Source organism: Providencia sp. PROV061, from assembly GCF_011045655.1.
GTDB lineage: Bacteria > Pseudomonadota > Gammaproteobacteria > Enterobacterales > Enterobacteriaceae > Providencia > Providencia hangzhouensis.
In genome coordinates, this window is sequence record NZ_CP042861.1 from 1730146 (window position 1) to 1845488 (window position 115343).

At 40.3% G+C, this 115343-nt stretch carries 102 protein-coding genes and 1 tRNA gene (2 of these 103 only partly in view); 64 read left to right on the forward strand and 39 right to left on the reverse strand.

What is annotated here, in order from left to right; translation table 11 throughout:
- Positions 1-1066, reverse strand: partial view of an L-aspartate oxidase gene (nadB, locus tag FVA72_RS07800; protein ID WP_165119680.1) — the 5' portion only. 530 nt of this gene lie to the left of the window's left edge; only the first 1066 of its 1596 coding nucleotides appear in the window; it begins with the start codon at positions 1064-1066; its stop codon lies beyond the left edge, outside the window.
- A gap of 394 nt (positions 1067-1460) precedes the next feature.
- Here nadB and rpoE point away from each other — a divergent pair, with 394 nt between their 5' ends.
- From rpoE to acpS, 11 genes are all read left to right on the forward strand, one after another.
- Entirely contained in the window at positions 1461-2039 is a 579-nt protein-coding gene (rpoE, locus tag FVA72_RS07805; protein WP_004264984.1) for an RNA polymerase sigma factor RpoE, read from the forward strand.
- A 58-nt stretch (positions 2040-2097) separates the two neighbouring features.
- Complete coding sequence (rseA, locus tag FVA72_RS07810; protein WP_110591977.1) at positions 2098-2721, forward strand: anti-sigma-E factor RseA; 624 nt, start codon at positions 2098-2100, stop codon at positions 2719-2721.
- Complete coding sequence (rseB, locus tag FVA72_RS07815; protein WP_004264982.1) at positions 2721-3671, forward strand: sigma-E factor regulatory protein RseB; 951 nt, start codon at positions 2721-2723, stop codon at positions 3669-3671. Before rseA ends, rseB begins: the two co-directional genes overlap by 1 nt.
- Positions 3672-3674: 3 nt before the next feature.
- The gene (gene rseC, locus FVA72_RS07820; protein ID WP_004264981.1) at positions 3675-4139 is read left to right on the forward strand and encodes a SoxR-reducing system protein RseC; all 465 of its coding nucleotides are present in this window, start codon (positions 3675-3677) and stop codon (positions 4137-4139) included.
- A 403-nt stretch (positions 4140-4542) separates the two neighbouring features.
- Entirely contained in the window at positions 4543-6336 is a 1794-nt protein-coding gene (lepA, locus tag FVA72_RS07825; protein ID WP_036959062.1) for a translation elongation factor 4, read from the forward strand.
- Positions 6337-6353: 17 nt separating this feature from the next.
- A complete protein-coding gene (gene lepB, locus FVA72_RS07830) occupies positions 6354-7319 on the forward strand; it encodes a signal peptidase I (RefSeq protein WP_004264979.1) in 966 nt (321 codons plus the stop codon).
- A 302-nt stretch (positions 7320-7621) separates the two neighbouring features.
- Complete coding sequence (rnc, locus tag FVA72_RS07835; RefSeq protein ID WP_004264978.1) at positions 7622-8302, forward strand: ribonuclease III; 681 nt, start codon at positions 7622-7624, stop codon at positions 8300-8302.
- Positions 8299-9207, forward strand: coding sequence for a GTPase Era (gene era, locus FVA72_RS07840; RefSeq protein ID WP_110591976.1), 909 nt, complete (start codon positions 8299-8301; stop codon positions 9205-9207). Before rnc ends, era begins: the two co-directional genes overlap by 4 nt.
- An 11-nt stretch (positions 9208-9218) precedes the next feature.
- Positions 9219-9947 (forward strand): DNA repair protein RecO, encoded by a 729-nt coding sequence (gene recO / locus FVA72_RS07845; protein ID WP_110591975.1) that lies wholly within the window; start codon positions 9219-9221, stop codon positions 9945-9947.
- A 288-nt stretch (positions 9948-10235) separates the two neighbouring features.
- Positions 10236-10967 carry a pyridoxine 5'-phosphate synthase gene (gene pdxJ / locus FVA72_RS07850; protein WP_094961689.1) on the forward strand — a complete coding sequence of 244 codons (732 nt, stop codon included), beginning with the start codon at positions 10236-10238 and terminating at the stop codon, positions 10965-10967.
- On the forward strand, positions 10967-11353 hold the full coding sequence (acpS, locus tag FVA72_RS07855; protein WP_004264973.1) for a holo-ACP synthase: 387 nt from the start codon (positions 10967-10969) through the stop codon (positions 11351-11353). Before pdxJ ends, acpS begins: the two co-directional genes overlap by 1 nt.
- Positions 11354-11440: 87 nt before the next feature.
- On the opposite strand, the gene FVA72_RS07860 is transcribed toward acpS, so the two are convergent.
- A complete protein-coding gene (locus FVA72_RS07860; protein WP_036959019.1) occupies positions 11441-11701 on the reverse strand; it encodes a YfhL family 4Fe-4S dicluster ferredoxin in 261 nt (86 codons plus the stop codon).
- Between the two features lie 541 nt (positions 11702-12242).
- A complete protein-coding gene (locus tag FVA72_RS07865; RefSeq protein ID WP_004264971.1) occupies positions 12243-12692 on the reverse strand; it encodes a hypothetical protein in 450 nt (149 codons plus the stop codon).
- Between the two features lie 184 nt (positions 12693-12876).
- On the opposite strand from FVA72_RS07865, the gene leuE reads away from it, so the two are divergent.
- Together leuE and tadA are read left to right on the forward strand one after the other, a co-directional pair.
- The gene (gene leuE, locus FVA72_RS07870; RefSeq protein ID WP_110591974.1) at positions 12877-13530 is read left to right on the forward strand and encodes a leucine efflux protein LeuE; all 654 of its coding nucleotides are present in this window, start codon (positions 12877-12879) and stop codon (positions 13528-13530) included.
- Positions 13531-13625: 95 nt separating this feature from the next.
- Positions 13626-14108 carry a tRNA adenosine(34) deaminase TadA gene (tadA, locus tag FVA72_RS07875; RefSeq protein ID WP_004264969.1) on the forward strand — a complete coding sequence of 161 codons (483 nt, stop codon included), beginning with the start codon at positions 13626-13628 and terminating at the stop codon, positions 14106-14108.
- Positions 14109-14148: 40 nt separating this feature from the next.
- Here the strand turns inward: tadA and mltF are convergent, their stop codons facing one another.
- Entirely contained in the window at positions 14149-15813 is a 1665-nt protein-coding gene (gene mltF, locus FVA72_RS07880; RefSeq protein ID WP_050763803.1) for a membrane-bound lytic murein transglycosylase MltF, read from the reverse strand.
- A gap of 270 nt (positions 15814-16083) precedes the next feature.
- On the opposite strand from mltF, the gene purL reads away from it, so the two are divergent.
- Positions 16084-19971, forward strand: coding sequence for a phosphoribosylformylglycinamidine synthase (gene purL, locus FVA72_RS07885; protein ID WP_110591973.1), 3888 nt, complete (start codon positions 16084-16086; stop codon positions 19969-19971).
- A 115-nt stretch (positions 19972-20086) separates the two neighbouring features.
- Here purL and FVA72_RS07890 read toward each other — a convergent pair whose 3' ends face one another.
- From FVA72_RS07890 to FVA72_RS07905, 4 genes are all read right to left on the reverse strand, one after another.
- Positions 20087-20734 carry a 3-keto-L-gulonate-6-phosphate decarboxylase UlaD gene (locus FVA72_RS07890; RefSeq protein WP_110591972.1) on the reverse strand — a complete coding sequence of 216 codons (648 nt, stop codon included), beginning with the start codon at positions 20732-20734 and terminating at the stop codon, positions 20087-20089.
- Positions 20731-21561: a Cof-type HAD-IIB family hydrolase gene (locus FVA72_RS07895; RefSeq protein ID WP_004264964.1), complete on the reverse strand. Its 831-nt coding sequence runs from the start codon at positions 21559-21561 to the stop codon at positions 20731-20733. The genes FVA72_RS07890 and FVA72_RS07895 overlap by 4 nt, the downstream gene beginning before the upstream one ends.
- Before the next feature lie 50 nt (positions 21562-21611).
- A complete protein-coding gene (locus FVA72_RS07900; RefSeq protein WP_094961694.1) occupies positions 21612-22079 on the reverse strand; it encodes a PTS sugar transporter subunit IIA in 468 nt (155 codons plus the stop codon).
- Between the two features lie 72 nt (positions 22080-22151).
- The gene (locus tag FVA72_RS07905) at positions 22152-23906 is read right to left on the reverse strand and encodes a PTS ascorbate-specific subunit IIBC (RefSeq protein WP_094961695.1); all 1755 of its coding nucleotides are present in this window, start codon (positions 23904-23906) and stop codon (positions 22152-22154) included.
- A 402-nt stretch (positions 23907-24308) separates the two neighbouring features.
- Between FVA72_RS07905 and ulaR the strand changes: the two genes are divergently transcribed.
- The 5 genes from ulaR (at position 24309) to FVA72_RS21670 (ending at position 27707) form a co-directional block, all read left to right on the forward strand.
- Positions 24309-25064, forward strand: coding sequence for an HTH-type transcriptional regulator UlaR (gene ulaR / locus FVA72_RS07910; RefSeq protein WP_110591971.1), 756 nt, complete (start codon positions 24309-24311; stop codon positions 25062-25064).
- A 113-nt stretch (positions 25065-25177) separates the two neighbouring features.
- Positions 25178-26245: an L-ascorbate 6-phosphate lactonase gene (gene ulaG, locus FVA72_RS07915; RefSeq protein WP_004264959.1), complete on the forward strand. Its 1068-nt coding sequence runs from the start codon at positions 25178-25180 to the stop codon at positions 26243-26245.
- Between the two features lie 310 nt (positions 26246-26555).
- A complete protein-coding gene (locus tag FVA72_RS07920) occupies positions 26556-26849 on the forward strand; it encodes a 2OG-Fe(II) oxygenase family protein (protein WP_094961698.1) in 294 nt (97 codons plus the stop codon).
- Positions 26836-27306 (forward strand): EamA family transporter, encoded by a 471-nt coding sequence (locus FVA72_RS21665; RefSeq protein WP_243154748.1) that lies wholly within the window; start codon positions 26836-26838, stop codon positions 27304-27306. Before FVA72_RS07920 ends, FVA72_RS21665 begins: the two co-directional genes overlap by 14 nt.
- Entirely contained in the window at positions 27297-27707 is a 411-nt protein-coding gene (locus FVA72_RS21670) for a DMT family transporter (RefSeq protein WP_243154749.1), read from the forward strand. The genes FVA72_RS21665 and FVA72_RS21670 overlap by 10 nt, the downstream gene beginning before the upstream one ends.
- A 153-nt stretch (positions 27708-27860) precedes the next feature.
- Here the strand turns inward: FVA72_RS21670 and fbpC are convergent, their stop codons facing one another.
- From fbpC to FVA72_RS07960, 7 genes are all read right to left on the reverse strand, one after another.
- Entirely contained in the window at positions 27861-28901 is a 1041-nt protein-coding gene (gene fbpC / locus FVA72_RS07930; protein ID WP_036959014.1) for a ferric ABC transporter ATP-binding protein, read from the reverse strand.
- A 16-nt stretch (positions 28902-28917) separates the two neighbouring features.
- Positions 28918-30996, reverse strand: coding sequence for an ABC transporter permease (locus FVA72_RS07935; RefSeq protein ID WP_110591970.1), 2079 nt, complete (start codon positions 30994-30996; stop codon positions 28918-28920).
- 202 nt (positions 30997-31198) lie between these two features.
- Complete coding sequence (locus FVA72_RS07940; RefSeq protein ID WP_094961702.1) at positions 31199-32230, reverse strand: ABC transporter substrate-binding protein; 1032 nt, start codon at positions 32228-32230, stop codon at positions 31199-31201.
- 14 nt (positions 32231-32244) lie between these two features.
- Entirely contained in the window at positions 32245-33570 is a 1326-nt protein-coding gene (gene uhpC / locus FVA72_RS07945) for an MFS transporter family glucose-6-phosphate receptor UhpC (RefSeq protein WP_036959008.1), read from the reverse strand.
- A 106-nt stretch (positions 33571-33676) separates the two neighbouring features.
- The gene (locus FVA72_RS07950; protein WP_110591969.1) at positions 33677-35203 is read right to left on the reverse strand and encodes an MASE1 domain-containing sensor histidine kinase; all 1527 of its coding nucleotides are present in this window, start codon (positions 35201-35203) and stop codon (positions 33677-33679) included.
- 7 nt (positions 35204-35210) lie between these two features.
- Positions 35211-35837: a response regulator transcription factor gene (locus FVA72_RS07955; RefSeq protein ID WP_004264947.1), complete on the reverse strand. Its 627-nt coding sequence runs from the start codon at positions 35835-35837 to the stop codon at positions 35211-35213.
- A gap of 156 nt (positions 35838-35993) precedes the next feature.
- The gene (locus FVA72_RS07960) at positions 35994-37019 is read right to left on the reverse strand and encodes a methyltransferase (RefSeq protein ID WP_096863440.1); all 1026 of its coding nucleotides are present in this window, start codon (positions 37017-37019) and stop codon (positions 35994-35996) included.
- A 1136-nt stretch (positions 37020-38155) separates the two neighbouring features.
- On the opposite strand from FVA72_RS07960, the gene FVA72_RS07965 reads away from it, so the two are divergent.
- From FVA72_RS07965 to glnB, 5 genes are all read left to right on the forward strand, one after another.
- The gene (locus FVA72_RS07965; RefSeq protein ID WP_110591968.1) at positions 38156-39595 is read left to right on the forward strand and encodes a sensor histidine kinase; all 1440 of its coding nucleotides are present in this window, start codon (positions 38156-38158) and stop codon (positions 39593-39595) included.
- Positions 39595-40425: a two-component system QseEF-associated lipoprotein QseG gene (qseG, locus tag FVA72_RS07970; protein ID WP_004264939.1), complete on the forward strand. Its 831-nt coding sequence runs from the start codon at positions 39595-39597 to the stop codon at positions 40423-40425. The genes FVA72_RS07965 and qseG overlap by 1 nt, the downstream gene beginning before the upstream one ends.
- Positions 40422-41762: a two-component system response regulator GlrR gene (gene glrR / locus FVA72_RS07975; protein ID WP_004264938.1), complete on the forward strand. Its 1341-nt coding sequence runs from the start codon at positions 40422-40424 to the stop codon at positions 41760-41762. Before qseG ends, glrR begins: the two co-directional genes overlap by 4 nt.
- 88 nt (positions 41763-41850) lie before the next feature.
- A complete protein-coding gene (locus FVA72_RS07980; protein ID WP_004264936.1) occupies positions 41851-43473 on the forward strand; it encodes an NAD+ synthase in 1623 nt (540 codons plus the stop codon).
- Positions 43474-43485: 12 nt separating this feature from the next.
- On the forward strand, positions 43486-43824 hold the full coding sequence (gene glnB, locus FVA72_RS07985; RefSeq protein ID WP_004912721.1) for a nitrogen regulatory protein P-II: 339 nt from the start codon (positions 43486-43488) through the stop codon (positions 43822-43824).
- A 187-nt stretch (positions 43825-44011) separates the two neighbouring features.
- Here the strand turns inward: glnB and hmpA are convergent, their stop codons facing one another.
- Positions 44012-45211: an NO-inducible flavohemoprotein gene (hmpA, locus tag FVA72_RS07990; RefSeq protein ID WP_004264934.1), complete on the reverse strand. Its 1200-nt coding sequence runs from the start codon at positions 45209-45211 to the stop codon at positions 44012-44014.
- Positions 45212-45672: 461 nt separating this feature from the next.
- Between hmpA and glyA the strand changes: the two genes are divergently transcribed.
- Together glyA and FVA72_RS08000 are read left to right on the forward strand one after the other, a co-directional pair.
- Positions 45673-46926: a serine hydroxymethyltransferase gene (gene glyA, locus FVA72_RS07995; protein ID WP_004264933.1), complete on the forward strand. Its 1254-nt coding sequence runs from the start codon at positions 45673-45675 to the stop codon at positions 46924-46926.
- An 81-nt stretch (positions 46927-47007) separates the two neighbouring features.
- Positions 47008-48159, forward strand: a complete 1152-nt coding sequence (locus FVA72_RS08000; protein ID WP_137018940.1) for a 3-phenylpropionate MFS transporter — start codon at positions 47008-47010, stop codon at positions 48157-48159.
- 38 nt (positions 48160-48197) lie between these two features.
- On the opposite strand, the gene FVA72_RS08005 is transcribed toward FVA72_RS08000, so the two are convergent.
- From FVA72_RS08005 to FVA72_RS08050, 10 genes are all read right to left on the reverse strand, one after another.
- Entirely contained in the window at positions 48198-48902 is a 705-nt protein-coding gene (locus tag FVA72_RS08005; protein ID WP_110591967.1) for a fimbrial biogenesis chaperone, read from the reverse strand.
- A 13-nt stretch (positions 48903-48915) separates the two neighbouring features.
- Positions 48916-49995 carry a fimbrial protein gene (locus FVA72_RS08010; protein ID WP_036959002.1) on the reverse strand — a complete coding sequence of 360 codons (1080 nt, stop codon included), beginning with the start codon at positions 49993-49995 and terminating at the stop codon, positions 48916-48918.
- An 11-nt stretch (positions 49996-50006) separates the two neighbouring features.
- Complete coding sequence (locus FVA72_RS08015) at positions 50007-52511, reverse strand: fimbria/pilus outer membrane usher protein (protein WP_110591966.1); 2505 nt, start codon at positions 52509-52511, stop codon at positions 50007-50009.
- A 14-nt stretch (positions 52512-52525) separates the two neighbouring features.
- The gene (locus tag FVA72_RS08020) at positions 52526-53215 is read right to left on the reverse strand and encodes a fimbrial biogenesis chaperone (protein ID WP_165119682.1); all 690 of its coding nucleotides are present in this window, start codon (positions 53213-53215) and stop codon (positions 52526-52528) included.
- A 49-nt stretch (positions 53216-53264) separates the two neighbouring features.
- Positions 53265-53855: a fimbrial protein gene (locus FVA72_RS08025; protein WP_036958998.1), complete on the reverse strand. Its 591-nt coding sequence runs from the start codon at positions 53853-53855 to the stop codon at positions 53265-53267.
- A 417-nt stretch (positions 53856-54272) separates the two neighbouring features.
- The gene (locus FVA72_RS08030; RefSeq protein WP_004264925.1) at positions 54273-55550 is read right to left on the reverse strand and encodes a TRAP transporter large permease; all 1278 of its coding nucleotides are present in this window, start codon (positions 55548-55550) and stop codon (positions 54273-54275) included.
- Complete coding sequence (locus FVA72_RS08035; RefSeq protein ID WP_004264924.1) at positions 55541-56020, reverse strand: TRAP transporter small permease; 480 nt, start codon at positions 56018-56020, stop codon at positions 55541-55543. The genes FVA72_RS08030 and FVA72_RS08035 overlap by 10 nt, the downstream gene beginning before the upstream one ends.
- A 77-nt stretch (positions 56021-56097) precedes the next feature.
- A complete protein-coding gene (locus tag FVA72_RS08040; RefSeq protein ID WP_004264923.1) occupies positions 56098-57102 on the reverse strand; it encodes a C4-dicarboxylate TRAP transporter substrate-binding protein in 1005 nt (334 codons plus the stop codon).
- 50 nt (positions 57103-57152) lie between these two features.
- Positions 57153-58598: a tagaturonate reductase gene (locus tag FVA72_RS08045; RefSeq protein ID WP_172974392.1), complete on the reverse strand. Its 1446-nt coding sequence runs from the start codon at positions 58596-58598 to the stop codon at positions 57153-57155.
- Positions 58599-58962: 364 nt separating this feature from the next.
- Positions 58963-59868, reverse strand: coding sequence for a GntR family transcriptional regulator (locus FVA72_RS08050; protein WP_004264921.1), 906 nt, complete (start codon positions 59866-59868; stop codon positions 58963-58965).
- A gap of 132 nt (positions 59869-60000) precedes the next feature.
- Here FVA72_RS08050 and FVA72_RS08055 point away from each other — a divergent pair, with 132 nt between their 5' ends.
- On the forward strand, positions 60001-61029 hold the full coding sequence (locus tag FVA72_RS08055) for a zinc-binding alcohol dehydrogenase family protein (RefSeq protein ID WP_004264920.1): 1029 nt from the start codon (positions 60001-60003) through the stop codon (positions 61027-61029).
- A gap of 102 nt (positions 61030-61131) precedes the next feature.
- Here the strand turns inward: FVA72_RS08055 and suhB are convergent, their stop codons facing one another.
- Positions 61132-61935, reverse strand: coding sequence for an inositol-1-monophosphatase (gene suhB, locus FVA72_RS08060; protein WP_004264919.1), 804 nt, complete (start codon positions 61933-61935; stop codon positions 61132-61134).
- A 123-nt stretch (positions 61936-62058) separates the two neighbouring features.
- On the opposite strand from suhB, the gene trmJ reads away from it, so the two are divergent.
- From trmJ to rluF, 24 genes are all read left to right on the forward strand, one after another.
- Positions 62059-62790, forward strand: a complete 732-nt coding sequence (gene trmJ, locus FVA72_RS08065; protein ID WP_110591962.1) for a tRNA (cytosine(32)/uridine(32)-2'-O)-methyltransferase TrmJ — start codon at positions 62059-62061, stop codon at positions 62788-62790.
- Between the two features lie 119 nt (positions 62791-62909).
- On the forward strand, positions 62910-63407 hold the full coding sequence (gene iscR, locus FVA72_RS08070; protein ID WP_004264917.1) for a Fe-S cluster assembly transcriptional regulator IscR: 498 nt from the start codon (positions 62910-62912) through the stop codon (positions 63405-63407).
- Positions 63408-63528: 121 nt separating this feature from the next.
- Positions 63529-64743: an IscS subfamily cysteine desulfurase gene (locus tag FVA72_RS08075; protein WP_110591961.1), complete on the forward strand. Its 1215-nt coding sequence runs from the start codon at positions 63529-63531 to the stop codon at positions 64741-64743.
- 24 nt (positions 64744-64767) lie between these two features.
- Positions 64768-65154, forward strand: coding sequence for a Fe-S cluster assembly scaffold IscU (gene iscU, locus FVA72_RS08080; protein ID WP_004264914.1), 387 nt, complete (start codon positions 64768-64770; stop codon positions 65152-65154).
- 201 nt (positions 65155-65355) lie between these two features.
- Positions 65356-65679, forward strand: a complete 324-nt coding sequence (gene iscA / locus FVA72_RS08085) for an iron-sulfur cluster assembly protein IscA (protein WP_004264913.1) — start codon at positions 65356-65358, stop codon at positions 65677-65679.
- A gap of 88 nt (positions 65680-65767) precedes the next feature.
- The gene (gene hscB / locus FVA72_RS08090; RefSeq protein WP_094961711.1) at positions 65768-66289 is read left to right on the forward strand and encodes a co-chaperone HscB; all 522 of its coding nucleotides are present in this window, start codon (positions 65768-65770) and stop codon (positions 66287-66289) included.
- A gap of 12 nt (positions 66290-66301) precedes the next feature.
- Positions 66302-68152 (forward strand): Fe-S protein assembly chaperone HscA, encoded by a 1851-nt coding sequence (gene hscA / locus FVA72_RS08095; protein ID WP_110591960.1) that lies wholly within the window; start codon positions 66302-66304, stop codon positions 68150-68152.
- A 2-nt stretch (positions 68153-68154) separates the two neighbouring features.
- Entirely contained in the window at positions 68155-68490 is a 336-nt protein-coding gene (gene fdx / locus FVA72_RS08100) for an ISC system 2Fe-2S type ferredoxin (RefSeq protein ID WP_004264910.1), read from the forward strand.
- A gap of 981 nt (positions 68491-69471) precedes the next feature.
- The gene (locus FVA72_RS08105; protein ID WP_110591959.1) at positions 69472-70677 is read left to right on the forward strand and encodes an MFS transporter; all 1206 of its coding nucleotides are present in this window, start codon (positions 69472-69474) and stop codon (positions 70675-70677) included.
- Positions 70678-70696: 19 nt separating this feature from the next.
- A complete protein-coding gene (locus FVA72_RS08110; protein WP_110591958.1) occupies positions 70697-71500 on the forward strand; it encodes a hypothetical protein in 804 nt (267 codons plus the stop codon).
- A gap of 70 nt (positions 71501-71570) precedes the next feature.
- The gene (iscX, locus tag FVA72_RS08115) at positions 71571-71771 is read left to right on the forward strand and encodes a Fe-S cluster assembly protein IscX (protein ID WP_004912658.1); all 201 of its coding nucleotides are present in this window, start codon (positions 71571-71573) and stop codon (positions 71769-71771) included.
- A gap of 173 nt (positions 71772-71944) precedes the next feature.
- Positions 71945-73240, forward strand: a complete 1296-nt coding sequence (gene pepB / locus FVA72_RS08120; protein ID WP_036959049.1) for an aminopeptidase PepB — start codon at positions 71945-71947, stop codon at positions 73238-73240.
- A gap of 112 nt (positions 73241-73352) precedes the next feature.
- Positions 73353-73805 carry an enhanced serine sensitivity protein SseB C-terminal domain-containing protein gene (locus tag FVA72_RS08125; protein WP_004264902.1) on the forward strand — a complete coding sequence of 151 codons (453 nt, stop codon included), beginning with the start codon at positions 73353-73355 and terminating at the stop codon, positions 73803-73805.
- A 316-nt stretch (positions 73806-74121) separates the two neighbouring features.
- Positions 74122-79161: an alpha-2-macroglobulin family protein gene (locus FVA72_RS08130; protein WP_110591957.1), complete on the forward strand. Its 5040-nt coding sequence runs from the start codon at positions 74122-74124 to the stop codon at positions 79159-79161.
- Between the two features lie 78 nt (positions 79162-79239).
- A complete protein-coding gene (pbpC, locus tag FVA72_RS08135; RefSeq protein WP_110591956.1) occupies positions 79240-81561 on the forward strand; it encodes a peptidoglycan glycosyltransferase PbpC in 2322 nt (773 codons plus the stop codon).
- 277 nt (positions 81562-81838) lie between these two features.
- The gene (gene ndk / locus FVA72_RS08140) at positions 81839-82264 is read left to right on the forward strand and encodes a nucleoside-diphosphate kinase (RefSeq protein ID WP_004264899.1); all 426 of its coding nucleotides are present in this window, start codon (positions 81839-81841) and stop codon (positions 82262-82264) included.
- A 161-nt stretch (positions 82265-82425) separates the two neighbouring features.
- On the forward strand, positions 82426-83607 hold the full coding sequence (locus FVA72_RS08145; protein ID WP_004912645.1) for a bifunctional tRNA (adenosine(37)-C2)-methyltransferase TrmG/ribosomal RNA large subunit methyltransferase RlmN: 1182 nt from the start codon (positions 82426-82428) through the stop codon (positions 83605-83607).
- Positions 83608-83809: 202 nt separating this feature from the next.
- On the forward strand, positions 83810-84754 hold the full coding sequence (gene rodZ, locus FVA72_RS08150) for a cytoskeleton protein RodZ (protein WP_110591955.1): 945 nt from the start codon (positions 83810-83812) through the stop codon (positions 84752-84754).
- 192 nt (positions 84755-84946) lie between these two features.
- Positions 84947-86065, forward strand: coding sequence for a flavodoxin-dependent (E)-4-hydroxy-3-methylbut-2-enyl-diphosphate synthase (gene ispG, locus FVA72_RS08155; RefSeq protein ID WP_004264895.1), 1119 nt, complete (start codon positions 84947-84949; stop codon positions 86063-86065).
- Positions 86066-86284: 219 nt separating this feature from the next.
- On the forward strand, positions 86285-87562 hold the full coding sequence (gene hisS, locus FVA72_RS08160) for a histidine--tRNA ligase (protein WP_004264894.1): 1278 nt from the start codon (positions 86285-86287) through the stop codon (positions 87560-87562).
- A gap of 10 nt (positions 87563-87572) precedes the next feature.
- Complete coding sequence (locus FVA72_RS08165; protein WP_004264893.1) at positions 87573-88196, forward strand: YfgM family protein; 624 nt, start codon at positions 87573-87575, stop codon at positions 88194-88196.
- A gap of 20 nt (positions 88197-88216) precedes the next feature.
- Positions 88217-89389 carry an outer membrane protein assembly factor BamB gene (gene bamB, locus FVA72_RS08170; protein ID WP_094961718.1) on the forward strand — a complete coding sequence of 391 codons (1173 nt, stop codon included), beginning with the start codon at positions 88217-88219 and terminating at the stop codon, positions 89387-89389.
- A 129-nt stretch (positions 89390-89518) separates the two neighbouring features.
- A complete protein-coding gene (der, locus tag FVA72_RS08175; protein WP_094961719.1) occupies positions 89519-90997 on the forward strand; it encodes a ribosome biogenesis GTPase Der in 1479 nt (492 codons plus the stop codon).
- Between the two features lie 179 nt (positions 90998-91176).
- Complete coding sequence (rluF, locus tag FVA72_RS08180) at positions 91177-92046, forward strand: 23S rRNA pseudouridine(2604) synthase RluF (protein WP_004264890.1); 870 nt, start codon at positions 91177-91179, stop codon at positions 92044-92046.
- A gap of 121 nt (positions 92047-92167) precedes the next feature.
- On the opposite strand, the gene FVA72_RS08185 is transcribed toward rluF, so the two are convergent.
- Complete coding sequence (locus tag FVA72_RS08185) at positions 92168-93304, reverse strand: M4 family metallopeptidase (protein ID WP_036958991.1); 1137 nt, start codon at positions 93302-93304, stop codon at positions 92168-92170.
- Positions 93305-93462: 158 nt separating this feature from the next.
- Complete coding sequence (hemF, locus tag FVA72_RS08190; RefSeq protein WP_004264888.1) at positions 93463-94380, reverse strand: oxygen-dependent coproporphyrinogen oxidase; 918 nt, start codon at positions 94378-94380, stop codon at positions 93463-93465.
- 136 nt (positions 94381-94516) lie between these two features.
- Here hemF and FVA72_RS08195 point away from each other — a divergent pair, with 136 nt between their 5' ends.
- The 3 genes from FVA72_RS08195 to FVA72_RS08205 all read left to right on the forward strand — a co-directional run bounded on the left by FVA72_RS08195 (position 94517) and on the right by FVA72_RS08205 (position 96787).
- Positions 94517-94948, forward strand: a complete 432-nt coding sequence (locus FVA72_RS08195; protein WP_110591954.1) for a GNAT family acetyltransferase — start codon at positions 94517-94519, stop codon at positions 94946-94948.
- Between the two features lie 91 nt (positions 94949-95039).
- Positions 95040-95645, forward strand: coding sequence for an RpoE-regulated lipoprotein (locus FVA72_RS08200; protein ID WP_110591953.1), 606 nt, complete (start codon positions 95040-95042; stop codon positions 95643-95645).
- A 242-nt stretch (positions 95646-95887) separates the two neighbouring features.
- Positions 95888-96787, forward strand: coding sequence for a Dyp-type peroxidase (locus FVA72_RS08205; protein ID WP_094961722.1), 900 nt, complete (start codon positions 95888-95890; stop codon positions 96785-96787).
- A 65-nt stretch (positions 96788-96852) separates the two neighbouring features.
- Here the strand turns inward: FVA72_RS08205 and FVA72_RS08210 are convergent, their stop codons facing one another.
- Together FVA72_RS08210 and FVA72_RS08215 are read right to left on the reverse strand one after the other, a co-directional pair.
- Entirely contained in the window at positions 96853-97266 is a 414-nt protein-coding gene (locus FVA72_RS08210) for a type II toxin-antitoxin system HicB family antitoxin (protein ID WP_094961723.1), read from the reverse strand.
- 49 nt (positions 97267-97315) lie between these two features.
- Complete coding sequence (locus tag FVA72_RS08215; protein WP_094961724.1) at positions 97316-97501, reverse strand: type II toxin-antitoxin system HicA family toxin; 186 nt, start codon at positions 97499-97501, stop codon at positions 97316-97318.
- Between the two features lie 322 nt (positions 97502-97823).
- Between FVA72_RS08215 and FVA72_RS08220 the strand changes: the two genes are divergently transcribed.
- The 5 genes from FVA72_RS08220 (at position 97824) to cysM (ending at position 102885) form a co-directional block, all read left to right on the forward strand.
- Entirely contained in the window at positions 97824-98846 is a 1023-nt protein-coding gene (locus tag FVA72_RS08220) for a sulfate ABC transporter substrate-binding protein (protein ID WP_094961725.1), read from the forward strand.
- The gene (cysT, locus tag FVA72_RS08225) at positions 98846-99676 is read left to right on the forward strand and encodes a sulfate/thiosulfate ABC transporter permease CysT (RefSeq protein ID WP_004264883.1); all 831 of its coding nucleotides are present in this window, start codon (positions 98846-98848) and stop codon (positions 99674-99676) included. The genes FVA72_RS08220 and cysT overlap by 1 nt, the downstream gene beginning before the upstream one ends.
- The gene (gene cysW / locus FVA72_RS08230; RefSeq protein ID WP_004264881.1) at positions 99676-100536 is read left to right on the forward strand and encodes a sulfate/thiosulfate ABC transporter permease CysW; all 861 of its coding nucleotides are present in this window, start codon (positions 99676-99678) and stop codon (positions 100534-100536) included. The genes cysT and cysW overlap by 1 nt, the downstream gene beginning before the upstream one ends.
- 2 nt (positions 100537-100538) lie before the next feature.
- Positions 100539-101627, forward strand: a complete 1089-nt coding sequence (gene cysA / locus FVA72_RS08235; RefSeq protein ID WP_110591952.1) for a sulfate/thiosulfate ABC transporter ATP-binding protein CysA — start codon at positions 100539-100541, stop codon at positions 101625-101627.
- Between the two features lie 373 nt (positions 101628-102000).
- Positions 102001-102885 (forward strand): cysteine synthase CysM, encoded by an 885-nt coding sequence (cysM, locus tag FVA72_RS08240; protein ID WP_110591951.1) that lies wholly within the window; start codon positions 102001-102003, stop codon positions 102883-102885.
- A gap of 98 nt (positions 102886-102983) precedes the next feature.
- On the opposite strand, the gene crr is transcribed toward cysM, so the two are convergent.
- From crr to cysZ, 5 genes are all read right to left on the reverse strand, one after another.
- Entirely contained in the window at positions 102984-103493 is a 510-nt protein-coding gene (gene crr / locus FVA72_RS08245) for a PTS glucose transporter subunit IIA (RefSeq protein WP_004264878.1), read from the reverse strand.
- A 48-nt stretch (positions 103494-103541) separates the two neighbouring features.
- Positions 103542-105269, reverse strand: coding sequence for a phosphoenolpyruvate-protein phosphotransferase PtsI (ptsI, locus tag FVA72_RS08250; RefSeq protein WP_004264877.1), 1728 nt, complete (start codon positions 105267-105269; stop codon positions 103542-103544).
- Positions 105270-105409: 140 nt separating this feature from the next.
- Positions 105410-105667, reverse strand: coding sequence for a phosphocarrier protein Hpr (ptsH, locus tag FVA72_RS08255; RefSeq protein ID WP_004264876.1), 258 nt, complete (start codon positions 105665-105667; stop codon positions 105410-105412).
- 352 nt (positions 105668-106019) lie between these two features.
- Complete coding sequence (cysK, locus tag FVA72_RS08260) at positions 106020-106973, reverse strand: cysteine synthase A (protein WP_110591950.1); 954 nt, start codon at positions 106971-106973, stop codon at positions 106020-106022.
- A 226-nt stretch (positions 106974-107199) separates the two neighbouring features.
- On the reverse strand, positions 107200-107964 hold the full coding sequence (cysZ, locus tag FVA72_RS08265; protein ID WP_004264874.1) for a sulfate transporter CysZ: 765 nt from the start codon (positions 107962-107964) through the stop codon (positions 107200-107202).
- Positions 107965-108182: 218 nt separating this feature from the next.
- Here cysZ and zipA point away from each other — a divergent pair, with 218 nt between their 5' ends.
- From zipA to FVA72_RS08285, 4 genes are all read left to right on the forward strand, one after another.
- A complete protein-coding gene (gene zipA / locus FVA72_RS08270; RefSeq protein ID WP_110591949.1) occupies positions 108183-109166 on the forward strand; it encodes a cell division protein ZipA in 984 nt (327 codons plus the stop codon).
- Positions 109167-109223: 57 nt separating this feature from the next.
- The gene (gene ligA, locus FVA72_RS08275) at positions 109224-111239 is read left to right on the forward strand and encodes an NAD-dependent DNA ligase LigA (protein ID WP_110591948.1); all 2016 of its coding nucleotides are present in this window, start codon (positions 109224-109226) and stop codon (positions 111237-111239) included.
- A 278-nt stretch (positions 111240-111517) separates the two neighbouring features.
- Positions 111518-112702, forward strand: coding sequence for a NupC/NupG family nucleoside CNT transporter (locus tag FVA72_RS08280; RefSeq protein WP_102137575.1), 1185 nt, complete (start codon positions 111518-111520; stop codon positions 112700-112702).
- A gap of 80 nt (positions 112703-112782) precedes the next feature.
- Positions 112783-112998, forward strand: a complete 216-nt coding sequence (locus FVA72_RS08285; protein ID WP_004912576.1) for a DUF3820 family protein — start codon at positions 112783-112785, stop codon at positions 112996-112998.
- Here FVA72_RS08285 and FVA72_RS08290 read toward each other — a convergent pair.
- The gene (locus tag FVA72_RS08290; protein WP_004264867.1) at positions 112995-113414 is read right to left on the reverse strand and encodes a MarR family winged helix-turn-helix transcriptional regulator; all 420 of its coding nucleotides are present in this window, start codon (positions 113412-113414) and stop codon (positions 112995-112997) included. The two genes, FVA72_RS08285 and FVA72_RS08290, sit on opposite strands and share 4 nt — an antisense overlap.
- Positions 113415-113534: 120 nt before the next feature.
- On the opposite strand from FVA72_RS08290, the gene FVA72_RS08295 reads away from it, so the two are divergent.
- Positions 113535-114287: an SDR family NAD(P)-dependent oxidoreductase gene (locus tag FVA72_RS08295; protein WP_110591947.1), complete on the forward strand. Its 753-nt coding sequence runs from the start codon at positions 113535-113537 to the stop codon at positions 114285-114287.
- Between the two features lie 70 nt (positions 114288-114357).
- Here FVA72_RS08295 and FVA72_RS08300 read toward each other — a convergent pair.
- Both FVA72_RS08300 and gltX read right to left on the reverse strand, forming a co-directional pair.
- Positions 114358-114433: transfer RNA gene (locus FVA72_RS08300), tRNA-Ala, on the reverse strand.
- A 176-nt stretch (positions 114434-114609) separates the two neighbouring features.
- A protein-coding gene (gene gltX, locus FVA72_RS08305) for a glutamate--tRNA ligase (RefSeq protein WP_110591946.1) crosses the window boundary here: on the reverse strand, positions 114610-115343 show its 3' portion. Its footprint extends 688 nt past the window's final position; only the last 734 of its 1422 coding nucleotides appear in the window; its start codon lies beyond the right edge, outside the window — the gene reads right to left on this strand; it ends in the stop codon at positions 114610-114612.

Below are 115343 nucleotides of genomic sequence, written 5' to 3' on the forward strand. Positions count from 1 at the left end.
CAATAACGCCACCACATGTATAATGGGCTGCAGGAACGATAGGAATAGGTTCTTTGGTCAGATCGAGCCCTAACGTCATCAATTTTGCATAAATAGTCGGGAAATGGTTTTTAACGAAATCGCTAGGCTTATGGCTAATGTCCAAATACATGCAATCAGCACCAAGGCGTTTCATTTCATGGTCAATAGCTCGTGCAACAACATCGCGAGGAGCAAGTTCACCGCGATCGTCGTGATCTGGCATAAATCGGCTACCATCAGGACGCTTGAGGTAAGCCCCCTCACCACGTAATGCCTCAGTTAATAAAAAATTACGTGCTTGTGGGTGAAATAAACACGTTGGGTGGAATTGATTAAATTCAAGGTTAGCAACACGGCAGCCAGCCCGCCACGCCATTGCGATACCATCACCAGAAGAAATATCTGGATTCGTGGTATATTGATAAACTTTAGCCGCGCCGCCCGTTGCTAGAACAATCGTTTTCGCTCGAATGGTTTCAACTTGCTCTTTTTGGCGGTTCCATACGTAAGCGCCTAAAATTCGTGGCGATTCAGCCTCATTAGAAAGGATAAGGTCGACGGCATTATAGCGTTCTTTAATATGAATGCTTGGGTGGGCAAAAGCGAGGTTAACTAACGTGGTTTCAACTTCTTTTCCTGTGGCATCAGCATGATGGAGGATCCGCCGATGACTATGGCCACCTTCACGGGTTAAATGATACTGTGTTTCACCGCTTTCGGTAATTTCAGTATCGAATAAAACACCTTGGTCGATAAGCCATTGCACGCAATGTTTCGCATTGGAGGCAATAAACTCAACAGCTTCTTTCTGGCAGATACCTGCACCAGCAATTAGCGTATCTTCTACATGGGATTCGATGCTGTCAGTGTCATCAAAAACGGCGGCAATACCACCTTGTGCGTAATATGATGCCCCTTCGCTGAGGCTGCTTTTACTGAGAATGGTCACTTGATGAAAAGGGGCGAGCCGTAAGGCAGCTGAAAGTCCTGCGACACCACTCCCAATGATTAAAATATCAGTGTAATGCTGTGTGGATTCGTTCATAAGTGTTTGCATGTATATAATAGTATGTATTGAGTTTTTTATGTTAGCCTATCGAGTGTCCTATTGCTATTAGTGGATGGTTGTTAAGGCACAGTATATTGACCTAGCGCTATTTACGTATTCAAATGCTTTTAGTGTGATAGCTATCGCATTCGCGCCTAAAATCTGTATGCTGTCTTATAGGCCTGAAAGAATATTATAGGCAGTTGTTTTAATAAGGATCTTTAAGATCGTCTCAGTAATTTTTTTATCGGTTTTGTAAATTTTTGACTATTTTTTTAGATTAAATTGAACTTCAACGAGTTCTACTACTCAAAGTAGTGCTTGCTTTAGGAAGGGAGAACATGATCAAGTTAACATATTATCGGCCTGAATTCGGGAGATACTTCCTGGAATGAGCGAGCAACTGACCGACCAGATTTTGGTTGAAAAGGTACAAAAAGGCGATCAACAAGCTTTCAACTTATTGGTGATAAAATATCAGCATAAAGTCGCAAGCTTAGTATCCCGCTATGTACCGCAAGCAGATGTGCCTGACGTTGCGCAGGAGTCATTTATAAAAGCTTATCGCGCCATTGGTTCGTTTCGTGGTGACAGCGCATTTTATACTTGGCTTTATCGGATTGCGGTAAATACAGCTAAAAATTATTTAGTTGCCCAAGATAGACGCCCACCTGCGTCGGACTTGGAAGCGAGTGATGCAGAAAACTTTGAAACCGCTGGTGCCTTAAAAGAAATTTCGAACCCAGAGAACTTAATGTTGTCTGATGAATTAAAGAAAGTTGTTTTCCGGACCATCGAATCGCTGCCAGAAGATCTTAGAATGGCAATTACTCTCCGCGAGTTAGATGGTTTGAGCTATGAAGAAATCGCAGAAATAATGGATTGCCCTGTTGGCACCGTACGTTCTCGTATTTTTAGGGCAAGGGAAGCGATTGATAATAAAGTTCAGCCTCTGATTCAACAGTATTAGTCTGTTAAATCAGTCAATTAAATATAATTGTGATGCAATTAACTGAAGGTAATTGGGCATGCAAAGAGAGAAACTTTCCGCAATGATGGATGGTGAAGTACTAGACTTAGAACTGGTCAACGCTATTTCACGTGATTCAACGTTAAAACAACGTTGGGAGAGCTATCATCTTATTCGTGATACTCTGCGTAACGATACTAATGAAGTCATGCACTTCGATATTGCAAGTAAAGTTGCGGCAGCATTAGAGAATGAAGCTGTGCGTATTAATCCTCAGGTAGTTGTCGAATCGCAGCCAGAGCCTGCGACTTGGGGGGCTTTCCCATTCTGGGGTAAAATTCGTCCTTGGGCGAGCCAGCTGACTCAAATTGGTGTTGCAGCTTGTGTGTCTTTGGCGGTTATTGTTGGGGTTCAGCAATACAACCAAAGTAATGCCGTTGACTCACCGGTTGATGAGCCAATGTTTAATACTATTCCTGTTGGTAGCGGGGCGCCAGTTAGCTTAAATATCTCAGATAACCAATTATTTGGTAATGAGCAGCAAATTCAACAAGTTGAGCAACAAAATCAACGTATTAATGCGATGCTGCAACAGTATGAAATTGAAAGACGCTCGATGCTTAACCAGCAATATCAAGAGTCTGTAAAACCTGCGTCTTCAGCAGGAGTTAAATTGCAATAATGAACAAATGGTTATCCGTCATCTGCCTGACGGGCAGCCTGATTATTTCTAATCAAGCTTCGGCATCTGAACTAGATGCCGATGTTCTTTTTAAAGAAATGGGAAATGCTGCCCAGAACCTCTCTTACGAAATGTCTTATATGACATTCAGTCCTCAATCAATAACACCTGTACGTTACCGCCATGCCATCATTAATGGTGAACCTGTTTCACAAATGATCCAAATGGATTCATCGCGTCGTGAAATTGTTCAAAAAGGCAATAGCATCAGTTACTTTGAACCTGGTTTTGATGCATTCAGCTTAAATGGTAAATATATAGTTGATAATTTACCATCAGTAGTTTTTGCCAATTATCAACAGATTAAACCTTATTATAATTTTATTGATGCAGGGCGGACCCACATTGGCGATAGGCCAGCATTAGTAATTCGCATAATATCGAAAGACAATTCTCGGTTTAACTATGTAGTATTGATCGATGAAGAAACGAAATTGCCATTACGTATCGACCTTCTCGATAATAATAGCCAAACATTAGAACAATTTCGTGTGATCTCGACGGTGCTAGATAGCCAAACAGTTAAGGACTCATTACTTGCGTTAAGTAAAGTGAATATGCCGCCATTATTGATTTCCCCTAAAAATGGAAATCCTTCCTTTAAGTGGCAAGTTGGCATGTTACCACCTGGTTTTGAAGAAATATCCCGTTCTTCGCGAAAATTAGCTGAAGATGACGTGGTAGAAACCGCAATGTTTAGTGATGGTTTATTTACCTTTTCTGTAAATGTGACAAAATCGACTAAAGGCCCGTTACTCGATCAACCGCTTCAAAATGGGCGTCGAACTATTTACACAATGACGCAAAAGCAAAATGTCATCACTATCATTGGTGAATTACCATTAGCAACAGCACAAGTGGTAGCAGGTAGTATTCAGTTTCGGGAGTAAATTATGGTAAAAGAGTGGGCAACAGTAGTCCGTTGGCAAAACGGTAGGGCTTTATTGCGCTATGGTTCTTCATCCGGCTGTGGTAGTTGCGGTGCTCGTAAAACCTGTGGTTCTTATGCTTTAAGCAAAATTGGGCCAAATACGGAACATGAATTAGAAATCGCAATTGAACAACCACTAGTTGAAGGGCAGAAAATTGAAGTGGGCATCCCTGAGGGGAGTTTAATTCGCTCAGCGCTGTTAGTTTACTTAACACCCATTTTGGGGTTGTTTATTTTTGCAGGCTTAGCGCAGGCGTTTGATTTTGAGCAGTTCTGGATAGCGATTTCAGGTGTAATTGGTGGTATTATTGGTTTTTATGTCGCGCGTAGGCTAGCGTCAAATTTGCGCGATGATGAAGCTTTTCAACCTGTTGTTTTACAGATAGGGTTGCCTCCGAGCGAGCTTTCAGTACAAATTAATTGCTAAATTTCAATATGTTGAGTTAGAAGGTTAATTTGATATTATCAATAGAAAGGGGAACATATGTTTCCCTTTTTTGTGGATTAGAATTAATTAACATACAAATAGTATTATGGCTAATAAAGTCATTAACATATTTTGTCTGTTTTGAGTTAGAAATTACAATAGATTGATTATGGCTATAAGCGTGGTTGATGTGGTTTGTATTAATGATGAATTATGACGACTAACCTATTAACCTGATGCAGGTTTACAGTTGTTTTACATTGAATCTTTGTGTTAGCGGGTTCTTATATGTAAAATGCTGCTAATTAACAATCTTGTGATAATCATAGCATTTTAGTTTTGTCGCGATACTTGCACAAAGCTGATTTTGTAAGGCAATTTAAAAGAAGATATTACCTTGAAAATCAATAATATAAGAAACTTTTCCATCATTGCTCATATCGACCATGGTAAGTCGACCTTGTCAGATCGCATTATTCAAATTTGTGGTGGCTTAACCGACCGCGAAATGGCGGCACAAGTTTTAGACTCGATGGACTTAGAGCGTGAGCGTGGGATCACTATTAAAGCACAGAGCGTGACGCTTGATTATAAGGCGTCAGATGGTGAAACTTACCAATTAAACTTCATTGACACCCCGGGTCACGTAGACTTCTCTTATGAAGTATCTCGTTCATTAGCAGCCTGTGAAGGTGCTTTGCTGGTGGTTGATGCAGGGCAAGGCGTTGAGGCTCAAACCTTGGCAAACTGCTATACCGCTATCGAAATGGATTTAGAAGTGGTTCCGGTTTTAAATAAAATTGATTTACCCGCTGCAGATCCTGAGCGTGTTGCTGATGAAATAGAAGATATTGTTGGCCTTGACGCGCATGATGCAGTTCGCTGCTCTGCAAAAACAGGTATTGGTGTTCAAGATGTGATTGAACGCCTTGTTAAAGAGATCCCACCTCCGATTGGGGATGCGGATGCGCCTTTGCAAGCACTTATTATTGACTCGTGGTTTGATAACTATTTAGGCGTTGTTTCATTGATCCGTATTAAAAACGGAACATTGAGAAAAGGCGATAAAATTAAAGTGATGAGCACCGGGCAAGTATATAATGCAGATCGCCTCGGTATTTTCACACCTAAGCAAATCGACCGTGATGTTTTGAGTTGCGGTGAAGTGGGCTGGTTAGTTTGTGCAATTAAAGACATCACTGGTGCCCCAGTTGGGGATACGCTAACAGGGGCTCGTAATCCAGCGGATAAAGCATTACCTGGTTTTAAAAAGGTTAAACCACAGGTTTACGCTGGTTTATTCCCAGTCAGTTCTGATGACTATGAATCATTCCGTGATGCACTAGGTAAGTTAAGTCTAAATGACGCGTCTTTATTTTATGAGCCAGAAACTTCTACTGCGCTAGGTTTCGGTTTCCGTTGTGGTTTCCTTGGCTTACTGCACATGGAAATCATTCAAGAACGTTTAGAACGTGAATATGACCTTGATTTGATTACCACTGCGCCAACTGTAGTGTATGAAGTGCAGCAGACCAATGGTGATATCGTGTATGTCGATAGCCCATCTAAGCTACCGGCATTGAACAATATTGAAGAATTACGCGAACCAATCGCAGAGTGTCATATGCTGATGCCTAAAGAATATTTAGGTAACGTTATTACACTTTGTATTGAGAAACGTGGCGTTCAGACCAATATGGTCTATCATGGTAATCAAGTATCGTTGACTTATGAAATCCCAATGGCAGAAGTGGTATTGGATTTCTTCGACCGCTTAAAATCAACTTCTCGTGGGTATGCATCTTTAGATTATGCATTTAAACGTTTCCAAGCATCAGACATGGTGCGTGTTGATGTTCTTATCAACAATGAGCGTGTAGATGCTTTGGCCTTGATCACTCACCGTGCGAATTCTCAATATCGCGGCCGTGAACTGGTTGAAAAAATGAAAGAGTTGATCCCGCGTCAGCAGTTCGATATTGCGATTCAAGCTGCGATCGGTAACCACATTATTGCTCGTTCTACAGTTAAACAACTGCGTAAAAACGTACTTGCTAAGTGTTATGGCGGTGACGTTAGCCGTAAGAAAAAACTGTTACAGAAGCAAAAGGATGGTAAGAAACGCATGAAGCAAGTTGGTAACGTTGAGCTACCACAAGAAGCGTTCCTTGCTATATTGCATGTTGGTAAAGACTAAGTTTACAAGGAGTCTCAATGGCTAACACCTTTGCCTTGATCCTAACACTGGCAACATTAATCACTGGGATTATATGGTGTTTAGACAAGTTTAAATTTGCACCTGCGCGTAAAGCAAAACTTAAGCAGTTACAGGATGCAACAAATGGCGCAGTGAGTGAGGCGGATGTGGCAAATGCTGTCCGCCGTCCATCATGGCTTGAAACAGGGTCGTCTATTTTCCCTGTGTTAGCGATTGTACTGATTGTGCGTTCATTTATTTATGAGCCATTTCAAATACCTTCAGGGTCAATGATGCCAACGTTGTTAGTTGGCGATTTTATGTTGGTTGAGAAATTTGCTTATGGTTTGAAAGATCCAATCACACAAACGACATTAATCGAAACAGGTAAACCGAAACGTGGTGATATCGCAGTTTTTAAATACCCAAAAGATCCTAATGTTGATTTTGTAAAACGAGTTATTGGAATGCCGGGTGATAAAATTATTTATAACCCAGATGCAAAGGAACTCACAATTTACCCTAATTGTGCAGATAACAAATGTACAGAGACCTTACCTATTGTTTATGGTCCTCTGGCGCCGAGTGAATGGACAATGTTCCTTGATATCGGTTCTGTTGTTGATAACCAAAAGGGCAATTATGAAATTCCATTAGACCAACCTCTACCAAGAAATGCATTGCGTCAATACGAACGTAGTGAAAAATTGGATACGGTTGAGCATCAAATTTTGATTATTCGTCAAGCAATTACGGAAGCAAAATATTTGCAACCAGGTATGCCGAAGAATGAATGGATTGTTCCTGAAAAGCACTACTTTATGATGGGTGACAACAGGGATAATAGCTCTGACAGCCGTATGTGGGGCTTTGTGCCGGAAGAGAATTTAGTTGGTCGCGCGGTATTTATTTGGTTAAGTCTTGATAAGCAAGAAAATGAATGGCCGACAGGTATTCGCTTTAGTCGAATTGGTCCACTATAATTTGGTTAGTGGGTCTAGCTAAATGCTACAAATACGGGTTTTCGTTTGAAAACCCGTATTATCCGAAGCATTATTGTTTTACCCAGTGTACAATATAGATTAATTAATATTATTGGCTCCCCAATTATTAACTCTCCCATTTTAACTTATTGTAACTAATGGATTTTTATAATTAGTTTCACTGAGCTGCAAAAAATGCGAGAGGATTCGGAGTCAGTGCAAACGCAACAGTTTTGTAAAATGGTGCATTTTACAGGTCTGTTGCGTGTGCTTTTTTATCAAATAAAAATGGTTGGGCGCACATGAACCCCTCTTTAATAGAAAGATTACAACGTAAGCTTGGTTATCAATTCAAACAGAACGAGTTATTAATCCAAGCATTGACACATAGAAGTGCAAGCAGCAAACATAATGAGCGCTTAGAATTTTTAGGTGACTCGATTTTGAGTTTTGTGATTGCAAATGACTTATACCACCGTTTTCCAAAGGTAGACGAGGGGGATATGAGTCGTATGCGGGCAACGCTTGTACGCGGAAATACATTAGCAGAAATCGCACGCGAATTTGAACTCGGTGAATGTTTACGTTTAGGGCCGGGGGAATTAAAAAGCGGTGGTTTTCGTCGCGAATCTATCCTTGCTGATACTGTTGAAGCACTGATCGGTGGTATTTTTTTAGATAGTGATATCCAAACGATCGAAAGAATTATTTTAGATTGGTATCAAAGTAGACTGGTTGAGATCAGTCCGGGTGATAAGCAAAAAGACCCGAAAACAAGGTTACAAGAATATCTGCAAGGACGCCATTTACCACTACCTAATTATTTGGTTGTTCAGGTTAAAGGTGAAGCTCACGATCAAGAATTTACGATCCACTGCCAAGTCAGTGGTATTGACCAACCGATTAATGGCGTTGGCTCAAGCCGTCGTAAAGCGGAGCAAGCGGCAGCAGAGCAAGCATTGAAAATTTTGGAGCTTGAATGAGTGAATTACAATCCCACTGTGGTTTTGTTGCCATAGTTGGACGGCCAAATGTCGGTAAATCGACATTATTGAATCAATTACTGGGGCAAAAAGTTTCGATTACTTCGAGAAAGCCACAGACGACTCGCCATCGTATTATGGGGATCCACACAGAAGATAATTACCAAATTATTTATGTTGATACCCCAGGACTTCATATTGAAGAAAAACGTGCAATTAACCGTTTAATGAATCGCGCTGCATCCAGTTCAATTGGTGATGTTGAATTAGTTATTTTTGTTGTTGAAGGAACTAATTGGACCGCTGATGATGAAATGGTACTGACTAAGTTATCTAGCTTACGTTGCCCTGTTATATTGGCAATTAACAAAATTGATAATGTGACTGATAAAACGATACTGTTGCCACATATCAGTATGATCAGTCAGAAAATGGATTTCTTGGATGTTGTTCCTATCAGTGCAGAAAAAGGTACTGGTGTGGATACAATTGCTAAAATTGTTAAACAACATATACCTGAAGCTATTCATCATTTTCCTGAAGACTATATTACTGACCGTTCTCAACGTTTTATGGCATCTGAGATTATCCGTGAAAAGCTCATGCGTTTCTTGGGTGATGAACTGCCATATTCGGTAACCGTCGAAATTGAACAATTTAAGGTAACAGAAGCGGGTATTTACCATATCAATGGCTTAATTCTTGTTGAGCGTGAAGGCCAAAAGAAAATGGTTATTGGTAACAAAGGTAGCAAACTGAAAACCATTGGTACTGAAGCGCGTATCGATATGGAAAGAATGTTTGATAACAAGGTACACCTTGAGCTTTGGGTTAAGGTTAAATCTGGCTGGGCTGATGACGAAAGAGCATTACGTAGCCTGGGTTATGTTGACGACCTAAAATAGTAGGTGGCAAAGTGAGTGGTTGGCAGCGTGCGTTTGTACTCCATTCAAGGCCTTACAGTGAAACGAGTTTATTGCTCGATTTTTTTACTGAAGGCGAAGGAAAAATACGCTTACTTGCAAAAGGCGCTCGCCGTAATCGCTCACCATTAAGGGGCTGCTTACAGCCCTTCACACCTTTGTTAATCCGTTGGGGAGGCAAAGGTGAAATCAAAACCTTAATCAATGCCGACCCTGTGTCTTTGGCTCTCCCTTTAACGGGAACCGTTCTATATAGTGGTTTATACCTTAATGAATTAACCGCACGTGTATTAGAATTTGGTATACCATACTCCTCACTATTTTTTGATTACCTCTCATGCTTACAAATCCTTGCCGCAAGTGAACACACCCCTGAATTTGCATTGCGTCGGTTTGAATTGGCTCTGCTTTCTTACCTTGGTTATGGTGTTGATTTTTTACATTGCGCTGGCAGCGGAGAGCCCGTTTCTGACACAATGACTTACCGGTATAGAGAAGAAAAAGGGTTTATTGGTAGCTTGGTTGTTGACCAGCTTAGTTTTACGGGTAAACAACTTAAGGCATTGGCGAGTCGAGAATTTCCTGACGCAGATACGCTCAAAGCAGCAAAACGTTTTACCCGACTTGCTTTAAAACCATATTTAGGCGGTAAACCTTTAAAAAGCAGAGAATTATTTCGACAGTTTACTTACTCGCCAGTTACACATAACAAACAGAGCTAAAATTGTTTTTCATTTTATTTTTTATCTAGTTTGTTACACCTCGATTACTACAATATATCCTTTTCTCATGTGTCTTTTTAGCGGAACTGGCTCTTTCAGACAATACATTTATTTCACTGGTACAAAATCTTACGAAGCGCTTCGCAAAAATAAAATACAAATACTGAAACAGGATATACAGATTGGAATTTGCTTCGAATGGTGAGAGATTTATTCCCTCAAAGGAGAAAATTACAGTAGGATAGTAGGCAGATGAGTTTGTTAGTGTTTATTAATGGGGAATAAAAAATGGCAGAGCTTTTGTTAGGCGTAAATATCGACCATATTGCAACGGTTAGAAATGCAAGAGGAACTCAATATCCAGACCCTGTACAAGCTGCATTTGTTGCGGAGCAAGCAGGCGCTGATGGCATTACAGTGCATTTACGCGAAGATCGACGCCATATTACAGATAGAGATATCACTCTGTTGAATGAAACTATTCAAACACGTATGAATCTTGAAATGGCGGTAACCGATGAAATGGTTGAAATTGCGTGCCGCATCAAACCTACTTTCTGCTGTTTAGTGCCAGAAAAGCGTGAAGAGGTAACCACTGAAGGTGGTTTAGATGTTGCGGGCCAAAAACAGAAAGTGGCTGATGCTGTAAAACGTCTGACTGACGCGGGCATTCTCGTTTCATTATTTATTGATGCGGATCATCAGCAAATTGATGCAGCACAAGAGTGTGGAGCACCATTTATTGAAATTCACACAGGGGCTTATGCTGATGCTAAATCAGAACAAGAGCAAGAGTTAGAATTTCGCCGTATTCGTGATGGTGCCGTATATGCGGCGAGTAAAGGCATTAAAGTTAATGCGGGTCATGGTTTGACATACCATAACGTTCAACGTATTGCACAGTTACCTGAAATTTATGAGCTTAATATTGGCCATGCAATTATTGGCCGTGCTTTGTTTAGTGGGTTAGCTCAAGCGGTTACTGACATGAAAAAAATCTTATTAGAAGCACGTAAATAATGGCCATTGTTGGATTAGGAACGGATATTGTTGAGATTGCTCGAATTGAGTCGGTGCTTGAACGAACCGGTGATAGTCTGGCGAAAAGAATTCTAACTGAGACTGAATTAGCCCAATATCAACAGCAATCAAAGCCAGCTCGTTTTTTAGCAAAACGCTTTGCAGTTAAAGAAGCGGCAGCAAAAGCATTAGGAACAGGGATCCGTAATGGTTTAGCCTTTAACCAATTTGAAGTAACCAATGACAAATTGGGGAAACCATTATTAAGTTTAACTGGGGAGGCATTACAGCTAGCGAATCGGTTAAAAGTTACGCATTACCATGTTTCTATTACCGATGAACGTCACTATGCATCTGCTACAGTTATCATAGAAAGTATTTCTTGAATCAATGTAATACCGAGCTGCCAGTAAAAATCACTGGCAGCATTTAAGGATAACTAGATGAATAATTGGATATAAGTGAAGTTAAACCTAAATTTTATCGGCGTGATGAATTGCAACAAACTTATCCCAAAGCTGTTCTTCAGTTTCGATATGTTGAGGATCAGTGATGATTGTATTAGTAATTGGGCAAACGGACTGGCAAGTAGGTTTGTCGTAATGGCCTACACATTCAGTACATAGTGTTGAGTCAATTTCATAAATTTCGTCACCCATAAATATTGCATCATTTGGGCATTCGGGTTCACACATATCGCAATTGATACAGCGTTTTGTAATTAATAAAGACATATCAGTGATTTACATTGTATTAAGTTAAAAACTAGTAACTTATACCTTGCACCTATTCGTTACTTTCGTTTGGTTTTTATATTTTTATGCCATGTATTTTACCTGCAAAGCCTGAAAAAAGTAACAACAAATCATAGTGTAGATGTTTTACATCATTTAAATGATAAATTTGTGTTTTTAGCGTTCAATTTTTTGCTATACCAGAATATTGGTATCCTTTTCTGTTATTGTATTCACATCTGGATCGTTATTCTCTATTTTTAAATAATCAGTAAACTAGAATGTAATAATAAAGTGAATTAAGATAAGAATGTAAATATACCTATGCTAAATAATCGAAACTAGGGTGAAAGATAAGATTATTTATTTAAATAGACCTAATGTTAATAGTGTGGTGAAGTTTTAATGTTGATGATCTTATACCGCTTTTCTTTCTTTATTAAAATATGATTTTAAAGTTGATTATTTAAATAAGGGGCAAATTAATACCCCTTGTGACTAATTTAAGGTGTCATAAAATATACGTAATATAAGGAAGGTATTATATGATGCTATAGCTATGGGTTTTCCAGCTTTTATCTTTTTCAGCTTGACTGAATATATGGATAAGGCCATTGGCGATAAATAGAGTTGCCGATTGAATTGTACTTCCAACAGTAAATTCATCAACATAGAGTAGTTTTATGCCAGCTTTATCGTCAATTTCATATAATTCGACGATTTTCTCGCTTAAATTATATCCATATAAGTATTGTTTATTATCTACTGTATCATAAAATGCTTGAATATTACCAAGGTAGGATCTTAATTTTCCTTTTTGCGCAGGAGCATTTGGTTCAATTTTACCGTTATCAGCCATGGCATAGACAACGTAAGTTTTATCTTTTGAATGGCCTAAAAAATAATTACGCTTTGCGGCATTGAATGTCATTGTTGTTGGATAAAACTCTTCAAATGAACCGTCTTGTACCAATCTTCTAATGATAGCCATATATTTATTCCTTTTACTATTAATAATGAATAATAATTTGATTGCCTAGTTATCATAAATAAATAAGTTAGATTTAAAATAATCTTTATTATTAGTTCATTTCATATATCTAATAAATAGAATAAATATTCACAAAGATTGAAAGTTGTGATAAAAATAATAAAAAAGATAAAGGGTTGAAAATATGTTCGAAAATCTTGGTGTTCTTAACTTTTGGACTTACCTAGCTGGGCTTGTTTTAATCATTATCGTGCCAGGGCCTAATTCATTATATGTATTAAAAACAAGCACTTCGAGTGGGGCTCGGTTTGGTTATCGGGCTGCTCTAGGGGTATTTACTGGGGATGGGATATTAATTTTCCTGTCATTCATTGGTGTAGCTTCGGTAATCAAAGCTTCTCCAACATTATTTATGATAGTGCGCTATTTAGGGGCTGCTTATTTACTATATTTAGGTTGTAAGATTTTATATAGCACATTTATGCATAAGAAGTCGAATCAAGACGGCACTGACACTATTTCAATTAAAACTAAAACAGAAAACCATTTTACTCGAGCCATAGTGCTAAGCTTAACAAACCCGAAAGCAATTCTATTTTATATTTCTTTCTTTATACAATTTGTTGATTTTAATTACTCTCATGCATGGGTGCCTTATCTTGTACTCGCGACGATCTTAGAATTAGTCAGTTTTTTATACTTAAGCTTATTGATTTTTAGTGGTTACTTGATAGCTCGTTTTTTACGTGAAAAGCAGCTCCTTGCAAAACTTGGAAATTGTACGGTAGGCGCTTTTTTTATGGGTTTTGCAGCTAAATTAGCGATTTTTAGCAATTAAAATTAGGTTGTTATTATAAAGGCAAAAGCATTTTAATTGCGGTCATTCTAACATTTAAGGATAATCACGTGTAAACGCATTGGTTAGAGGTAAGAGTGACACAAATAGAAATTGATGAGTATTGGATGCAACAAGCCATTGAACTTGCGCTAAAAGCACAAGATCTTGGCGAAATTCCTGTCGGTGCGGTCTTAGTGAAAGATAACCATTTGGTTGCCTCGGGGTGGAATCGTTCTATTATTGACCACAATCCGACTGCACATGCTGAGATTATGGCTTTGCAACAAGCAGGGCAAGAGCTATCAAATTATCGGTTATTAGATACCACCTTATATGTCACGTTAGAGCCTTGTATTATGTGTGCAGGTGCAATGATCCACAGCCGTATTAGCCGTGTAGTTTATGGTGCTAAGGACTTTAAAACTGGAGCTTGTGGTTCTTACCTAGATATCATGGGGCAAGCAGGGTTAAATCATTATGTGGATGTTACTGGTGGTGTTCTAGAACAGCAATGTTCTTCAATGCTGAGTGCTTTTTTTAAGCTGCGTAGAGCCCAAAAAAAAGAACAAAAGCGCTAATATGGTAAATTTTAGCGCTCCCATTTTATTTCAGCATGATTTATAACGGCTTCTCAGGTGCTTTTAGTGGTGTGATGGGCGTTTTATCATCGGTTTCATCGGTATTTTGCGATGGATGTAGTGAAAGCAAATACTTTCCTAATGGTAGTCTTTTTTCTTCAAGTGTTTTAGGTGGTTGCGTTGCAGAACTCATTTTCCCTAAATGTGTAGTACTCACTTTTTCAGGAATAGGGGACTGATTTTGAATCGTTTGAGACTCAGCTGCTGTCAGGTTTTCTGGTGAAATTAAATAAATAAGTGATTTTTGTGCAATATCAAGTGCATGCTGTTTTCTTTCTTGACTTTGTAAGTAACCAACTAAACTTTGATGATAACGACGAATATTCTCAACGTAACGATAAGCTTCGTGGCCACGTGCATAACCATAAGTGAGTTGTGAGTAATATTTTTTCTGTGTCAATAAAGGCAAGCGGGCTTTCACATCTAACCACCGGTTAGGGTCTCCACCTAACATTTCAGTTAATTTACGTACATCCTGCATATGCCCATATCCCATATTATAGGCAGAAAGGGCGAACCAGATACGGTCATCTTCTTCGATGGTTTCAGGTAAACGTTCCATAATATAAGCAAGATAAGCGGCACCACCCTTAATACTTTCTTCCGGGTCTAACCTGTCAGCAATACCCATTGTTGTTGCCGTTGGCTTGGTTAACATCATTAGCCCACGTACACCTGTAGGCGAAGTCGCTAAAGGGTCCCAATGGGACTCTTGCCATGCGATAGCTGCTAATAATTTCCAGTCAATCACCTGAGCATATTTTTCAAACAGCGGTTGATACTCGGGAAGTTTATTATCAATTGCCTTTATAAATGCCATTGTGTCGAAATAATCGAAGGATTCTACATGGCTAAAATATTTTTCATTAAGGCGTGCGAGTAATTCGGTTTCATGACTGAGATTGAAGAAGTCAAGTAACGCAGCGTCTAAACTGTTTTCTTTGCTACGTCGCATGTACCAAGTGATAGCATGTTCATCCAATAAATCAAAAGCCACGGCAATTTGGGGGTGAATACGTTGCTGTAGTGCAACCGCGATAGAGTCTTCTAACGTGTAGTCAACCTCGCCATCAGCAACCATTTCAAGGATTTGACTGGTATTGTATTTTGAAGTTTCTTCCCACTTTAGGTCTGGGTATTCTTTGGACAATTCTTTAAGTGTACTTGCATGAGCTGTGCCAGCGGTAACTAATAATTTGCCATTAATTTCATTGAAATTTTTGGGACGGTTTGTTCCTTTGCGATATACAAGTTGTTGAGTCACATTAAGATAGCTTGGACCGGTTTTCGTTTTGGCTAAACGGTCTTTGTTATACAGCAGGCCCGCTACCGCGATATCTGCATCACCATTTTCAAGGTCATCGAATATTTGCTCGAATGTTGGGCGGATGGTTATCTTGAGTTTAACTCCTAGGTATGAGGCAAAGCCTTGAGCCAGCTCGTAGTCAAACCCACGCAGCTGTTTTTGCTCATCAATATAGATAAGTGGCGAGCTAACGGCACTAATACGTAATTCACCTTGAGAAATAATTTTATTAATTTGTGAATTTTGTGTATTGGGCCAACGGACGTTAAAACCGATGACCATAGTAGCCAGTAGCGCGATGACCACGACAATTAAATAGTTAACTTTTAAGTTATTCAAATAATAGTTTCTCGTGCATTGACTGGTGCTGTATGTCCATAAAAGAGTATGGCTAAGTAATGGTTATAATTCCAGTAGTCGGCTATTTTGCTCAACATTTAGGAAGGGTGCAACCTATATTATCGTATTTAGCACAGAATAATATTTAACTAATCGCTTTATTTTTAATCACGCAAACGGTTTCGTATTGATGAACATTGCTCTATAATGTGTTCCGGTTTCCCTGCTTTCATGTTCAGGGCTGGCGTTTAAAAGAGAGAAATTAAGACGATGGAAATTTTGCGTGGTTCACCTGCTCTATCAGCATTTCGTATTACCCGCCTTTTGGCACTGTTTGTAGAAAAACAGCTTCCTGTCACGGATATCTATGCTGAGTATATGCACTTTGCTGAAGTTTCGGCGCCGTTGAGTGATAGTGAGCAAGGCAAACTGAGCAGTTTGTTAAAGTACGGCCCTTCTCTGGCAGAGCACGACCCATTCGGTAAGCTTATTTTAGTGACTCCTCGTCCGGGAACTATTTCTCCATGGTCTTCAAAAGCAACAGATATTGCACACAACTGTGGTCTTAATCAAGTCAAGCGTATTGAACGCGGAGTTGCTTATTATGTCCAAGGTGATGCACTGACCCAAGAGCAGTGGCATGAAGTGATCGCTATTTTGCACGATCGCATGATGGAAAGCATTTTCTCTTCTTTTGAACAAGCGAGCGCATTATTTGTGCAGCACCAGCCAGCACCAATGAAATCTATTGATGTGATTGCGGGTGGTCGTATTGCATTGGAAACAGCAAACAGGGAAATGGGACTGGCATTAGCTGATGACGAAATTGATTACCTGTTAGAGGCCTTTGTCGGGTTAAAACGTAATCCAACGGATGTTGAGCTCTACATGTTTGCTCAAGCAAACTCAGAACACTGTCGCCACAAAATCTTTAATGCAGATTGGGTGATTGATGGCGAAGAGCAGCCTAAATCGCTGTTTAAAATGATTAAAAATACGTTTGAAAAAACACCTGACCACGTTTTATCGGCATATAAAGATAACGCAGCCGTGATGGAAGGTTCGCCTGTTGGTCGTTTCTTCCCTGAGCCTGAAGGGCGCACTTACCGCTATCACCAAGAAGATGCTCATATTTTAATGAAGGTAGAAACCCATAACCACCCAACAGCGATTTCGCCTTGGCCAGGCGCAGCAACAGGCTCTGGTGGTGAAATTCGTGATGAAGGCGCAACAGGTCGCGGCGCGAAGCCAAAAGCAGGTTTAGTCGGTTTTTCGGTTTCTAACCTACGTATTCCTGGTTTTGAACAGCCTTGGGAAGAAGATTTCGGTAAACCAGAGCGCATTGTGACCGCTTTGGATATTATGATGGAAGGGCCATTAGGCGGTGCGGCATTTAATAATGAATTTGGTCGCCCTGCGTTATTAGGCTATTTCCGTACTTATGAAGAAAAGGTTAATAGCCACAATGGAGAAGAGTTACGTGGTTATCATAAGCCGATTATGTTAGCGGGGGGCATAGGAAATATCCGTGCAGACCACGTACAGAAAGGCGAAATTACGGTCGGTGCAAAACTCATTGTACTCGGTGGACCTTCAATGAATATCGGGTTAGGTGGTGGAGCTGCATCATCAATGGCATCGGGCCAATCAGATGCAGACCTAGATTTTGCTTCGGTACAGCGTGATAACGCAGAGATGGAACGCCGTTGCCAAGAAGTCATCGATAGCTGCTGGCAACTTGGTGATGATAACCCAATTTTATTTATCCATGACGTAGGCGCGGGCGGTTTGTCGAACGCAATGCCAGAATTGGTCAGTGATGGTGGCCGTGGTGGGCGCTTTGAGTTACGTAAGATTCTCAATGATGAGCCAGGAATGAGCCCATTGGAGGTCTGGTGTAACGAATCTCAAGAACGTTATGTAATGGCAGTTTCACCAGAACAGCTTCCTGTGTTCACCGCGATTTGTGAGCGTGAACGTGCTCCGTTCGCAGTGATTGGGGAAGCCACTGAAGAACGTCATTTGACATTAAATGATGAACATTTTGCTAACCAACCGATTGATATGCCACTGGATGTTTTATTAGGCAAAACGCCAAAAATGTTGCGTGATGTAAAAACATTAAAGGCGGAACCGGATTCATTAGACAGAACAGCGATTAATTTAAATGAAGCGGTGAAACGTGTCCTGCATTTACCAGCCGTAGCTGAAAAAACATTCTTAATTACCATTGGCGACCGCACAGTTACAGGCATGGTTGCTCGTGATCAGATGGTTGGCCCATGGCAAATTCCTGTTGCTGACTGTGCAGTAACGACTGCAAGTTTAGATAGCTACTATGGGGAATCTATGTCTATTGGTGAAAGAACGCCAGTTGCCTTGGTGGATTTCGCAGCATCAGCACGCATGGCCGTGGGTGAAGCATTAACCAATATTGCATGTTCATATGTGCAAGATTTAAAACGCGTTAAATTGTCTGCAAACTGGATGGCAGCGGCAGGGCATCCGGGGGAAGACGCAGGTTTATATGAAGCGGTTAAAGCGGTAGGGGAAGAGCTTTGTCCTGCGCTAGGCTTAACCATCCCTGTTGGTAAAGATTCCATGTCAATGAAAACTCGTTGGCAGCAGGATGGTGAAGAGCGTGAAATGACGTCGCCACTTTCCTTGGTGATTAGTGCATTTGGCCGTGTTGAAGATGTCCGCTTAACAGTGACACCTGAGTTAAAAACAGGTCATGATAATGCCTTGTTATTAATTGACCTCGGGCAAGGCCATAACGCGCTGGGCGGTTCTGCACTCGCACAGGTATATCGTCAGTTAGGCAATAAAGCCCCTGATGTACGTAGCCCTGAAGTATTGCTTGGCTTCTTTAATACCATTCAGAAGTTATTATCCGAGCAAAAATTATTAGCCTATCATGACCGCTCAGATGGCGGCTTATTCGTCACTTTAGTGGAAATGGCTTTTGCGGGTCATTGCGGTATTAATGTTGATATTAGCTCTTTTGATGAAGACACGCTCGCAGCATTATTCAACGAAGAGTTAGGCGCTGTCATTCAAATTAATGAAGCCGATAGAGAGTATGTGGCAGAATGTTTTGCACAAGCAGGGCTTGCAGGCTGTGTTCATTATTTAGGTTCTGCAATACAAGATGATGCCGTGATCATCAATAGCCGAGATACGGTTGTTTACCGCGAATCTCGCAGTTTATTGCGCCAATGGTGGGCTGAAACGACTTGGCAAATGCAGCGCTTGCGCGATAACGAAGTGTGTGCAGACGAAGAACATACAATGAAACAGGATAACCAAGACCCAGGTTTGAATGTGAAATTGACTTATGACATTGAAGAAGACATTGCTGCGCCATTTATTTTGTCAGGTGTACGTCCTAAAGTAGCTGTTTTACGTGAACAAGGTGTGAACTCACATGTGGAAATGGCGGCAGCCTTTGACCGTGCTGGTTTCGATGCAATTGATGTGCATATGAGTGATTTACTCGCAGGTAACTTGTCTTTGGAACAATTCCAAGCATTAGTGGCTTGTGGCGGTTTCTCTTATGGTGACGTATTAGGTGCGGGTGAAGGTTGGGCAAAATCCATTTTATTCAACAATAAAGTCCGTGATGAATTTGAGACATTCTTTAACCGTGCTGATACTTTATCTCTGGGGGTATGTAATGGTTGCCAGATGATGTCGAACTTACATACGCTTATCCCAGGTGCTGAATTCTGGCCCCGTTTTGTACGTAACCGTTCTGAACGTTTTGAAGCACGCTTTAGCTTAGTTGAAATAGCAAAAAGCCCATCACTGTTACTGCAAGATATGACAGGTTCTCGTATGCCGATAGCGGTTTCTCATGGGGAAGGGCAAGTGGAAACCCGTGCAGCCGCACATTTACAGCAATTAGAAGATAATGGGCTGGTGGCAATGCGCTTCGTGAATAACTACGGTCAGGTAACTGAGCAATATCCAGCTAACCCGAATGGGTCAGTTAATGGTATTACGTCGGTGACCTCGAAAGATGGCCGAGCAACGATCATGATGCCGCACCCTGAGCGTGTTTTCCGCACTGTGAGTAATTCATGGCACCCTGAAAATTGGGGAGAAGATAGCCCGTGGATGCGCATTTTCCGTAACGCACGTAAGCAATTAGGTTAATAAATCACAAGTTTGATAGATTGTTGAAAAGGCCAGCTATTTTGCTGGCCTGAATTTTAATCGAGTGAGTTTTAAACGGAAAGGTCGGTTTTTGAGTCAGAATTATTCCTAATTACTATTTCCAAAAACGGTCAATTTGTTCCCTTAGTGCTTCCGCCGTTTTTTGGCCTTTTTCACCCACTAACGCACGGCCAGCAATAAAGGCTTTTGCATTGATACCATTAAATAAATGCAGGTCTTCTGGAATTATCCCGCCTGTAATTGAGAGTTCTAGTCCTAAATCAGACAGTTTGCGCATTTTTTCGATATCTTCATTGGTCCAGCCAATACCAGCGAGTTCTGCATCACGGGAACGATGGTAAATAGCTTGCGAAATGCCAAGTTCAACCCAATTTTTAGCATCGTCAAAAGTCCAATTACCATAGATTTCAATTTGGATTTCACGATTAAACTCATCGGCAACTTTTTTACAGGCAGCAATAGTGGCAATATGTGCCGCCGCTGATACTGTGATCCAATCTGCTCCCGCTTCAAATGCCATTTTCGATAAAATGGCTCCACCATCCGTGGTTTTCATATCGCAAACTAGAATGTGGTTGGGATATTTTTGACGTAAAGTCGCGACCGCATTCATACCTTCTGCAAAAGCTAAGATTGTGCCCACTTCAATAATATCAACGAAAGTGTGTACATTTTCAGCCACTTCGAGTGCAGCCGGTAAGTTGGTTTGGTCTAGAGCTATTTGGATCAAAGGCTTTGTCATTGTGATTGTCCTAAAATATTTTCATGTATGAGACGCGCAAGGCCATCACCATTGTTATCGGTAGCACAAACGAAATCCGCATGGGACTTCACGGTGTCATCAGCATTTTTCATTGCAACCCCTAAGCCTGCTAGCTTAATCATGGAGATATCGTTGTGATTATCACCAACAGCAATAACTTGCTTCGAGTCATAACCCAGAGAATGAAGATACTCAGCTAAACGCGTGCCTTTGTTATTGCCTTTAGCAGCAAAATCGAAACGGTTTGACCATGATTTTTCTGCATTAAAAGTTTGTTTTATCCAAGGTGAGTTTAAGAAGCGCTCTAACGTAGCTGGTTCACCTTCGACGACAAATTTCCAAATATAGTCAGCGTGCTGGACTTGTTCTTCAAATGAATCAATGCGATAAATTTTTGGCGGATGGGCCATGGTTGGGTCGTTAGCCCATTGCTCCATCGCGCTCATGTAATCGATGGGATCGATTTTTGAATACACCATGGCATCGGTGATATACATCACCATTTTCAGTTTGTCCTGTTGCGCCAGCTCAATAAAAGTGAGCGCGTTCTCTTTGGTGAGAGCATTGTGTGTGAGAACTTTTTCGTTTTGGTAATCATAAATATAAGTACCATTGCAACAAATAATTGGCGTGGTTAAACCAAGCTCATCATAATAGGGGCGAGCTGCGGTATGATGGCGACCCGTGACTATCATGACATGGCATTGTTTTGCTGCTTTGTGAATGGCTTGTTTGACGGCTGGGTGGATAGTGTGTTCTTGAGTTAAAACTGTGCCATCTAAATCAAGCGCTAATACGTTATACATAGTTGATTACCTCTATTGCTAATTAATGATTCTTTTTTATTATCATTAAATTAGCATAATGCTTGGTCAATAACCTGATAAACATCATCAATGGTGCGGCAGCGACGTAATTTATCAAGATCGACACCGGTTTCACTGTTTTCATCATCGAGAACGCGAGTCACTTCCATCAAGCCTTCCATATGTTCATCTGATGAGCTACCCGCTAAGGTGATCAGCACATCAACGGGTTCATCCTCGCCATCAAAAATAATGGGTTTGTCTAGTGTGACTAAAGCAAAGGCTGTTTTTAGTACACCATCTTCAGGTCTTGCATGGGGAAGGGCCAAATTAGGCGCGATACAAATATAAGGCCCAAGTTTTTCGACGCTGCTGATGATTGCCTCATGATAACTGGGTTTTATCGCCCCCGAAGCGATGAGCAGGTCTGTACCTATCTTAATAGCATCACGCCAGTTATCAGCGGATGCTTGTAGCTGTATCGAATTATTGTCGATTAGTGATTGTTTAAATCCCATCATTGCCTTCCTATTTTTCAACGTTAAGGGAGTAGATACCGTTATGAGCGATATCTATTCCTATGACTTAGGCTATTTATTTCCGATAAAATTAGTATGTATGATATCGAGTAGTTCATCACCGAATGAGTTAGGGTTGAGCATATTTTGTACGCCAAGCACAAATTTCCCATCACCGGGGTCCATTTCTGAGCTTAAATGCTTAGAGGAAACGATAATATCAGTGGCTGTTAATTTTGATTTATAGTCAGATACGGCGCAGGAGTCCATGATGTGTGGGATCCCTTTTTTCTCAAGATACTGGCCAATTTTCATTTTCATCATCATTGACGAGCCTTGTCCATTACCGCAAACTGCTAAGATACGTACAGGTTTAGCGCCGCTATTTTCAAGTGGGGCTGCTTCAGCTTTCTGATTGATCTGAATTTCAGTTTCGGTTGGACTTTGTGCGTCTTCTTCAGCGCGTAATTTTTTTGCGGCAAAGTACATATAGACAAAGGAGAGGGCGACAACCACAAAGAAGAACATTTTAGAGAAAGACAAACCTTGCATAATGACAGGGAAAGCTAATGCCCAGTCGGCCATTCCCATCCAACCGCTAAATTCAGTACCTTGTCGATTGATAAGATCAATGGCCCAAGCAGAACCTAATATCTCGATAACGCCCATGACAAAACAGACTTTCATAACCGCTTTCCAGCCGCCAAAATGGTTTGCAAAGATACCAATAGTGGCGTTGGAGAAAAACATTGGGATAAAACCAGGAATAATCATAATTGGCGAGTTAAATGCCAACATACCCAGAACGGCAACAAATTGCCCAATTGCCCCCCACATAAAGCCAAACACCATCGCATTAGGTGAGAAAGCGTAGATTGCCGCACAATCGATAGCGAGCACAGCGTTGGGAATGACACGTTCGGAGATTCCTTTAAAGGCCTCAGAAAGCTCGGCAACAAACATTCGCACACCCGTTACAATGATTTGGATAGCAACGGCAAATTTTAAACCTGTTTCAATAATATAAATGGTCCAGTGGGTGGTCCCTGCCATGGTTTGCAGATTAGGTATACCAAAGGAAATTAAGATCACACCAAAGAATAAGGTCATCACAATGGCAGTAGCGGAAATACTGTCATGGAAGATATGCAGCCATTTGGGCAGTTTTAAATTATCAACACTGTCTTTTCTATCCCCCAATTTCGGGGAAACTTTGGTTGCTATCCATGAGGCAAACTGCTGCTGGTGGCCGATAGAAAAACCGGCACCGCCAGTGACTTCTTGCGTTGGCTTAAACATAATATTGGAAGAAATTCCCCAATACAGCGCCATTAATACCGCAGAATACAAAATGGTTTCCCACATGCTTGAGCCGAGCACAAAATAGAAAACAGCGATTAGGCCTGCTTGTTGAAACATAATATGCCCTGTCAACATAATGGTACGAATACCCGTGACGCGGCGAAAAAGGACTAAAACAATATTAATTGCGAGAGCTAATAAAACGGTATAGCCCACCCAAGAATAGTTATCACCCATGGCTTCCATTGTCGCCATCATTGACGTATATGGATCAATAACTGAGCCCGTAAGTCCATGGTATTCAGACATTTTTTCTATTACGGGTTTAAAACTGGAAACTAAAGTACTGGCTCCAACGCCAACTAGCATAAAACCAACAATCGTTTTGATTGTCCCTTTGAGGATTGTCGTGCCATCGCGCTTTAATAGCCAATAACCAATAAATGTGACTAAGCCTAATAATAGAGGCGCTTTTGTCATTACTTGGCTGTAAAAAATATAGAAAGCGTCGTATAAAAAATCCATATTTTTACCTCTAATCAAATTGTATTTGTAATTTATCTGGGTCAGAGATGATTCATATTGATCGTATCTGGTGTTATTGCGATATAATCATTTAAAGGGGTTAAACAATCCCGCAAAAATCAAATGTGATCATATGTAATCACGAATTGCTCTTTTATGATTGTTTGCATTTGTCTGTTTTTTTACCAGTAAAAAAATAAATAAATGGCGACTTGATCACGTAATATTTAAAATATCCATATGTATCAATGTGATATTTTTACTTGAATCAAATATTGTTTTTTTGCATAAGCAAAGGTTGACAATATTAGATGAGATAAATAGAATCAAAACTAATCACTAGTAATCATTTTGAGTCATATGTCATCATGGTCGTGATTATTAACTAATAAGGCGATGATTATGAATGAAGTGCAAAGACACAATGAAATATTGTCGTTATTGGAAACACATCGAGTGATCAATGTTTCTCATATAACCGAACAATTTAGTGTGTCTCCTGCAACTGCTCGTCGTGATATTTCAAAGTTAGATGGGCAAGGTAAATTGCGAAAAGTCCGTAATGGTGCAGAACGTATTGAAAATAAAAAGCGTAAGTGGACACCGTTAAACATCAATAGTACTGAGCACTATGAAGAAAAGTCTGAAATCGCAATTAAAGCGGCAGAACTTTGTCTTCCGGGAGAAAGCGCTGTAATTAACTGTGGTTCAACCGCGTTTATGTTAGGGCAGCAGTTGTGCGGTAAAAACGTGCAAATTGTGACGAATTATTTTCCATTAGCGAGTTATTTGATTGACCAAGACCATGATGACGTCATTTTAATCGGTGGGCAGTATAACAAAGCACAAAACATTTTTTTGAATCCTGCTTTGAACACGTTAATGGGCTATGCCGGTAACTGGATGTTTACTTCAGGTAAAGGATTAACGGAAGCTGGCTTATACAAAGCGGATATGTTAACTGCAGTAGCAGAGCAGCAAATGCTTGACCAAATTGATAAATTAGTCGTTGTTGTAGACAGTTCCAAAGTGGGTCATCGAACGGGAATGTTATTTTGCTCAGCTAATAAGATAGATGTTCTTATCACTGGAAGAAATGCCAATGCTGAGGTTATCAAAGCGATTGCCGAGCAGGGCACGCGAGTGATACTGGTTTAATTCCGTCGAATACCTGATTTTTTAATATAGACAAATTCAGCTGCCATGCCTTAATTTCTCGATTAAGGCATCAGGCTTCCTACATCTAAAATTCTAGAAAAGGTATTGTTACTATGAGCAAAGTAAATGAAATCACACGTGAATCTTGGATTTTAAGTACGTTTCCTGAGTGGGGAACGTGGCTAAATGAAGAAATTGAAAAAACGGTTGTTGAACCTAATACCTTTTCAATGTGGTGGCTGGGGTGCACAGGTATTTGGTTAAAGAGTGAGGGAAATACCAATGTTTGTATCGATTTTTGGTGTGGAACAGGGAAAAAAACGCAAAAAAATCCACTCATGAATAAGCAACACCAAATGATGCGTATGGGCGGTGTTGAAGCGCTACAACCAAACTTACGTACTGCGATTTTCCCTTTAGATCCGTTTGCGATTAAAGAAGTTGATGCAATTTTAGCCTCTCATGACCATGCTGACCATATCGATGTCAATGTCGCTGCTGCGGTAATGCAAAACTGTGGTGACCACGTTAAATTTATTGGCCCTCAAGCTTGTGTGGATTTATGGATAAAATGGGGAGTACCAACCGAACGTTGCGTTGTTGCCAAAGTCGGTGATGTACTGGAAGTGGGGGATATGAAAATCCGTGTGTTAGACTCATTTGACCGCACGGCACTAGTGACATTGCCACAGGGTGTTTCTTCTTATGATAAGCAAATTTTAGATGGTATGGATTCACGTGCAGTGAATTACCTGATTGAAACAACAGGTGGCTCTATTTATCATTCAGGCGATTCACATTATTCAAACTATTATGCGGCTCACGGTAACCGTTATCAGATTGATGTGGCATTGCTTTCCTATGGAGAGAACCCACGTGGTGTGACCGATAAAATGACGTCATCCGATATTTTACGTGCGGCAGAGTCATTAGATTGCGAGCGGGTTATTCCATTCCACCATGATATTTGGGCTAACTTCCAAAATGATCCGCGGGAAATTGAAGTCTTGTGGAATATGAAAAAAGAGCGTTTGCAATATAAATTTGCCCCGTTCTTCTGGCAAGTGGGTGGGAAATATACTTATCCAACAGATAAAGACCGCATGCATTATCAACATTTCCGTGGCTTTAGTGATATTTTCAAAAATGAACCTGAATTGCCATATAAAGCGTTTTTATAATTAATCCTGCTATTAAAATCAGCGTTTAAGGAAACTTAGACGCTGTTTTTTTATTGTATTTAAAAAATATATATATTCAAATAATATGTACTGCCAATATATTTATTATCTATGTAGCATTATTTTTTATTAATCTACTGACGTTGACTGTCTTAATTTAATATTTTCTAATGTTAGTGTTATCAATGTAGATAACTTATCTGATTCAATAAAAATAATTTTTGCTGATTTAATTTCAGTTGTTAATGATGTTAAGTTTAAAAACTTTTTAGAAAACCTAACAGGAAGTAAAGTAAATATTATATCAAACATGTACTTAAGCAAGTTTGATAAAGATGATTTTCTAACTACACATTGTGACTCCGATGATGGGATAGGTATTGTAATTAACCTAACAAAGGAATGGGAAGCAAATTATGGAGGATTAACGATGATTTTAGATAAGGATAAAAAGACAATTTTAGATACTTTTATCCCGTCATATTTAAATATTTTAATTTTTGATACAAAAAAAAGAAAAATCCCACATTTCGTTTCCACAGTGACATCTAATAGAACAAGTAAAAGAATGGCATTAGTTGTGAGATATAATGAAGCAAATTAAAGTACTTCTTTGTGCTATTTTAATATCATTCATATGGGGGAGTGCATTTCCTATATCAAAACTAGCGATTGACCAAGTAGGTGTTTGGGCTTTTAGAATCTACTCCCTAATTATTTCAGTTATTTTTTTGTGCTTTGTTTTTTTCTTTTTTAGTCGGTGTCGGTTTAATTTTCGAGAGTTTGTAAACAGTATCCCACTTGGTTTTTTAAATATTTTTTTAGTTCCTATATTAAATAGTTTGGCGTTAAAGTATACAGAAGCGGTAAAGGCATCTGTACTTGTTTATACAATGCCAGTAATGGCAACAGTTGTATTGGGTGTAATAAATAAACATATTGAAACTCGGTCAGTATTTGTATCTTTGTTATGCATTAGTGGTATTTTTATCTTTATATCACCAGTTGGTATAAGTATTGGTGAAATGATAATTTTATTAAGTGCATTTATGTGGCACTAGGAACTATTTTATCTGAAAAAATTACCATGAAAATAAACCTAACTTCAAAAGTATTTTATCAAAATATAGTATCATTTGTTTTTTTTATTTTATTAATTCCATTTTTAAATGTTGATTTAAACATATTGAGTAATATACATTCTGAATTTTTTATGAGTGTATATATACCAATTATCTATATGGGGATAGCTAATGGCGTGATTGTTTATGTTCTTTGGTATTATATGATAGAGTATGGTGGCGCAAAGCTTTCATCATACTCAATTCTTATTTCACCAATCATTAGTGTGATGATTTCATCCTACCTTTTAGATGAGACAATGACAATTTCGATGATAATCGGTATGTTATTTATTTTGTTAAGTATGTTAATTGTACTTTCAGAAAAAAATAAAAATTGATATTGAAGTCACCGATAATATGCTTTTAGTGATTATTTTCTTATGGGGCACATTCCCCCTCCGCCCTTATGGGCGAAGGGAGAATGTGCTATTCACAATGCTAAGTTTCCCTTGTTACCTAATGACATTTTGTATTATTCAAAGAGTGGGATATTACTCAAGAATAAACATGCCGTATGGGTGGATCTGCAAATAGAGGTTTTCCCCGACAGAAGGTTGTAATTGAGTGGCATTAATTTGCAGCAACATTGATTGGCCATGCCAATCAACAGTGACTTCATATTGAGGCCCCATATAAGCAACATGAGTCACTGTACAGCGTTGGCTGTCTTCACCTTGTAAACTCAGCGTGATAGCTTCGGGACGAACCCCCACAGTTACCGCGGTTTTATCAGTAACAAACTGTTCTGGGCGTGGTAAGCGATAATTGAAAATATCCACGGAATCCGCACTGAGTGTCGCAGGGAAAATATTGGCATCCCCCATAAAGCTGGCCATAAATTTTGACGCTGGCTGGCGGTAGAGCTCTTGCGGTGAGCCGAGTTGCATGATTTTCCCTTTATTCATGACCAACACCATATCCGAAACCGCAAAGGCCTCGCTTTGGTCATGGGTAACATACAAAGAGGTGATATTAAACTGCTGCTGTAACTCACGGATTTTTTCACGCATGCTACGACGTAAATTTGCATCCAAGTTACTTAATGGCTCATCGAACAACAGCACTTTTGGCTTAAGGATCAATGCGCGAGCTAAGGCAACTCGTTGCTGTTGTCCCCCAGAAATTTGGTCGACAAAGCGGTCAGCAAAACCAGCTAAATCAACTAATTCTAATGCCTCGTCAACTCGTTTTTTTATTTCGGCTTTGGGTAATCCTAACATTTTTAAGCCATAACCCACGTTGTCCCCCAAGGACATATGCGGGAACAGGGCATAAGATTGGAAAACCATACAGATATCGCGTTGTTGAATGGAACGGTCTGTCACATCTTCACCGTCAATAAACATACGGCCTTCAGTCGGTTTTTCTAAGCCAGCCACTAAACGCAATACGGTGGTTTTACCGCAGCCTGATGGGCCGAGTAGGGTCACCATGCTACCTTGCGGAATTGAAAGACTTAAATCATCGATGACGGTATTGTTGCCAAAGCGTTTAGTCACATTTTTTAGTTCAACAAAATGATGTTGTGTCATGTCAGTTACTCCATGATTACTGTGCATTTTTGGCTTTGGAACGTGAAACACGGGCTTCGCCAATCAAATAGTCAAATAAGAAAATAATTGCCAACATTACGACAATCAGGATTGAGCCATAGGCAATGGCAACACCATATTCACCGTCTTCAACACGGTTCAAAATATAAGCTGTTGCGACGCGAGTATCTGGAGTAACCAAGAATACAATCGCACTGACAGTGGTGATCGCGCGGACAAAGCTATAAATCAACGCTGATAAAATGGCTGGACGCAACAAGGGTAATAGGATAAAGAAGATGGTACGCATTGAACCCGCTCGTAAGCTGAGTGACGCTTCATCCAATGATTTATCAATTTGCCCTAAACCTGCAATACCAGCACGGATACCCACAGGGACGTTACGCATGGTCATTGAAATAATGACGATGGCAGCCGTTCCCGTTAAATAAAACGGTGAGTCGTTAAAGGCTAAAATGTATGACACACCTGCCACGGTACCTGGAACAGCAAAACACAACATCGTCGTGAATTCGATGGTCTTTTTACCACGGAAGTCTTGGCGAACTACGATATAGGCAATTAGTAAACCAAGGATCGCGGTAATAGGTGCCGCAATACCTGCATACAGAAGCGTATCTAACAGTGACGGCCATGCACCATCACTCATACCCTGACCAAATAATTTAATAAAATTATCTAAGGTTAATGTGTAATCAACACCCCAGTTCACGGTAAAGCTACCGTAGAAAATGCTACCGTATAACAATATGTTAAATGCAACCCAAATAGCTAAGAAGGCTGTTACAGTGACAATTAACGATGTTGGTAACGGCTGAACATCACCACGGTAAGATTTCCCGGACACAGTGACATAGGAGCGTTTGCCTATCCACATATACTGAACGCAGAATACTAATAGTGAGAACACTAGTAGTGACGCACCCAAGGTACTGGCGGCTTGATAATCTAACTGTGACCCAGTGATATAGAAGTAAATTTGCGTCGCTAATACGTCAAAGTTTCCGCCTAAAACTAATGGGTTACTAAAGTCAGCCAATGATTGCACTATGACGATTAAAAATGCGTTTGCCAAAGCAGGTTTCAGTAATGGCATAAATACATTAAAGAAAGTTTGGTAACGGTTGGCACGCAATGTATAAGACGCTTCTTCTAAAGATGGGTGAATGGTTTTAATCGCACCATCTAAAATCATGAATGACATCGGGGTGAATGCTAGCACTTGCGCTAACCAAATTCCCGTAAAGCCATATAGCCAGTTGGTATTTTCAAGGCCCATATAAGTAGCAAGGAATTCGGTAATATACCCTGAACGCCCCATCATCAATGTGACCCCTAGACCGACGACAAATGGGGGAGTGACGATAGGCAAAATAGAAAAAACACGGCCAATGATGGCGGAGCGTTTAGCAATACGTGTCGTATAAATAGCTAAAATCAAACCAAAGAAAGTACAGCCAGCCCCTACCGCTAACGATAAAAATACTGAGTTAATAATAACTTGGACAATATGCGATTGTGTCAAAATTGCCACAAAGGCGAATGGCGCAAAGTCTCCATTTCCATCAGTGAACATTGGGATAAAAATAGCGACACTTGGGAACACAATAAACAGGGTTATTAAAGCAACAACGGTGATCAGTGAGCCAATAACAAACTGGTCTCCACCGAGCCACTCAAGGCGGGTTAACGCCAATGTCATCACCATTCCCAAGGCGATAAATAGCACAATAGCTGAGTAACCTAACCCTTTTCCTTCAAAGTAGGAGGTTAAGATCACCACGGCGGCGGTGATAACAGCCACGCCAATATCGACGTAATGCCGTGTTTTATGATAACGATCCGCTGGTGTTAACGGGCGAATAAATAAAATAGAAGGTAATAAATACCAAAGCCAACTAATGTTTAGGCTACTCCAACCGTAAGCCGCTATGATCTCGTCTTGTGTTGAATCAAGTACGCCATAGTCTAGGCTCCAAGAAGGTAGTAACGCGAAACCTAGCCATGCAATCAGCAACCAAAAGAATATGCTATCCTTTTTGGTTGGGGTCGATAAGGTTAGGGTTTGAGACATAGTTCCCCCTAAGCTCGTCATATTTTGCGCTGTCACGGTATTGGCTTCACTCCGTTACCCTAGTCACATACTTATGTATGCTCCTAGGGATAACGTCACTTGCCGCCTAGTGACAACGCTCATAACTCGAAGCTTAATTAAATTAATTTTTTATTTTAGTTAAGTAAGTGCTCAGTGCGGCGAGTTAACGCCGCACTTAATGCTATTTGCTCATTTTGACTTCAGTAACCCATTTATTGATAAGGTTTTTACGGACATCAGCATCACCGTATTTATCCATATCGTAATTAATTAGGTTCAACTCATTGAGTTTTAATGAAATAGGCGAGGACTCTGCCGTTGTGTTGGTTAAGATTTGGTAAGATTTCCCTTCTTTCCAGCTCAGCTCTTGAGCTTCTTTCGATAAGACGAAATCAACGAATAATTTGGCGTTGTCCATATTACGTGCGTTTTTCAGGATACTGATCCCGCCGATTTCATAACCTGTTCCTTCACAAGGAGCGATGAGTTCTAACGGCGCACCGTTTTCCACTTCTAATGAATAATCATGTAAGAAGCCAATACCAATTGCCGACTCACCACGAGCCGCATTACGTGCTGGAGCAATACCTGACTTGGTATATTGTGATATGTTAGCATTTAATTTTTTTAGATAATCAAAGGCTTGCTCATTTCCCCATAATTGGTCGAAAGTGGCTAATGCAGTATAAGCTGTCCCTGAACTTTGTGGGTCTGCGATTTGAATTTCGCCTTTATACTCAGGTTTTGTTAAATCTTTCCAGCAAGTTGGGATCGGCAAACCTTTTTCTTTTAAGCGGTCTTTATTGACACCGAAGCCTAAAATACCGATGTAAACTGCGGAAGAATAGTTACCTTTACGTTTTGCTGGGTCTTGGAACTGCGGCATAATTTCAGACAGATTTGGCGACTTGTATGGCTCAAGTAAATCCATTTCTCCTGCTTGTGAATGAGGGTCTAATGTACCGCCATACCACACGTCAGCTTGTGGGTTACGTTTTTCGGCCTCAATTTTGGCTAAAGTACTGCCAGAACCATTACGTACAAATGTGGTTTTGACATCGTATTTTTTCGCAAAAGCTTGCGTTTCAGTTTCGCACATGGCGTTAGTGGCGCTACAGTAAACAACCAAACGGCCCGCAGCATTTGCAGTGGTAGAAATAGCCGCTAGTGATAAACCAGCAGCGATAAGCGTAGAGAGAGTTTTCAGTTTCATTTTCAGTCCTTTATTCAGGTTTTATTATCAGAGGGTGAAACAGTGCCTGCTAAATGCTCTCGCTTGCTGACATTGGCAATCAATAGAGGCATTAGCAGTAATCCCATCAAAGCCGCAGCACTGGCCAGTAAAGAAAACATCCCTGACCAACCATAATGTGCAATGACTTGAGAGAGTGGCCATCCCGCAATTGCCGCCCCTAAATAGGCGTACAATCCAAGATAGCCCGTTACCGCCCCAGCTGCTTTTTTATGACAATATTCTGTTGCAGCTAAGCCGATTAACATTTGCGGTCCAAACACAAAAAATCCGATAGCAAAGAAACATACAGCCAATAAAGCGTAGTGATGAATTGGTGTTAACCATAAGGCGCTAACTGAGACACAAAGCCCCAAAGAAAACAGTAGGATCATTGGCGCTCGTTGGCCGCGAAATAGGATATCAGAGCCCCAGCCAGAGCAGAGAGCACCTAATAATCCCCCCAATTCAAATAACGATAATGTTGCATTTGCACTGAGTAAATTAGTGCCATGTTTCTCTGTTAACCATAAATTTCCCCAATCGTTTATCGCCATGCGAATGAGATAAACCAAAATATAGGAGAAACCCAGTAACCAAATCATACGGTTAAAAATAATGGCATCTTTTAAAATCGTTAACATTGGCATGGGAGGGGACAAACGCTCTTGGCGTAACTCCAACACATCTTGTCGCCATTGCCCCACGCTTGGAAGCTGTTCTTCTTGTGGTGTGCCACGTAATTGGCGGCACAGCCATAACCCAATGATGACTCCAATAACGCCAGGGACAATTAATGCCATTTGCCAGCTGTACTGGGTTGCCAATAATGCCGTTAGCAGAGGCAGTAACATTCCCCCTAGGTTGATGGAAATATTCCACAGCCCCCACCAAAACCCACGTTCATTGCGTGAATACCAGTGCGTTAGAATGCGTGCGCAAGGTGGCCAGCCCCAGCCTTGAAAAAAGCCATTTAGTGTCCACACGATTAATAACGCCGGAAACGATAAGCAATAGGCAAAAATAATATTTAGTAGCCCTGTCATCACTAAGCCGACACCCATAAACCAACGGTATCCGGTGATATCGTGGAAAATTCCCGATAAAAACTTAGAAATACCGTAGGTTAAATAAAATGCAGTCGCTATCCAGCCAATATCGCTTTTATCGAGAAACAGCTCGTTTTGCATGACAGGCATCACGAAGTTAAAACTCTTTCGCGTAAGGTAAAAAGTGGCATAACCAATAATCATTGATAGCATTAAGCGGCGACGCCAAAAACGATACGTGTTATCCAGACTCAAGGTGTCTTTACCTGTCATAGGGCGGTTTCTCTTGTTAGGCAAAATGTAATCAAGTTTTTAACAAAAAGGATGAGAGAAGGTATTAGGGGACTAGGAATTATTCCTAGTTTTGCGATGTTTTATCTCAAAATGTGGGCAAGTTAACACTTATTTGTGTTCCGTTTTGTGTGGTCAATGTCCAGTCACCACCTAAGGCTCGAACTCGCTCCTCAATACCGCGCAAACCAAAGCCACTTGTGCGTTTGCTAAATGGAATACCAACACCATTGTCATCAACAACTAGCTGGATCGAGTCACCTATTTGCTTAAGAGATATGTGAATTTGTGTGGCTTTTGCATGTTTACTGATATTGTTAAGTAATTCTTGGACGAGGCGATAAAGTGTAAATAAAACCGTTTCATTGATCGGCGTTTCTTGTAAGCCATAATGAAAGTGACATTGAATATTATTCTGTGGAAAAGAAAATTCAGTAATTAAGTGCTTAAGTGCATTTTCAAGGGACATTTCATCCAATACGGGAGGGCGCAATTGGCGCAATAATTGCCGCGTAGATTGGTGAATTTGCTGAGCTAGTTCATTTATTTGACTTGCTGCTTGGTGGCTGATGTCGTCAGATGCTGTTTTTTTCACTAGCATTGACTGAATTTGGATGGCAGTAATATTTTGCCCAATTTCATCATGCAACTCGCGAGCAATCGCTTTTTTGATATCTTCCTCGGTATGAACGAGTTGTAACATTAAGTCGCGTCGCGCTTTTAGCTCTTGCTCTAAGCGTTGTCGGTAGCGTTGTAGGTTACTCGCCAGTTGTTTTTGTCGGCTAATTGCTATCCCAAGCCCAATGCCAATTAAGGCTTGGGAACTGAGAAACATTTCTAGCTCTTCTAAATCAACAAAGGCACCGTGAAATTGCCGTGCAAAAGTAATAATTAAACTGCCTAATAATGCAGAAAGTACGCCGCCCTGCCAACCATAGCGATAAGCCATAAAAACATTAGGAATAAAGACGAGTAGGACAATTAACCGCTCAATTTCGGGGGCAAAAAAGACTTGGGCACTCAACCCAACGACACAGAATAGAAAACACCAAACTATTAAAGAGGTTCGTAATTGTTTATCTGGCGTTCCATAATCAAGGAGCATTTGGTAGTGCTGCTCGTGGAGATATTCATAAATAAGGTAAACAAAAGGAGAGAGTAGTATTCCTCCGGTGAATGTTGTTAGGAATAATTGGCTAATGGAATAAGATGATAACCCACTGAATAATAAAGCATGTAATACACTATTTGCGGCAACACCTGCGAGTAATAATAGTAATCGTTGCCAATATAACGTATAGCGCCACCAAATGTTTTGAATGACGAAGGCAACACCGAGACTCAATAATGGAGATAACAGTAAAACAGGTTGGAAGAGCAGTTGCTCTGATGATAACCAAAAATTTAATATCCCTTCGCTGAGTAGTAGTGTTGGCCAGTAACGTCGCCACAGGATAATCATCAATGCTAGGCGCAAGCCTTGCGGAAGAAATAAAGTTGCTTGAAAACTGTTTTGACTTAAATAAAAGCCGATGATCCACAACCCAATCCATAACAGAGAATAGGTAAAAAATAGAAAGATGGACTGCAGTGTTAAACGTAAGCTTTTATTCATGCCGAAATTACCTTGATATTAGGTTATGCTCTAACGCGTAATGAACAAGGTCGATGGTATTTTCGCATTGTAATTTGCCTAATATATTTGCACGATGCACATGCACAGTTTTATGGCTTAATTCAAGTTGCTCTGCGATCACTTTTACACTCAAGCCAGCAACTAATAAATCAAACACTTCCCGTTCCCGAGGCGTGAGTTCTTGTAGACTTTGCTGCTGTTGGGGTGAGTGGCGTAACGCTCTCATGGCATCGGCGCATAGGTAGCAGCCTCCTTGGTGTACTGAGCGAACCGCTTGCACTAATTCTTCAGGGCCACAGCGTTTAGTTAAATACGCACTGGCTCCAGCATCTAAAGCACTTTGCACAAAAGCGGGGGTATCATAAATACTCAAGATAATGGTGCGAAAATCCGGCTTTTTTTGGCGCAATCGTGATAAAAGTTGCAAGCCGTTCTCATCTGGCATCGAAATATCCATGATGGCAACATCAATATCTAAATTAAGCAAATTAGGCCAAGCTTCTTGAGCATTAGCATATTGCCCGACAACCGAAATATCAGGTTCAAGTGTTAATAGTTGTGCGAAGCCAGAACGCACAACGATATGGTCATCAACTAACGCGATTTTTATCATATTTTTATCAATTTGATGAGTAGGGTATTGGCAAATCTTATAGCAAGACGAACAGGGATAAGCTACTAACATAATTTAAAATTCTGATATTCATCAGGTATTTTCTTTCATTATCCTGCTTTAGTGCTTTGATTGTATAAAGCAGGATAGCGGACGTTAAATGGGGTATGCTTCAATAATGGAAATATGACATTGTGTTGAAATAATTTGTTTTAATTGTAAGTTTGCTTGATTTAGCAGTGAATTGAACTCAGTTTCTGTGCGTTCATGGCCTTCATCAAATAAAACCATCTGTACTAAATCCATATTTTTACTGAAGTGGGGGTGATTGTCGTTGGTAACAATATTTTCAATGATTAGTAACTTAGAGTTAGGACTCATCGACTTTCTAATTGTTTTAAGTATCTTTATTGCAACAGTATCTGACCAATTATGAGTAATATACTTGAGTAAATAAATATCAGCTTCAGGGCAGGCTTCAAGAAATGAGCCAGCTTGGATGCTCCAACGTGTGGGGTCATCTAGTTGATTAAAAATATGTTTTTCTAATACTTGGGCTTTATCAAATAATATGCCTTTTAATGTTAAATTTGCTTTCATAACCTCTAAAAGTAACCCACCACAGCCGCCGCCAATGTCTGCAACGAGAGCGTTATCTGGGAAACTATAACTTTCTACGACAAATGCATTTTCTAATTTACTTACAGACGAAATGCCTTCGTGGAAATTATCACTATCAGTAATTCGTTCATCCCAATATTCATAAAAACTCATTCCAAACATGCTGTTAAACAAATGGGGCTCAAACGCGCTGCGGTGTAACTCGCCTGCGGGTAACCAGAACGAAGGGTCAGTAAACATCAATACCGCTTGCCGTAATGAAAACGTATTCTTTTCAGATAAATATTGTGCGGCGGGTGTGAGGTCAAATTTGTTATCAGGGGTTAGCTTAAAAATATCTTTAGTGGCTAATAATCGTAATAATCGAGTGAGTTCTCGGGGATTTGCTCCCGTTTCTTTGGCGAGTTCTTCAGCTGTTTTGGAACCTGATTGTAATGCTTCTGCAATACGCAGTTTCACCGCGGCACGTAGTGCAGCTTGGTATAAATAGCCAATAGATTGCTCTAAAATATGTAAAGCTGGTTGAAGATCCTGCATAGGTAATGAGGGCATTTTATTCATAAATACACCTTAAACGAGAAAGTAACAATAAAATATAATGATTGGTAAAGTATCTCTGCTGTTTTTATTATAGATGGATTTAACCAAAGTCAAATATATCAATTATATATTGTTGTCTTGCTCTCTATCTTAATTAGTGCCTTACGGTAAATCATTAATTATTCTAATTTAATTTATATTAAGTGTATATTTAATGTGTGATTAAACGACAGTGTCTTAAATAAGAGACAAACACACTATAGCCGTGTCTCCAAAAGGCGACATTTATCTTATTGATATTTAAGGTATTTGAAAATGAGCTAATCGGGTGTCATAAATTAGCGACACTTAAGAAAAAACAGTAAGCGGGTACGGTGTATTAAAAAGTAGCTAAAGTGGGATTAAAAATAAATTTTGTTTTTAATCATGTAGATATAAAATTTCTTGAAAAGTTGGCACGGCTTGTGCATAATAATATTCAGTTGCTCATTCAACTTCTTATGTAGGTCCAAAATTAGTTGGGTACATACCACATAAACCAAGAATGACGCCAAAGTAAGGTGCCTACCGTCCAACAGCATAGATATTCGCCTTCGGGCCTTATCAAACACAGGGCGACACGTGGAGTGAGGCACCACCTATATGATTATCTTTAATGTAAAGACATAATCATATAAAAAGCATTATAGAAGTTGTTATCGCTGGCGGGGTGAAGGTCAATACTTCATCCCGCCTTCCTGTTTTATGCCCGTCATACTTCGAACCGCAGCGTTGTTACCTGCGTTCAGCCACTCTAGTCACATACTTTTGTATGCTCATAGAGATATCTTCTCTTGGCGCCTAGCTGCAATCCGAATTATTTAGGGCATAGCTTAGTGTTTTATTTTTAAAGAAAAAACTAAAGAAAAGACGAAAGAATTCATTTAGTAAGACCTATCGATTCTTTTATGCTTTCGTTTATGCGAAAAAGTAACATCCGGAGCGATGAACATACCTATCTGAAAATTATCATTTTTTACCAATTAACTTGGCACGTTCATTGCTTTTTGATTGTTACACTTAGTCTGATTTTAACGCTATGGGACACAGAATTTGGATTGTGCTTTTCGCATTACAGGGAGTTCTGCTACCATTGCAATACGTTTAATGGGTATGAGATGAATGTATTGAGTAAATGGCGTTTTTTCCCTCGCTCCTTGCGTCAACTAGTTGTGATGGCATTCTGGCTTGTATTACTTCCTTTATTAGTATTAGCCTATCAGGCATATCAAAGCCTAGAGCAACTGAGTAACCAAGCTGCCAATATCAATAAAACCACGTTACTTGACGCACGGCGTAGTGAAGTGATGAGTAGCCTCGCCTTAGAAATGGAACGGAGCTATCGTCAATATTGTGTTTTGCAAGATGCTACATTGCATACTCAATATCAGAAACAGTTTGCAGACTACCAGCAAATGTTTGAACGTCAGCGAACGATCTTACCTACCTCGTCAGACACTTCTGCATTGACTAAGACTTTGGATGTACTTAAAACGGTTGCGTGTGAAAACAATGAACCGACAGAAAAAATCACACGGGCTTTAGAACAATTTTCTGCCGAAAATGCCTCATTAGTGCAAGAAACTCGTGATGTGATTTTTAGCCGTGGGGAACAGCTGCAAAAAGCGATTGCGAATAAAGGCCAACTATTTGGTTGGCAAAGCTTAATTTTATTCTTATTAAGCGCATTGCTAGTGGCATTATTCACTCGGATGATTATTGGCCCAGTTAAAGCTATCGAACGAATGATTAACCGTCTCGGTACTGGGCGTACAATTGCGAATAATATTGAACGCTTTAAAGGCCCTAGGGAGCTACGGACAATCGCACAGCGGATTATTTGGTTAAGTGAACGACTCGCATGGCTTGAATCACAGCGCCACGAATTTCTACGCCATATTTCACATGAATTAAAAACACCTCTTGCAAGCATGCGTGAAGGAACAGAATTACTCGCTGATGAGGTGGCAGGGCCATTAACGGTGTCTCAAAAAGAAGTTGTAGAAATTCTTGATCACAGCAGTAAGCATCTTCAGCAACTTATTGAGCAATTACTTGATTATAATCGTAAGCTTGTCGATGACCCACCAGAAGCACAAATTGTTGATTTACAAAAACTCATTGAAGATATTGTTAAAGCACATAATTTACCAGCACGGGCTAAAAATATTAAAACAGAAGTGCGTTTAAAAGTAGACAGCTGTTTAGCCGAACCCTCACTTTTAGGACGGGTTATTGATAATATCTACTCCAATGCGGTGCACTATGGTGGCGAATCAGGTAATATTTGGATATCTAGTCGCCAAACAGGTAATAAGCTTCTGATTGAAGTTGCGAATACTGGGACGCCAATTCCTGAGTCTGAGCAAAGCATGATTTTTGAGCCGTTCTATCAAGGTTCACTACAAAGAAAAGGTGCTGTCAAAGGAAGTGGGCTAGGGCTGAGTATTGCGCAAGATTGTATTAAACAAATGGGGGGAGAACTTTCTCTCGTTCCCAACAAATCAGCAGATGTCTGTTTTAGAATTGAACTGCCTCTAACCGCAGAGAATGAATAATGGTAAATCGGTCTACAGGTGTTTGGGCGGTACTTTACCGTAACGCATCGTTAAGTAAATATAACCAAAGAGTACCTTATGTGATGAGACGTACAGGGCTCAATTTTGGGGCGGTTTTATTTTCCCTAATTTTAAGTGGATGTGTAGTAAAAAATGGTCAGTCACCACTCGAAACTCTGGCGCAAGTTGTTGTGCCTGAAGTTAAAGTCACAGACTACCGTTATACATCATGTGAATCTATTTGGAACAATGACCAGCCAACTGCACGGGAAAATGCATTATTTTGGTTACGAATGATGGACTGCGCAGATCGCACGGAAACCAGTCAAGCACGTGAAGATGCAGGTAAAATAGACGTAACAAATTGGTCGAGTGCATTTCAACAAAATATTTTGTTGAATTCTGCTGACCCGTCTATTGCAGAGCGCCGTAAAATGCTTGATAGCATAAATACGTACAGTTTGAATTTTCCCACAGGGGTACGTCCATTATTACAATTATGGCGTGAGCAACAAGTACAAATTATCAATCTGTCAGATGCAGGGGTTCGTTATAAACGCCTACAGCAAGAAATGGATACAAAACTCGACCGTCTAAAGGAAGATAATGCTAAATTGGCTTTTGAACTGAATACAACCTCCCGTAAGCTTGAAAATTTAACGGACATTGAACGCCAGCTTTCTTCTCGTAAGAAAAGCACCAACGAAACCGAAAAAGATGTAGAGAATGGGGTTGAAGGAGATAAGCCTATTTCCTCAGAAGAGCCAAAGCCTGATAGCAGCGCATCTTCTCCAGTAGAGCAAAATTCATCGGAGAATGAACAAAAATGACGAATCGTAAGTCAGCAAATTTATTGCTAGTTGACGATGACCCGAGCCTTCTTAAACTGTTAGGTATGCGCTTGAGTAGTGAAGGTTTTAAAGTCACTACAGCAGAAAGCGGCCCTGAAGCACTAAAAATCTTACAAAAAGAAAAATTAGATTTAGTGATCAGCGATTTACGCATGGATGAAATGGATGGTATGGCGCTTTTCGATGAGATACAAAAAGCCCATCCAAACATGCCAGTTATCATACTCACTGCTCATGGTTCTATCCCTGATGCCGTCGCGGCAACACAACGAGGCGTATTTAGTTTTTTAACTAAGCCAGTAGATAAAGATGCATTATATAAAGCAATCGATGAAGCTCTCGCGCTCTCTTCGACACCAATTAGCGATGAGGAGTGGAGCGCTGGTATAGTCACGCGTAGCCCCTTAATGATTCGGCTATTAGAACAAGCGCATATGGTGGCACAATCTGATGTTAGCGTGCTAATTAATGGGCAAAGTGGTACAGGTAAAGAAGTTTTAGCTCAGGCTATTCATAAAGCCAGCCCTAGGGCACGTAAGCCGTTTATTGCCATTAACTGCGGTGCATTACCTGAACAATTATTAGAGTCTGAATTATTTGGTCATGCTAAAGGGGCTTTTACCGGCGCAGTAAGTAACCGCGAAGGGTTATTCTTTGCAGCCAGCGGTGGTACGTTATTTTTAGATGAGATTGGCGATATGCCAATGCCATTGCAGGTTAAATTATTGCGAGTATTGCAAGAACGCAAAGTTCGCCCTTTAGGTAGTAACCGCGATTTAGATATTGACGTGCGAATTCTCTCCGCAACTCACCGTAATTTGCCTAAAGCGATGGAAAAAAATGAGTTTCGTGAGGACCTCTACTATCGCTTAAATGTGGTTAATCTGCGTATTCCTGCGTTAAATGAACGTTCTGAAGATATTCCATTATTAGCAAATCATCTATTGCGTGAATCTGCATCACGGCATAAACCTTTCGTGCGTAGTTTTTCCAGTGACGCCATGAAGTGCTTAATAACAGCGAGTTGGCCGGGCAATGTTCGTCAATTAGTTAATGTTATTGAACAATGTGTTGCATTAACAACGTCTCCTGTTATCAGTGAAGCACTCGTCAGCCAAGCACTTCAAGGTGAAAATACGGCCTTGCCGACATTTGTTGAAGCTCGTAATCAATTTGAATTGAATTATTTACGTAAGTTATTACAAATGACAAAAGGGAATGTCACCCAAGCTGCCCGAATGGCAGGGCGAAACCGCACAGAATTTTACAAATTACTTGGTCGACACGATTTAGAAGCCAATGATTTTAAAGAATAAATAAGAATTATTTACCACATAGTTGTTATCGATTACATTATGTGGAATAAGGCAATTCATATTCACGCTCCGGGAGAAAAAACACCTTATGAGCCGTAAGCTTAATATTTCACTAGCACAACTTAATTGGTTAGTCGGTGACATCGAAGGCAACTGCGATCGCATGTTGCAAGTTGTGAGTGAACAAGCACCAAACACAGATATTGTCATGTTTTCAGAGCTGTCTTTGACAGGGTACCCACCAGAGGATTTAATTTTCCGAGCTGATTTTGAGGACCGCTGTTTAGTACAACTCGACCGTTTGCAAAAAGCCAGCCAAGAAACGGCAATTATTGTTGGTCATCCATGGTATGAAGGGGATGATATCTATAATGCATTGTCTTTTTTCTATCAAGGCAAATTGCATGCACGTTATTTTAAACAAGAATTACCAAATTACGGCGTGTTTGATGAGCCTCGTTATTTCACCGCAGATGAAAAAACCTGTGTTGTTGAATTTAAAGGTTACCAGCTCGGCTTATTGATTTGCGAAGATATTTGGTATGACGAACCGGTTGATGCAGTAAAAGGAGCTGGCGCTGAAATATTACTGACAATCAATGCATCTCCTTATGATATTAATAAAGAACATATTCGAACTGATTTATTAGTCGATCATTGTAAACGCACTCATATGCCAATTGTGTATCTCAATCAAGTTGGCGGGCAAGACGAATTGGTGTTTGATGGTGGCTCAAAAATCATTGCAAACAAAGGCAAGCAAACCTTTAAATTGGAAGAATTTAAAGAGCAGGTTATCACAGTGCAATTTGATGAACTTGCATTGGTGAGCGAAGGTAGCGTATTTATTGAGAATGACCCTGTGGCGCAGGTATACCAAGCTTTAGTCATGTCTACTCGCGATTACATCAATAAAAATGGTTTTAATGGGGCTATTTTAGGGCTATCAGGCGGGATTGATTCAGGGTTAACAGTGGCTATTGCCGTTGATGCAATAGGGAAAGAGCACGTGCAAGCGGTCATGATGCCATTCCGCTATACTTCTGAGATGAGTATCCACGACGCTAAAGAACAAGCTGATTTGCTTGGTGTTGAATTCGATATCGTATCTATCGAACCGATGTTTGATGCTTTTATGGCACAGTTAACGCCTATGTTTGAAGGAACCGCGGTTGATACAACTGAGGAAAACTTACAAGCGCGTTGCCGAGCCGTTATTTTAATGGCGATGTCGAATAAACGTCGTCGCTTAGTTTTGACTACCAGTAATAAAAGTGAGTCAGCGGTTGGCTACTCGACATTGTATGGTGATATGGCGGGTGGTTTTGACGTGTTAAAAGATGTGCCTAAAACCCTTGTCTTTGAGTTGGCTAAATACCGTAATACTATCTCTCCAGCAATCCCACAACGTGTGATTGATAGGCCGCCATCAGCAGAACTTGCGCCAGGGCAATTAGATCAAGACAGTTTGCCACCTTATGATGTGTTAGATGCATTATTAGAAGGCTATGTGGAAAAAGACTTGTCAGTTAATGACCTAATCAAACTTGGTTTTGATAAAGACGTGGTACGCAAAGTTGTGCGCCTTGTTGATATTAATGAATATAAACGTCGTCAGGCGCCTGTTGGGCCACGTATTACGATGCGTAATTTTGGCAAAGACCGCCGTTATCCGATCACCTCAGGTTTTGGCCGTAAAAACTGGTCATAACAGGAATTATTTATGAAAAAAATTGATGCAATTATAAAGCCATTCAAACTTGATGATGTTCGTGAAGCGCTGGCAGAAGTGGGCATTACTGGAATGACAGTGACTGAAGTGAAAGGTTTTGGACGTCAAAAAGGGCATACTGAACTTTACCGTGGCGCAGAGTATATGGTTGATTTTTTACCTAAGGTAAAAATTGAAATTGTTGTACCAGATGACATCGTTGAAAACTGCGTCGAAACCATTATGCAAACTGCGCAAACTGGCAAAATTGGTGATGGAAAGATCTTTGTTTATGATGTCGCTCGAGTGATCCGTATTCGAACCGGTGAGCAAGACGAAGAAGCAATTTAATAAATTAAGTTTGTATGAAAATGCGGTAACGGAAAATACACAGGAATGGGATTAGAATTGTGTATTTATTATGCGAGCCCGTTACCGCTAAATTAGAAAACTACGAACATTTAACTAGTTAACCCATTTTCTTCAGTTAATATGTTTCATAGAATGCTCTTCTAAACAGAAGAGCATTTTTTGTGAATTAATTGAGGGGTAATACCTTGTGTGGTCCAAAACATTCATAGTGAATAGCACTGGTATCGACACCCATTGCAATTAGCTGCTTACCTACGTGCTGCATAAACCCAACAGGGCCACAGAAATAGAATTGCATATTCGGTTGCTCAATCCATTCACGTACCAATTCTAAATTCATTAAACCTTCATATTGGTAATCAAACCCGAGACGATCTTCCTCTCTTGGTTGATTAAACCAAATCGCGGATTGGCTGGTTTGCTGTTTTGCTAATAGTTGTTGAATTTCGTGCCTAAAGGCATGAACGGCACCATTTTCAGCGGCATGGAACCAATTAACTTGTGCGTTGTGACCTTGTTCTGTTAGATGATTTAACATGCTCAGCATTGGAGTTAAACCAACGCCTGCAGAGATCAAGGTAACAGGTGTCTGACCATCAACATCAATAAAGAAATCACCACATGGAGGGGCGAGCAGTACACTATCACCTTCATTTAATTGTTGATGTAAGAAATTAGAAACGGAGCCTTGTTCTTCACGTTTTACCGCAATACGGTAGCTACGGCCATTAGGTGCAGTGGTCAGAGAGTATTGGCGGATTTCTTGGTTTTCAAATCCCTGGTTGTTGACATAAATAGTGATATATTGGCCTGGGCGGTAATCAGCGACAGGTTGCCCATCGACAGGAACAAATTCAAAACTTGTAATCACATCACTTTGTGGTTGTTTTTGCGCTAATTTAAACTCACGTAAGCCTTCCCAACCCCCATTTTTATCCGCATTTTCTTGGTAAATTGCAGCTTCTCTACCAATAAAAATATCGGCTAAAACACCGTAAGCTCTTCCCCATGCATCAAGAACCTCTTGGCCTGGGTTGAGGAGTTCATCAATAGCCGCGAGTAAGTTTTCCCCGACGATTGGATAGTGCTCAGGTTTAATATTTAAGCTTACATGTTTTTGGGCGATTTTTTCGACAGCTGAAATAAGAGCCTCAGGAGTTTCAATATGCACAGCATATGCGCAGATAGCGTTGAAAAGGGCTTCTCGTTGGTCCCCATTCACTTGGTGAGTCATGTTAAAAATATCTTTTAATTCAGGATGCTGTTTAAACATCCGATCATAAAAATGCGCGGTCAGTTTTGGCCCTGTTTCAGCAATGGCAGGAATGGTTGATTTAACAATGGCAATGGTTTGGCTATCTAGCATACAGGTGCTCCTGAATTATTTTCATGTTCTCATTATAGTTATGGCAAAGGGCAAATTTTTGCGATCTAAAAATATTCCTTTGTAGATTAGTTAGATAAATTTATTTCATCTCAGCTAACCCCTATTTTTTTGCGAACGATGAAGGTGATTATAAAGATGTATTTTAAATACAACTTATAATATTTACGTGTTTATGTAAAGACTCAAATCGGAAAAATAGGGTGGATTTAGGCACATAATGAGAAGGGAATAGCAAATCTGGATGTTTGTCCGTTAAAAATTAAAATTTGAGCTATTTTATAATGAAGCCTTCAGAAGCAAATGAAGTGAAAAAAATTAATGCAATCGTTTGCGTATATTTTTTCTTTAGGGCTATCTCAAGAGAGAAAAAGAGTTTACACTGTGTGTCATTGCGATGAATCGATTTTCAACCTATTGAATTGCTGAGGCAGGAGAAGCGAATGTTAAAGCGTGAAATGAATATTGCTGACTACGATCCGAAATTATGGGAAGCAATGGAGCAAGAAGTACAACGTCAAGAAGAACACATTGAATTAATTGCTTCTGAAAACTATACCAGTCCACGAGTCATGCAGGCTCAAGGTTCTCAGCTAACCAATAAATATGCAGAAGGCTACCCAGGCAAACGCTACTATGGCGGTTGTGAGTATGTTGACGTGGTAGAGCAATTAGCGATTGACCGTGCGAAAGAACTATTTGGTGCTGACTATGCGAATGTGCAGCCGCACTCAGGTTCTCAAGCTAACGCTGCAGTTTACATGGCGTTATTACAGCCAGGTGATACCGTTCTGGGAATGAACCTAGCACATGGTGGCCACTTAACTCACGGTTCACCGGTTAACTTCTCAGGTAAACTGTACAATATCGTTCCTTACGGTATTGATGAAAGCGGTAAAATTGACTATGACGATATCAAAGCGCAAGCGGAAAAACACAAACCAAAAATGATTATCGGTGGTTTCTCTGCGTACTCAGGTGTCGTTGATTGGGCAAAAATGCGTGAAATCGCAGATGGTATAGGCGCTTACCTGTTTGTTGATATGGCTCACGTTGCAGGTTTGATTGCTGCGGGTGTTTATCCAAACCCAGTTCCTCACGCACACGTTGTGACAACAACTACACATAAAACTTTAGCAGGTCCACGTGGTGGGTTAATTTTAGCTAAAGGTGGTGACGAAGAGTTGTACAAAAAAATCAACTCAGCGGTATTCCCTGGATCTCAAGGTGGCCCTTTAATGCATGTTATTGCAGGTAAAGCGGTTGCTCTGAAAGAAGCGATGGAACCTGAATTCAAAGTTTATCAACAGCAAGTTGCTAAGAATGCGAAGGCAATGGTCGATGTTTTCCAAAAACGTGGCTACAAAGTGGTATCTGGCGGAACTGAAAACCACTTATTCTTAGTTGATTTGGTTGATAAAGACATTACAGGTAAAGATGCAGATGCTGCACTTGGCCGTGCGAATATCACTGTTAACAAAAACAGTGTACCGAACGACCCTAAGAGCCCATTTGTAACGTCTGGTGTACGTATTGGTTCTCCTGCGATTACGCGTCGTGGCTTCAAAGAAGCAGAAGCGGGTGAGCTAGCTGGCTGGATGTGTGATATTCTAGACAACCTCAATGACGAAGCGACCATTGAGAGCGTGAAGCAAAAAGTATTAGCAATTTGCAAAAAATACCCAGTTTACGCATAACATAACGTATTATTAATTACTGAAACCCGCTTCTACATGTATGTATGAGCGGGTTTTTTGCATTGAAAAAACGGAGGAGTGATGGTCATTCCATCAACGCGTTGGCTAGCTATTGATTATTTTACCTACTTTTTTGCCTACAGTATTTTCTTGCCATTTTGGTCAGTTTGGCTACAAGGTGAGGGAATTGATGCAGAAATGATTGGCGTTTTGTTAGGGGTCGGGCTCGCTGCTCGTTTCCTTGGTGCGATGTTTATTACTCCTTTAGTTAAAGAGCCCTCGAAACTTATTACTGCTCTGCGCTTACTCGCAGGGCTTTCACTTATTTTTTCTGTCGGTTTTGCTCTGGGTTCTCACTGGGCATGGCTGTTGTTTGTAATGATTGGGTTTAACTTATTTTTTGCACCAATGGTTCCACTGGGTGATTCACTGGCGGGGACATGGCAAAAACAATTTACCTTTGACTACGGCAAAATTCGCGTTTGGGGTTCGATAGCTTTTATTATAGGTTCCTCACTGATGGGGTATTTAGCCGGTGTTTGGGGAAATAAAGCCATCATGGTGGCCTTGATAGTAAGCTGTTTAGCATTATTACTAGGCGCAATGCTGAAACCAGCAATTATGCCAATGGGGGCAGCGAAAGCGGATGGTGGTAATAAGGTTACGTTTAAACAATTGATTGCGGATAAAAACGTCGTTAGGTTTCTTATCTGTGTTACGTTACTGCAAGGGGCTCATGCGGCTTATTATGGTTTTGCTTCCCTATTTTGGAAAGAAGCCGGCTATTCAGATTTAGTTATCGGTAATTTATGGTCGCTCGGTGTGGTTGCTGAAGTCATTGTATTTATGTTAAGCCTCCGTTTATTTAGGCGTTGGAGCGCTCGAAATTTACTGTTGTTATCTGCCTTCTGTGGAATTATTCGTTGGGGCTTGATGGGAGCGTTTACTGCATTACCGGTATTAATCGTGGTACAAATTCTTCACAGTGGTACTTTTACGATTTGCCACCTAGCCGCAATGCGCTTTATTAGTGCGAGAAAAGAAAATGAAATTATCCCATTACAAGGTGTTTACTCCGCACTCGCAACTGGCGGCGGGTTAGCCGTACTGACTATTATTGTCGGATACATTTATGAGCGAGTGCCTGCTCATCATGGGGTGGTGTTTTACTTAATGGCTCTTCTCGCTGTACCTGCCGTGTTTATCCGCCCTAAAGTGGTGGCTCAATCTTAATATTCACCTGCCAAGTTATAGAAGCGGTTAAGCCTATTTTATAGCTTGGTTTGGTATTGAATTTGTTTTCCAGTATCGTCAATGTAAATCATTGTTATATTTTCTCCGTGATTAATATCAGCGGTTGAAAAGTAAGTTTGTGATGAAAATGGCTCTACCATCGAGCTTTTTGCAATAGAACGACTTTTATTATTAGCCAGATAGATATTGGCAATATTTAAAAAATAAGGGGTGGGGTTATTGACGACAATACCGTCTTTAGCTAAATGAAATTGGATGTTTTTGATGACATTGTTTGGCTTTTCTGTGAGGTTTGTAGGGCGATAAAAAACTTTAATTCGTGTTTGAATGGCAAACTGTAGCATATTGGCACTATTTATTTGCTTTGGCTTTGGCGCAATATCTAATACATTTAAATAAAATACAGACTCTTTATTCGTAGGGAGTTTGTCACCAATAAAACGTATTTGTAATTGAACTCCGTCATTTGCTGCGATTTTAGTGACGGGGGGCGTTACAATAAATGGTGCGTTCGTCGTTTCTGGTGTCGAGTCCGGATTACCTTCATCCACCCAGCTTTGAGTTAATGTGGCTTGTTCACTGTAATTAGTAAGTTGAATTCCGACGGATTTTTTATCACTAGGAAAAATAATTCGTGTTCCTTGCAAAACAAGACTTGCACTTGTTTGGAAGCTAAAAAATAGTAATGTAGCGAACCCTGTAATTTTAATGAATTCCACCATGGTATTTTCCTTGTTAATTATATGACATCACTACTGTTGCCGTACTTGAGACTTGCCCTTGAGTGACACTATTTGTGTTGTATGCATAGTAATAAGCACCTAAATTTACTGAAAAAGAAGGGGAGATTGGATTTCCCTTGAGGACAGTAAAAATATTTGTCGCTCCATTTTTAGCTGCCACGCTATCTGAAAGCACTAACGGTGTATTGAGATTACTTGCGCTAACTAATCGGAAGCCAACGCCTTTAGCGCCTTGACTAATGGTATTATTCAATGTTGCTTTATCATTTGAGAGCAAATTGCTACTGGATAAAAAAATAGATACATCACGAGAAGCATTACCGCCTGCTAAAAAGTCTTGGCAAGTAAAATTAAGTGTGAATGGCGTGTAGCCCGCTCTGGTTGCAGTTTTCACTGCATTGATGCTTACTGGGGGTAGCGAAACGACTAAACCTTGGTTAACAAAATTACAGGTAGTGAGGATTGGATTATAAGTTAAGGTAATTGGTTGTAAGTAGATATCATCAGCACTGGTTGGCCATTGCAGCGTTAACAGAAAAGTGACTAATTTAGATACAATATCTAATAGCCACTGTAAAATTCCCAAGCTGGATGCATCAGAGGCGAGTACGATAGGGGTAACTGTGGCGGTGCTTCCTGATACTTCGACATAGTTGGTTCCGGGTTTAGTCGCAAGCAAATTAAATTGAACGGTAAAATTTGTATCGAGTTCACTACCTTGATGTACACCTTCCGTAAGGCCGATAACCCTATCTTTTTCTAATGCAGTGACTGTAATTGAGACAAACTGCTTTCCACCATTAAAACCAATAGTGGCGGTTCTGCCTTGGAAAGGAGATGCGATACCAATAGAGTTAGGAAAAAGTATCCCTCTTGCAGTACAGGTAAAAGTCCCAGGGTAGATGGTTCTACTATTTTTACTAACTTGAGTCGATGTACTGGTGAGCTCTGTCGATAAATCAAAAGCAAGAGCGGGAGCCGTCACAGTAGAAGTTTGTCTACAATGTGCTGAGGAAAACTGGCTGTAAGCCAATATACTGGAAAACATCAGTGCTAAAGTGATTTTTTTCATCATATTTTCCTTTATCGACAGAGGTTTTTGTTCTTATCCATCGTGTTGAGTAGTGGCTCAATAACACATGTCTGTTTCCCTTTAAGCTTTATGTGTAATGCCATCGGTAATTGCTCACTTTTGATATACATCACGCCAGATTGGCCGACATAACCAATACTCTGTTGTTTAGCATCTGTGATTTCTGTTCCAAAAGGTAAGCTATCGCCATTAGCAAGAGCGCCACGGATGATATAAGTTTGTCGAGTATCGGTCTCGAGTTTGATGTAATTTACCGCCCCTTGATATGGACTTACATTTGCCATATTACCGAGCACCTCAGCGCCTGCGGTTTTCTCTGTATCTGTCAAGGTATAGGTATTGGTTCTATAGGGTGTGGAGTTAGCGACTAAAACAACACCTTGTTGATTAGTTAAAGTGGTTTTATCGGCATTGACCATCATGTCACTGGCCATTGGAGCATCAATGATGGTGTAGGTCTGTCCTGTTTCTCCTGAAAAAACAATATGTCCAGGAATAGCAACCAGAGTTCCTTTGGCACCTAAACCCGTTTGGCGGTAATTATTGGCCTCTGTGTAAGATCCTGAAAGCGTGCTAGAGGGAAGCTGATAGCTGACGTTCCCACCAACTAAGTTATTACCACCGCTTTGGTTCGTTGCAGTTAGCGTATAATTGACTTGGTCATTTTTACCTGCAATACCACTGACACTCAGCGTAGTTTGTTGATAACGAGAGTCGGTGAAATAGCTTCCCATACTAATATTGGCGCGTTTTTCAAATAAAGAAAAAGGAACACTAAAGTTGGCATAAATACGAGTTTCTTCTTCGCTGTCGTAATTGCGAACACGTGAAACAGACACACTATAGGAAATATCGTTATAATTGTTTGCATAACCGGCTTGATATTCACGGCTATTACCGTTTGCATTCCAATAATCACGGTGTGTACCCGATATGAATACCGAACCATAACCATCAGCTAATTGTTGGTTTAAATTCAACGTAAATGTGTTTTTAGCACGTGAACCACGTAAAGCGTCATAATTAGTGAGTGAAAGCTCAGGTGGAATATTATTGCCGAGTTTTTCTGATAACTGGTCTTGATAAGCTTTCCAAGCGCGATAATTATCTTGGGAATAAATGGCATCAATAAAGCTATAGTAACCACTAGTGGAATAACGATATGACGCCAAGGTTAAATTGGTCGATGTTGCATTAATATATTTGTTATAAGTCAGGCGGTAGCTTTGCCCACTGTGATTTCCTGAATCCAATTTAGTATTTGCTTGCGTAATGTCAGCTGAAATGGCCCCAAAACTAAAATTCCAACCACTCCCTATAACGCCAGAATAGTATTTTTCGCTAAATAGCATTCCTGCATAAAGTGTCACTAAATTATTTAATCCATAGTGAAACTCACCTTGAGTAAATTTGGGTTGATAATGGGTATTGTCGATTTTAGTTTGCCCAGCAATAAGGCTGTAATTATAAACGCCCTGTTTGAGCATGTCAGGTACAGCAGAATAGGGCACAGTAAAGGTTTCTTGCCTTCCATCAGCTTCTTGGACAACGACGAATAAGTCACCTCCACCAGCACTAGGCTGCAGGTCATTAAATGCAAACTCACCAGGGGGAACGCTTTCTTGATAAACCAGATTATTATTTTGGTACACGCTGACTAAGGCATTTGTTTGAGCGACACCGCGTATAATAGGTACAAAATTTTGACTTGAATTTGGCAACATACTAGCTTCTGTTGCCAATGCAATCCCTCGAACTCGAATACTATTAAATAGGGCTGCGGGTGTATAAAAATCACCTAATTTCAACCCGGATTTGATTGCACTAAGAGGACGATAAATATAACGGGTATTGTTTTTCCATTTTTGGCTACTATGAGAGCTATGTCGATAGCTGGATTCATCTCTAAATTGCCAAGCGCCTAAATTAACGCCTGAATTTAAGGTAGCAAAAAAATTGTCACTGCTGGTTTTAGAGTTTTTTTTCTCTTTGTAACTATAATAATTTGTATTATAAGAAAAAATAATTGCAGGTTCGCCATAATTCCAGAGACTGGGGTCAACATAGTTAGCTTCGAGTTGTTTCAGAGCGATTTGAGGGACGGTAATATCGAGTCGTAGGTCGTTGATATTGAATTTATATTTTATATTGGCCACTAAATCATCAATAGGAATAAATGACTGTTGTTTGGTTTGTTCAATCACCTCAGAAGATAAATTCAGGTTTAATTTCTGCACATCATCAGCAGCAAGGCTAATCAGTTTACCATCATTATTGATATCAATTTCAAATTGGCCTTTCCAATTATTATTTACATAAAGGTCGGCTAATTGTTTACCTGATGGAATTTTACTGTCGGTATAGAATCGTGAAATATCTCCTTGTGCAGATTTGCCTACCAATAGGGAAGTCTCAAACTCGTCCGCTATTGAGTTCTTTTGATAACTTTGTAGTCCTATTAAGATTAGGAGGTAGAGATAGTTTTCTTTTTTCACGATGATTTCTTCTATTAAAGTTTAATGTTTTTAGATTTGAAAACACCATAGTCATCCACATACATTAAAATAAGATCGTGGCTTTTCATTGTTCCTTTAATAGGTAATTCTTTTTCAGACATAGGGGCAATCATCGCAGAATCAATTAATGAATTATTTTTATCGTCCGATGGTGTGATAGCTGCAATAGTTAAATGGTATTGCGAGTTATTTTTAACTAATATGTTATTATTTTTAATCTGGTAGCTCGCATGATTAATGACTTCATCGGAGGATTCGGTTAGACCAATAGGACGATAAAAAATTTTAATTCGTGAGCGTGTGGCTAGCTGAATTGCATTTTTGCCTTTAGCAGATTCTGGCGTTTTAGGAATATCTAAAACATTTAAGAAAAATACACTTTCAACATTGTCAGAAAGTTTTCCGGGTATTTTTTTTATTTTTAATTGCTGACCTTGTAAACCTTCAATTTTAACAATAGGAGGGGACAAATAAAAAGGCGCTTCAGAGTTCTCAGGTGTGGAATTTTCATCACCGTTATCAATCCATGACTGAACAAGAGACGATGTTTTGCTATTATTGGTTAATTGTACAGTAATACTATCAGCGTCAGCAGGATATATAATTCGAGTGCCTGTAATAATAACATTAGATAATGTTGAGCTCGAAAATAAAATAGTGAGTAATAAAACTAGAGTTTTCATAATAGTATCCATTTAAAGCCAGGCTAATAAAAGCCTGGCTAAGTCATAATTATAAATAGGAAACTGTATATATTACATTTGATTGCAAAAGACCGACTTTGGCAGCAGTTGCATTAGTTTTATAATAACTGGCTATTAAATTGAGTGTAGCGCCTGTCGCGCCACCAGTGTCAGCCCCTGTAAGGTTAGTATCAAAGGCCACATTGAGTGGAATTGCGGTTGTTGGAGTGCTGGTTTTAGATAAACTAAATCCAACATTTTTAGCAACGGAAGCATCATTTTCATTGACGGAAGTATTCACTAAATACAAACCGGAAGGGGAAATATTACTTGACGAATAAAAGTGTAATTTCAGATTACTTACAGGAGTGCTCGCAGGTGCACAATCAGAGAAAGTTAAAGAAAATTGTTTTTGATTTTTAGAAATAACCGTCGCGGCAGTGGTCCCTGCATCTGTTACGGTTATTGGGTCAAGAACAACAGTCATATCGGCACTATTTCCGCCATTAATAGTACAAGTTGTATCGCTTATTGCTCCAGAAATTGAAATAATTCCTCCAGCACTGTTAGTTATTGCAAGTGCTGAACCTGATATAACAGATAACGAAAGTAAAGACAGAGGTAGTATATATCTAGACATAATTAACCCCATAAGGTCAAAGTAAAATAAAGTGATATAACTTTGATTAACAGCTGAATGTAAATTAGCTGTGTTATTTTATGCTAGATATAAAATATATTTTTTTCAAATTAAAAATAAAAAAATATTTAATGAGATTAGTGTCTTTTTTATATGTATGAATTTAATGTGATATTGTTTTTCTAATTACTTTATGTTGACTCGTAATAAGTGTAATTTTTGATGGTTGGTAGTTTATCTTTTTGAGTATTTCTTGTTGTGCATGTTATTGTGACAAGGATAAAGATCAATTAACTTAACAATAAACAAAAGTAATATTAATTTGTGAAATTAAATAAAATTTAATTTATAAAAAATTAATTGATAATAAAATGGCAAGTCATAGTTAATGACTTGCCATTGAGATATAATTTTATCTTATAAGCTAGGTAGGAAAGTCGTAAATACAGGCATAAAAGTGACTAAGAGTAATACGATAATTAATGCAAAGAACAGTGGCATGACCTCACGAATAAAGTCTGAAATACGTACACCAGTAATCGATGTGGCAACAAACATTACCGTTCCCATAGGGGGTGTTAAACATCCGATAGCTAAATTAAGGATCATGACAATCCCAAAATGGATAGGGTCAATTCCTAAAAGTTTTACTGTAGGCATTAATAATGGAACAAGGACAATAATTGCTGCATTACCTTCAATAAACATACCTAGAATTAAAAGCACCGCATTGACAATCATTAAGAAGACATATGGATTATCAGAGAAACTGGTCATCATTTTGGCAACATCTTGTGCCACTTGCTCGTTCGTCAATACCCATGCTAACGCAGAACAAGTCATAATAATGAGCATTATGCTTGCTGTTGAACGAGCTGTTTCTAAAAATGAGGCCGCAATGTCTTTTAACTTCATTTCACGATAAAAGAAGGTACCAATTACAATAACGTAAAGTACAGCAATAGCACCAGCTTCTGTCGGTGTAAAAATACCAAAGCGAATTCCGCCAATAATAACGAGGACTAGGAGGAAAGCTGACATTGCTCCTTTACCTGTTTGGTAAACTTCAGCAAATGTAGGCGCTTTGTCTCTAGCAGGTTTGTATCCACGTTTTTTGGCAATAAGATAAATTGTAACCATTAAAGCAACGCAGCACATTAAACCAGGAATGATTGCAGCCATAAACATCTTACCAATAGAGACATCGGCAACAAATCCATAGATGATTAATGCAATACCCGGTGGAATTATAGGTGTTATTAATGATCCTGCAGCAGTGACAGCGGCAGAGAAGCTTTTCCCATAACCTAATTTGGTCATTTCGGGTACTAACATTTTAGATAACATGGCACAGTCAGCAAGGTTAGATGCAGAGAGCCCGCCCATCATTGTACTTAATAATACGTTAGATTGGGCAAGTCCCCCTGGGTAGTGCCCAGACAGTGTGCCAGTAAATTTTAACATTCGGCTAGTGATACCCGTGTAATTCAAAAGGTTACCTAACAGAATGAAAAAAGGAATAGCAAGTAACGTGACATTTTCTCCTGCACCAATAATGCGCTGAACTGCAATAAGAGGAGATATATCACCAGCAGAAAAGAAATAAGTGAGTAATGCAATTAGCACACTTAAAAAAATGGGAACATTAATTAAAAAGCAGAATATTAATACAATACAGGCGATAATTACTGACATGGTTTATCTCCTTTTATTAATTTACTCATGTCTTCCAGTAAATGTTGGATAGAAAATAACACCATGATGGATGCGCCAATGGGAACAGAAAGGTCGATATAGTAATAAGAAACACCAATAATTGGTGTTATTTTATCTTCTGCGATAATCGAGAGTTCATATCCAAGATACCCAAAAATTGATAAAGCAATAATGGCCATAATATGCGTAATGACCGCGATAGCTAATTGTACTTTTTCAGGAAATAAAGAGGTAATAGCATCAATACTGACGTGCATTCTTTTACCCGCAGCGGATGCTGCTCCAATCATAACCAACCATATGTAGCAAATAATTAAAACTTCCTCACTCCACATTAAAGGGTCATTAAGAAGCCAACGCATGAATACAGCAAGAATGGTAATAATGACGATAGCGGCAACGGCAAGCGAAGCCACTATATCACTTAATTTCCCCAGAAATTTAAACATAAAAGATCCTTGCGAGAATAATAGTCAACCATTTGTATTGTAAAAATATTGGCGGTGTTAACCGCCAAGTAATAGGGTTAATTATTAATAATATCTTGAGTTTGTTGATATAAATTCGCAGACCATTCAGGGAATTCATTATAGAAAGGCTTAGATTTTTCTTTGAAGAGCGCTCTGTCTACTTCAACAACAGTTACACCTTCACTTTTCATTTTTTCAATAATCTCTTTTTCTTGTTGTAAGACTAAATCTGTTAAAAATTGCCCAGCTTCATTTCCTGATTCAACTAAAGCCTGCTGAATATTTTCAGGTAATTTAGCGTAGGTTTTGCTGCCCATGACTAAGTTGGTTACGTTTTCTACATGGCCCGTTAGAATTAAGAATTTGGCTGCTTCATGGTGTTTTTGCCCATATAGCACTGGAATTGGGTTTTCTGCACCATCAATAATTTTGAGATTAAGTGCAGTATAAACTTCAGCTAAAGGTAATGGTGTTGGTGTGGCTCCCATTGCCTCTAAACCTTTAATTTGAATTTTATTGTTGGGGACGCGAATTTTTAAACCTTTTAGGTCATCTGGGGTTTGGATCATTTTATTGGCTAAGATATGACGTGAACCATATAGCCAATCTTTAGAAACCACATGAAGGCCTTTTTTGTCTAACTGTTGTTCTAAGGAACCATACCAAGGTGAGGCATTTAATTTAAAAATATCTTTATAAGATAGCCCTAAGTACGGCCCAAACATAATACCGTAATCAGGTACATAATCAGAAAAGAAGGCACCATCTGCTAAGGTAATTAATGGACTACCTAACTTCATTTGTTCGATGACATCTTTTTTAGAACCTAATTGTGAGCTTGGGTAAGGAATTAACTCACCTTCACCATTAGTTTTTTCATTGAATTTCTTTGCCCATTCGTGGATAGCTAAGTCAAAAGGCTCTCCGGGGTTATTTTCATAAGCGACTTTTAGCTTATATTTAGCATCGGCGAATGCGGCACCTGTCATGCTGCCCATTAATAGCATTGTGCTGAGTGTTAAGCTAAGAAATGTTTTTCCGTTTAATGTGCTCAGTTTCATAAAGGTATCTCCTGTAGGGGGATTTATTGTTTTAAGTATTTAGTTTTTTTCTAACCAATGTATTTTTTGCGTAGCATTATTTCTGTGCCACTATTCAGAATATCTGTGATTTTTTGGCTCACATCATCTTGTAATTGTGGTATTTCGTTGAGGTTTAATCCCCATAAATCAGACATTGCTAGCACATTTTCAGTCAGTTGTTTTACATTTGAGTCATAGAGCTCATTCCAAGCTTTAAAGCGTTCGAGTAAATAATCATCATCATTTAAAGGAATGAGTTGTTCACCCTGTTTTCCTCGATAGAAAACAATAAGTGCAGCAAGTGAAAATGAAATGCAATAAGGAATTTTATTGTATTGCTTAACATAAGAGATTAATTGAGGTAATAAACGAGTTTTAAATTTAGTTAGCGAGTTTAGAGAAATTGAAAGTAACTCATGCTCTATATATGGGTTATTAAAACGGTCAATTACTGCGGAGGCAAAAGCCATAAGCTCCGAAGGGCTTTGAGATAAAACAGGAATAACCTCATTATCAATTAAATCTTTGATGAAAGATAAAAAGATTGGGTTGGTAGTGACATCACGAACAGTTCGAATCCCTGCTAAATAAGCAACGGGAACCATCGCAGTGTGTGCACCATTTAAGATTGCAACTTTACGTTCTTTGTAGGGTTTTATGTCATCTACTACTTTGATATTTAATGGCAATTCATTTAACTTTAGCTTCTTCTCTAGTATTTTTGGCCCTTGAATAACAAATAAATAGAAATATTCAGCAGTGACGAGAAAATCGTCTTTATAACCTAATTCTTTTTCCAGTTTTTCAATTTCATTTTTCGGGTAGCCAGTAACAATTCTATCGACTAACGTAGAACAAAACGTATTACTGCTATTTAGCCAAGCGATAAAATCCGTGGGAAGTTGCCAGTCTTGTGCATGTTGATTTACAAACTCTTGTAACTTATCGCCATTATAGTCAATTAACTCACAGGGGATGATGAACAACCCTTTGCTACTATCGCCATTAAAATGTTGAAAGCGGTGAAATAAAAATTGAGTAAGCTTTGCAGGGAAACTACTTGCTGGTGTATCTTCTAAGCGTACGTCGTGTTTATATACGATCCCTGCTTCCGTAGTATTAGAGAAGATCCATTGTAATTCGGGATTTTCTGCACACTTTAAAAATTTATCATATTCAGAATAGATAAGTATTTCACGGTTAACCGAATTAATAATTCTTATATTAGAAACACTTTGTTTTTGTTCATTAATCCCCCTGGTGATGGCAGTATAAAGTCCATTTTGTTGATTAATTGAGGGATGTGATGAGTCAATTGGCCTGACAAGCGTAATGCCACTATTGAAATCTGTCTTTTCATTCAGTTGGTCAACCATCCAGTCGATAAAAGCACGTAAAAAATTACCTTCTCCGAATTGTAAAATTCTCTCTGGGTATTGCTTATTAGCCATTGACTGTCTATTTAAGTAATCCATGACCATTCCTCTAGTTATTATGTGTATTAATCATCTGGTGTTGATTCAGACTAGAAGTATTTTTTTCTATGGACTATTAATTGCATCAATTTTGTGGAATGAATGGCTTTTTGATGTTTTTAATGTGTTTTTTATCAGTTAAAAACAGATGAATTATTGATAGATTAAATCTGTTCAATAAATATGTCTTTTAATTAATTGAAATATAGTGATAATTTTATTTTCTATAATTTTTGATAATAATAATTTTATAATTAAGCTGTTTTTTTACTGAAAAATTCAGGTTTTGTTTGATGTGTACCATTATCGACCCAAAGAAATAATTCGTCATTGGCCATCCATTGGCCTTGTAAACTAATGTTATTTATTCATAAGTTTGCTGTATGGAGTTGATCATAGTTCGTTTAGCGGTATCTAAATGATGTCTAAGTTCATTCATCGCGACAATATCATTACGGCTAATTAACGCACTTAAAATGGTCATGTGTTCTTCAATTGCCAGTACATTTCTTTCTTTTAAATCTGATTCATCCCATTGATATTGAAAATGAAATATCACAGTGATGATTTCAAGAGATTGATTAAAAAATGGGTTGTTGGCACCCGATAAAATAAGGCTATGTAGTTCATAATCTAGTTGAGAAAAGTCGCGGTAATTGATAGTAACGGTTTCACGCAGTGTTCTATGTTTGAGTAATAGCTCTTTCGCTAAAATCCAACGATGGTCATCTGGTGGTAAATTTAAAAAATGAGTCAATGCATTGGTTTCTAGTAACTCCCTAAACTCAAAAAGTTTTTCTGCGTATTCACGTGAAAACTTCATCATATGCCAATTTCCTCGGTGGGTGTTTTTAATTAACCCATAACGGGAAAACTCCACTAAGAACTCCCGAACAACACTAGAACTTACATGACTTTTTTTTGCTAATTGTAATTCAGTAAAAGTATCTCCGGGCATCAATTCTTTGCGTTTAATCATTTGATAAAACGCTTTTTCGAATAAGACGATTTGTTGATCAGGGAGACTTGATTCAACAGGAAAGAAATCAGTTTTATTGGGATAGCGAATGACATGATATTCATTCCCTTGTTTTTCAATGATTTTCTTTTCTAATAAATATTCGAGGGTATGTCTCACGGTGGTTCGACTGATATTAAACATCTCTGCTAAAGAAGATTGTGAGGGGAAAGGGGATGTTAATAAATTTTTATGTATGGCATCTAAGAATTCATTAATTGACCCATAGCGTATATTTTTACTCCTCACCATTTAAATACTCCTTGAATCTGATTTTTATTCTTTAAAGACCGATTTAAAACCGATTTAAAAACATTTAATCACAAAATTCGGTTGTTAATTATCTAGTCTATGTTTTTTAAATTAAAAAAGACAGATAAATTGATGGAGGGAAATATGAAACAATTGATTTGCCAAGAACCTAAACAATTAGTCTATCAACAAGTTGTTGAACCTACAGTTCAAACTGGGCACGTAAAAATAAAAATTCATGCGGTTGGTATATGTGGAACTGATATTCATGCATGGGGAGGAAACCAGCCATTTTTTCAATATCCACGAGTATTAGGACATGAAATTTCTGGAACTATTTGTGAGGTTGCATCAGATATCACGCAGTGGAAAGTCGGGCAACGTGTTGCGGTGATGCCTTATGTCGCATGTTACGAATGTGGTGCATGCAAGGAAGGAAAAACAAATTGTTGCGAAAAAATTTCAGTTATTGGCGTTCACGAAGACGGGGGTTTTTGTGAATATTTAAATGTTCCAGAGAAAAATGTATTAGCGATTGAAGACACTGTCACAGATATTGATGGCGCCTTGATCGAACCATTTTCAATCAGTGCTCATGCCGTCAGGCGTGCGCAAGTTAAAGCGCAAGATACTGTTTTAGTCGTAGGGGCTGGACCGATAGGGCTTGGCGTTGCTGCAATTGCCAAAGCGGATGGTGCTAACGTATTAGTGGCTGATACCAGTGAGGCACGTCGCCAACATGTTGAAAAGGTCTTAGGCTTAAAAACGTGTGACCCAGCGGCTGAAAATTACTTATCAAGCATTGAAGGCCATTTTTCAGGCATGCTTGCTGAGAAAGTCATTGATGCTACGGGGAATCAACACGCAATGAACACCGCGGTGAATTTAATTCGTCATGGTGGTTTAATTGTATTTGTTGGCCTATTTAAAGGTAATTTATCGTTTCCAGACCCCGATTTCCATAAAAAAGAGACAACAATGATGGGGAGTCGTAATGCAACGCCTGAAGACTTCAATAAAGTTGCAAGATTAATGGCTGAAGGTAAGTTATCTAGTGGGATGATGCTAACACACCAATTTGACTTTGATACCATTGGTGATGTTTATGAAAGTGATGTCATTAATAATCGTGAATTAATTAAAGGTGTTATTTTGTTTTAAATAGCAATTTATTTTAAACAAACATTTATTTTAAATAACAACAAAAACCCACAATAAGAGTGGGTTTCTGTTTGGCGCTAATTTATTTCTAGTCTGAATGAATTAGCGTTTTAATGCTTCCGATAACTCATCTTTCATGACGGACAGTATGTCTCTAACAACACGTGGGCTACCAGCGACTAAGTTACCAGATGCGATATAATTATGGCCGCCAATAAAGTCAGTCATGATACCGCCAGCTTCACGCATGATTAGCTCGCCGCCTAAGAAATCCCATGGTTTTAAGCCGATTTCAAAGAATGCATCAACACGACCAGAAGCAACATAACACAGGTCTAATGCCGCAGAACCCGTACGACGGAAATCAGCGCATTTGTCGAACATTGCGGTCATGATATTCATATATACCGCAGCGTGTTGTTTTTGTTTGAAAGGAAAACCTGTCGCAACGATAGCGCCATCAAGGTCACGTTTTTCATCAATGCGAATACGATAACCGTTAAGCTGAGCGCCTTGTCCACGTACTGCGCTAAATAATTCATTACGCATTGGGTCGTAGACAACAGCAACTTCTGTACGGCCTTTAACGCGTACAGCGATAGAAACAGAAAAATGAGGGAGGCGTTTTGTGAAGTTGGTGGTGCCATCCAGTGGATCGATTACCCATTGAATATCATCATCTTTACCAATTAATTCACCGCTTTCTTCAGTGATAATAGTGTGGTCTGGATATGACTTGCGGATGATTTCAATTATCAGTTGCTCAGATTCTTGGTCAACGTTAGTAACGAAATCGTTAGTGCCTTTCTGAGTGACTTTAATATTGCTAGGCATTTCATAGTTTTTAGCTATGTGATTACCGGCCTTACGTGCTGCACGTATGGCGATGTTAAGCATCGGATGCATGGGCTTTTTCCACTGGAATGTTAAAGAACGAAAAACTTGAGTGCCGAAGTATATAGATGTTCGTCACAATAAGCAATTTTGTGTTAAGCTATTGCGATAATTTTTTTATGAAACGTATAAACCATGTTAGATAATATCCGTATTGTTCTTGTTGAGACCTCACACACTGGTAATATGGGCTCAACGGCCCGTGCAATGAAAACCATGGGGCTTTCTAATCTCTATCTTGTTAACCCTCTTGTTGAACCAGACTCACACTCTATTGCGCTTTCTGCAGGAGCAAGTGATGTTATTGGTAATGCGATAATCGTTAAAACTCTCGATGAAGCTTTAGAAGGCTGTAAACTAGTGATCGGCACTAGTGCGCGTTCTCGTACTTTATCTTGGCCGATGGTTGAGCCACGTGAATGTGGCGTTAAATCTGTTGAGCAATCCAAAGAATCGCCAGTTGCGATTGTTTTTGGTCGTGAGCGAGTAGGATTGACCAACGAAGAATTACAAAAATGTCAGTATCATTTATATATCCCAACGAATCCTGAATACGGTTCTTTGAATTTAGCGATGGCGGTTCAGTTGGTGAGTTATGAGATACGTATGGCGTATCTTTCAATGAATGAAAAAAATACGGTAATTTCCGCAGATGATGAGGTAGAATACCCGCCGTCAGAAGATGTTGAGCGGTTTTATGTCCATCTTGAAAGCGTATTGAATGAATCCGGTTTTATACGTAAAGCCCACCCTGGCTTAATTATGAATAAATTACGCCGTTTATTCACTCGAGCGCATATCGAAACCCAAGAGTTACATATCCTGCGGGGTATTTTAACGTCAATGGAAAAATGGGCGAAAAAGTGAGGCGAAATCCGTGGTAAAATCAGGTGAATAATACTTGAGTAAATTAGTCAGGTAAATAGTTGACTAAATTACTCAGGAATGTCACAATCTGACCATAATTTACCACGGAGTAATATGTTATGAGACTCACTTCCAAAGGGCGTTACGCAGTAACTGCGATGTTAGATGTCGCATTACACTCTCAGTCAGGTCCAGTGCCTTTAGCTGACATTTCTGAACGTCAGGGAATTTCCCTCTCTTATCTTGAGCAACTTTTCTCTCGTTTACGCAAAAACGAGTTGGTTTCGAGTGTGCGCGGTCCAGGCGGCGGTTATTTGCTTGGTAGAGACGCAGACCAAATCTTTGTTGCTGAAGTAATCGCTGCGGTAGATGAATCTGTTGACGCCACCCGTTGCCAGGGTAATAAAGAAGGTTGCCAAAATGGCGATCGCTGCTTAACTCACGCACTATGGCGCGATTTAAGCGATAGAATTACAAGTTTCCTTAGCAGCATTAGCCTTGATGAGCTGGTTAAAAACCAAGAAGTCATGGTTGTTGCTGATAGACAAGATAACGAACAGCGTAAAACCATGCCAAATGGGATTACACCTGAATCGATTATCAATGTACGTGCTTAAAAATATTAAAAAAATTGCAGTCGGTACATCTTGGTGAGTTGTTAGACGAAGAGCTAATTTCCGCTATTTGTATCTTTAAAAATTAAAGGCAAGTTACCTTGTCCTTTGGAGTAAGTGAGCAATGAAATTACCAATTTATCTTGATTATTCAGCAACAACACCGGTTGACCCGCGTGTGGCTGAAAAAATGATGCAATGTTTAACAATGGATGGGAACTTTGGTAACCCAGCGTCCCGTTCTCATCGTTTCGGCTGGCAAGCGGAAGAAGCGGTAGATATTGCTCGCAATCAAATCGCCGAATTAGTGGGCGCTGACCCGCGTGAAATCGTGTTTACTTCAGGCGCAACTGAGTCTGATAACTTAGCGATTAAAGGCGCTGCTAATTTCTATAAAAAGAAAGGCAACCACATTGTTACCTGTAAAACGGAACACAAAGCCGTTTTAGATACCTGCCGCCAATTAGAGCGTGAAGGTTTTGAAGTGACTTACCTGTCACCGCAAAGCAACGGTTTAATTGCTATGCAAGACCTACAAGACGCTATCCGTGAAGACACTATTTTAATTTCTATTATGCATGTTAATAATGAAATTGGTGTAGTGCAGGATATAGAAGCTATTGGTGAATTATGCCGTAGCAAAGGGATTATTTTCCACGTCGATGCAACTCAAAGCGTGGGCAAGTTGCCCATCGACCTGAATGCGTTAAAAGTTGATTTAATGTCGTTCTCTGCGCACAAACTCTATGGCCCAATGGGCATTGGTGCACTGTATGTCCGCCGTAAACCTCGTGTTCGCCTTGAAGCGCAACAGCACGGTGGTGGCCATGAGCGCGGTATGCGTTCTGGGACATTACCTGTACACCAAATCGTTGGTATGGGCGAAGCTTACCGTATTGCCAAAGAAGAAATGGCTGCGGAATCTGAGCGTTTACGCGGTTTACGGTTACGTTTGTGGAACGGTATTAAAGATATCGAAGAAGTTTACCTCAATGGTGATTTAGAACACGGTGCGCCGCACATTCTGAACGTCAGCTTCAACTATGTTGAAGGTGAATCACTGATGATGTCATTAAAAGATTTGGCTGTATCTTCAGGTTCTGCATGTACTTCTGCAAGCCTAGAACCTTCTTATGTACTGCGCGCTTTAGGGATGAATGATGAGCTGGCACATAGCTCAATCCGTTTCTCTTTAGGTCGTTTCACGACAGAAGAAGAAATTGACTATGCAATCAAAATGATTCATGGCGCAATTGGCCACTTACGCGAGCTGTCTCCTTTATGGGAAATGTTTAAAGACGGCGTAGATCTTAACAGCATCGAATGGTCTCACCATTAATCAGACGGTTTCAGGAGTTTAAAAATGGCTTACAGTGAAAAAGTTATCGATCATTATGAAAACCCACGCAACGTTGGTTCGTTTGACAACAGCGACCCAAGCGTCGGTAGCGGTATGGTAGGCGCACCTGCCTGTGGTGACGTCATGAAATTACAGATTAAAGTAAATGATGACGGCATTATTGAAGATGCACGTTTTAAAACTTATGGTTGCGGTTCAGCAATTGCTTCAAGTTCACTCGTGACTGAGTGGATGAAAGGCAAAAGTTTGGACGAAGCAGAGTCAATCAAAAATACAGCCATTGCAGAAGAGTTAGAATTACCACCAGTGAAAATTCACTGTTCAATTCTAGCGGAAGACGCAATCAAAGCTGCTATTGCTGATTACAAAAGCAAACGCCAAAGCAAATAAGTTTTTAATCAGTCTATAGGGCAAGCCATATTAATAAATAACAACAAGTTATCGTCCTATAACTGGAACAATACTCATGCCTTCTAGGCTAAACATCGCTGAGTTTCTTAGCTTAGAAATAGGGTGGGTATAAAATAATTTGAAGGCGGATGCGACTCATGAGTAGCATCTGCCTTGTTTGTTTCTAAAGTGAGGTTTGCAATGTCTATTTCTCTTACAGAAAGTGCTGCGCAGCGTATTCAATCCTTTCTGCAAAATCGTGGAAAAGGCGAGGGCTTGCGTTTAGGTGTAAGAACTTCAGGTTGTTCAGGGATGGCTTATGTTCTTGAATTCGCTGATATAATTAATGAAGAAGACACAGTTTTTGAAGATAAAGGCGTAAAGGTCATCGTCGATGGCAAGAGCATTGTTTATCTTGATGGTACTGAGCTGGATTTCGTTAAAGAAGGCTTAAACGAAGGGTTTAAATTTAATAACCCTAACGTCAATAGTGAATGCGGATGCGGTGAAAGTTTTCACGTATAATGCGTTCAATTAAGCCTAATTTTCGGCCAATCTCACTAATATTAACTTGTTAGTGGTATTGGTAACCGGTTCGAGAAACTGAGCACTTATGGATTACTTTACTCTTTTTGGGTTGACCCCAACTTATGCCATCGATAGCGAACAACTGACGTTACGTTTTCAAGACTTACAGCGTCAATACCATCCTGACCGGTTTGCAACCTGTTCTGAACAGGAAAAAATGCAAGCACTGCAAAAAGCAGCAACCATTAATGCTGCCTATCAAGCCCTTCGTCACCCGCTAAAACGCGCGGAATATATGCTTTCATTACATGGTTTTGATATTAATAACGAACAACATACCATGCATGACACGGCATTTTTGATGGAGCAGCTTGAGCTACGTGAAGAGTTAGACAATATTGAAAACAGTGATGATGCACTTGATTTATTGGCTAAATTTATGCAAAACGTCAAACAAATGCAGCAAGCACGAAGCGCACTGATGGTGACAGAGTTAGATGCCATGCAGTGGGAAAAAGCCGCTGATACCGTACGTAAACTACGTTTTCTCGATAAGCTTCAGCAGCAAGCTGAGCAACTCGAAGAACGGTTACTAGATGAATTTTAAGAGAAAACGATTATGGCGTTACTACAAATCAGCGAACCCGGTATGACAGCAGCTCCGCATCAACGCAAATTGGCTGCTGGCATTGATTTAGGTACCACCCACTCTTTGATTGCGACAGTGCGCAGTGGTGAAGCTGCGGCTTTGCCTGACAATCAAGGGCGTTTTTTATTACCATCGATTGTTAATTATCAGCCTGAAAGCAAACTAGTGGGATGGGATGCGAAGCAACTTGCCGAGCAAGACCCAGTCAATACCATTATTTCAGTGAAACGCATGATGGGGCGTTCATTGGCCGATATTCAAAAACGCTACCCTGACTTACCTTATCAACTAAGTGCCAGTGAAAATGGTTTGCCATTTATTCAAACTGCGGCTGGCCAAGTCGACCCAATCCAAGTGTCTTCTGACATTCTAAGAACATTAGCAAAACGTGCAGAAGAAACCTTAGGTGGTGAAATGGATGGAGTAGTGATTACGGTGCCGGCTTATTTTGATGATGCACAACGCCAAGGTACAAAAGATGCGGCGCGCCTTGCAGGCTTACATGTATTACGTTTACTGAATGAACCGACTGCCGCTGCGATTGCTTACGGGTTGGACTCTGGGCAAGAAGGTGTGATTGCTGTTTATGACCTTGGTGGTGGTACTTTTGATGTTTCTATTTTGCGTTTAAGCCGCGGTGTATTCGAGGTGTTGGCAACGGGCGGCGATACTGCACTTGGGGGCGATGATTTCGACCAAGTACTGGCACAGTGGATTGCTGAGCAAGCAGGCGTTTCATTACAAGGTGATCATCATTTAAATCGTCAACTATTAAATGTGGCGACAGAAACGAAAGTCGCGCTCAGTGACGCAGATGCAGTGGCTATTCAGCTTGCCAATTGGCAAGGGGAAATTCGTCGTGAGCAGTTTGAAACGTTAATTGAAACTTACGTGAAACGTACACTGATGGCTTGTCGTCGTGCATTGAAAGATGCAGGTGTTGAGGCAGAAGAGGTGCTGAACGTTGTTATGGTTGGTGGTTCGACTCGCGTACCCTTAGTACGTCAAAAAGTTGGGGAGTTTTTTGGTAAATCACCACTGACATCCATCGACCCAGATAAAGTGGTGGCAATTGGCGCCGCAATTCAAGCCGATATCTTAGTAGGGAACAAGCCTGACAGCGAAATGTTGTTATTGGACGTGATCCCGTTATCCCTTGGTCTAGAGACCATGGGGGGATTGGTTGAAAAAGTGATCCCGCGCAATACGACGATTCCAGTTGCTCGAGCTCAAGAATTTACCACATTTAAAGACGGCCAAACGGCAATGAGTGTGCATGTGGTGCAAGGTGAACGTGAAATGGTGGCAGATTGCCGCTCGTTAGCGCGCTTTACCTTACGTGATATTCCAGCAATGGCAGCCGGTGGAGCTCATATTCGTGTGACTTTTCAAGTCGATGCCGATGGGCTGTTGAGTGTCAGTGCTATGGAAAAATCCACTGGTGTAGAAGCCTCGATTCAAGTTAAGCCATCGTATGGGTTAACGGATAACGAAATTTCAAACATGATTAAAGATTCAATGACTAACGCGCAAGATGACTTAAATGCGCGCCGCTTAGCGGAGCAAAAAGTTGAAGCTGCAAGAGTGCTTGAAAGTTTAACGAACGCATTAGCCCAAGATGGCAATTTACTGACGCCAAAAGAAGAGTCAGAAATTGATAATGCGGTCAATGAGTTAATTAAAGCGGTTGAGGGTACAGACCCAATCGTAATTGAAAATGCCATTAAACAACTGGATAAGCAATCGCAGGAGTTTGCAGCGCGTCGTATGGATACGTCCATTCGCCAAGCGTTGTCAGGCCATTCTGTGGATGAGATATAATTATGCCTAAAATAGTTTTTTTACCTCATAGTGATTTATGTCCAGACGGTGCTGTCGTTGAAGCACAAGAAGGCGAGTCTATTTTAAATGTTGCATTACGCAGCGGTATTGAGCTTGAGCACGCCTGTGAAAAATCCTGTGCTTGTACAACCTGTCATTGCATCGTTCGCGAAGGTTTTGACTCACTAGAAGAAAGTAGTGAACTCGAAGATGACATGTTAGACAAAGCATGGGGGTTAGAACCAGAAAGTCGTTTAAGTTGCCAGGCGTTGGTGGCGGATGAGGATTTAGTGGTAGAGATACCACGTTATACTATCAATCACGCCCGCGAACACTAATGCTCGTTATATTTCGCGTTGTAGGGGTGTTGGCTTCTTTCGAGTACTTGTGTCACATACTTTTGTATGCTCCCCAAGATACTCTCAATTGCCGCCTACCTACAACACGAACTATTTAGAGCATTGAATAGTTTGTTATATTTCGCGTTGTAGGGGTGTTGGCTTCTTTCGCTAACCCTAGTCACATACTTTTGTATGCTCCCCAAGATACTCTCAATTGCCGCCTACCTACAACACGAACTATTTAGAGCATTGAATAGTTTGTTATATTTCGCGTTGTAGGGGTGTTGGCTTCTTTCGCTAACCCTAGTCACATACTTTTGTATGCTCCCCAAGATACTCTCAATTGCCGCCTACCTACAACACGAACTATTTAGAGCATTGAATAGTTCGTTATATTTCGCGTTGTAGGGGTGTTGGCTTCTTTCGCTAACCCTAGTCACATACTTTTGTATGCTTTCCAAGCTACTCTCAATTGCTGCCTAGCTACAACGTGAATTATTTAAAAAATCAAAATACATGTCATGCTTCACGCTGTAGCGTTGTTGGCTTCTTTCGCTAACCCTAGTCACATACTTTTGTATGCTCTCCAAAATACTCTCATTTGCCGTCTAGCTACAATGTGAATTATTTAAAAAATAACAGTAAATCGTCCTTAATATTTATTCATATATGTAATAAGAGTGATTTTTTGTATTTTAATATTTTCCTTGTTATTTTCTTTTGTTTTTTTGAAAGTGAAATGCAACTCTTAATATTTTATTTAATTTTAATAAATTAATTATTTATATATTATGAAATTTTTTTGTTTTATTTACTTGCTGATTTAAAGTTAGTAATTAAATTATCACTTTGTGCGCTTTATTTTTTATGTTATAGATAATATCGATATTGAGTAGTTACCTTTGGATTAAAATACAATGATTCAATGTTTATATAAATGCTAATTAAATAAAGTTGGAGATAAAAAGGAATTTTATCATGAAATGGAAATATCGATTTGGCGCAGTGGCTGGTAATACACTTGAATATTATGATATTGCTGTTTTTGCGGCAATATCGAGTTATCTCAGCGCAGAATTAGAGCGGCTAGGCTATAACCAAGCGACAGAGATGGTATGGGGTATATTTGCTTTGCGTTTTATTATTCGGCCTGTTGGCGCTTATATTATAGGGAGGTATGCCGACAGTGTTGGTAAAAAGTCCGCATTGGTTTTAACAAGTTTTATAACAGGGACAGCTACACTATGCATGGCATTATTACCTATTAATTTATTAGGGAATTACACTCCTATTGCCATTTTAATTTTGCAAATGGCACTATCATTTAGTTTTGCAGGAGAATATCCATCATTAATTACTTACCTTTTTAATAACTCTAAGAATAATGAAAACTCAAGGTTATCAGCCATAATCAATGGCAGTACAGCATTCGGTATTATTATTTCACTTACAGTTGTATTTGCTTTGGAATTTTTTTTAGAACCAGAGATGATGCAAAGTATTGGATGGCGAGTTCCCCTGTTTTTAGGAGTGCTTAATATTGCTATTAGCTTTTGGTTTAGAATGAAATTGCCTAATAATTCAAGTGAAAAAATAAAATCAGTACCTATTAGTTATATGGATATGTTTTTTGTTTTTTTATTAACCATACCTGGAAATGTGCTCTTCTTTGTGCAGCATGTTTCAACAGCTATGTTTCTTGAAAAAATGCAAATGATAGAAGATAGGACTGTATGGGCACTGTTATTGTCAATTTTACTTCTATCTTTTATGTTAATTTGTGGCTGGCTTGCCGACAAATATAATATTTTGGAAAAGGTATATAACCTCGGTGTGATAGGAATGGTGTTTTTATCAATTCCTATATTTTTATTAATTAGCAGTCAATCTATAATATTAACTATTATTTCTCAATTAATTATCAATATATATGCAGCAATGATTCTAGCAACGACCCCCTTTATGTTGTTTAAAGCGGCAAAAGGAAAGGTTGTTACACTTGCGTTAGGTTTTAACTTTACAGCAATGCTTTTTGGTGGTGTCTCACCTTTGATTACAACTTATCTTGCTAATATTAATATAGCCTATGTGGGCTTATTTCTAACATTGTGTGGTGCACTTCGATTTTTAATTTATAAAAAACCATCTAAAGATTTTGAAATAGAGACAAAAACGGGAAGTTAAACTTTATTAAGGAATTGATATGAATGCTGAAAGCCAAGTTTTTGAAGATGTATGTAGTAATTTTAAAAATGAATTTATAAATATTTTTGATTGGCATGATGTTGATGTTACCTATTTCTGTGTTGATTTAAAAAATAAAACAATGCATATAGCATCTAATAATTATGAATGGCAATTAATAAGTCTAAACAGTGGGTTGGATCTTTTGGTGGAAGAAAGATTAAAATCGAGCATCCAATATTGGAATAATTACCCAGAAGTTTTCATGAAGATTCTAGCTAAATCGAAAAAAAGTAAATTTAAAGTTGATTTTTGTAATAGATATGGGAGTACATTTGAAATTACTACTGTAAATTCAAATAAGCAGCTCACATTATCTGAAATGTTATCTATTTATAAGCATCGTCCCATGATTTCTGAGTATGCCCACCAGCTTTGGAAAAAAAATCCTGATGTTACTTTACCGATGAGAGCGAATATTCCTATAAAGGCGCAATTATTAGGGCAAACAAAGAATGTTGCACCGGAACTATTAAATCCTCAAAAATATATGCGTTTTGGCCATATTCGTTTTACACGAAAAGAGATGATAACCATACGCCTACTGCTTTCGCACTGTAAGGTAAAAGAAATCAGTTATATTCAAGGTTGTTCAGAAGCCAGTGAAAATAGACGAATTCAAAATATCAAAGAAAAGTTGGGTTTCCCTTATGCTTCATCAAGCGGTTTGTTTACAGCATTAAAAGAGCAAGGTATTACATTGGCTTGTTTGGAAACACTTATCGATTTACCTCTCACAAACAGTATAATGAAGAATAACTGAAAAAGATCCGTTGGTATGATTCAAAGGGCTATAATTCGAAAAATAGTTGTTCATATAATGAGAGAAAATGATGAGTTTAAAATGGTCAAATAGCCGTGAAATCGGTGAAGCACTGTATGACGCATTTCCAGATGTTGATCCAAAAACGGTGCGCTTTACCGATATGCACCAGTGGATTTGCGATTTAGAAGAATTTGATGATGATCCGCAAAAATCGAACGAGAAAATCCTAGAAGCGATTTTGTTAGTTTGGCTGGATGAATTCGAATAAGTAGGGTTTTCCCCTAAAAACCGAGTGACTGTCAGAAATAGTGCTCGGTTTTTTATTTTATATCAGCACTATAATGATATCCCTATTGGTATTTATCAGTTAAGGTAATGCCATCTGCCGACAGAATAAATGGGCTTTTACTGTCTGCAAAAATAGACAAAGTGAGAAAAACGATGACAAAACAAATTATGCCAGTAATGATTTCTTGTGAGCCTGCTGCACCTTGTTGGGGCGAAGGCGCATTGTTAAGCTCTAGCGATAAAGGGATGACAATCCACCTGAAACATGCAGGTAAATTATGTGCAGTACAAAGCGCTGGCCGTAAATTAGATGGCCAAGGGATCCGCAATGTAGCTTTGGCTGGCGAAGGCTGGGATTTAGAAAAAAGCTGGGCATTTTGGCAAGGTTTTCGTGCGCCAAAAGGGGCTAGAACGATTGAATGGCCAGTACTGCCAGAAGCGGATCGCAAAGAGTTAGAAAACCGTATTCGTACCATTGATTGGGTACGTGATGTGATTAACGCACCGGCAGAAGAGTTAGGCCCAGAACAACTCGCACAACGCGCCATCGATTTACTCTGCACTGTCGGCGCACAAGACATTAGCTACCGTATTATTAAAGGTGATGATTTATTAGAACAAGGTTATACCGGTATTCATACGGTTGGTCGTGGTTCAAGTCGTCCACCTGTATTTTTGGCGTTGGATTACAACCCAGGAGCCAACCCAAATGCCCCTGTATTTGCTGCGTTAGTGGGTAAAGGAATTACCTTCGATTCAGGCGGTTATAGTATCAAACCATCATCCTCAATGAATTCAATGAAAGCCGATATGGGCGGTGCAGCAACATTAGCAGGTTCATTGGCATTGGCGATTTCACGTGGCTTACAAAAACGTGTGAAAATGTTCCTGTGCATTGCTGACAATATGGTTAGCGGCAATGCATTCAAATTGGGTGATATTATTCGTTACCGCAATGGTAAATCCGTTGAAATAATGAATACAGATGCTGAGGGTCGTTTAGTCCTAGCCGATGGCCTGATTGATGCGAGCAAAGAAAAACCAACGTTAATTATTGATGCAGCAACCTTGACGGGCGCAGCGAAAACTGCCGTGGGTAATGACTACCATTCTGTATTGAGTTTCGATGACAAGTTAGTTGCTGATTTAATGAGCGCTTCAGACGCTGAGTTTGAACTGTTCTGGCGTTTACCACTGGCAGAGTTCCATCGCCAGCAATTACCGTCTGGTTTTGCGGATTTGAACAATATTGCGGCACCATCGCACACAGCAGGCGCAAGCACCGCTGCGGCATTTTTATCGCATTTTGTCGAAAATTATCGTCAAAATTGGGTGCATATTGACTGCTCAGCGACTTACCGTAAATCTGCAGTTAGCTTATGGGCAGAAGGCGCAACGGGTACAGGTGTAAGAACATTAGCTAACTTATTAATCAGTAAATCAAAGTAGCGAATGTTTGATTGATAACAGGCACGGGAAGGTGACTTTTCGTGCCTATTTTTTTACCTTGACGTATTTGCGAGTATAATAAGCGATTATTTTTAATAGCAGGGGATTGGCAATGTCGCAGCAATCGAATAATAACAGTTCCAACCAAGAAACTGAGATCCAATTTACTGAATTAACAGTGCCGAAAGGTTCATCACTTAAATTAAGTGTGTTAGAAGATCAGCCACAAGCCATTGTTGACGCGCTTACTGAATTTTTTAAACAACACAAAGTGGTCAGACGCGGTTTCATGGTCTCCGCAACAGAGAGCGATTCTGCTAAAGAAGCGCCTATCTTAATGATAGCGTTGGAGTTTACCACAGGAGCAGAAAATATTGATTCAATTATCCATGGGGCTGGGACGCTTGCTTGTGAGTTTTTAGCTGATGACGAGTCTATTGATTTTTGTGTGGTGAATGAAAATGAACAAGGTGTTAGCCATTTTATTACTCAACACGTTCAGCCTTTTTACCAGCGTCGTCTTGGTAGCTTCTTGCGGGACACAATCCCAGTAAAAAATACCTAATAATTCCATGTATAGAGTGAGGGAAATATTTTTTCTCACTCATAAAATGCATATTGCTCATTTATTAAATATATATTCTGCTTACTATTTAAAAAATATTATTTCATTTCTCTGTTTTTCTCTCCCATCATTTTTTCCGTTTTGTCTGATAGGTGTTCTAATCACATTCTGTTAAATTGTTTCGATAATTGAAATAATATCAGCAGTATTTATCTGTGTGTGTTTTTAAACATTTCTAAGTATGTAGAGGGTTTTAATCTCCTGTTAAAACCTTAAAAAACAGAATCAATTTTAACTAATTAAAGGGCGGGCGGTAATGAAACAACAATCAAGTTGGGCTTCATTGGCGGGTCTCAAAACCAAAAAGCGTTATTTAGCACTTGCGTTGGCATCGGTAGTGGCATTGGCTGGTTGTGATAATACAGATGAAACAACCAAAAATGAGCCAAATGTTTCAACCACAGCGCCAGAAAATCAAACCAAAACAGCGCCAGTTGCAGAACAGAAAAAAGCAGCACCGAAACTTTCCACTGAAGAAATGATAAAAAAATATGCAGGGAAAGATTTAACTATTTTGGATGCGTCTGAATTACAGCTTGATGGTGCGAGTGCCATGGTGGTGACATTCTCGGTTCCACTACAAGCAAACCAAGACTTTGGCCAGTACATTAACCTCATTGATGTTAAAGCGGGTAAGTTAGATGGCGCTTGGGAACTGTCTGATAACCAAATGGAACTCCGTTTTCGCCATCTTCCGCCATCTAAAGAGTTAAACTTAACCATTAACCCGGGTATTAAAGCGGTTAATGAGCGTACGACGACCGAAAATTTTGAGAAAAAATTGACCACTGCACAAATCATCCCAACCGTTGGTTTTGCAAGTAAAGGCTCTTTATTACCTAGCAAGGTTGCCCAAGGCTTACCTGTGATTGCCTTGAACGTTGATAAGGTCGACGTCAATTTCTTCCGTGTGGATGAAAAGCAATTACCACAATTTTTAGCACAGTGGCAGTATCGTAGTAATTATGAGTATTGGTATTCCGAAGAGTTTCTCGACAAAGTGGAGCTGGCTTATACCGGCCGCTTTGACTTAAATCCAGATAAAAATACCCGCCAAACCATTTTACTGCCGTTGAAAGATGTCAAAGAGTTACAGCAAGATGGCGTGTATTTGGCCATCATGCAAAAAGCAGGCAGCTATAGTTATCAATTCCCTGCAACTGTCTTCACATTGAGTGATATTGGTGTATCACTACACAGTTACCAAGACCGTGTCGATATTTTCACTCAATCCTTAGCGAAAGGCTCTGCAATTAAAGGCGTTGAGCTGCGTATTTTGGATGAAAAAGGCCAGTTAGTAACAAAAGGTACGACAGATGGCGATGGCCATGCTCAGCTAGATAAATTAGCGGGTGGAAAATTATTGCTGGCAACCCATGAAGGGCAAACCAGTATGATTGACCTCACTCAGCCAGCGCTTGATTTATCTGAATTCGATATTTCAGGGCCAGAAGGCTACGCAAAACAATTTTTCACCTTCGGTCCTCGAGATTTATATCGCCCAGGTGAATTATTGCTGGTAAACGGCCTATTGCGTGATGGCGATGGTAACCCAGTCAAAACTCAGCCAGTTAAAGTTGATGTATTAAAAACTGATGGGCAAGTGGTTCGTAGTTTTGTTTGGCAACCAGAAGAAAACCAAAATGGCTTATATCAATATCAATTTGAAATTCCTAAAAATGCAGAAACAGGCGGTTGGTCGCTTCGCTTTGATTTAGGTGATGGTTCACCACTGCGTTACTACAAATTTAATGTTGAAGATTTTATGCCAGAACGTATGGCTCTGGAAATTGAGGGCAGCGATGTCCCTCGTTTAACAAGTCAATCTGTCGATTTTGATATTCAAGGTCGTTATTTATACGGTGCGCCAGCGGCTGATAACCAGCTACAAGGGCAAATTGTCTTAAAAGCAGCTCGGGAAGCGGTCGCAAAATTACCTGGTTTTGAATTTGGTGCTGTCAATGAAGAAGGTTTACCACGTAAGTTGGACGAGTTTGACTTGACGCTGGACAGCAATGGTGAAACCGTGATTTCAATTCCAAATAGCAATTGGAGTTCAACACGTTCACCTATTTCGGCTGTTTTACAAGCAAGTTTGCTTGAGGCTGGCGGACGTCCTGTGACGCGCCGTGCCGAGCAAGCCATTTGGCCTGCGGAAAAACTGGTCGGTATTCGCCCATTATTTGCGAAAAAAGAAATTTATGATTACCGCACTGACCGTTATGTAAAACGTCACAATGTGGATGAAAATTCACTCGCAGAATTTGAATTAGTCATGGCTGATGCCGCAGGTAATAAACTGGCAGCAGAAAACTTAACTGTGCGTTTAGTGTATGAGCGTCGTGATTATTACTGGAGTTGGTCTGAAAGTGGTGGTTGGTCTTCAAATTATGACCAAAAAGACCTCGTTATGGCGAATGAAAATATTGCTATTGCTAAAGACGGAACGGCGAAAGTGTCTTTCCCTGTGGATTGGGGGGCATTCCGCCTAGAAGTTGTTAACCCAGAAAATCAGCTAGTGTCGAGCGTCCAGTTTTGGGCAGGGTATTCATGGCAAGATAACACAGGGGGAAGTGGCTCTGTTCGTCCTGACCAAGTGAAACTCAGCCTGAATAAGCCTGCGTACTTACCGGGTGAAAAAGCTAAAGTTCGCATTGAATCTCCTAAAGCCGGTAAAGGGTATATATTGCTCGAATCGAGCAACGGTCCATTGTGGTGGGAAGAAATTGATGTGCCAGAAAAAGGCTTAGACGTTGAAATCCCAGTCAATAAAGAGTGGGCTCGTCATGACTTGTACGTCTCAGCAGTTGTGGTGCGCCCAGGAGACGATTCTAAAGAAGCAACGGTAAAACGTGCGGTGGGTGTGTTGCATTTACCAATCGCAGATGAAAACCGTAAGATTGCTTTAGCACTCTCCGCGCCAGATAAAATGCGTCCAAACCAAGACTTAACGGTAAAAATTAAAGCGACAGCACAAGATGGCAAACCGTTACCTGAAAAAGTGAATGTGTTGTTATCTGCGGTTGACACTGGCGTATTGAATATCACAGATTTCAAAACCCCAGACCCGTATGATGCCTTTTTTGGCCGTAAGCGTTATAGCGTTGACCAATATGACGTTTATGGTCATTTAATTGAAGGACAAGGTAAGGTTGCTAACTTGCGCTTTGGTGGTGACAGCGAGGATGCCGCATTAGAGCGTGGTGGTATGAAGCCACTCACTGAAGTGCAAATTATTGCGGAGCAAGCCAAGCCTGTCACATTAAATAAAGACGGCGAAGGTGAAATTAGCCTCGCTATCCCTGATTTTAACGGGGAATTACGTGTGATGGCCCAAGCATGGAATGAAAAAGAGTTCGGCCATGCGGATAGCAAAGTGATTGTCGCGGCACCATTAGTGACACAAATGTCGATGCCACGTTTTATGGCTGGTGGTGATAAGTCTTACTTTGCGCTTGATTTGACTAATATGACGGATAATACACAAAATGTGACCGTCAATTTCAAGGCATCAGGAATGGTGAAACTTGATGGTGTCAGCAGCCGTGAGTTGGAGTTACCAAAAGGCAAACGTACCACGATTAATTTACCTGTCAGAGCAGACTACGGCTTCGGTGAAGGTGAAGTGTCAATGACCATTAATGGTGTGAAAATTCAAGGCGAAGCCAATAAAGATTACAGTAATAGTTGGAAAGTCGGGGTTCGTCCGGCACAACCAGCAGAAACTGTTTCTTTTGCAACTGCTATTGAGCCAGGCACCTCATGGGCGTTGCCGACTAACCAAATTGCCGGGTTACAACCCGATACCCTAGAAGGGCAAGTGCTATTAACTAGCCGTCCACCGTTAGATATTTCTCGTTATATTAGAGAGCTATTTGCTTACCCATATGGTTGCTTGGAGCAAACTATCAGCGGGTTATATCCATCATTATTCTCAACTCAAGCTGAGCTGAATAAGATAGGGATTAAAACGCAAACAGATGCGGATCGTCATAAAGCGATTGAAATTGGTATTCCGCATTTGTTAAGTATGCAACGTAATGATGGCGGTTTCTCGCTATGGGATAGAAACGGCCGCGAAGAGTATTGGTTAACTGCATATGCGGCGGATTTCTTGAATAAAGCGAATCAGCGTGGGTTTACGGTTCCGCAAGACGCTATCAGTAACGCAAACACGCGCTTATTGAGCTATTTACAAGATGGTAGCCAAATCAATTATCCTTATACGGAAAATCAGGCAGGTGCGCGTTTCGCAACTCAAGCTTATGCAGGCTTAGTGTTGGCGTCACAGCAAAAAGCACCTTTAGGCGCATTACGTCAACTTTATAACCAAAGAGATCATGCCGCTAGTGGTTTACCGCTCGTTCAGCTTGGTGTTGCATTGAACTTGATGGGGGATAAATCACGTGGTGAGAGCGCGGTGATTGACGGACTGAAAAAACAACGTAACCGCTACAGCTATGTAGGGGATTACGGTTCGGTGATCCGTGATGACGCGATGATTGTTGCGCTATTAAATGAATATAATTTAATGCCAAAATCCCGTGACCAAAAACTACAAACTTTGTCTAATAACTTGACTTCTCAACGTTATTTCTCGACACAAGAGAGCAATGCGTTGTACTTAGCGGGCCGTTTCTACTTAAATGAAAGTGAAGCTCCATGGAAAGCAACGATTAATGGCCAAGAACCTCCGATGGTTTCAGATAAACCCGTGAGTGAGTTCTTGAGTAAAGCACAATTAGAAACAGGTTATAGCATCGAAAACACGGGAACCAATACGCTATACACACGACTAAACGTGGTGGGTTATCCACAACATTCGCCGAAACCAAGTTCGAATGTGCTGGGTATCACTCGTAGTTACTATGATATGAAAGGTAACCGCATTTCGTTAGATAGGCTAAGAAGCGGTGAAATGGTGGTGGTTAAATTGGAAGTTCAAGCATCCCAAAGCGTACCAGATGCGCTAGTGGTTGACTTACTACCAGCGGGCTTAGAACTGGAAAACCAAAATTTAGCGAACAGTAGCGCTAATTTGAGTGAGTCTGCGCCGAACCTGCAAGAACTGATTGATGATATGCAGCAATCACAAATTCGCCATATGGAATACCGTGATGACCGTTTTGTGGCTGCCGTTGAAGTTCAGCAGTATCGCCCAACGACATTAGTCTACTTAGCACGTGCAGTGACACCGGGTGTATATAGCATTCCAGTACCACAAGTTGAATCAATGTATGTCCCTGATTGGCGCGCGACGGGCTATTCTGATGGCCAATTAGAAATCGTTCGTTAATCACCGCTAAACTGAGCCCTTATATATTGATATATAAAGTATAAGGGCTCTTTTAATTTATTTTCGGTACTCCCATCAATGAAAAAATGGTTACGCCGCACAGGCATTGCACTGGTTCTGTTGGTCATTATTTTGCCACTGGCTTTTCTAGCGGCTGATAAAATATGGCCGTTGCCGATTAAGCAAATTGAAATGGCTCGAACTGTGGTTGCTGCGGATGGCACACCATTGTGGCGCTTTGCAGACAAAGAAGGTATTTGGCGCTTTCCGGTTACACTCGATGAGGTTTCTCCTGATTTTATTGAAGCGTTATTAACGTATGAAGACCGCCATTTTTATCGCCATCCGGGGGTAAACCCGTTTTCGCTAGTTAGGGCCGCGGGGCAGTTTGTGAGTTCAGGGCGTATTGTGTCGGGCGGTAGTACCATTTCGATGCAAGTTGCACGGTTAATTGATCCCCATGAAAGAACATTGGGCGGTAAGCTGAAACAGCTTTGGCGTACGGCTCAACTTGAGTATCACTACTCAAAAGATGAAATTTTAGAAATGTATTTAAACCGCGCTCCGTATGGTGGAACCATTGAAGGTATTGGAGCCGCTAGCTGGGTATATTTGAATAAGTCACCAGCAAAATTGACGGCGAGTGAAGCGGCTCTCTTTGCTGTTCTACCTCAAGCTCCTAGCCGTTTAAGGCCAGACCGTTATCCACAAAGGGCACAAGCCGCTCGTGATAAGGTGTTAGACAGGTTAGAGGAATACCAAGTTTGGAGCCCTGAAAAAGTTGCCGATATTAAACAAGAACAAATTTGGCTAGCACCGCGGAAGAATCCGCATTCTGCTCCTTTGCTTGCAAGGCGTGTGACTAAAAATACGCAAGACCCCATCATTGAAACCACTATCGACGCCAGTTTGCAAAGGCAACTGGAAGACATGGCAATGAATTGGAAAAACCAACTACCAAAACAAACTTCACTGGGGATTTTGGTGGTTGATCATACGGATATGGCAGTAAAAGCTTATATTGGCTCAATTGATTTCCAAGATGATAGCCGTTTTGGTCATGTGGACATGATTAGCGCTTGGCGCTCTCCAGGCTCAACGTTAAAACCTTTTTTATATGCATTAGCGATGGATGATGGGCTCATCCATGCGGAGTCGTTATTACAAGATGTACCGAGGCGCTTTAATGATTACCGTCCGGGGAACTTTGACAGTGGTTTTAATGGGCCAGTGAGTGTTAGTGATGCACTCGTTCGTTCATTAAATTTACCCGTGGTTCAGTTATTAGATGTGTATGGTAGTAAACGATTTACGGCTCAACTGCGTAATGTTGGGACTGAGCTGCGCTTTCCGTTAGGGAGTGAACCAAACTTGTCGCTGATTTTAGGCGGCACAGCCACACGGATGGAAGATTTGGTTTCCGCTTACAGCGCATTTGCGAGAAAAGGTTATGTGTCGCCGCTACGTTTTAAACCAACCGATAAAATTCGCGATAGAGCGCTGATGTCACCGGGAGCCGCATGGATAGTGCGCCGTATTATGGGCGGGGAAGCACGCCCTGTTCCTGAGGCTAATTTATCAGGGCAACTTAATTTAGCATGGAAAACGGGAACCAGTTATGGTTATCGAGATGCGTGGGCGATTGGTGTTAATCCGCGTTATACCATCGGCGTTTGGGTCGGACGACCGGATGCAACGCCTGTTGCAGGGCAGCTAGGCTTTGCCACTGCTATCCCGATTATGAATCAAATCAATGGAATGTTACTGAGCAAAATTTACCTATCTCATGAACCGTTACCGAAAGATGTGAAGCCTGCCAGTGTTAGCCAAGCAGTGATTTGCTGGCCGGGAGGAACGGCATTACTGAAAGATGATAATAATTGCCGCCAAAGGCGCCTAAGTTGGATCTTGGATAATACGATCCCACCCACTTTAATGGCGCGAGACCAAGAGTCACTCTTAGGGTTAAGACAAAAAATCTGGGTAAATGACAAAGGGCTACAAGTGGCGGCAGATTGCCCGAATGCACAGGAAAAAGAGGTACATTTATGGCCGATTACGGTGGAGTCATGGTTACCGAGTAGTGAAAAACGGGAAAATCGGTTACCTAAAGCAGATTTAGCTTGCCCTCCATTGAAGTTAGAAACGCCGCCATTATTGATTTCCGGTATACGTGATGGTGAAGTATTACAGCGCTTGCCAGGAAAAACCAGTTTAGATTTGCGTTTAGTCACACAGGGTGGGCAGGGGCAGAAATGGTGGTTCTTAAATGGAGAACAAGTGAACACAACAGAGCAAAATGGTTCTATTTTGCTGACACTCGATAAAAGTGGAAACTACCAAATTTCGGTATTGGATTTAAGCGGCCAAGTGACGGCAATGAGTTTTAGAGTGAAGTAATAGATGAAAAACGTGACTTACCCGAAAAAATAGTGTTTTTTGCTATAAAAAGTTTAACAAAATGTTGTTGTGACTGTAGGAAATTGTAATCAGAGCCCCTATAATCATCGCCTTATTTTTCTTTTTCCTAGACATGGTTGCTTTTGAAGTTTAAAAGCCTAACAATAGAATTAGAAATAATATAAAAAACTACAACATGCCTATTTTAAGTTCTTGCATCCTAAGTTACAGGGAAGAATAAAGAATAAAGGCCTAATGAATCGCTAAGAGGTTATTTATGACTGTTCAACGTACATTTTCTATTATTAAACCAAACGCCGTGAAGAAAAACGTTATTGGTGCAATCTACAACCGTTTTGAAAGCGCGGGTTTCACAATCATCGCCGCTAAAATGATGCATTTAACTCGTGAGCAAGCTGAAGGCTTCTACGCTGAACACAAAGGCCGTCCTTTCTTTGAAGGTCTGGTTGAATTCATGACTTCAGGCCCTATCATGCTGCAAGTGTTAGAAGGTGAAAATGCAATCCAACGTCATCGTGACCTGATGGGCGCAACTAACCCAGATAACGCGTTAGCAGGTACTTTACGTGCAGACTACGCAGACAGCTTCACTGAAAACGCAACTCACGGTTCAGACTCTGAAGAATCTGCTGCTCGTGAAATCGCGTATTTCTTCACTGCTGATGAAATCTGCCCACGCTAAGACTTCTTTAACTAATGCATTAGCATTATTGTTATAAAGTTTGTACAATGCGACGCCCTGCTATGATTAGCGGGGCGATTATATTTTTAAGACTGCAAAAATTACGTCGTGCTATACTCATTACTAGCACTGCCGAAAGTGTAACAACGAGGCAATACACCATGTCTGATATGACGACAGATGCACAATGTGCAACTTCTTCTGCTATTTCTGTCACGCCAGAAAAAACGAATCAAAAAACCAATTTACTTGATTTAAACCGCAAGCAAATGCGTGAGTTCTTTGCCCAAATGGGTGAAAAACCGTTCCGCGCGGATCAGGTCATGAAATGGATCTATCATTATTGCTATGATGATTTTGACCAAATGACCGATATTAATAAAGTTCTTAGAGCAAAACTAAAAGAAGTCGCGGAAATCCGTGCACCGGAAGTCGCTGACGAACAGCGTTCATCAGATGGTACCATTAAGTGGGCTATCAAAGTGGGTGACCAACTGGTTGAAACTGTATATATCCCAGAAGCAGATCGTGCAACATTGTGTGTGTCTTCACAGGTTGGTTGTGCGCTGGAGTGTAAATTCTGTTCCACGGCGCAACAAGGCTTCAACCGTAACTTACGTGTTTCGGAAATCATTGGTCAGGTTTGGCGAGCTGCAAAAATTATTGGTTCACTGAAATCCAGTGGACGCCGTCCAATTACCAACGTTGTAATGATGGGAATGGGCGAACCATTACTGAATTTGAATAATGTCGTCCCTGCGATGGAAATTATGTTAGATGACTTCGGTTTTGGTTTATCTAAGCGCCGTGTCACGATTTCCACTTCCGGTGTTGTACCTGCACTGGACAAATTAGGGGATATGATTGATGTCGCGTTAGCGATTTCATTGCATGCGCCAACAGATGATATCCGCGATGATATCGTTCCAATTAATAAAAAATACAATATTGAAACCTTCCTCAACAGTGTGAATCGTTATTTAACGAAATCGAATGCCAATGCAGGACGAGTAACCGTTGAGTATGTGATGTTAGATCACGTGAACGATAGTGTTGAACAAGCTCATCAATTAGCGGAATGTTTAAAAAATACACCTAGCAAAATCAACTTAATTCCATGGAACCCGTTCCCTGGAGCGCCATACGGTAGAAGTTCGAATAGTCGTATTGACCGCTTTTGTAAAGTATTGATGGGATATGGTTTTACTACGATAGTACGCAAAACACGCGGTGATGATATAGATGCAGCTTGTGGGCAACTTGCTGGCGATGTGATCGACAGAACAAAACGAACGTTGAAAAAACGCTTAGCAGGGGAACCTATCAAGGTAAAAACAGTCTGATTTATAAATATGTTTGAATCAGTGAATTAAGTTATGGTTTAGGGCGTTTTAGAGTTAGGCAAAACGCCTTTGTTCACCTACAATAGTAGAAGCAATAAGAAAAATTTAATTGTTGTTTCAACATGATGATAAATTATTGACGAGTAAAGCTGCTCAATGCTTGCTTTATATATTTTTAACTTGGAAATAGTGTTGCCAGCAAATGACTATCGAAAATAATACCGAACAGACTACGACGACAGTAGGACAATTATTGACGCAAGCACGTGAGCGCATGGGGCTAACCCAAGATGTTGTTGCAGAACGATTATGCCTTAAAATCAGTACGGTAAAAGAGATAGAACAAGATATTGCTCCCGCTGGTGTAGAACCGACGTTTTTACGTGGTTATATTCGCCTTTATGCACGCATGGTAGGTATACCAGAAAGCGAATTAAAAACGTATATGAAAACGGAAGAGCCCGTCACATTAGCCAAAGTTTCTCCTATGCAAAGCTATTCTTTAGGGAAAAAGCGTAAAAAGCGCGAAGGTTGGTTAATGAAACTGACTTGGTTGATTGTGATCGTCCTCATTGCAATGGTTGGTGTATGGTGGTGGCAAGATCATAACGCACAAAAAGATGAATTAGTTTCAATGGCAAATCAAAATGATTTGATTTTGTCTCAGCAAGATAACAGCACAACCCCCGTTGAATTGCCGGCTTCAACAGAGATAGTCTCAACGGATACAGCGCCTGTTACACAGGAAAATACACTTGAATTACAAGGCCAAGAGCCCGTATTAACGGCTGACTCTGTTACAGAGCCAGTTAGAACAATTCCATTACCGAATGCACCACAATCTTCAGTTGCATTAGACAGAACACAAAATACAGAAACGACTGAACCTGTTGCAGTGAGTAGCCAAGCTCTGGTCTTGAATTTTACTGGGCAGTGTTGGTTAGAAATTCGTGATGCGAATAATAAAATTTTATTCAGTGGTACCAAAAATAATGGGGATAAGCTGGAACTTGATGGTCCGCAACCTTATCGTCTGAACATTGGTGCGCCGGCGAATGTGACGGTACAGTTCCAAGGTAACGCTGTTGATTTAAGCCGTTTTATTAAAGCGAAACGCCCAGCAAAATTGAAGTTACCTGAAGCCTAAAAACAAATAGGCAAAAAGAAGCAAACTATATCCGAAAACATCTTTTTTGATAGGCTATGGTTTGCTTTCTTGTGTATAGTTGAGCGTATAAAAATAATCGTTAAAACTATACCACGGTAACAAAGAGTACTATAGGCACAAAAAGTACCACGGTAACAAAGAGCACATGGACGTTCGGAGAATTAAACCAAAATGCATAATGAATCACCGATAAAAAGACGTAAATCCACCCGTATTAATGTAGGTAGCGTACCCGTAGGCGATGGTGCTCCTATCGCTGTCCAGTCAATGACCAATACCCGTACAACTGATGTCGAAGCCACAGTTCGCCAAATAAAATCCCTTGAGCGCGTGGGTGTTGATATCGTGCGTGTTTCTGTTCCTACCATGGATGCTGCTGAAGCATTTAAATTGATTAAACAGCAAGTTAGCGTTCCACTGGTGGCTGATATCCATTTTGACTATCGTATTGCATTAAAAGTTGCTGAGTACGGTGTTGATTGCTTGCGTATTAACCCAGGTAATATTGGTAGTGAAGAAAGAATTCGCCAAGTTGTTGATTGCGCACGCCATTACAATATTCCTATTCGTATTGGGGTCAATGGCGGTTCCCTTGAAAAAGACATTCAAGAGAAGTACGGAGAACCAACACCTGAAGCCTTAGTTGAGTCGGCAATGCGCCATGTGGACATCTTAGATAGGCTGAATTTCGACCAATTCAAAGTCAGTGTAAAAGCTTCTGATGTATTTTTAGCTGTCGGTTCTTACCGTTTATTAGCAAATAAAATTGATCAACCTCTGCATTTAGGTATTACCGAGGCGGGTGGCGCACGTGCAGGATCCGTAAAATCAGCGATTGGCTTAGGAATGTTACTGTCTGAAGGTATCGGTGATACTCTGCGTATTTCTTTGGCTGCAGACCCTGTTGAAGAAGTTAAAGTCGGTTTTGATATTTTAAAATCACTGCGTATTCGTTCGCGTGGCATTAATTTTATTGCTTGTCCAACCTGCTCACGGCAAGAATTTGATGTGATAGGCACGGTGAATGAGTTAGAACAGCGCTTAGAAGATATCATTACGCCAATGGATGTGTCGATTATTGGTTGTGTGGTCAATGGCCCCGGTGAAGCGGAAGTTTCTACGCTAGGTGTTGCAGGCGCAAAAACCAAGAGTGGTTTCTATGAAGACGGTAAACGTCAAAAAGAGCGCTTTGATAATGACAACATCATCGACCAATTAGAGGCTAAAATTCGAGCAAAAGCAGCGATGATGGATGAAAGCAAGCGGATTGAAGTCAACTTAAAAGATTAATTTTGTGTATTCTAATGCCAAGCGACTCATAGAGTCGTTTGGCGTATTTAGAACAAACGCTATATCAATTATCCGCATTTTTTTCTAAAATCGGTCGCTCACCGTACAAATTAACAGATAAATCCCGATTAGTATCAGTAATTGGTGTTTGTTGATTGAACCAGATGATATTTCGCTCTTATAATCAAACTAATGTAATTCTGAAAATAGAGAAATAAAGTGGGAAAAAATATCCAAGCCATTCGCGGCATGAATGATTACTTGCCAGCTGACACGCGTGTATGGCAGAAAATCGAGGCAACATTAAAAAATATTTTACAGGGTTATGGTTTTAGTGAAATTCGTACCCCGATTGTAGAGCAGACCCCGCTATTTCGCAGAGCGATAGGTGAAGTGACGGATGTCGTTGAAAAAGAAATGTACACTTTCAATGACCGTAACGATGAAAGTCTGACATTACGCCCTGAAAATACCGCAGGTTGTGTACGTGCAGGTATTGAGCATGGTTTGCTGTACAATCAGGAACAGCGTTTGTGGTATTTAGGCCCAATGTTCCGTTATGAGCGCCCACAAAAAGGTCGTTATCGTCAATTTCACCAGTTAGGGGCTGAAGTTTTTGGTCTTGCAGGCCCTGATATCGATGCTGAAGTTATTTTAATGACAGCGCGCTGGTGGAAAGCGTTAGGAATTAGTGAGCATGTAACATTAGAGCTGAACTCGATTGGTTCATTAGAAGCGCGAGCTAATTACCGTGAGGCTTTAGTTGCTTTCTTAGAACAGCATAAAGATAAGCTGGATGAAGACTGCAAACGCCGGATGTACACAAATCCTTTACGTGTTTTGGACTCAAAAAATCAAGAAATTCAGGCTTTATTGAATGATGCACCTGAACTGTTTGATTACCTTGATGTCGAATCACGTGAGCACTTTGATGGCTTATGCAAGTTGTTAGAAGCTGCTGGGGTTCAATACCGCGTAAATCAACGTTTAGTTCGTGGTCTTGACTACTATAACCGCACTGTTTTTGAGTGGGTAACCACGGCGCTGGGTTCACAAGGCACTGTTTGTGCGGGTGGCCGTTATGATGGCCTAGTTGAACAATTAGGCGGTCGTGCAACACCTGCGGTTGGTTTTGCCATGGGTATGGAACGCATGGTGTTATTAGTCCAAGAAGTGAACCCTGAATTTACAGCGGATGCTTCAGTCGCTGACGTTTATCTCGCTTCTTTTGGCGAAAATAGCCAACAAGCAGCGATATTAGTGGCTGAAAAAGTCCGTGATGCACTACCAACACTACGGTTAATGACTAACCACGGTGGTGGTAACTTCAAGAAACAGTTAGCAAGAGCGGACAAACAAGGCGCTAAAATTGCACTGATCTTGGGGGAAGATGAAATTAAAAATAACCAAGTCACAGTGAAAGACTTACGTACTGGCGTACAAGAAACTATTTCGCAGCAACTTATGGCGTCACGCATCGCCGAATTATTAGGTTAAGGAGAGACAAGTGGAAGTCTATACAAACGAAAATGATCAAGTCGATGCGATTAAGCGCTTTTTTGCGAATAATGGCGTGGCATTAGTTATTGGTCTCGTCATTGGCGTTGGCGGTGTATTTGGTTGGAACTACTGGCAGTCCCATAAAACCAATGTACTGCAAGAAAGTGCACAAAAATTTGAAACAGTAAACGCCCAATTACGTTCGGGTTCAGATCAGGCTATTGCTGCGGCGCAAAAATTTGCGGCTGAAACTGACGATGTATACAGTGCGATGATGGGTTTAGAGCTTGCGCAAATTGCAGTGGATAAAGGTGATTTAGCTAACGCACAAACTGCATTGACCAATGCATTAGCCAAAGCAAAAACTGTGGATATGCAAGATTTAATTAACTTGCGTTTAGCACGAGTACAATTGGCTCAAGGTAATGCTGATGGTGCGATAGCGTCAGTGGCAAATATTAAAAGTAAGTCATGGCAAGCAACGGCACAGGATGTCCGTGGCGATGCCTTACTCCACAAGGGTGATAAAGCAGGCGCAAAAGCCGCTTACACTCAGGGGTTAGAAAGTGAAGGCTCTCAATCTATTAGAGGTATTTTGACTCTGAAGTTGAACAACGTATCTAATTCATAAGAAGAAAGGAAACGACAAACATGCAGTTGCGCAAAACACTTTTAGTTGGCCTAGTCGCTTCAGCTTTACTTGCCGGTTGTTCCAGCGAAACTGATTCTATTATTATGGCGCCACTTCCACAGGTTGAAAATCAATTCACCCCATCAATTGTTTGGGATAAATCTGTTGGAAATGGTGTTGAACAATTTTATTCTGAATTATCACCGGTTTGGGATGGCTCAGCCGTTTATGCAGCAGACCGCAAAGGTTTAGTTAAAGCCTTTGAACTCGACAGTGGTAAAGAATTATGGTCGGTAGATTTATCTAAACGAACGGGTTTTCTTTCTGCTAATTTATCTGCATTATTATCCGGTGGTTTAACCGTTGATGGCGACAAAATCTTTGTGGGTACTGAGCGTGGAACAGTTATCGCTCTTAACAAAGAAGATGGTCAAGTCGCTTGGGATGTCGAAGTTGCAGGTGAAGCCCTTTCTAAACCTGTAGTGAGTAATGACCTTGTTGTTATTCATACCAGTAATGGTCAACTGCAAGCTTTAGACGTCAATAGCGGGGAAATCAAGTGGACCGTTAACATGGATACCCCATCGTTGTCATTACGTGGTGAATCTGCTCCAGCAGTTGCCTTTGGTGCTGCGATTGTGGGGGGGGATAACGGTCGTGTCAGTGCAGTGCTATTGTCTCAAGGCCAATTAATTTGGCAGCAACGCATTTCGCAAGTGACAAGTTCGACAGAAATCGGCCGCTTAAACGATGTCGATATGACACCAATTATTGATGACGGTAAAGTGTATGCGATTGCTTATAATGGCACATTGGCAGCACTGGATATGCGTTCAGGTCAAATCCTATGGAAACGTGAACTGGGCTCAATCAATGACATGGTAATGTCAGGTGAAAACCTGTACCTCGTTGACCAAAGTGACCGCGTATTGTCTGTTCGTAAAAGCGATGGTGTGACACTGTGGACACAGGAAGACTTACTAAACCGCGGGTTATCTGCACCAGAAATGTATAATGGCTATCTTGTTGTCGGTGACAAAGAAGGTTATCTGCATTGGTTAGACATGAGTACGGGTGGGTTTGTTGCACAAAACAAACTAAACAGCTCTGGTATTCACAGTCGCCCAGTGGTTGCAAGTGATAAACTAATGGTTCAGACAAAAAACGGAACAGTTTACCTGTTAACACGTTAATTTTCTGACAAACCGCCAATTTATCGATAAAATCAACGGTTCCTGAACACAGGAGCCGTTTCGTTTTTTGTTTTCTGAGTTAAAGCCTCAGAATTCCTTTAGTTAATAAAAGTTGTGAGGCATCTAAGAATGATACCCGTCGTAGCGCTGGTAGGGCGTCCAAACGTAGGAAAATCCACGTTATTTAACCGTTTAACCCGTACCCGTGACGCATTAGTAGCGGACTTTCCCGGTCTGACTCGTGATCGCAAATATGGTCGTGCAGAAGTTGAAGGTCACGAATTCATTATTATCGACACGGGTGGTATCGATGGGACTGAGGAAGGCGTAGAAACGCACATGGCCGCACAGTCCTTGCAAGCAATTGAAGAGGCAGACATTGTTCTGTTTATGGTCGATGCAAGAGCAGGGCTAATGCCTGCGGATGAAGGCATTGCCAAACATCTTCGTAGCCGCAAGAAAAAAACTTATTTAGTGGCAAACAAAACAGATGGTATTGATGTCACAACAGCAATCGGGGATTTTTACTCTCTTGGTTTAGGGGAAATTCATCCGATCGCTGCATCACATGGCCGCGGTGTCACTCAGTTAATAGAACAATCGTTAAAACCTTTTGTTGCTGAAGATGAAGAAGAAGTCGAACTGACCGAAGAAGAAGAAAATGCGGCATATTGGGCAGAGTTAGAAGCTCAAGGTGAGCTTGATGAAGACGAAGAAGATGACTTCGATCCAACAACATTACCGATTAAATTAGCCATCGTTGGCCGTCCGAATGTCGGTAAATCGACATTAACCAACCGTATATTGGGTGAAGAAAGGGTTGTTGTGTTTGATATGCCAGGCACAACCCGTGACAGCATTTACATTCCAATGGAACGCGATGAGCGTGAATATATTCTAATTGACACGGCTGGTGTGCGTAAACGTGGTAAAGTTACTGAAACAGTCGAAAAATTCTCTGTAATTAAAACATTACAAGCGATTGAAGATGCGAACGTCGTATTATTAGTTATCGATGCACGCGAAGGTATCTCAGACCAAGATTTATCTTTACTTGGTTTTATCCTCAATGCAGGTCGTTCATTAGTTATTGCGGTTAATAAATGGGATGGTATGAAGCCCGAGGACCGCGAGCATGTGAAGGATATGCTTGAACTGCGTCTTGGTTTTGTTGATTTCGCACGAATTCACTTTATTTCTGCATTGCATGGCAGTGGCGTGGGTAACCTATTTGAATCAGTGCAAGAAGCTTATGAATCTGCAACTCGTCGAGTGGGAACGGCATTATTAACGCGCATCATGAAGATGGCAGAAGATGAGCACCAACCGCCGCTTATTCGTGGTCGTCGTGTTAAAATGAAATATGCCCATGCTGGGGGGCATAACCCACCGATTGTTGTGATCCATGGTAACCAAGTCTCTGATTTACCAGACAGCTACAAACGTTATTTGATGAATTACTTCCGTCGTTCATTACAAGTGATGGGAACGCCAATTCGAATTCTGTTTAAAGAGGGTGAAAACCCATATGCAGATAAGAAAAATAAGCTAACGCCAACTCAGTTACGTAAGCGTAAGCGTTTAATGCAGCATTTGAAAAAACGTTAGTTAATAAGGCACTAATGTAGGTTTAGTTGACCGTATTAAATGCATAAAGCCGTAACAAAACCATTATGTTACGGCTTTTTAATATTATTTAGATTGATACTTTAAGAATAAATATCGCCCTTACGTTATCAAAATATATCATGACGGACAGGGGGAAGAATTAAAGATTGAGGGAAATTATGGACACTCGTTCTTCTACACGTTTAAACAAATATATTAGTGAAAGTGGTATTTGCTCAAGACGTGAAGCTGACCGTTATATTGAGCAGGGTAATGTATTTATTAATGGTAAGCGTGCAGGAATAGGCGACCAAGTTTTTTCTGGTGATGTGGTAAAAGTTAATGGGCAATTAATTGAGCCGCGTAATGAAGAAGATTTAGTGTTAATCGCTCTGAATAAGCCAGTCGGTATTGTCAGTACGACAGAGAGTGGTGAAAAAGATAATATTGTTGATTATGTTAATCACAGTACCCGAATTTTCCCAATTGGCCGTTTAGATAAAGACTCTCAAGGGTTGATTTTCCTCACAAACCATGGGGATTTGGTGAATAAAATTTTACGGGCAGGGAATTCCCATGAAAAAGAATATTTAGTTACTGTCAATAAACCCGTTACAGATGAATTTATCCGTGGAATGGGTGCTGGAGTACCGATTCTTGGCACAATGACTAAAAAATGTAAGGTTAAGAAAGAAGCTCCATTTGTTTTTAGAATTACTCTTGTGCAAGGGTTAAACCGTCAAATTCGTCGCATGTGTGAACACTTTGGTTTTGAAGTCACTAAACTTGAACGCGTTCGCATCATGAATGTTAGGCTGACGGGTATTCCTGTCGGGGAGTGGCGAGACTTAACAGATGACGAATTGATTGAGTTATTTGATATGATGGAAAAATCTGAGTCAGATATTAAACCGAAAAAAGCACAGAAATCGGTTTCTGCTAATAAAGGTAATACAAAGCAAGCATCGCCAAGTAAACCCAAAGTAAAAACAGAAAACCCGACACGTAAAAAGTTTACACAACCAGGTAGAAAAAAGAAAAAACGTTAACGTGCAGGTTTAATGAATAAGGCTGAATAAAAGAGTTGATTAATGCTCTTTAGTATCGGCCTTTGTATTTTACAGAAAAATTAATTTCAAATGGTTTAATGCTATCTAGCGATATATTTTATTACAGGTTTACTATCAACCCAACACCTAACCAACTCTGTTGTGTTTTTTGCGCAATATTATCATCAAACAGTTTCTTAGCCGCACGGATCGTAGCATCAGCAAATTCGATAAATGTCGCTTTCTTTGTCACTCTATTGTCAGACACTGCTTCCAGCCAAATTTTACCGGCGATATCCCACGTATAGCCACCAAGGCTCTTAGCTAATAAGTAAAAGGCTCTATTTGGAATGCCTGAATTAATATGTACGCCGCCATTATCAACAAAAATAGGTAAATCTTGATATTGAGACATATGGCCAACTTGTGGATCTCTGACCTCATCAGAAAGATAATAAGCGTCGCCTGGATTTATCATCGAACGTAGGGCAGGTGCATTTATTTGGTCAATAAATAAATTTTCTCCAAGTAGCCAATTAGAGGTATTGGCTGTTTCATTATTTAAATATTGTTTGACCATAATCCCAAGTACATCTGCGACAGACTCATTAAGAGCACCAGACTGGAAAGAATATCTAAAATTAGCTTTTGAACTAATAAAACCATGAGCAAGTTCGTGAGCAATTATATCAATGTCGTTATAGAATGGGCCAAAAACGATTCCATCCCCGTCACCAAAGAAAATAGCTTGAGAATTCCAAAATGCGTTAGCGTAGTTTGTTCCATAATGAATAACCGCATTAATATCAGCAGAACAGCCAAAAATTTGGTCAATATTTAATTTTTCCTTGAAAAAGGTACGAATAACACCAATTGAATTAAATACTTGCCCAGCGGGTTTTGATGGTGCTTGAGTGTCTTCTTCGCACATAATTACCGCATAGTCATCATGTGGCATATGACTATCTGGAGAAAGCCCTGAACGCTCACAAATTGGCAGGTCAGAATGCCAGTGATGTTTATGTGGAATAGGGCGCTGAGCATCACGAATAAAACGGTTATAGCGCTTTCCTGTCGTATCTATAGGGCAAGATGAAAGATTATTGCGATGAAATAATGCATCTTCATGTGAATAGGTTCGGCTCATAATATCATTGATATGAGTGAGCGTTGATTTTAAGTCAGTATGACCTGCTTTAGTCACTAAATTGGCTAATAAGCAAGGTGAGAGTAAAGAACGGCCTAAAATTTGATTCATATTATAACTCCATTCAGTTGGGTGAAATGGAATCATAATCTGTTGTGATAATTTTGTAACTAGTTGATATATAAGCTTTAAAATCAATTGCTGTTATTTTATATTAGAAAGGTAGAACGGTTATCTTTCTACCTTAATTTATAAACTAATGTTATTAATTATGGCGAAACCCACTCTTTATTTAGGATTAAAAATTCAGTATAGAGAGCAGCTTCTTGGCTATTAGGTTCAGGATGATAGTCGTATTCCCAGCGGACAAGTGGTGGCATTGACATTAAAATTGATTCTGTTCGGCCTCCACTTTGTAAGCCAAATAATGTACCTCTGTCCCATACCAAATTGAATTCGACATAACGACCACGACGATATAATTGGAATTGACGCTCTCGTTCACCCCATGAATGATCTTTGCGTTTTTCAACAATCGGCACATAGGCATCTAAAAAGCCATTACCAACGGCTTGAGTGAAGTTAAAACAGGATTCAAAACCCCCTTGGTTAAGGTCATCATAAAATAGCCCACCGACACCACGAGGTTCATTTCTATGCTTCAGGAAAAAGTATTCATCACACCAATTTTTATATTTAGGATAAACATCAGTACCATAAGGGCGGCATAAATCACGAGCAACAGTGTGCCAGTGGATGACATCTTCATGAAAGCCATAAAAAGGGGTTAAATCAAAACCGCCACCAAACCACCAAACAGGCTCGCAACCTTCTTTTTCAGCAATAAAGAAACGGACATTAGCATGGGTTGTCGGAATGTAAGGATTCAGAGGGTGAATGACGAGAGAGACGCCCATTGCTTGATAGCTACGACCAGCAAGTTCAGGGCGATGGGCTGAAGCAGATGCAGGTAATTTTTCTCCTTTAATATGAGAGAAATTAACCCCAGCTTGTTCAAATAATGCCCCTTTGGTTAATACTCGGCTACGACCCCCACCACCTTCAGAGCGTTCCCATGTTTGTTCTAGAAAAGTTTCCTTACCATCTAGCTCAGTGATTTTTTGACAAATAGCCTCTTGCAAGCTTTGCAAATAGGTTTTTACACGTTCAATATCTGGGTAATTCATTGTTTTATAATAGAACCATAGGTAAAAAATAATGGTTAAAGTATACCCTTTTGCTCGAAGAAAGGCATATTGAATATTGATTGTGTGGCAAAAGCAGAGATAATGGCAGAAAGATTAGTTTAAGCAGGCAAATGAGATGGAAATACGAGTCTTTCGACAAAGTGATTATGAAGACGTCCTGACATTATGGGAGCGTTGTTCTCTTAATGAATTTTCAGGGGATCCTGAACTCGATATTGAACGCAAATTACAGTGTGGAGCAGACTTATTTCTAGTGGCTGAAGTTGCCGGGGAAGTCGTTGGCACTATTATGGGGGGGTATGATGGCATTCGTGGTACTGCTGTTTACCTTGCCGTTCACCCTGAATACCGTGGCCGTGGTATTGCGAATGCATTAGTGAGTAGACTAGAAAAAAAACTGATCGCCAGAGGCTGCGGAAGAATCGAGCTGTTAGTGAGTGAAGAATCTGATGCTGCTATCTGTATGTTTGAAAAAATGTTGTATGAAGAAGAACAGCCTGAACGTTTAATTTATTCGAAAAAATTAACGCACGAAATGGATTTTTAAGTTAATTGACTATTTATTTAACTATTCATGGGAATGTTTTGATAAATAGATTGTCACAATATGCATTATGCGACTCATAAAAGAGGATGATATGTCCCAACATGCAAAGTTGAATAGAAATAATGGATTATCGCCGTTGTTGAAGGCTTCTCTAGTCTGTGGAACAGTTCTGTTATCAGGGTGTGCGGGTGTGAAATTCTTTTCGCCATCGACTTGGTTTAGCGGCCCACTGGTGGTTTCTAGCTCAGGACTTGGTCAAGTGACTAGTTTTACACCAATGCAAGCGGATATCATTAAGAAACAACTTGATGACCGCTATACATTACGCAGCGGTATGCAAATGGAAAATGGGGATGTGGTCACAATTTTCCAAGGAATGGATGATAATGAAGTAAAATTAGAAATAGTTGGCCCAGAGCACGGCTATGTATCACGAATTATAGTGAGTGACCCCGATATTGCAACTGAATGGGGGCCGACAGTGGGTACTGAATTTAGTGAAATTTATCAAAAAGCATTCGGTATTTGCGGTCTAGGCGAGCGAGTCAATGACGTTCCAACCATTGAATGTAATTCACCGCAATCAAGTAAAGTGGTTTACCGTTTTACAGGTAAGTGGCAAGGGCCAGAAGATTTAATGCCTTCAGATGATGACCTGAAAACATGGAAAATCTCGCAAATTATTTGGCATAAATAATCTCATTTCGTTAATAATATCGCCAGAACTATTTATACTGGCGATATCTTTCCATTAGTATTTCTTTTTCCTTGTTTTCAAAGAAATTTACCCTTTCTTAAATTTTCTTTCTTATAATAGACCGGAAACCTATATTCCCTTGCGTTAAAACAAGGTGAACATCATAGCGATAAGATAAGATATTAAAATCGCTTATATAAAAAATAGGTTATATAACATATTCATTTTACGAGGTTTACCGTATGTCTCATTCTCAAAGTGGTATTTTGAAAGAACATAGCCGTTTTGGTATTTTTATTGAAGCGCAAGTGCAAGAGGGATCTCTGGATGAAGTTAAGTCTGGATGTAAAAGCTTTGTCGAGGCTTTAACCAAATTACAAGCGCAATATCCAGATGATCGCCTTGGTGCAGTTATCGCGTTTGGCTCTGATATCTGGAAACAGCTCGGTAAGGCAAATACTGCTCCTGAATTGAAACCATTTCGCACTCTGGGTAAAGGGCTTGCTCCCGCCACTCAACGGGATATGTTTATTCATATTCAATCACTGCGCCACGATATTAATTTTTCTTTAGCACAAGCTGCTTTAAAAGCATTTGGTAAATCTATCTCTGTGGTTGAAGAAATTCATGGATTTCGTTGGGTAGATGACAGAGATTTAAGTGGTTTTATTGATGGAACAGAGAACCCGCAAGGGGAAGAAATTGCAGAGGTCACATTAATCGAAGACGGTGAAGATAAAGGCGGAAGCTATGTTTTAGTCCAACGCTATGAACACGATTTACGAAAATGGGATCGTTTTTCGGAACATGAACAAGAAAAAATGATTGGCCGTACGAAAAAAGATAGCGTTGAATTAGATGAAGATGCGCGCAATGTCACCTCTCATGTCTCACGCGTGGTGATAGAAGAAGAGGGTGAAGAGCTTTCAGTTATGCGTCACAGCTTGCCATATGGTACAGCAAGCGGCAAACATGGCTTATTCTTTATCGCTTATTGTGCAAGGTTACACAATATTGAACAGCAGTTACTCAGCATGTTTGGTGAAAAAGACGGCAAATACGATGATTTGCTGCGTATGACGAAAGCCGTTTCGGGGAGTTATTACTATGCTCCGTCGATTGAGACATTGACGTCTCTTTGATCAATAAGTTGCCGCAAGGATGCGGCGATTGATAATTATTTATGTAATCTATTATTTTCAATGTATTAATCGGTTTTTTTTAATTCTTTACGAGCTGCAGCAGCAATAAAACCACTACGGCTACCATATTCAGGATTAACCTTCACTAAAGCATCAATACGATGTAATAAACGATGCGGCAAGGTGATATTAATACGCTCAGTACGGCCATCGTATTTATCCATATCGACATCCACAAATAACCATATCCCATGCGCATATTCAGGTTGTATTGGGTTCAATAGCGTTTGCTGAGATTTCGATAATGGGATCTCAAAGCCTTTTTCACTCAATAATTCAAAATGAGCATCAATTGCTGATTTTGCTTCTGCGTAAGCCTCTTCTATATTGCTGCCCGCGAATGTACATCCTTCAATATCAGGAAACCAGCCACTTGCGCTGCCATCATTATCAATTTCAATAAAGGCGGTATAAAGCATTAGGTTATCTCCATTAAAGATAGCGCTCATGCGTGAACGCTTTTCTTATTTAATGTTTTAGTTTCGCAGCCTTCAAAATGTGATTTAGTGTGCCTATCTTTAAATCTTTTTGTGGATGCGGAACAGTAATTACAATTGAAAAATGTGGGTGGGAAAACTGATGGTGACTTCCTTTTATTCTTTCAAGTTTCCAACCGTTTTTTTGCAGTATGTTTATCAGTTCCGAACTTTGCACGATCCCTCCATTTCGTTAACTGATATACACATAATACACACTCTGAAGAGTGCTTACAATATTTAAAGTGTGTGTTATGTGTATAAAAAAGAGAGAGGGGGAAAATGTTTAAGGTGTCTTTGCTTCGCTAAACTTAAAAATGAAACGCGTTCATATCACTAACTAATTAAAAAATCAGTTAATTTTTCTGCTTATGACGTTCATTTCTTTGTTATTCTAATTTGATATATAAAAAGGTGATTGATAGCTACACAGTTATAACCAAAACATATACAGTGGTTCCAATGTCAGCCATTTGGGTTTAGTTACGAATAGGTGTGGAATGAAAAAATCATTTTTGAAAAAAACAGCACTAGCGAGTTTGGCAACGGTATCATTACTCGGAAGCTCACCATTAGTTGCAGCTGAACTGCTTAATAGCTCTTATGATATTGCCCGTGAATTATTTGTGGCGTTGAACCCTTCATTTGAAAAACAATGGAATGAAGCCCACCCTGACGACAAACTCACAATTAAACAATCACACGCCGGCTCATCAAAGCAAGCTCTGGCTATTTTACAAGGGCTGAAAGCGGATGTGGTGACCTATAACCAAGTCACGGACGTGCAAATTTTGCATGACAAAGGGAATTTGATCCCTGCAGACTGGCAAGCTCGCTTACCAAATAATAGCTCGCCTTATTATTCAACAATGGCGTTTTTAGTTCGTAAAGGAAACCCTAAAGGGATTAAAACGTGGGATGATTTAGTCCGTGAAGATGTTAAATTAATCTTCCCGAACCCAAAAACTTCAGGAAATGGCCGTTATACCTACCTTGCGGCATGGGGCGCTTTTAATCAAGAAAATAAAGATGATAAAGCAAAAACCCGTGAGCAAATGAAACAGTTTCTGAAAAATGTAGAAGTATTTGATACCGGTGGGCGTGGCGCGACGACGTCATTTATTGAACGGGGGCTCGGTGACGTCCTTATTAGTTTTGAATCAGAAGTGAATAATATTCGCTCTCAGTATGGTGAATCAGACTACGAAGTTATTGTACCGCCGGTGGATATCTTAGCGGAGTTTCCCGTCGCTTGGGTCGATAAAAATGTACAAAAAAATGGTACTGAAGATGTCGCTAAAGCTTACTTAAATTATCTCTATAGCCCACAGGCCCAAGAAATCATCACTCAGTACAATTACCGAGTGAATGACAAAGCGGTGATGAGTGCGAATAAGGATAAATTCCCAGAAACTCAGTTGTTTACTGTTGAATCACAATTTGAGAGCTGGCCAAAAGTAATGGACGTTCATTTTGCCACCGGTGGGGAATTTGACCAATTAATGGCTGAAGGGCGCCGTTAATGAATCGTTCAGGAAAGCGTTTTTTGCCAGGCTTTGGGCTAACGCTAGGTAGCAGCCTTTTTTATACCTGCTTGATTTTGCTATTACCCATGAGCGCTTTGGTGATCCAATTATCGGAAATGACATGGCAGCAATATTGGGCTGTCATTAGTTACCCGCAAGTGGTTGCCGCGTACAAAGTGACGTTACTGTCTGCATTAGTCGCAAGTTTGTTTAATGCGGTGTTTGGCATGTTATTAGCGTGGATTTTAACGCGTTATCGCTTTCCTGGGCGTTTGTTTTTAGATGGTTTAGTAGATTTACCCTTTGCATTACCTACTGCGGTAGCGGGGCTGACATTGGCAACCCTGTTTGCAACCTCGGGCTGGTATGGGCAATATCTGCACCAGTTTGATATTAAAGTCGTCAATACTTGGCTGGGAATTGCGGTTGCGATGGCTTTTACCAGTATTCCGTTTGTTGTGCGTACGGTTCAACCTGTGTTGGAAGAGCTAGGCCCTGAATACGAAGAAGCTGCTCAAACCCTAGGTGCGAGCCGTTGGCAAACCTTTCGTCGAGTGATACTACCAGAGCTTTCACCGGCCTTATTAGCCGGAACGGTTTTGTCCTTTACACGGAGTTTAGGCGAGTTTGGTGCCATTATATTTATTGCGGGTAATATTGCGTGGCAAACCGAAGTTGTCTCATTAATGATTTTTAGTCAGCTACAGCAATTTGATTACCCGGCAGCCAGTGCTGTGGCCTCAGTTATTTTAGCGGTTTCATTGTTACTTCTATTTAGTGTTAATTTAGTACAAAGCCGCTTTGGTAAACGGTTGGGGGGCAAGTAATGGCGCAAATTACACCAATTCACACTACTAGCCGTACCCAAATTAACTGGGGGAAATGGCTACTAATTGCGATAGGTTTATTGTTTTCATTTTTACTATTAGTGATTCCAATTGTTTGGATATTTATTACTGCATTTCAAAAAGGGTTAGATGCCGTTTTACTGAATTTGGCAGACCCAGATATGCTACACGCTATTGGTTTAACAGTATTAATTGCTTTAATTACCGTTCCTGTAAATTTAGTTTTTGGCACCATGATGGCGTGGTTAGTGACACGATTTCAATTTCCTGGTCGCCAATTATTACTCACCTTGGTAGATATCCCGTTTGCGGTTTCACCTGTTGTTGCGGGTTTGCTGTACTTACTTTTTTATGGCTCGAACAGCTGGTTTGGTGGGTGGCTTGAAGGTTTTGATATCCAGCTAATGTTTTCATGGCCCGGTATGGCATTGGTGACTATTTTTGTCACTTGCCCATTTGTGGTACGTGAGTTAGTCCCGCTAATGTTAAGTCAGGGTAGCCAAGAAGATGAAGCGGCGGTTTTACTTGGGGCCTCAGGATGGAAGATGTTTTGGCGTGTGACATTACCTAATATCCGCTGGGCATTATTGTATGGCGTGGTTTTAACTAACGCCCGTGCAATCGGTGAATTTGGTGCGGTTTCGGTGGTTTCAGGAGCTATTCGTGGTGAAACATACACCTTGCCATTGCAAGTTGAATTATTGCATCAGGATTATAATACAGTAGGGGCGTTTACGGCCGCAGGGATCTTAGCACTGCTGGCAATTATCACCTTAATACTTAAAAGTGCATTGCAGTGGCATTTAAGTCGCCAGCAATCTGAATCAGGAGTCCATTAATCATGAGTATTGAAATTGAAAAAATCGGTAAGTTATTTGGTAAAACCCAAGTACTCAGCGATATTTCACTGGATATTGCATCGGGTGAAATGGTTGCCTTATTAGGGCCTTCCGGTTCAGGAAAAACAACCTTATTGCGGATTATTGCTGGGCTTGAACAACAAAGTCAGGGGTTATTGCGCTTTCATGGTCACGATGTTAGTAAAATCCATGCGAAAGATAGGCATGTTGGCTTTGTATTTCAACACTATGCACTATTTCGCCACATGACAGTGTTTGATAATGTGGCATTTGGTTTAACGGTTTTACCCAGAAAGCAGCGCCCATCAGCTCAGGCTATTAAAGATAAAGTAACAAAATTGCTGGAAATGGTTCAACTCGCCCATCTGGCTTCACGTTACCCCGCACAACTTTCAGGGGGGCAAAAACAGCGTGTGGCACTGGCAAGAGCTTTAGCCGTTGATCCACAAATTTTATTATTAGATGAACCTTTTGGTGCGCTTGACGCACAAGTGCGTATTGAATTACGCCGTTGGTTACGTCAATTACATGATGAATTAAAATTTACCAGTGTTTTTGTGACTCATGACCAAGAAGAAGCCATGGAAGTTGCAGACCGAGTGGTGGTGATGAGCCAAGGTCATATTGAGCAAGTTGGCACACCGAGCGATATTTGGCAGCGACCAGAAACCCGTTTTGTGCTTGAATTTATGGGGGAAGTGAACCAAATTTCTGCCCACATCAAAGGTTCAACATTAAATATAGATGGCTATGAATTCCCCCTTAACCATACCAGTGTTCAACAAGGTGAAGTCGACGTATTTTTACGTCCTTGGGATATCTCATTACAAGCTGAAGTGGATGAACAGCACCGTTTACCTGTTAGAATTACAGAATCGGGGCCAAGAGGGCATTTTTGGCAATTAACCGTTCAACCATTAGGTTGGGGGAAAGAGCCTTTGTCAGTGATTTGGCAGTCCGAAAAAATGATACCAACGCGAGGTGAACGTTACTTTTTAGGTAGCCAGCAGGCAAAGATCTATCAAGGAGATCAGGCGTTAATTTTCCCACAACTTGCTGAAAGTGCATGAATATAAAACTCAATAACTTATAACACTAATAAATATATTATTGGTGTTATCTTTTCTATTACTTTCTAGGTATATGACCGATGATTAGACTTTATATTAAAAATATTTAGTCTATTTCCCCTTATGATTAAATCCACCATAACCAATTGATATAAAAGATTTATTTATCATATTTTTATATGAAATATAACTGGTAATTCTATAAACTTATTGTAATATAATATATCAATTAGCTATATCAGAAATAGTAATTAAGATAATCTATTTTTCTAATATTAATGTGAAGAGATTTCAATTTTCACATATCAATATTGGGGTAATATCTTATCTCTATTCTTTCTTATTTATATATAAAAATTATAAGGATGGTAAAGTGTCGGCTCTGGAACAATTTATCGGTAATACCCCATTAGTAAAGCTTCAGCGTTTAACACAAGGGATTGAAGCTGAAATTTGGGTGAAACTTGAAGGTAATAACCCCGCAGGTTCAGTGAAAGATCGCGCGGCATTTTCAATGATTAATGAAGCGCAATTACGGGGTGAAATTAAACCAGGTGATACGCTAATTGAAGCAACTAGTGGAAATACAGGTATTGCGCTCGCGATGATAGCCGCAGTAAAAGGCTACAAACTGAAATTACTCATGCCAGATAACATGAGCAAAGAGCGGCAAGCTTCAATGCAAGCCTATGGTGCAGAACTCATTTTAGTGAGTACGGCTGTTGGTATGGAAGGTGCCCGCGATTTGGCTAAGGAAATGGAACAAAGAGGTGAGGGGAAAGTTTTAGACCAATTTAACAACCCTGATAACCCATTAGCTCATTTTAAAACAACAGGCCCTGAAATATGGCAGCAAACTAATGGTCGCATTACCCATTTTGTATCGAGTATGGGAACCACGGGGACCATTACCGGGGTAAGTCGCTATTTAAAATCCCAGTCAGATGATGTCCATATTGTTGGGTTACAACCTGCGGAAAAAAGCCAAATTCCGGGTATTAGGCGTTGGTCACCAGGTTACTTACCCTGTATTTTTGATGGCTCATTAGTTGATAGTGTACTGGATATAAACCAGCAAGAAGCTGAAGAGACTATGAGAGCTTTAGCTAAAGTTGAAGGTATCTTTTGTGGAGTGAGCTCGGGTGGGGCGGTTGCTGGTGCGTTAAAAGTGGCGAAAGCTAACCCTGGAGCGGTTGTTGTGGCAGTAATTTGTGACCGAGGAGACCGTTATTTATCAACAGGTGTATTTAATGAGTGAGATAATTTAATGGCAAGTCTGTGCTCAATAAAAAATCCCCACAAATGAAAAACCATCAGGCAAGGCCTGATGGTTTTAACTAAATATTGGCAGTTAAGTTATTTCTTAATACGCATGATGACAGTTTCACCGACTGTCACTGAGCCTGTCAGTTTGTTTAGTTCTTTGATTTCGTCCATATTAGAAATGACAACTGGCGTTAGAACAGATTTTGCTTTCTCTTCTAACAGCGCTAAATCAAACTCGATGATTAAGTCGCCTTTCTTCACAGTTTGGCCTTCTTCAGCGATGCGTTTAAAGCCTTCACCTTTAAGTTCAACGGTATCAATACCGAAGTGAACAAATAGTTCTATACCATCATCTGATTCAATAGAAAACGCATGGTTAGTTTCAAATATTTTACCAATTGTACCGTCTACAGGGGCAACGATTTTGTTACCCGCGGGTTTAATCGCAATACCATCACCAACAATTTTTTCTGCGAACACAACGTCTGGAACATCTTCAATATTGACAATCTCACCCGATAAAGGTGCGATAATTTCAATACTGCCACTGCTACTTTTGTCTTCCGAAACGAGTGATTTCAGTTTGTCAAACAGACCCATGGACCTTCTCCTAATCGTTTTATATGGGACCGAACTAATGTGCTGTTCTTAGCATAACGTTTTTTCTTGGATAAAGGTATCTACAAGTTTCATCAATTCATCCGCTGTGGGTTGAGCAAGTGCTTGTTCAGCCAAAGCTTGGGTATCAGTAAAGCTCGCATTGCGAATTAACTTTTTGATACGCGGAATTGAAATCGCGCTCATACTAAATTCATCCAGCCCCATGCCAAGTAGCAATAAGGTTGCACGCTCATCTCCAGCTAACTCCCCACACATCCCAGTCCATTTACCTTCAGCGTGTGATGCATCGATCACTTGCTTAATTAAGTTTAGGACAGCAGGTGACATCGGGTTGTAAAGATGAGAAATCAGTTCATTACCACGGTCGACCGCTAAAGTGTATTGAGTGAGATCGTTCGTCCCAATACTAAAGAAATCAACTTCTTTTGCCAAGTGGCGAGCAATAACAGCTGCGGCTGGTGTTTCAACCATCACACCGACTTCAATTGACTCGTCAAAAGCTTTACCTTCTTCACGTAACTGAGCTTTAAGCATTTCTAGCTCTGCTTTTAGTTCACGAACTTCTTCAACGGAAATAACCATTGGGAACATAATACGCAGTTTACCAAATTTAGAGGCTCTTAAAATAGCTCTTAATTGTGAGTGTAAGATTTCTTTGCGATCAAGACAAATACGAATTGCACGCCAGCCGAGAAATGGGTTCTCTTCTTTTGGTAAATTCATATATGGCAGGTCTTTATCACCGCCGATATCCATTGTACGGACAATAACGGCTTGGCTGCCCATTGCTTCTGCAACGGCTTTATAAGCTTGAAACTGTTCTTCTTCGGTAGGAAGAGAGTCTCTATCCATGAATAAAAACTCAGTACGATAGAGCCCAACGCCTTCTGCGCCATTGCGCTCTGCACCAGCGACATCACGTACAGTACCGATATTCGCACAAACTTCAACTTGATGACCATCAAGGGTGATGGCAGGCAAATCTTTTAATTTTGCGAGCTCTTCTTTTTCTTGTAGATATTCATCACGGAAAGCTTTCAGTTTGTCGATTTCGGCTTCAGATGGGTTCAAGTGGATGGTGTTGTTGACACCATCTAATACAATGAAATCGCCATTTTTAATTTTGCTGGTGGCATCACTAGTTCCAACAATGGCAGGTAACTCAAGAGAACGCGCCATAATTGAGGTATGTGATGTACGGCCACCTAAATCAGTAATAAACCCTAATACTTTATCTAAATTTAGCTGTGCGGTTTCTGAAGGGGTTAAATCCGCAGCCACTAAAATAACTTCTTCGCTGATTGCACTTAAATCAACGATAGGAATATTTAAGATGTTTTTTAATAGACGTTTGCCAATATCACGCACGTCAGCGGCACGTTCTTTAAGATATTCATCATCAAGGGATTCAAGCGCTTGAGCTTGATCTTCAATAACGGAATACGCAGCGGCATCTGCCGTTTTTTTATCGCCTTTGATTAAAGAGACAATTTCTTGTTCCAGCTCTTCATCTTCTAGCAGCATGATATGACCTTCAAAAATCTCAGCTTTTTCGGCTCCAAGATTTTTTTCGGCTTTCTCTTTAATCAAATTGAGTTGTTCGGCTGATTTGTTACGACCCTCAATAAAGCGAGCAATTTCTTTATCAACCTGATCGTCAGCAATTTTTTTTGTGCTAACAACGATAGGATCTTCTTTGAGGATTAAAGCCTGACCAAAAGCAAAACCCGGGGATACTAAAATTCCTGAAATCATAATATTACCTTACTGCTGCTAGTGCTGGGAGTTCTGATGTTGCAGAGACGACAATGAATATAGCCGATTATACAAATGTCCCCGAATGACATCACTCAGGGACATTGAATGAAATCAGTAAATGCTATTTTCGTAAGAAATTATTCTAATTCGCCCATCAGTTTAACTAAATGCTCAACGGCTTCTTTTTCGTCTTCACCTTCAGCAGAAATTGTCACAACGGTGCCTTGTGTTAGACCTAAGGTTTGTAATTTAAACAAACTTTTTGCGCTAGCGGATTTGCCGCCAGAAATTAAAGAAATATCGGAAGAGAATGCTTTTGCTTCTTTTACGAATTGAGCTGCAGGACGAGTATGTAGACCATTTGGTGCCGTAATAGTAACTTCTTGCTGAAACATAGTATTTCCTCAATAACTTTCGTTTTTTTAATTACCCAGCCAATTGTAGATGAAATAGACTAGGTTTGCGTATAAGTTAGATTATTAACTTGAAAAAAGGTTTCCTACTTTGTGCGGTATCAACCCTTTTTCTGTTTTTCTTGCGAACTCGATACTTTTTTCTCATTGGCAAATTATTTTACTCGCCCTAGAGGTTGGCTAAAAAGTGATTAATTTCGAGGTGCAAAATAATTACTATGTTTAATACTAAACCCCGAATTATAAATCATCTCCATCCGTGCTAAAGTTTGATCTATGCCACAAAAAAAGCACCATTTAGGTGCTTTTTTAACGATATTGTAACGAAGTTATGCTACTCAGCCGAGATGTCAGCAAACAGGGCTGTAGACAAATAACGCTCACCTGAAGAAGGTAAAATAACGACGATATTTTTACCTTTATAGGCAGGGTCTGCGGCAATTTTAGTGGCAGCAGCAATAGCAGCGCCTGATGAGATACCCGCAAGAATACCTTCTTTTTCCATCAGCTCACGAGCCGTTTTGATGGCTTCGTCATCGCTGATTTGAATGACCTTATCGAGTAATTTTAAATCTAAGTTACCCGGAATAAAACCAGCGCCGATCCCTTGTATTTTGTGAGGGCCCGGTTTAATTTCTTCGCCCGCTAAAGCTTGGGTAATAACAGGGGATGTTTCTGGTTCAACAGCCACGATAGTCACATCTTTGCCTTTGGTGTTTTTCAGGTATTTTGCAATCCCTGTAATCGTCCCGCCCGTACCAACACCTGCGACTACAACATCGACATTGCCGTCAGTATCTTCCCAAATTTCAGGCCCAGTGGTTTTTTCATGGATTTCAGGGTTTGCTGGGTTATTAAACTGTTGAAGTAATAAGTATTTTTTAGGGTTGCTATTCACTATTTCTTCAGCTTTAGCTATTGCACCTTTCATGCCTTTTGCCCCCTCAGTTAAAACGAGGTTGGCACCTAATGCTTTGAGTAGTTTACGGCGCTCAATACTCATGGTTTCAGGCATGGTTAACGTCAATTTATAACCTCTCGCCGCAGCGACATAGGCTAAAGCGATACCCGTATTTCCACTAGTTGGTTCAACTAATTCTTTGTCTTTGTTTAGGATACCTTTTTTCTCTGCATCCCAAATCATGTTAGCACCAATACGGCACTTAACACTGAAGCTTGGGTTGCGAGATTCCACTTTTGCTAAAATATTGCCATCACCAAAATGTTTTAGGCGAACAAGTGGGGTGTGGCCAATAGTCAACGAGTTATCATCATAAATTTTGCTCATGGGATATCCTTAAAAATCGGTTAGCCAGTAATGTAATCGGTATTAATTAAAAATAATGAGATGGATTCAACATACGTTAAGAACAAATTAATGCAAATATGATTTGAGTATAAGCTTATAACGAAATGTTATTTTAGATCTAATAGTTCTAAGGAATAATTATAGTGTAACAATAATAAGTAAATAAAAGAGCGCAGGCGATAAACCTGCGCAATGATTTAATAGATTAGTAGCGTGCGTAACGCTCACGATACCTGTCAACCCACATCAATGTTGCACCACAAACTGCAACAGGCATGATCACTAAGTTGACAAAAGGCACCATCATTAACAAGCTAATGACGCCACCAAATTGAACGTTTCTCATCCGCTCTTTGGCAAGCGCCTGCTTCATTTCGTTAAAGCCAACACGGTGGTTATCAAACGGGTAATCGCAATATTGGATTGACATCATCCAAGCACCAAATAAAAACCACAGTACGGGGGCGACTGTTTGGCCAATACCGGGTATGAAAAATAGGATTAATAACCCAATAGCGCGAGGTAAGTAGTAACCGATTCGGACAAACTCGCGCTTTATCATACGAGGAACATCTTTTAATAACTCAGCAACACCAGTATCTGGTGATGGTTTACCCGTTAACTCGGCTTCGAGTTTTTCTGATAACCAACCGTTAAAAGGAGCAGCGATTATATTAGCAACCGTACTAAAAAAATAGGTAAACACGAGCAAAATAGAGATAACAGCGATTGGCCAAATAACATAATCGAGCCATTGTAGCCAGTCAGGAACGTAACTCATCACTTGGGCTATCCAGCCGCCAAGCTTTGTATATAACCACCAAAATGCGCCGCCTAAGAATAAAATATTGGCTAATAGGGGCAAAATAACAAAACGTTTAATACCGGGCCGAGTGATTAATCTCCAGCCTTGTGTAAAATAATAAAAACCAGAATGGTCTTTTTGTGTCGAAAATGTCGATTGGGTCATACTTCTTGTTCTCTCCTTTTCGGTTGACCATGTATCATATAGATATGAAATTAGGCTGACTAGCCATTATTCGCTTAAAAAAGCAGCAAATGAAAGCGGAATATTCTCTTTCTTGTAAGAAAATCGTTCTGGGGGTTGCACTTAGAGCAATTGAGAAATAATCTTAAGGAAGTTTCCGCCGTGTTGGCATTATCATTCATCAACTAGAGATAGCAGCGATGCAGGATTTGCGTCTGATATTAGTGGTCGTAGGTGCGATAGCGATTGTCGCTTTATTACTGCATGGTTTATGGACCAGCCGTAAAGAGCGCTCAAAGTTATTTCGCGACAGACCCGTAAAACGTAGAAAAAACGATATGCAGGAGAATTCATCAGAATATGATGATTCTGCATTATTTACTGAAAATCAACCGACTCAGCAGGCGCCTGTTCATCCCGCTGCGACTGAGCCTGTATATCCGGTAAAAAATGAGTCTCCAGTTGAGCCTAATATACAGCCAAAAGCATCGGTTGAACCTGACATTATTATGAACAAGGAGCCTGAGGCTAAATCGCCGGTTCATAATGAGCCTACGATGCATCAACGTACTGAACCCGTTCATGTACCCGAACAACTCACCATTAATATGAGTGAGGAAGTGATTGTTGAGCCAGCCACTGAAACTGTCGCTGAACCACATATTGATTCAACCAAATTGAGAGAAGAGCCTCAGCCGAGCACCTATGAACAAGAGACGCAGCATATTGAGAAGAAAGCTGAGCCGCAGGAAGATTCTGCTACAACAAGTAGCAAGGAGACAGTTCTGGTACTTCACGTAGCCGCTTTGCAAGGGCAGGAACTTCAAGGTGAGTTATTACTGCAAAGTATTTTACAAGCCGGTTTCCAATTCGGGGAAATGAAAATATTCCATCGCCATGTGAACCCGTCTGGTACGGGGCCTGTTTTGTTTAGCTTAGCCAACATGGTGAAGCCTGGCTCATTCGACCCAGAGACAATGGCTGATTTTACCACCCCAGGGGTTTCCATGTTTATGATGGTCCCGTCTTACGGTGATGCAGGGCAAAACTTCAAATTGATGTTGCAAGCTGCTCAACGTATCGCATCAGATGCGGGAGGGGTTGTTCTTGATGACGAACGCAAAATGCTGACACCTCAAAAAATAGAGGTGTATCATGCTCGAATTAGAAACACATTAAGTTAAATAAACGTTGAACAAAACCCCCATTAATTGGGGGTTTTTTATCTGTATGAGTGAATCATGACTACCAAACAAGAAATAGACGAATTAAAAAAACAGTTACGTCATCATGAATATCAATACCATGTATTAGATGCCCCCGAAATTCCAGACGTAGAATATGACAAGTTAATGCAACGTCTAAAAGAGATAGAGGCACAGCATCCTGAACTTGTCACGAGTGATTCACCGACTCAACGTGTTGGTGCCGCACCATTGGCTGCGTTTGATACCGTACGCCATGAAATACCTATGTTATCCCTAGATAATGTTTTTGATGAAGAAAGTTACCTTGCGTTTGATAAGCGGGTAAGAGATCGTTTGAAAAATCATCAAGAACTGACTTTCTGTTGTGAGCTCAAGCTCGATGGGTTAGCGGTAAGTTTGTTGTATGAAAATGGTGAATTAGTACAAGCGGCGACTCGTGGTGATGGGACCGTAGGTGAGAATATTACCGCGAATGTACGAACCATACGCGCTATCCCATTGCGTTTAAGGGGAAGCAATATTCCTGATCGCGTTGAGATCCGTGGCGAAGTCTTCATGCCCCAAAAAGGTTTTGAAGCACTCAATGAGCAGGCACGTAAAACGGATGGCAAAGTCTTTGCAAACCCGCGTAATGCGGCTGCGGGTTCGTTACGTCAATTAGACCCACGTATTACCGCTAAAAGGCCACTCACTTTTTATTGTTATGGTGTTGGGCTTGTGGAAGGTGGCTCGTTACCGGACACACATTATGACCGTTTGATGCAATTTAAAGCATGGGGTTTACCGGTTAGTGATTATGTTCAATTACGTGTTGGTCATCAGGCCGTATTAAATTTTTACCATGAAATTGAGCAAGTTCGACCTGACCTTGGCTTTGATATCGATGGGGTAGTCATTAAAGTTAACTCAATCGCGATTCAAGAAGAATTAGGTTTTGTTTCTCGAGCACCTCGCTGGGCGACAGCGTTTAAATTCCCAGCTCAAGAACAAGTCACATTATTAAAAGATGTTGAATTTCAAGTTGGGCGTACAGGTGCTATCACGCCTGTGGCGCGTTTAGAACCCGTGCAAGTCGCAGGTGTGGTGGTCAGTAATGCGACGTTACACAATGCAGATGAAATTGAACGCCTTGGCGTGCATATCGGTGATACGGTCATTATTCGTCGAGCAGGGGATGTTATTCCACAAATCGTCAGTGTTGTGGTTGACAAGCGACCAACAGATAGCCGTGAAATTATCTTCCCGACCCATTGCCCTGTATGTGGTTCTGATATCGAACGAGTTGAAGGTGAAGCGGTGGCACGCTGTACAGGTGGGCTTATTTGTGGGGCACAACGCAAAGAAGCACTGAAACATTTTGTCTCACGCCGAGCAATGGATGTGGATGGCATGGGCGATAAAATTATCGACCAATTAGTTGAAAAAGAGTATGTCAAAACCCCAGCGGATTTGTACCAATTAAGTGCAGGTATTTTAACTGGCCTCGATAGAATGGGGCCGAAGTCGGCACAGAATCTGGTTGATGCACTCAATAAGTCTAAGCAAACAACATTGGCTCGCTTTATTTATGCCCTTGGAATTCGTGAGGTTGGCGAAGCAACGGCGGCAAACTTAGCAGCGCATTACACCACACTTGAGGCTGTGATGGCGGCGGATGAAGAGTCACTAAAAACCGTTCAAGATATTGGTCATGTAGTTGCGAAACATGTGGTCAATTTTTTCCGTGAACCTCATAACCAAGCGGTGATTGAAGATTTACTGACGAAGGCAAATATTCATTGGCCTGAAGTAAAAGTCGTTAATAGTGCAGAAATCGATAGCCCATTTGCAGGTAAAACAGTGGTGCTAACAGGGTCAATGAGCGTATTGACGCGTGATGAAGCCAAAGACAAGTTAGTGGCTTTAGGTGCAAAAGTCTCAGGAAGCGTCTCGAAGAAAACAGATTTGGTCATTGCAGGTGAGGCCGCTGGTTCTAAATTAGCCAAAGCAAATGAACTTGGCATACGCGTTATTGATGAAAATGAATTGGTTCGTTTGCTGAATATTTAATAGTGAACTATATTCAATTTGACTTAGTTGCCTACGATCTCTGTAGGCAACAATTTTATACGCAGGTTGTTGTAAGTCTTAACTTAAATTCTCAGTAAAATTTCTGTGCAAAAAAAGCGAATGCTAGGAATTGTTATAGTTGAAACGTGATCCCCTTCTTCTTTTTGCAAAATACACCTAGTAAGCTTTCATATTAATGTGACCTCTGTCTCATTTAAATGTTGTCTATTACATAGAATATGCACATAGACTGATTCTTAAATTTGTTGGAGTCGCATATGACCTCGATCCTGCATTTCGTTTTATCTTTAGTAGTAATTGCCGCTCTTGCCATTTTAGCCAGTAGTAACCGTAGAGGGATCCGTCCTCGCTATGTTGTTCAACTACTGGTTATTCAAATTGCATTAGCTTATTTGTTCTTAAAATCGAATATTGGCGAATCTTTTGTTCTTGGTGTGGCAGGGGTATTTACTCACTTGCTAGGCTATGCAGCAGAAGGGACTAAATTTATTTTTGGTGGCATGATTGAAGGGAACTTAGCGTTCTTCTTCTTACAAGTGTTATGCCCAATCATCTTTATTTCTGCGTTGATCGGGATCTTACAGCACATCAAAATTCTTCCTATCGTGATCCGTATTATCGGTACCGTGTTATCGAAAGTGAATGGTATGGGTAAGTTAGAGTCTTTTAACGCAGTCAGTTCATTGTTACTGGGTCAGTCAGAAAACTTTATTGCGTATAAAGACCAATTGAACCGGATGTCAGACCGCAGAATGTACACCATGGCGGCAACTGCCATGTCAACGGTATCTATGTCTATCGTTGGGGCATACATGACCATGTTAGAGCCGCGTTTTGTGGTCGCTGCATTGGTTCTAAATATGTTTGGTACTTTCGTCGTACTATCACTGATTAACCCGTATCCACCTGAAGGTGAAGAAGATATTCAAATGAGCAACCTGCACGAAGGGCAAAGCTTCTTTGAAATGTTAGGTGAATATATTCTTGCAGGGTTTAAAGTAGCGATTATCGTTTCAGCGATGTTGATTGGTTTTATTGCCCTCATTGCGATGATTAACGGTATTTTCTCAGCTGTATTCGGTATCGACTTCCAAACCATGTTAGGTTACGTATTCTATCCATTTGCATGGATGCTCGGCATTCCTGCCGATGAAGCCTTACAGGTTGGCGGAATTATGGCAGTGAAAATGGTAACGAATGAATTCGTTGCGATGGATGGCTTACAAGCGATTGCTGGTGGGTTATCTGAGCGTTCTGTTGGTATCTTGTCCGTATTCTTAGTTTCTTTCGCTAACTTCTCATCCATCGGTATTATTGCAGGTGCGATTAAAGGTTTAGATGAGAAACAAGGTAATACCGTGGCTCGCTTCGGTTTAAAATTACTGTACGGTTCAACCTTAGTTAGTTTCTTATCCGCAGCGGTTGTTGGGTTAGTTTTGTAATCCACTAAAACATGTTAGATTAAGAAACGGCGTTCAAATGAGCGCCGTTTTTTATGCTTTGATACGAAAGAGAAATAACAATGGAAAAACAAGATCTCATTGATATGGCCAATACGTATATGCCATTTGGTAAATATAAAGGCTGTGTCTTAATTGATTTACCCGAAGAATATTTATTATGGTTCTATAAGAAAGGAGAGTTCCCTGCTGGACGTTTAGGGCAGTTAATGGAGATGACCCTAGGACTAAAAATAGAAGGCTTAGAAGGGCTGGTAAAGCCTTTAAAACGGGGTTAATCGTGGCCTAGTGCGTGAGTAATTTTCTGACTTAAAGTAATAAATAGTTTTTGTTCTTGGGGGGTTAATGCTGCTTTGACCTTAGCTGCATTTTCAGCACGCCCTGTAGCTGCACGCTGCAAAAAATGATGCCCTTTGTCGGTTAAACGGGTGATCAGTTCCCGTCTATCTTCTTCAGATTGATATTGCTCGACAAATTCATAAGATTTCAGAACTCGAAGAAATTTCGATAAATTTTGGCGAGAGAGGCCAAGTGATTGGCTTAACTGGCTTGGTGTTAAATCCCCTTTTAATCTCAATATCTCTAGCACATCATATTGACCCCAAGTTATTTGCTCAGGGGTAAAGCTAACTCTGCGCGCAACTAGCGTACATTGCAGCAGGGAAAGCGCATCTTCAAGAGAATTTGGCATCATGAAAACTCCGTAACATTCAATCTATTGAGTATATATTGATTTTAATAATAAGACGACCAGTTGATTAACTTTGGTTAATTAATTATAGTTAACTAAAGTTAATCATAATTGAGGTGAGCTATGGGGAAGTTTAATCAGCGAGTGGCATTGGTTACAGGGGCATCGACAGGTGTCGGTTTTACTATTGCACAAAAGCTGTATTCACTTGGCGCGATAACGGTAATTACGGGGCGCAATGAGGTCGCTTTACAACAAGCCGCTAGAGAGATAGACCCAACAGGACAACGTGTCTATGCTATAAAAATGAATGTCGCAAATGCACAAGACTTTAAAACAACAGTCGAAAAAATTGAGCAACAATACGGTGTTTTGCACTATTTGGTGAATAATGCGGGGACCACTGGACCTCATGGCGTCAATATTGAGGATTATCCTTTAGAGGCTTGGCATGAGGTGATTGAAACCGATATAACAGGGACATTTCACGGTATGAAGTACAGTATTCCTATGATTTTGCGTAGTGGTGGGGGAGCTATCGTAAATTTATCAGCTTGCAATGGGGTAACAGGGATAGCGGGTATAGCACCTTACACTGCAGCAAAGCATGCGGTACTGGGATTAACACGTTCCGCTGCCTTAGAGAACGCTCAAAAAGGTATCCGTATCAATGCTGTTGGCCCTGGCTATATAGAAACACCGAATATTAGTGCATTACCACAGGAAACGCAGCAATGGATGGCTTCTACTCACCCAATGGGCAGAATGGCTACTCGGCTAGAAATTGCTAATGTGGTGGCCTTTTTGTTATCAGAAGAAAGTAGCTTTATAACCGGTGCATTTATTCCTATTGATGGTGGTTATACCGCGCAGTAATTCATAATCTAAAAGATATTATTGATTTAAAATGGAAGAGGTGAATAGTGACTTTTAGTATTTAAGTGATTGGTGGAGCTAAGCGGGATCGAACCGCTGACCTCTTGCATGCCATGCAAGCGCTCTCCCAGCTGAGCTATAGCCCCAAACAAAATCTTTTGGACGGGATGCATCATATTCAAGCTAAGTTAGAGTGTCAATAAAATAATAGGGTTTTAGGTTTAATTGCTGAAATATAGAACATTTTGCAATCAGTTGAGTGGAGAAGGGAGGATGAATCAGAGAATTGGCCCCCAATAAATTGAGGGCCAATAATATTAAATTATTGAGCAGAAGCTTCGCGTTCAGCGATAAACGCTAAGGCTTTCTCAATACGAGCGATAGAGCGAGCTTGACCGATAGCGTGAACGGTCACATCAAGGCCTGGAGACTGGCCAGCACCTGTCACAGCAACACGTAAAGGCATACCCACTTTACCCATACCCACTTCTAATTCAGCGGCAGTTGCTTCGATGGCTTGGTGAACATTTTCAGCCGTCCAATCAGTTATCGCAGCTAATTTATCTTTTACGACTTCTAAAGGCTGACGAGCAACTGGTCGCAAGTGTTTTTTCGCCGCATCAGCGTCAAATTCTTCGAAATCTTGGTAGAAATAGTGGCAAGATTCCGCCATTTCTTTTAATGTTTTACAACGTTCACCAAGTAATTTGATTAGATCAACTAATTGAGGTCCTGTGCTGGTATCAATATTCTGTTGTTCAATATGCCATGCAAGATAGGTTGCAACTTCTTCTGCTGGTAATGTATTGATATAGTGGTGGTTTAACCATTGCAGTTTTTCAGTATTAAACGCGCTTGCTGACTTGCTGATAGCGTCAAGGCTGAAATACTCTTTCATTTCTTCAACAGTGAAAATCTCTTGGTCGCCATGAGACCAACCTAAACGCACAAGGTAGTTAAGAAGTGCTTGCGGCAAATAACCGTCATCACGATATTGCATAACACTAACCGCACCATGACGTTTTGATAGTTTTTTACCGTCATCACCTAGGATCA

Excerpts from the sequence above, each read along its gene's own strand:
- rpoE (WP_004264984.1), top strand. The coding sequence starts at position 1,461 with ATGAGCGAGCAACTGACCGACCAGATTTTGGTTGAAAAGGTACAAAAA.
- rseA (WP_110591977.1), top strand. The coding sequence starts at position 2,098 with ATGCAAAGAGAGAAACTTTCCGCAATGATGGATGGTGAAGTACTAGAC.
- rseB (WP_004264982.1), top strand. The coding sequence starts at position 2,721 with ATGAACAAATGGTTATCCGTCATCTGCCTGACGGGCAGCCTGATTATT.
- rseC (WP_004264981.1), top strand. The coding sequence starts at position 3,675 with ATGGTAAAAGAGTGGGCAACAGTAGTCCGTTGGCAAAACGGTAGGGCT.
- lepB (WP_004264979.1), top strand. The coding sequence starts at position 6,354 with ATGGCTAACACCTTTGCCTTGATCCTAACACTGGCAACATTAATCACT.
- rnc (WP_004264978.1), top strand. The coding sequence starts at position 7,622 with ATGAACCCCTCTTTAATAGAAAGATTACAACGTAAGCTTGGTTATCAA.
- era (WP_110591976.1), top strand. The coding sequence starts at position 8,299 with ATGAGTGAATTACAATCCCACTGTGGTTTTGTTGCCATAGTTGGACGG.
- pdxJ (WP_094961689.1), top strand. The coding sequence starts at position 10,236 with ATGGCAGAGCTTTTGTTAGGCGTAAATATCGACCATATTGCAACGGTT.
- acpS (WP_004264973.1), top strand. The coding sequence starts at position 10,967 with ATGGCCATTGTTGGATTAGGAACGGATATTGTTGAGATTGCTCGAATT.
- FVA72_RS07860 (WP_036959019.1), bottom strand. The coding sequence starts at position 11,701 with ATGTCTTTATTAATTACAAAACGCTGTATCAATTGCGATATGTGTGAA.
- FVA72_RS07865 (WP_004264971.1), bottom strand. The coding sequence starts at position 12,692 with ATGGCTATCATTAGAAGATTGGTACAAGACGGTTCATTTGAAGAGTTT.
- leuE (WP_110591974.1), top strand. The coding sequence starts at position 12,877 with ATGTTCGAAAATCTTGGTGTTCTTAACTTTTGGACTTACCTAGCTGGG.
- purL (WP_110591973.1), top strand. The coding sequence starts at position 16,084 with ATGGAAATTTTGCGTGGTTCACCTGCTCTATCAGCATTTCGTATTACC.
- FVA72_RS07890 (WP_110591972.1), bottom strand. The coding sequence starts at position 20,734 with ATGACAAAGCCTTTGATCCAAATAGCTCTAGACCAAACCAACTTACCG.
- FVA72_RS07895 (WP_004264964.1), bottom strand. The coding sequence starts at position 21,561 with ATGTATAACGTATTAGCGCTTGATTTAGATGGCACAGTTTTAACTCAA.
- FVA72_RS07900 (WP_094961694.1), bottom strand. The coding sequence starts at position 22,079 with ATGGGATTTAAACAATCACTAATCGACAATAATTCGATACAGCTACAA.
- FVA72_RS07905 (WP_094961695.1), bottom strand. The coding sequence starts at position 23,906 with ATGGATTTTTTATACGACGCTTTCTATATTTTTTACAGCCAAGTAATG.
- ulaR (WP_110591971.1), top strand. The coding sequence starts at position 24,309 with ATGAATGAAGTGCAAAGACACAATGAAATATTGTCGTTATTGGAAACA.
- ulaG (WP_004264959.1), top strand. The coding sequence starts at position 25,178 with ATGAGCAAAGTAAATGAAATCACACGTGAATCTTGGATTTTAAGTACG.
- FVA72_RS07920 (WP_094961698.1), top strand. The coding sequence starts at position 26,556 with ATGTACTTAAGCAAGTTTGATAAAGATGATTTTCTAACTACACATTGT.
- FVA72_RS21665 (WP_243154748.1), top strand. The coding sequence starts at position 26,836 with ATGAAGCAAATTAAAGTACTTCTTTGTGCTATTTTAATATCATTCATA.
- fbpC (WP_036959014.1), bottom strand. The coding sequence starts at position 28,901 with ATGACACAACATCATTTTGTTGAACTAAAAAATGTGACTAAACGCTTT.
- FVA72_RS07935 (WP_110591970.1), bottom strand. The coding sequence starts at position 30,996 with ATGTCTCAAACCCTAACCTTATCGACCCCAACCAAAAAGGATAGCATA.
- FVA72_RS07940 (WP_094961702.1), bottom strand. The coding sequence starts at position 32,230 with ATGAAACTGAAAACTCTCTCTACGCTTATCGCTGCTGGTTTATCACTA.
- uhpC (WP_036959008.1), bottom strand. The coding sequence starts at position 33,570 with ATGACAGGTAAAGACACCTTGAGTCTGGATAACACGTATCGTTTTTGG.
- FVA72_RS07950 (WP_110591969.1), bottom strand. The coding sequence starts at position 35,203 with ATGAATAAAAGCTTACGTTTAACACTGCAGTCCATCTTTCTATTTTTT.
- FVA72_RS07955 (WP_004264947.1), bottom strand. The coding sequence starts at position 35,837 with ATGATAAAAATCGCGTTAGTTGATGACCATATCGTTGTGCGTTCTGGC.
- FVA72_RS07960 (WP_096863440.1), bottom strand. The coding sequence starts at position 37,019 with ATGAATAAAATGCCCTCATTACCTATGCAGGATCTTCAACCAGCTTTA.
- FVA72_RS07965 (WP_110591968.1), top strand. The coding sequence starts at position 38,156 with ATGAATGTATTGAGTAAATGGCGTTTTTTCCCTCGCTCCTTGCGTCAA.
- qseG (WP_004264939.1), top strand. The coding sequence starts at position 39,595 with ATGGTAAATCGGTCTACAGGTGTTTGGGCGGTACTTTACCGTAACGCA.
- glrR (WP_004264938.1), top strand. The coding sequence starts at position 40,422 with ATGACGAATCGTAAGTCAGCAAATTTATTGCTAGTTGACGATGACCCG.
- FVA72_RS07980 (WP_004264936.1), top strand. The coding sequence starts at position 41,851 with ATGAGCCGTAAGCTTAATATTTCACTAGCACAACTTAATTGGTTAGTC.
- glnB (WP_004912721.1), top strand. The coding sequence starts at position 43,486 with ATGAAAAAAATTGATGCAATTATAAAGCCATTCAAACTTGATGATGTT.
- hmpA (WP_004264934.1), bottom strand. The coding sequence starts at position 45,211 with ATGCTAGATAGCCAAACCATTGCCATTGTTAAATCAACCATTCCTGCC.
- glyA (WP_004264933.1), top strand. The coding sequence starts at position 45,673 with ATGTTAAAGCGTGAAATGAATATTGCTGACTACGATCCGAAATTATGG.
- FVA72_RS08000 (WP_137018940.1), top strand. The coding sequence starts at position 47,008 with ATGGTCATTCCATCAACGCGTTGGCTAGCTATTGATTATTTTACCTAC.
- FVA72_RS08005 (WP_110591967.1), bottom strand. The coding sequence starts at position 48,902 with ATGGTGGAATTCATTAAAATTACAGGGTTCGCTACATTACTATTTTTT.
- FVA72_RS08010 (WP_036959002.1), bottom strand. The coding sequence starts at position 49,995 with ATGAAAAAAATCACTTTAGCACTGATGTTTTCCAGTATATTGGCTTAC.
- FVA72_RS08020 (WP_165119682.1), bottom strand. The coding sequence starts at position 53,215 with ATGAAAACTCTAGTTTTATTACTCACTATTTTATTTTCGAGCTCAACA.
- FVA72_RS08025 (WP_036958998.1), bottom strand. The coding sequence starts at position 53,855 with ATGTCTAGATATATACTACCTCTGTCTTTACTTTCGTTATCTGTTATA.
- FVA72_RS08030 (WP_004264925.1), bottom strand. The coding sequence starts at position 55,550 with ATGTCAGTAATTATCGCCTGTATTGTATTAATATTCTGCTTTTTAATT.
- FVA72_RS08035 (WP_004264924.1), bottom strand. The coding sequence starts at position 56,020 with ATGTTTAAATTTCTGGGGAAATTAAGTGATATAGTGGCTTCGCTTGCC.
- FVA72_RS08040 (WP_004264923.1), bottom strand. The coding sequence starts at position 57,102 with ATGAAACTGAGCACATTAAACGGAAAAACATTTCTTAGCTTAACACTC.
- FVA72_RS08045 (WP_172974392.1), bottom strand. The coding sequence starts at position 58,598 with ATGGATTACTTAAATAGACAGTCAATGGCTAATAAGCAATACCCAGAG.
- FVA72_RS08050 (WP_004264921.1), bottom strand. The coding sequence starts at position 59,868 with ATGGTGAGGAGTAAAAATATACGCTATGGGTCAATTAATGAATTCTTA.
- FVA72_RS08055 (WP_004264920.1), top strand. The coding sequence starts at position 60,001 with ATGGAGGGAAATATGAAACAATTGATTTGCCAAGAACCTAAACAATTA.
- suhB (WP_004264919.1), bottom strand. The coding sequence starts at position 61,935 with ATGCATCCGATGCTTAACATCGCCATACGTGCAGCACGTAAGGCCGGT.
- trmJ (WP_110591962.1), top strand. The coding sequence starts at position 62,059 with ATGTTAGATAATATCCGTATTGTTCTTGTTGAGACCTCACACACTGGT.
- iscR (WP_004264917.1), top strand. The coding sequence starts at position 62,910 with ATGAGACTCACTTCCAAAGGGCGTTACGCAGTAACTGCGATGTTAGAT.
- FVA72_RS08075 (WP_110591961.1), top strand. The coding sequence starts at position 63,529 with ATGAAATTACCAATTTATCTTGATTATTCAGCAACAACACCGGTTGAC.
- iscU (WP_004264914.1), top strand. The coding sequence starts at position 64,768 with ATGGCTTACAGTGAAAAAGTTATCGATCATTATGAAAACCCACGCAAC.
- iscA (WP_004264913.1), top strand. The coding sequence starts at position 65,356 with ATGTCTATTTCTCTTACAGAAAGTGCTGCGCAGCGTATTCAATCCTTT.
- hscB (WP_094961711.1), top strand. The coding sequence starts at position 65,768 with ATGGATTACTTTACTCTTTTTGGGTTGACCCCAACTTATGCCATCGAT.
- hscA (WP_110591960.1), top strand. The coding sequence starts at position 66,302 with ATGGCGTTACTACAAATCAGCGAACCCGGTATGACAGCAGCTCCGCAT.
- fdx (WP_004264910.1), top strand. The coding sequence starts at position 68,155 with ATGCCTAAAATAGTTTTTTTACCTCATAGTGATTTATGTCCAGACGGT.
- FVA72_RS08105 (WP_110591959.1), top strand. The coding sequence starts at position 69,472 with ATGAAATGGAAATATCGATTTGGCGCAGTGGCTGGTAATACACTTGAA.
- FVA72_RS08110 (WP_110591958.1), top strand. The coding sequence starts at position 70,697 with ATGAATGCTGAAAGCCAAGTTTTTGAAGATGTATGTAGTAATTTTAAA.
- iscX (WP_004912658.1), top strand. The coding sequence starts at position 71,571 with ATGAGTTTAAAATGGTCAAATAGCCGTGAAATCGGTGAAGCACTGTAT.
- pepB (WP_036959049.1), top strand. The coding sequence starts at position 71,945 with ATGACAAAACAAATTATGCCAGTAATGATTTCTTGTGAGCCTGCTGCA.
- FVA72_RS08125 (WP_004264902.1), top strand. The coding sequence starts at position 73,353 with ATGTCGCAGCAATCGAATAATAACAGTTCCAACCAAGAAACTGAGATC.
- FVA72_RS08130 (WP_110591957.1), top strand. The coding sequence starts at position 74,122 with ATGAAACAACAATCAAGTTGGGCTTCATTGGCGGGTCTCAAAACCAAA.
- pbpC (WP_110591956.1), top strand. The coding sequence starts at position 79,240 with ATGAAAAAATGGTTACGCCGCACAGGCATTGCACTGGTTCTGTTGGTC.
- ndk (WP_004264899.1), top strand. The coding sequence starts at position 81,839 with ATGACTGTTCAACGTACATTTTCTATTATTAAACCAAACGCCGTGAAG.
- FVA72_RS08145 (WP_004912645.1), top strand. The coding sequence starts at position 82,426 with ATGTCTGATATGACGACAGATGCACAATGTGCAACTTCTTCTGCTATT.
- rodZ (WP_110591955.1), top strand. The coding sequence starts at position 83,810 with ATGACTATCGAAAATAATACCGAACAGACTACGACGACAGTAGGACAA.
- ispG (WP_004264895.1), top strand. The coding sequence starts at position 84,947 with ATGCATAATGAATCACCGATAAAAAGACGTAAATCCACCCGTATTAAT.
- bamB (WP_094961718.1), top strand. The coding sequence starts at position 88,217 with ATGCAGTTGCGCAAAACACTTTTAGTTGGCCTAGTCGCTTCAGCTTTA.
- der (WP_094961719.1), top strand. The coding sequence starts at position 89,519 with ATGATACCCGTCGTAGCGCTGGTAGGGCGTCCAAACGTAGGAAAATCC.
- rluF (WP_004264890.1), top strand. The coding sequence starts at position 91,177 with ATGGACACTCGTTCTTCTACACGTTTAAACAAATATATTAGTGAAAGT.
- FVA72_RS08185 (WP_036958991.1), bottom strand. The coding sequence starts at position 93,304 with ATGAATCAAATTTTAGGCCGTTCTTTACTCTCACCTTGCTTATTAGCC.
- hemF (WP_004264888.1), bottom strand. The coding sequence starts at position 94,380 with ATGAATTACCCAGATATTGAACGTGTAAAAACCTATTTGCAAAGCTTG.
- FVA72_RS08195 (WP_110591954.1), top strand. The coding sequence starts at position 94,517 with ATGGAAATACGAGTCTTTCGACAAAGTGATTATGAAGACGTCCTGACA.
- FVA72_RS08200 (WP_110591953.1), top strand. The coding sequence starts at position 95,040 with ATGTCCCAACATGCAAAGTTGAATAGAAATAATGGATTATCGCCGTTG.
- FVA72_RS08205 (WP_094961722.1), top strand. The coding sequence starts at position 95,888 with ATGTCTCATTCTCAAAGTGGTATTTTGAAAGAACATAGCCGTTTTGGT.
- FVA72_RS08210 (WP_094961723.1), bottom strand. The coding sequence starts at position 97,266 with ATGCTTTATACCGCCTTTATTGAAATTGATAATGATGGCAGCGCAAGT.
- FVA72_RS08220 (WP_094961725.1), top strand. The coding sequence starts at position 97,824 with ATGAAAAAATCATTTTTGAAAAAAACAGCACTAGCGAGTTTGGCAACG.
- cysT (WP_004264883.1), top strand. The coding sequence starts at position 98,846 with ATGAATCGTTCAGGAAAGCGTTTTTTGCCAGGCTTTGGGCTAACGCTA.
- cysW (WP_004264881.1), top strand. The coding sequence starts at position 99,676 with ATGGCGCAAATTACACCAATTCACACTACTAGCCGTACCCAAATTAAC.
- cysA (WP_110591952.1), top strand. The coding sequence starts at position 100,539 with ATGAGTATTGAAATTGAAAAAATCGGTAAGTTATTTGGTAAAACCCAA.
- crr (WP_004264878.1), bottom strand. The coding sequence starts at position 103,493 with ATGGGTCTGTTTGACAAACTGAAATCACTCGTTTCGGAAGACAAAAGT.
- ptsI (WP_004264877.1), bottom strand. The coding sequence starts at position 105,269 with ATGATTTCAGGAATTTTAGTATCCCCGGGTTTTGCTTTTGGTCAGGCT.
- ptsH (WP_004264876.1), bottom strand. The coding sequence starts at position 105,667 with ATGTTTCAGCAAGAAGTTACTATTACGGCACCAAATGGTCTACATACT.
- cysK (WP_110591950.1), bottom strand. The coding sequence starts at position 106,973 with ATGAGCAAAATTTATGATGATAACTCGTTGACTATTGGCCACACCCCA.
- cysZ (WP_004264874.1), bottom strand. The coding sequence starts at position 107,964 with ATGACCCAATCGACATTTTCGACACAAAAAGACCATTCTGGTTTTTAT.
- zipA (WP_110591949.1), top strand. The coding sequence starts at position 108,183 with ATGCAGGATTTGCGTCTGATATTAGTGGTCGTAGGTGCGATAGCGATT.
- ligA (WP_110591948.1), top strand. The coding sequence starts at position 109,224 with ATGACTACCAAACAAGAAATAGACGAATTAAAAAAACAGTTACGTCAT.
- FVA72_RS08280 (WP_102137575.1), top strand. The coding sequence starts at position 111,518 with ATGACCTCGATCCTGCATTTCGTTTTATCTTTAGTAGTAATTGCCGCT.
- FVA72_RS08285 (WP_004912576.1), top strand. The coding sequence starts at position 112,783 with ATGGAAAAACAAGATCTCATTGATATGGCCAATACGTATATGCCATTT.
- FVA72_RS08290 (WP_004264867.1), bottom strand. The coding sequence starts at position 113,414 with ATGATGCCAAATTCTCTTGAAGATGCGCTTTCCCTGCTGCAATGTACG.
- FVA72_RS08295 (WP_110591947.1), top strand. The coding sequence starts at position 113,535 with ATGGGGAAGTTTAATCAGCGAGTGGCATTGGTTACAGGGGCATCGACA.